The sequence below is a fragment of the Guptibacillus hwajinpoensis genome (assembly GCF_005144865.1).
GTDB lineage: Bacteria > Bacillota > Bacilli > Bacillales > Guptibacillaceae > Guptibacillus > Guptibacillus hwajinpoensis_A.
The window spans coordinates 1-115,343 of sequence record NZ_SWFM01000004.1 but is presented as its reverse complement, the minus strand read 5'-3'; the positions used below and the strand labels follow the sequence as shown (position 1 = coordinate 115,343).

Annotated in this window: 96 protein-coding genes, 3 pseudogenes and 1 riboswitch (1 of these 100 running past the window's edge); of the genes and pseudogenes, 62 read left to right on the top strand and 37 right to left on the bottom strand. The window is 39.1% G+C overall.

The window, feature by feature from the left end; translation table 11 throughout:
• From FBF83_RS14655 to FBF83_RS14585, 15 genes and pseudogenes are all read left to right on the top strand, one after another.
• Positions 1 to 1,075 carry the 3' portion of an ATP-grasp domain-containing protein gene (locus tag FBF83_RS14655; RefSeq protein WP_136947910.1) on the top strand. The gene continues 89 nt to the left of window position 1, outside the view, so the window shows 1,075 of its 1,164 coding nt (coding positions 90–1,164); its start codon lies off the left edge, out of view; the stop codon is at positions 1,073 to 1,075.
• Between the two features lies 1 nt (position 1,076).
• Entirely contained in the window at positions 1,077 to 2,321 is a 1,245-nt protein-coding gene (locus FBF83_RS14650; protein WP_136947909.1) for an ATP-grasp domain-containing protein, read from the top strand.
• Positions 2,322 to 2,325: 4 nt separating this feature from the next.
• Entirely contained in the window at positions 2,326 to 2,973 is a 648-nt protein-coding gene (locus FBF83_RS14645; RefSeq protein WP_136947908.1) for a class I SAM-dependent methyltransferase, read from the top strand.
• An 11-nt stretch (positions 2,974 to 2,984) separates the two neighbouring features.
• Complete coding sequence (locus tag FBF83_RS14640) at positions 2,985 to 3,212, top strand: hypothetical protein (RefSeq protein ID WP_136947907.1); 228 nt, start codon at positions 2,985 to 2,987, stop codon at positions 3,210 to 3,212.
• On the top strand, positions 3,209 to 3,649 hold the full coding sequence (locus FBF83_RS14635; RefSeq protein ID WP_136947906.1) for a hypothetical protein: 441 nt from the start codon (positions 3,209 to 3,211) through the stop codon (positions 3,647 to 3,649). The genes FBF83_RS14640 and FBF83_RS14635 overlap by 4 nt, the downstream gene beginning before the upstream one ends.
• The gene (locus tag FBF83_RS14630) at positions 3,646 to 4,419 is read left to right on the top strand and encodes an ATP-grasp domain-containing protein (RefSeq protein WP_169525499.1); all 774 of its coding nucleotides are present in this window, start codon (positions 3,646 to 3,648) and stop codon (positions 4,417 to 4,419) included. The genes FBF83_RS14635 and FBF83_RS14630 overlap by 4 nt, the downstream gene beginning before the upstream one ends.
• 11 nt (positions 4,420 to 4,430) lie before the next feature.
• Positions 4,431 to 4,985, top strand: a complete 555-nt coding sequence (locus FBF83_RS14625) for an NADPH-dependent FMN reductase (protein ID WP_136947904.1) — start codon at positions 4,431 to 4,433, stop codon at positions 4,983 to 4,985.
• A 12-nt stretch (positions 4,986 to 4,997) separates the two neighbouring features.
• A complete protein-coding gene (locus FBF83_RS14620) occupies positions 4,998 to 6,251 on the top strand; it encodes an MFS transporter (RefSeq protein WP_169525497.1) in 1,254 nt (417 codons plus the stop codon).
• Positions 6,252 to 6,305: 54 nt separating this feature from the next.
• On the top strand, positions 6,306 to 6,710 hold the full coding sequence (locus tag FBF83_RS14615) for a VOC family protein (RefSeq protein ID WP_136947902.1): 405 nt from the start codon (positions 6,306 to 6,308) through the stop codon (positions 6,708 to 6,710).
• Positions 6,711 to 7,583: 873 nt separating this feature from the next.
• Positions 7,584 to 8,045 (top strand): annotated as a pseudogene (locus FBF83_RS14610) (VOC family protein).
• Between the two features lie 710 nt (positions 8,046 to 8,755).
• Complete coding sequence (locus tag FBF83_RS14605; RefSeq protein ID WP_136947901.1) at positions 8,756 to 10,054, top strand: APC family permease; 1,299 nt, start codon at positions 8,756 to 8,758, stop codon at positions 10,052 to 10,054.
• 33 nt (positions 10,055 to 10,087) lie between these two features.
• Entirely contained in the window at positions 10,088 to 10,318 is a 231-nt protein-coding gene (locus FBF83_RS14600; protein WP_136947900.1) for an SHOCT domain-containing protein, read from the top strand.
• A gap of 128 nt (positions 10,319 to 10,446) precedes the next feature.
• Positions 10,447 to 11,976 (top strand): multicopper oxidase family protein, encoded by a 1,530-nt coding sequence (locus FBF83_RS14595; RefSeq protein ID WP_136947899.1) that lies wholly within the window; start codon positions 10,447 to 10,449, stop codon positions 11,974 to 11,976.
• Positions 11,977 to 12,141: 165 nt separating this feature from the next.
• Positions 12,142 to 12,630, top strand: coding sequence for a DUF2243 domain-containing protein (locus tag FBF83_RS14590; RefSeq protein WP_136947898.1), 489 nt, complete (start codon positions 12,142 to 12,144; stop codon positions 12,628 to 12,630).
• A 46-nt stretch (positions 12,631 to 12,676) separates the two neighbouring features.
• Positions 12,677 to 13,432, top strand: coding sequence for a cytochrome c oxidase assembly protein (locus FBF83_RS14585; RefSeq protein WP_240688123.1), 756 nt, complete (start codon positions 12,677 to 12,679; stop codon positions 13,430 to 13,432).
• A 170-nt stretch (positions 13,433 to 13,602) separates the two neighbouring features.
• On the opposite strand, the gene FBF83_RS14580 is transcribed toward FBF83_RS14585, so the two are convergent.
• A complete protein-coding gene (locus FBF83_RS14580; RefSeq protein ID WP_136947896.1) occupies positions 13,603 to 16,137 on the bottom strand; it encodes a PIG-L family deacetylase in 2,535 nt (844 codons plus the stop codon).
• A 347-nt stretch (positions 16,138 to 16,484) separates the two neighbouring features.
• On the opposite strand from FBF83_RS14580, the gene FBF83_RS14575 reads away from it, so the two are divergent.
• Genes FBF83_RS14575 through argH form a run of 5 tightly spaced genes read left to right on the top strand, consistent with a single transcriptional unit; the run spans position 16,485 to position 23,045 of the window.
• Positions 16,485 to 17,648 carry an ROK family transcriptional regulator gene (locus tag FBF83_RS14575; protein ID WP_136947895.1) on the top strand — a complete coding sequence of 388 codons (1,164 nt, stop codon included), beginning with the start codon at positions 16,485 to 16,487 and terminating at the stop codon, positions 17,646 to 17,648.
• An 18-nt stretch (positions 17,649 to 17,666) separates the two neighbouring features.
• Positions 17,667 to 18,761, top strand: a complete 1,095-nt coding sequence (locus tag FBF83_RS14570) for an extracellular solute-binding protein (RefSeq protein WP_136947894.1) — start codon at positions 17,667 to 17,669, stop codon at positions 18,759 to 18,761.
• A gap of 26 nt (positions 18,762 to 18,787) precedes the next feature.
• A complete protein-coding gene (locus FBF83_RS14565; RefSeq protein ID WP_136947893.1) occupies positions 18,788 to 19,858 on the top strand; it encodes an ABC transporter ATP-binding protein in 1,071 nt (356 codons plus the stop codon).
• A 6-nt stretch (positions 19,859 to 19,864) separates the two neighbouring features.
• Positions 19,865 to 21,550: an ABC transporter permease gene (locus FBF83_RS14560; RefSeq protein WP_136947892.1), complete on the top strand. Its 1,686-nt coding sequence runs from the start codon at positions 19,865 to 19,867 to the stop codon at positions 21,548 to 21,550.
• A 22-nt stretch (positions 21,551 to 21,572) separates the two neighbouring features.
• Positions 21,573 to 23,045, top strand: coding sequence for an argininosuccinate lyase (gene argH / locus FBF83_RS14555; protein WP_136947891.1), 1,473 nt, complete (start codon positions 21,573 to 21,575; stop codon positions 23,043 to 23,045).
• Between the two features lie 183 nt (positions 23,046 to 23,228).
• Here the strand turns inward: argH and FBF83_RS14550 are convergent, their stop codons facing one another.
• Both FBF83_RS14550 and cudC read right to left on the bottom strand, forming a co-directional pair.
• Positions 23,229 to 24,869 (bottom strand): sodium:solute symporter family protein, encoded by a 1,641-nt coding sequence (locus tag FBF83_RS14550; RefSeq protein ID WP_136947890.1) that lies wholly within the window; start codon positions 24,867 to 24,869, stop codon positions 23,229 to 23,231.
• Positions 24,870 to 25,357: 488 nt separating this feature from the next.
• Entirely contained in the window at positions 25,358 to 25,906 is a 549-nt protein-coding gene (cudC, locus tag FBF83_RS14545) for a choline uptake/conversion transcriptional regulator CudC (protein WP_136947889.1), read from the bottom strand.
• A 282-nt stretch (positions 25,907 to 26,188) separates the two neighbouring features.
• On the opposite strand from cudC, the gene betB reads away from it, so the two are divergent.
• Both betB and betA read left to right on the top strand, forming a co-directional pair.
• Complete coding sequence (betB, locus tag FBF83_RS14540) at positions 26,189 to 27,661, top strand: betaine-aldehyde dehydrogenase (RefSeq protein ID WP_136947888.1); 1,473 nt, start codon at positions 26,189 to 26,191, stop codon at positions 27,659 to 27,661.
• A 157-nt stretch (positions 27,662 to 27,818) separates the two neighbouring features.
• Positions 27,819 to 29,501 (top strand): choline dehydrogenase, encoded by a 1,683-nt coding sequence (gene betA, locus FBF83_RS14535; RefSeq protein WP_136947887.1) that lies wholly within the window; start codon positions 27,819 to 27,821, stop codon positions 29,499 to 29,501.
• Between the two features lie 256 nt (positions 29,502 to 29,757).
• Here betA and FBF83_RS14530 read toward each other — a convergent pair whose 3' ends face one another.
• Positions 29,758 to 31,158, bottom strand: coding sequence for a trypsin-like peptidase domain-containing protein (locus FBF83_RS14530; protein WP_136947886.1), 1,401 nt, complete (start codon positions 31,156 to 31,158; stop codon positions 29,758 to 29,760).
• 194 nt (positions 31,159 to 31,352) lie between these two features.
• On the opposite strand from FBF83_RS14530, the gene FBF83_RS14525 reads away from it, so the two are divergent.
• Complete coding sequence (locus tag FBF83_RS14525; protein ID WP_240688110.1) at positions 31,353 to 31,766, top strand: MerR family transcriptional regulator; 414 nt, start codon at positions 31,353 to 31,355, stop codon at positions 31,764 to 31,766.
• A gap of 68 nt (positions 31,767 to 31,834) precedes the next feature.
• Positions 31,835 to 33,118, top strand: a complete 1,284-nt coding sequence (locus tag FBF83_RS14520; protein ID WP_136947885.1) for a hemolysin family protein — start codon at positions 31,835 to 31,837, stop codon at positions 33,116 to 33,118.
• A gap of 752 nt (positions 33,119 to 33,870) precedes the next feature.
• Here FBF83_RS14520 and FBF83_RS20955 read toward each other — a convergent pair.
• Positions 33,871 to 34,029: a hypothetical protein gene (locus FBF83_RS20955; protein WP_169525493.1), complete on the bottom strand. Its 159-nt coding sequence runs from the start codon at positions 34,027 to 34,029 to the stop codon at positions 33,871 to 33,873.
• A gap of 284 nt (positions 34,030 to 34,313) precedes the next feature.
• On the opposite strand from FBF83_RS20955, the gene FBF83_RS14515 reads away from it, so the two are divergent.
• Entirely contained in the window at positions 34,314 to 37,517 is a 3,204-nt protein-coding gene (locus FBF83_RS14515; RefSeq protein ID WP_136947884.1) for a DEAD/DEAH box helicase, read from the top strand.
• Positions 37,518 to 37,605: 88 nt separating this feature from the next.
• On the opposite strand, the gene FBF83_RS14510 is transcribed toward FBF83_RS14515, so the two are convergent.
• Positions 37,606 to 37,935 (bottom strand): winged helix-turn-helix transcriptional regulator, encoded by a 330-nt coding sequence (locus FBF83_RS14510; RefSeq protein ID WP_136947883.1) that lies wholly within the window; start codon positions 37,933 to 37,935, stop codon positions 37,606 to 37,608.
• 130 nt (positions 37,936 to 38,065) lie between these two features.
• On the opposite strand from FBF83_RS14510, the gene FBF83_RS14505 reads away from it, so the two are divergent.
• The 6 genes from FBF83_RS14505 to FBF83_RS14480 all read left to right on the top strand — a co-directional run bounded on the left by FBF83_RS14505 (position 38,066) and on the right by FBF83_RS14480 (position 46,166).
• Positions 38,066 to 38,560, top strand: coding sequence for a lactoylglutathione lyase family protein (locus FBF83_RS14505; protein WP_136947882.1), 495 nt, complete (start codon positions 38,066 to 38,068; stop codon positions 38,558 to 38,560).
• A gap of 114 nt (positions 38,561 to 38,674) precedes the next feature.
• Positions 38,675 to 38,779, top strand: a riboswitch (SAM riboswitch).
• Between the two features lie 238 nt (positions 38,780 to 39,017).
• Positions 39,018 to 40,109: a dimethylsulfone monooxygenase SfnG gene (sfnG, locus tag FBF83_RS14500; protein ID WP_136947881.1), complete on the top strand. Its 1,092-nt coding sequence runs from the start codon at positions 39,018 to 39,020 to the stop codon at positions 40,107 to 40,109.
• A gap of 295 nt (positions 40,110 to 40,404) precedes the next feature.
• Positions 40,405 to 40,845 (top strand): Lrp/AsnC family transcriptional regulator, encoded by a 441-nt coding sequence (locus tag FBF83_RS14495; RefSeq protein ID WP_240688109.1) that lies wholly within the window; start codon positions 40,405 to 40,407, stop codon positions 40,843 to 40,845.
• A 52-nt stretch (positions 40,846 to 40,897) separates the two neighbouring features.
• Positions 40,898 to 42,502, top strand: a complete 1,605-nt coding sequence (locus tag FBF83_RS14490) for an ABC transporter substrate-binding protein (protein WP_240688108.1) — start codon at positions 40,898 to 40,900, stop codon at positions 42,500 to 42,502.
• 90 nt (positions 42,503 to 42,592) lie between these two features.
• Positions 42,593 to 43,669 (top strand): M42 family metallopeptidase, encoded by a 1,077-nt coding sequence (locus tag FBF83_RS14485; protein WP_136947880.1) that lies wholly within the window; start codon positions 42,593 to 42,595, stop codon positions 43,667 to 43,669.
• 448 nt (positions 43,670 to 44,117) lie between these two features.
• Positions 44,118 to 46,166 (top strand): right-handed parallel beta-helix repeat-containing protein, encoded by a 2,049-nt coding sequence (locus FBF83_RS14480; protein WP_136947879.1) that lies wholly within the window; start codon positions 44,118 to 44,120, stop codon positions 46,164 to 46,166.
• A gap of 69 nt (positions 46,167 to 46,235) precedes the next feature.
• Here FBF83_RS14480 and FBF83_RS14475 read toward each other — a convergent pair whose 3' ends face one another.
• Positions 46,236 to 47,897, bottom strand: coding sequence for a M4 family metallopeptidase (locus tag FBF83_RS14475; protein WP_136947878.1), 1,662 nt, complete (start codon positions 47,895 to 47,897; stop codon positions 46,236 to 46,238).
• 471 nt (positions 47,898 to 48,368) lie between these two features.
• Between FBF83_RS14475 and FBF83_RS14470 the strand changes: the two genes are divergently transcribed.
• Positions 48,369 to 49,412 (top strand): SDR family oxidoreductase, encoded by a 1,044-nt coding sequence (locus FBF83_RS14470; protein WP_136947877.1) that lies wholly within the window; start codon positions 48,369 to 48,371, stop codon positions 49,410 to 49,412.
• A gap of 111 nt (positions 49,413 to 49,523) precedes the next feature.
• Here FBF83_RS14470 and essA read toward each other — a convergent pair whose 3' ends face one another.
• The 6 genes from essA to FBF83_RS14440 are packed head-to-tail and all read right to left on the bottom strand — an operon-like array spanning position 49,524 to position 59,368.
• Positions 49,524 to 50,000, bottom strand: coding sequence for a type VII secretion protein EssA (essA, locus tag FBF83_RS14465; protein ID WP_136947876.1), 477 nt, complete (start codon positions 49,998 to 50,000; stop codon positions 49,524 to 49,526).
• Positions 49,990 to 53,043, bottom strand: coding sequence for a type VII secretion protein EsaA (gene esaA / locus FBF83_RS14460; RefSeq protein WP_136947875.1), 3,054 nt, complete (start codon positions 53,041 to 53,043; stop codon positions 49,990 to 49,992). Before esaA ends, essA begins: the two co-directional genes overlap by 11 nt.
• On the bottom strand, positions 53,040 to 57,491 hold the full coding sequence (gene essC / locus FBF83_RS14455) for a type VII secretion protein EssC (protein WP_136947874.1): 4,452 nt from the start codon (positions 57,489 to 57,491) through the stop codon (positions 53,040 to 53,042). Before essC ends, esaA begins: the two co-directional genes overlap by 4 nt.
• A 15-nt stretch (positions 57,492 to 57,506) precedes the next feature.
• Complete coding sequence (essB, locus tag FBF83_RS14450) at positions 57,507 to 58,757, bottom strand: type VII secretion protein EssB (protein ID WP_136947873.1); 1,251 nt, start codon at positions 58,755 to 58,757, stop codon at positions 57,507 to 57,509.
• A 14-nt stretch (positions 58,758 to 58,771) separates the two neighbouring features.
• A complete protein-coding gene (locus FBF83_RS14445; RefSeq protein ID WP_136947872.1) occupies positions 58,772 to 59,014 on the bottom strand; it encodes an EsaB/YukD family protein in 243 nt (80 codons plus the stop codon).
• Between the two features lie 60 nt (positions 59,015 to 59,074).
• Entirely contained in the window at positions 59,075 to 59,368 is a 294-nt protein-coding gene (locus FBF83_RS14440; protein WP_136947871.1) for a WXG100 family type VII secretion target, read from the bottom strand.
• A 353-nt stretch (positions 59,369 to 59,721) separates the two neighbouring features.
• Here FBF83_RS14440 and FBF83_RS14435 point away from each other — a divergent pair, with 353 nt between their 5' ends.
• The 3 genes from FBF83_RS14435 (at position 59,722) to FBF83_RS14425 (ending at position 63,041) form a co-directional block, all read left to right on the top strand.
• Positions 59,722 to 60,882, top strand: coding sequence for a TerD domain-containing protein (locus tag FBF83_RS14435; RefSeq protein WP_136947870.1), 1,161 nt, complete (start codon positions 59,722 to 59,724; stop codon positions 60,880 to 60,882).
• 421 nt (positions 60,883 to 61,303) lie between these two features.
• On the top strand, positions 61,304 to 62,224 hold the full coding sequence (locus tag FBF83_RS14430; protein WP_136947869.1) for a peptidoglycan-binding protein: 921 nt from the start codon (positions 61,304 to 61,306) through the stop codon (positions 62,222 to 62,224).
• Positions 62,225 to 62,399: 175 nt separating this feature from the next.
• Positions 62,400 to 63,041 carry a YczE/YyaS/YitT family protein gene (locus FBF83_RS14425; protein ID WP_136947868.1) on the top strand — a complete coding sequence of 214 codons (642 nt, stop codon included), beginning with the start codon at positions 62,400 to 62,402 and terminating at the stop codon, positions 63,039 to 63,041.
• Between the two features lie 107 nt (positions 63,042 to 63,148).
• Here FBF83_RS14425 and FBF83_RS14420 read toward each other — a convergent pair whose 3' ends face one another.
• The 3 genes from FBF83_RS14420 to proB all read right to left on the bottom strand — a co-directional run bounded on the left by FBF83_RS14420 (position 63,149) and on the right by proB (position 67,154).
• The gene (locus FBF83_RS14420; protein WP_136947867.1) at positions 63,149 to 64,258 is read right to left on the bottom strand and encodes an NADH:flavin oxidoreductase; all 1,110 of its coding nucleotides are present in this window, start codon (positions 64,256 to 64,258) and stop codon (positions 63,149 to 63,151) included.
• 379 nt (positions 64,259 to 64,637) lie between these two features.
• Positions 64,638 to 65,900 carry a glutamate-5-semialdehyde dehydrogenase gene (locus FBF83_RS14415; protein WP_136947866.1) on the bottom strand — a complete coding sequence of 421 codons (1,263 nt, stop codon included), beginning with the start codon at positions 65,898 to 65,900 and terminating at the stop codon, positions 64,638 to 64,640.
• Positions 65,901 to 66,011: 111 nt separating this feature from the next.
• Complete coding sequence (gene proB, locus FBF83_RS14410; protein WP_136947865.1) at positions 66,012 to 67,154, bottom strand: glutamate 5-kinase; 1,143 nt, start codon at positions 67,152 to 67,154, stop codon at positions 66,012 to 66,014.
• Positions 67,155 to 67,568: 414 nt separating this feature from the next.
• On the opposite strand from proB, the gene FBF83_RS14405 reads away from it, so the two are divergent.
• On the top strand, positions 67,569 to 68,129 hold the full coding sequence (locus tag FBF83_RS14405; RefSeq protein ID WP_136947864.1) for a methyltransferase family protein: 561 nt from the start codon (positions 67,569 to 67,571) through the stop codon (positions 68,127 to 68,129).
• 116 nt (positions 68,130 to 68,245) lie between these two features.
• On the top strand, positions 68,246 to 69,541 hold the full coding sequence (locus tag FBF83_RS14400) for a DUF2254 domain-containing protein (protein WP_136947863.1): 1,296 nt from the start codon (positions 68,246 to 68,248) through the stop codon (positions 69,539 to 69,541).
• A 36-nt stretch (positions 69,542 to 69,577) separates the two neighbouring features.
• On the opposite strand, the gene FBF83_RS14395 is transcribed toward FBF83_RS14400, so the two are convergent.
• Together FBF83_RS14395 and FBF83_RS14390 are read right to left on the bottom strand one after the other, a co-directional pair.
• Complete coding sequence (locus FBF83_RS14395) at positions 69,578 to 70,189, bottom strand: hypothetical protein (protein ID WP_136947862.1); 612 nt, start codon at positions 70,187 to 70,189, stop codon at positions 69,578 to 69,580.
• Between the two features lie 12 nt (positions 70,190 to 70,201).
• Positions 70,202 to 70,738, bottom strand: coding sequence for a sigma-70 family RNA polymerase sigma factor (locus FBF83_RS14390; protein ID WP_240688107.1), 537 nt, complete (start codon positions 70,736 to 70,738; stop codon positions 70,202 to 70,204).
• A 279-nt stretch (positions 70,739 to 71,017) separates the two neighbouring features.
• Here FBF83_RS14390 and FBF83_RS14385 point away from each other — a divergent pair, with 279 nt between their 5' ends.
• From FBF83_RS14385 to FBF83_RS14370, 4 genes are all read left to right on the top strand, one after another.
• A complete protein-coding gene (locus FBF83_RS14385) occupies positions 71,018 to 72,208 on the top strand; it encodes a DUF418 domain-containing protein (RefSeq protein WP_169525491.1) in 1,191 nt (396 codons plus the stop codon).
• Positions 72,195 to 72,749 (top strand): HD domain-containing protein, encoded by a 555-nt coding sequence (locus tag FBF83_RS14380; protein ID WP_136947860.1) that lies wholly within the window; start codon positions 72,195 to 72,197, stop codon positions 72,747 to 72,749. Before FBF83_RS14385 ends, FBF83_RS14380 begins: the two co-directional genes overlap by 14 nt.
• Before the next feature lie 89 nt (positions 72,750 to 72,838).
• Positions 72,839 to 73,279: a DUF948 domain-containing protein gene (locus FBF83_RS14375; protein WP_136947859.1), complete on the top strand. Its 441-nt coding sequence runs from the start codon at positions 72,839 to 72,841 to the stop codon at positions 73,277 to 73,279.
• Positions 73,280 to 73,281: 2 nt separating this feature from the next.
• Entirely contained in the window at positions 73,282 to 73,917 is a 636-nt protein-coding gene (locus FBF83_RS14370) for a YtxH domain-containing protein (RefSeq protein WP_136947858.1), read from the top strand.
• 68 nt (positions 73,918 to 73,985) lie between these two features.
• Here the strand turns inward: FBF83_RS14370 and FBF83_RS21295 are convergent, their stop codons facing one another.
• The gene (locus FBF83_RS21295) at positions 73,986 to 74,114 is read right to left on the bottom strand and encodes a hypothetical protein (protein ID WP_255436133.1); all 129 of its coding nucleotides are present in this window, start codon (positions 74,112 to 74,114) and stop codon (positions 73,986 to 73,988) included.
• Positions 74,115 to 74,399: 285 nt separating this feature from the next.
• Between FBF83_RS21295 and FBF83_RS14365 the strand changes: the two genes are divergently transcribed.
• Positions 74,400 to 74,786 (top strand): response regulator, encoded by a 387-nt coding sequence (locus FBF83_RS14365; RefSeq protein ID WP_240688106.1) that lies wholly within the window; start codon positions 74,400 to 74,402, stop codon positions 74,784 to 74,786.
• Between the two features lie 137 nt (positions 74,787 to 74,923).
• Here FBF83_RS14365 and FBF83_RS14360 read toward each other — a convergent pair whose 3' ends face one another.
• On the bottom strand, positions 74,924 to 76,063 hold the full coding sequence (locus FBF83_RS14360) for a DEAD/DEAH box helicase (RefSeq protein ID WP_136947857.1): 1,140 nt from the start codon (positions 76,061 to 76,063) through the stop codon (positions 74,924 to 74,926).
• Positions 76,064 to 76,216: 153 nt separating this feature from the next.
• On the opposite strand from FBF83_RS14360, the gene FBF83_RS14355 reads away from it, so the two are divergent.
• Positions 76,217 to 76,447 (top strand): hypothetical protein, encoded by a 231-nt coding sequence (locus FBF83_RS14355; protein WP_136947856.1) that lies wholly within the window; start codon positions 76,217 to 76,219, stop codon positions 76,445 to 76,447.
• A 391-nt stretch (positions 76,448 to 76,838) separates the two neighbouring features.
• On the opposite strand, the gene FBF83_RS14350 is transcribed toward FBF83_RS14355, so the two are convergent.
• Positions 76,839 to 77,306 carry a divergent PAP2 family protein gene (locus FBF83_RS14350; RefSeq protein ID WP_136947855.1) on the bottom strand — a complete coding sequence of 156 codons (468 nt, stop codon included), beginning with the start codon at positions 77,304 to 77,306 and terminating at the stop codon, positions 76,839 to 76,841.
• A 204-nt stretch (positions 77,307 to 77,510) separates the two neighbouring features.
• On the opposite strand from FBF83_RS14350, the pseudogene FBF83_RS21200 reads away from it, so the two are divergent.
• Together FBF83_RS21200 and FBF83_RS21195 are read left to right on the top strand one after the other, a co-directional pair.
• Positions 77,511 to 78,047 (top strand): annotated as a pseudogene (locus tag FBF83_RS21200) (N-acetylmuramoyl-L-alanine amidase family protein); the annotation flags it as partial.
• Positions 78,024 to 78,524, top strand: a complete 501-nt coding sequence (locus FBF83_RS21195; protein ID WP_255436180.1) for a peptidoglycan-binding domain-containing protein — start codon at positions 78,024 to 78,026, stop codon at positions 78,522 to 78,524. The pseudogene FBF83_RS21200 and the gene FBF83_RS21195, both read left to right, overlap by 24 nt.
• A gap of 151 nt (positions 78,525 to 78,675) precedes the next feature.
• Here FBF83_RS21195 and FBF83_RS14340 read toward each other — a convergent pair whose 3' ends face one another.
• On the bottom strand, positions 78,676 to 79,812 hold the full coding sequence (locus FBF83_RS14340) for a CapA family protein (RefSeq protein WP_136947853.1): 1,137 nt from the start codon (positions 79,810 to 79,812) through the stop codon (positions 78,676 to 78,678).
• Between the two features lie 356 nt (positions 79,813 to 80,168).
• On the opposite strand from FBF83_RS14340, the gene proC reads away from it, so the two are divergent.
• Entirely contained in the window at positions 80,169 to 80,963 is a 795-nt protein-coding gene (proC, locus tag FBF83_RS14335) for a pyrroline-5-carboxylate reductase (RefSeq protein WP_136947852.1), read from the top strand.
• 43 nt (positions 80,964 to 81,006) lie between these two features.
• On the opposite strand, the gene FBF83_RS14330 is transcribed toward proC, so the two are convergent.
• Complete coding sequence (locus tag FBF83_RS14330; protein ID WP_136947851.1) at positions 81,007 to 82,509, bottom strand: hypothetical protein; 1,503 nt, start codon at positions 82,507 to 82,509, stop codon at positions 81,007 to 81,009.
• 532 nt (positions 82,510 to 83,041) lie between these two features.
• Complete coding sequence (gene speD / locus FBF83_RS14320) at positions 83,042 to 83,437, bottom strand: adenosylmethionine decarboxylase (RefSeq protein ID WP_255436179.1); 396 nt, start codon at positions 83,435 to 83,437, stop codon at positions 83,042 to 83,044.
• Between the two features lie 206 nt (positions 83,438 to 83,643).
• Here speD and FBF83_RS14315 point away from each other — a divergent pair, with 206 nt between their 5' ends.
• The 5 genes from FBF83_RS14315 (at position 83,644) to FBF83_RS14295 (ending at position 91,460) form a co-directional block, all read left to right on the top strand.
• A complete protein-coding gene (locus tag FBF83_RS14315) occupies positions 83,644 to 85,014 on the top strand; it encodes an aldehyde dehydrogenase (protein ID WP_136947848.1) in 1,371 nt (456 codons plus the stop codon).
• 189 nt (positions 85,015 to 85,203) lie between these two features.
• Entirely contained in the window at positions 85,204 to 86,160 is a 957-nt protein-coding gene (locus tag FBF83_RS14310; protein WP_136947847.1) for an aminoimidazole riboside kinase, read from the top strand.
• Positions 86,161 to 86,276: 116 nt separating this feature from the next.
• On the top strand, positions 86,277 to 87,332 hold the full coding sequence (locus tag FBF83_RS14305; RefSeq protein ID WP_205665325.1) for a M20/M25/M40 family metallo-hydrolase: 1,056 nt from the start codon (positions 86,277 to 86,279) through the stop codon (positions 87,330 to 87,332).
• Positions 87,333 to 87,683: 351 nt separating this feature from the next.
• On the top strand, positions 87,684 to 89,435 hold the full coding sequence (locus tag FBF83_RS14300) for an ABC transporter ATP-binding protein (RefSeq protein WP_136947845.1): 1,752 nt from the start codon (positions 87,684 to 87,686) through the stop codon (positions 89,433 to 89,435).
• Positions 89,436 to 91,460, top strand: a complete 2,025-nt coding sequence (locus FBF83_RS14295; protein ID WP_136947844.1) for an ABC transporter ATP-binding protein — start codon at positions 89,436 to 89,438, stop codon at positions 91,458 to 91,460.
• A 42-nt stretch (positions 91,461 to 91,502) separates the two neighbouring features.
• Here FBF83_RS14295 and FBF83_RS14290 read toward each other — a convergent pair whose 3' ends face one another.
• From FBF83_RS14290 to FBF83_RS14270, 5 genes are all read right to left on the bottom strand, one after another.
• Complete coding sequence (locus FBF83_RS14290) at positions 91,503 to 92,057, bottom strand: DUF3231 family protein (protein WP_136947843.1); 555 nt, start codon at positions 92,055 to 92,057, stop codon at positions 91,503 to 91,505.
• Between the two features lie 98 nt (positions 92,058 to 92,155).
• Positions 92,156 to 92,860: a thermonuclease family protein gene (locus FBF83_RS14285; RefSeq protein WP_136947842.1), complete on the bottom strand. Its 705-nt coding sequence runs from the start codon at positions 92,858 to 92,860 to the stop codon at positions 92,156 to 92,158.
• Positions 92,861 to 93,127: 267 nt separating this feature from the next.
• A complete protein-coding gene (locus FBF83_RS14280; RefSeq protein ID WP_136947841.1) occupies positions 93,128 to 93,508 on the bottom strand; it encodes a hotdog fold thioesterase in 381 nt (126 codons plus the stop codon).
• A gap of 106 nt (positions 93,509 to 93,614) precedes the next feature.
• Entirely contained in the window at positions 93,615 to 94,547 is a 933-nt protein-coding gene (locus FBF83_RS14275; protein ID WP_136948064.1) for a 1,4-dihydroxy-2-naphthoate polyprenyltransferase, read from the bottom strand.
• Positions 94,548 to 94,820: 273 nt separating this feature from the next.
• Positions 94,821 to 95,102: a hypothetical protein gene (locus FBF83_RS14270; protein WP_136947840.1), complete on the bottom strand. Its 282-nt coding sequence runs from the start codon at positions 95,100 to 95,102 to the stop codon at positions 94,821 to 94,823.
• Positions 95,103 to 95,372: 270 nt separating this feature from the next.
• Between FBF83_RS14270 and FBF83_RS14265 the strand changes: the two genes are divergently transcribed.
• The 6 genes from FBF83_RS14265 to menC all read left to right on the top strand — a co-directional run bounded on the left by FBF83_RS14265 (position 95,373) and on the right by menC (position 102,819).
• The gene (locus FBF83_RS14265) at positions 95,373 to 96,776 is read left to right on the top strand and encodes an isochorismate synthase (protein ID WP_169525489.1); all 1,404 of its coding nucleotides are present in this window, start codon (positions 95,373 to 95,375) and stop codon (positions 96,774 to 96,776) included.
• Positions 96,769 to 98,502, top strand: a complete 1,734-nt coding sequence (gene menD / locus FBF83_RS14260) for a 2-succinyl-5-enolpyruvyl-6-hydroxy-3-cyclohexene-1-carboxylic-acid synthase (protein WP_136947838.1) — start codon at positions 96,769 to 96,771, stop codon at positions 98,500 to 98,502. Before FBF83_RS14265 ends, menD begins: the two co-directional genes overlap by 8 nt.
• A gap of 2 nt (positions 98,503 to 98,504) precedes the next feature.
• On the top strand, positions 98,505 to 99,329 hold the full coding sequence (gene menH, locus FBF83_RS14255; protein WP_136947837.1) for a 2-succinyl-6-hydroxy-2,4-cyclohexadiene-1-carboxylate synthase: 825 nt from the start codon (positions 98,505 to 98,507) through the stop codon (positions 99,327 to 99,329).
• A 30-nt stretch (positions 99,330 to 99,359) separates the two neighbouring features.
• Positions 99,360 to 100,175, top strand: coding sequence for a 1,4-dihydroxy-2-naphthoyl-CoA synthase (menB, locus tag FBF83_RS14250; RefSeq protein WP_136947836.1), 816 nt, complete (start codon positions 99,360 to 99,362; stop codon positions 100,173 to 100,175).
• 71 nt (positions 100,176 to 100,246) lie between these two features.
• Entirely contained in the window at positions 100,247 to 101,722 is a 1,476-nt protein-coding gene (locus FBF83_RS14245) for an o-succinylbenzoate--CoA ligase (RefSeq protein ID WP_136947835.1), read from the top strand.
• Positions 101,719 to 102,819, top strand: coding sequence for an o-succinylbenzoate synthase (menC, locus tag FBF83_RS14240; protein WP_136947834.1), 1,101 nt, complete (start codon positions 101,719 to 101,721; stop codon positions 102,817 to 102,819). The genes FBF83_RS14245 and menC overlap by 4 nt, the downstream gene beginning before the upstream one ends.
• A gap of 56 nt (positions 102,820 to 102,875) precedes the next feature.
• Here menC and FBF83_RS14235 read toward each other — a convergent pair whose 3' ends face one another.
• The 3 genes from FBF83_RS14235 to FBF83_RS14225 form a co-directional block, all read right to left on the bottom strand.
• Positions 102,876 to 103,172 carry a DUF3817 domain-containing protein gene (locus tag FBF83_RS14235; RefSeq protein ID WP_136947833.1) on the bottom strand — a complete coding sequence of 99 codons (297 nt, stop codon included), beginning with the start codon at positions 103,170 to 103,172 and terminating at the stop codon, positions 102,876 to 102,878.
• A gap of 1,051 nt (positions 103,173 to 104,223) precedes the next feature.
• Positions 104,224 to 104,412: a hypothetical protein gene (locus FBF83_RS14230; RefSeq protein ID WP_048312197.1), complete on the bottom strand. Its 189-nt coding sequence runs from the start codon at positions 104,410 to 104,412 to the stop codon at positions 104,224 to 104,226.
• Positions 104,413 to 104,557: 145 nt separating this feature from the next.
• The gene (locus FBF83_RS14225) at positions 104,558 to 106,735 is read right to left on the bottom strand and encodes a UvrD-helicase domain-containing protein (RefSeq protein WP_169525487.1); all 2,178 of its coding nucleotides are present in this window, start codon (positions 106,733 to 106,735) and stop codon (positions 104,558 to 104,560) included.
• A gap of 142 nt (positions 106,736 to 106,877) precedes the next feature.
• Between FBF83_RS14225 and FBF83_RS14220 the strand changes: the two genes are divergently transcribed.
• The 5 genes and pseudogenes from FBF83_RS14220 (at position 106,878) to ytkD (ending at position 109,045) form a co-directional block, all read left to right on the top strand.
• On the top strand, positions 106,878 to 107,102 hold the full coding sequence (locus tag FBF83_RS14220) for a hypothetical protein (RefSeq protein ID WP_136947831.1): 225 nt from the start codon (positions 106,878 to 106,880) through the stop codon (positions 107,100 to 107,102).
• Positions 107,103 to 107,124: 22 nt separating this feature from the next.
• Positions 107,125 to 107,463, top strand: a complete 339-nt coding sequence (locus FBF83_RS14215) for a hypothetical protein (RefSeq protein WP_136947830.1) — start codon at positions 107,125 to 107,127, stop codon at positions 107,461 to 107,463.
• 164 nt (positions 107,464 to 107,627) lie between these two features.
• Positions 107,628 to 107,699, top strand: a pseudogene (locus FBF83_RS21190) (YjcZ family sporulation protein); the annotation flags it as partial.
• A gap of 232 nt (positions 107,700 to 107,931) precedes the next feature.
• Complete coding sequence (locus FBF83_RS14205; RefSeq protein WP_136947828.1) at positions 107,932 to 108,459, top strand: hypothetical protein; 528 nt, start codon at positions 107,932 to 107,934, stop codon at positions 108,457 to 108,459.
• Positions 108,460 to 108,571: 112 nt separating this feature from the next.
• Positions 108,572 to 109,045 (top strand): RNA deprotection pyrophosphohydrolase, encoded by a 474-nt coding sequence (gene ytkD / locus FBF83_RS14200; RefSeq protein WP_136947827.1) that lies wholly within the window; start codon positions 108,572 to 108,574, stop codon positions 109,043 to 109,045.
• A gap of 28 nt (positions 109,046 to 109,073) precedes the next feature.
• On the opposite strand, the gene FBF83_RS14195 is transcribed toward ytkD, so the two are convergent.
• The 5 genes from FBF83_RS14195 to pckA form a co-directional block, all read right to left on the bottom strand.
• A complete protein-coding gene (locus FBF83_RS14195) occupies positions 109,074 to 109,928 on the bottom strand; it encodes a cation diffusion facilitator family transporter (RefSeq protein ID WP_136947826.1) in 855 nt (284 codons plus the stop codon).
• A gap of 176 nt (positions 109,929 to 110,104) precedes the next feature.
• A complete protein-coding gene (locus FBF83_RS14190) occupies positions 110,105 to 110,860 on the bottom strand; it encodes an ABC transporter permease (RefSeq protein WP_240688121.1) in 756 nt (251 codons plus the stop codon).
• Positions 110,861 to 110,885: 25 nt separating this feature from the next.
• Complete coding sequence (locus FBF83_RS14185) at positions 110,886 to 111,662, bottom strand: ABC transporter ATP-binding protein (RefSeq protein ID WP_136947824.1); 777 nt, start codon at positions 111,660 to 111,662, stop codon at positions 110,886 to 110,888.
• A 14-nt stretch (positions 111,663 to 111,676) separates the two neighbouring features.
• On the bottom strand, positions 111,677 to 112,675 hold the full coding sequence (locus FBF83_RS14180; RefSeq protein WP_136947823.1) for an ABC transporter substrate-binding protein: 999 nt from the start codon (positions 112,673 to 112,675) through the stop codon (positions 111,677 to 111,679).
• 174 nt (positions 112,676 to 112,849) lie between these two features.
• Positions 112,850 to 114,433 carry a phosphoenolpyruvate carboxykinase (ATP) gene (gene pckA, locus FBF83_RS14175; RefSeq protein WP_136947822.1) on the bottom strand — a complete coding sequence of 528 codons (1,584 nt, stop codon included), beginning with the start codon at positions 114,431 to 114,433 and terminating at the stop codon, positions 112,850 to 112,852.
• Positions 114,434 to 115,343 lie beyond the last annotated feature (910 nt).

Here is a 115,343-nt window from a genome sequence, read left to right as displayed (position 1 = left end):
GAATGAGTTGAAGTTCGGTAATAACAGCATTGAGAAGGCTGATATTTCATTAATAGAAGACTATCATTGGGATAATAAGACATTAATAAAAAAAATAGAGTTTTTACATCAATTGGAAATGTATGATTGTGTTTATTCTTTTACTAATGATGGCATTGAATTAGCTGCAGTTTTGGCTGAAAAATTAAATGTACCTGGATTAAAAAAAGACCCCGTATTTACGACACAAAATAAATATAAGTTAAGGAAGTCTCTTGATAAATATCCCGAAATAAATATTGAAAGTTGTTTATTTAGTGAATGTAAATGGGAAGAAATTTCGTTTCCCTTGGTACTCAAGCCTATCAGTGGTATGGGAAGTAAAGGTGTTAAATTAATCAACCACTTTAACGAGATTAAAATCACCGACAAAAATAATTCTTATTTACTTGAAAAATACGAACAAGGCAGAGAATTTAGTGTAGAAACATTTAGTAATAACAATAAACATCATTTACTAGCAATAACAGATAAATTGAATACTGGACCACCTAATTTTGTAGGAATCACACATTCATTACCTTCTCAAGTTTCATATGAGGATGAAAAGAGAATCTTTTCAGCAGTTGAAAAATGTTTAAATGCTGTCAATTTAGATTTTGGACCTGCTCATACAGAAATTGTGTTGCAAGAGAGTGGAGTGAAAATAATAGAAACTCAAATCAGAATAGGTGGTAAATTTTACCATCTATTAGAGCGTGGCATAAACATTGATGCTATCCAATTAGTCATAGACGCTTTACTGGATGATTTCAATCACCATATTGAATTTAATAGAGCAGGTGGGGCTGCTATTAAATACCTACATGCTAGTAATGGGAAGGTAACAAATTTAGAAGTTCCTGAATCTGTTTACAATAATAAAACACTAATTGATTTGAATATAAGAACATCAATAGGTGATGTAATAAAGGAATGGGAAAGTACAGGGGACCGAATTGGGTATGTGATTTGTAACGGCAAGGATACTAAGGATGCACTTTTAAACGTTAATAATATATCAAAGCTTATCAATATTTCTACAGTAGGTGATTAGGATGGCGAACCGAAATGTTTTGTGCTTTATTGAGAGTAACCCAATAGGGTTCGAAGTGTTAAAAGAAGCCTATTTAAAAGGAATTTATATCGTATTTGTAACATCAGATTTAGCATATTATGAAGATAAAAAACAAATTCAAAAAAAGTATATTCATGAGATCATACAAATTAAGGACACTTCGGAATCGGATTTAATAACTAGTATTTTATCTTCCAAATATAAGAAAGATCAGTTGTTAAATGTAATTAGTTTAAATGATTTGCATTTGCCAGTTGCAGCCAGAGTAGCTGAAAAACTCGGTGTTGGGTTACAAAGTGCATTAAGTATAGAAATACCTTCAAATAAATACAAGTTTAATAAACTTTTAAATTATTTGGAGATTACCACACCAAATTTTTGTTTGACAAATGCTCATAATGCATTTTTTACTGCTAATAAAATCGGTTACCCTCTGGTAATTAAACCCATAAACGGCACAGGAAGTAAGTTCGTAAAATTAATTAGAGACAAACATGAACTATCTCGGTATCTTGATGAAATGAAGTCTCAAAAAAGTTTTGGTAGAAGTATGAATAGGTCAGATGAATATTTGATAGAAGAGTACATTGATGGTGATTTATTTAGTGTAGAAGTAATGATTCAAAATGGTAATCCCATAATTTTTGGGGTTACTAAGAGAACATTAGAAGGGGATCCTTATTTTATTGAAAAAGAATCAATCTTCCCAATTAAGAATTTAAATATTCCTAAATTAAATAATTATATTGAACGAATAATCGAAGCTCTTGGCATGAAATGGGGATTTGCCCATATAGAATTTATTTATAAAAAAGATATAGGCTTATACTTTATTGAAATGAATCCAAGGTTACCAGGTGGGGTAATACCAAAAATGATTTCAAAGTACTATAATATTAACCTCAACGAAGTGGCTGTCAACATTTATTGTGGAAGCATGAATAACCTTAATCTAGTAGAAAGTAACACCTTACTGAAGTCGTATCATTTTATCCCTAAAGTAACTGGTACAATAAACCAAATAAAAATCCCAAGTAACCATACTATCAAATATAACGTAGAAGAGTTTAAATTGCTTCAAAATGAAGGAGCTTTTATTACAGACTTAAATTCAAATTTCTGTAGGCTAGGATATGTGATTATTAAGTCCAATACTTTAAAAAAGATAGATGAAAAATTAAATAATGTAAAAAATGAAACATCATTTAATCTGATAAAGGAGTGATGGAATGAGAGCTGTAGATGAATATCAAAAATTGCTAAAAATAAGCTTTTTAAATAGTTATCAGCAAAATCTAGATTTATGGTCAAAAGACGAAGGGCTAACTGAAATCGCTCAAATATTTGCAACAGCTGTTGAAGATAAATTCACTCATGGTAAAGTCCTTGATATTGGGTGTGGTAATGGAAGACATAGTAAATTATTTGATTCTAATTATCATTATACGGGCTTAGATTTAATTTCAAACAACGAGTGGGGGAGGGTCGAAGAAGAAAGAGAAAAAGTGGATTTTATACAAGAGGATTTTTTGTTTTCGACAAAAGATATTGGTTATTATGAAGGTATTTTAGATAATGGATGTTTTCACCATCAAGATCCAAGTAAATATACAGATTACTTAACCAAGGTTAGAAATTCACTTGTGGATAATGGACTGTTTATGTTAGGAGTCTATTCAACTGGAGAGAGAGAGAATAAAGGACAATTTAAAACTCTACCAAGTGGTAAATATAAAAAAGTATTTAGTGGGGGCGAAATCGAAGAATTATTGAATAAGCACAATTTTAATATAGAAAAATCTTATTACATATATAATGAACAAAGAAGTCGTTATTATATGGGGATATTATGTAAAGTGAACAGTGATAATTTATGAGAGAATGTATTTTGATAGGAGTTCCTAAAAAGGAACAGTTCGAAGAATTTTCTGAACGTTATGATTCTATCATTATCATAACTAAGCCAATGGACGACAAAGTTACTTCTTATTATATCTATCATACAAGTGAATTATATATGGTAGAAGCAAAGAAAATTTCTAAGCTTTTAAATATATTAAGACAAAAGAAGGATATAGAAAAAGTAATTAATTGCTCAGGGGATGAGGCAAAATGATAGAAGAACAAACAAAGTTAATTTTAGTAACACCCTGGCTAAGGTTTGTAAAGAAAGCAAAGAAATATAACACAAAAATTTGTACAATATGGAACAAGGAGCCCAAAGGATTGAAAATATTGCCTGAAATAGCGAAAATTTCAGACAATCTTATAATTACTGATAATAAAAGTGATTTGAAAAATTTGATAAAAGATTATAGTGGGTTAGAAACAAATGACTACATAGTTCATATGGGAAATGAAGATACGATGGAAGAAACTTATGAGGTTGCTGAACTATTGGGACTTCAAGTTAATTCTACTAATACAATTAAGAAGATTAACAATAAACTAGAGATGAGACAGCTATTAGACAAGATAGGTTTATCATCTGTTTTTTTTAAATATATAAAAAAAATGAGGATATTGATTATAGCAAATTTACTTTCCCAGTGATTATTAAACCAATCGATCAATCAGGAAGTAGAACCGTACACCTTTGTTCAGATGCAAATGACATGTATTTGTTTATTAAGAATAATTACGAAGTAGATGGTTGGATCGTTGAAGAATATTTAGAAGGAAACGAATACAGTGTTGAAACTATTACTATAAATCGAAAACATTATTTTGTTGGAATCACTGAAAAAATTAAGACTTCTCCGCCGAGATTTGTTGAACTAGGTCATGTATTTCCGGCAGATATATCAATAAATTTATATGACAACATAAAAAAAATAGTTAAGAGATTCTTGGATGGTGCAAAATATGAATTTGGCCCATGCCATACAGAAGTAATTGTGACAAAGGATGGGGTAAAAATAGTAGAATCCCAAGCAAGATTTGGAGGAGATCAGATAAACAAACTGATAGAGATTTCAACTGAAGAGGATGCTGAAGAATTAATATTTAAAGTGTTGTCTCAGAAGATGAAGATAGAACAAAATGAAATACCTAAATTCCATAAAAAAAATATATCGAAAATTAAATATATAAGCTATAAAGAGGGAGAAGAAGTAGAGAGGTTAAATGAGATAAACACGATTTATGACCTACCATTTGTTCATAGCATGAGCCTTGAAGTGGATGAAGGAAGGCTGGCCCCCTATATCGTAGATTCAAAATCTAGACATGGTTATATAATTTTTTCAGCAAAGAATCATAATGAATTAATAGACTATGAACGTCAGATAAATACGATTTTAAATAAAACTAATTTTAGTTAGGAGAGAAATTAATGACAAATATACTGATAGTGAACGGTAGTCCCAGAAAAAATTCTAGAACAAAAAGTGTTGTGAAAAAATTAATTAAAATACATTCAAAACTAAATTTTAATGTGGATTTATCAATTATAAATTTAGATGAGCTTAAATTACCATTATTTGATGGAGAGACTAAAACCATAGAGAATAAAAATGTAGACTTCCTAAAAGATAAATTTAATAAAGCCGATGGTTATATTATTTGTACACCGGAATACCATAATGGCATGAGTGGTGCATTGAAAAACGCATTGGATTTCTTAGGAAAGCCATCATTTAAAACGAAACCAGCTACAATAATTGGTGTTTCCGGAACTCCGAGAACTGGATTCAATGCTTTAAATCAATTGAGGGTAGTAGGGAGAGGATTAGGAGTATTGGTTCTTTCAAATCAGACAATTGTTGATCCAAGTGCTTTTAATGAAGACAGAGAAATAGTTGATTTTGAAGTTGAAAAAGACTTGCAACTATTGATGGAAGAAACTATAAAATACACAAACTTACTTAACTCAAAGAGTTTAGTTTAAAGGGTTATAATAGTGAAAAATTTACATATCAACGTTAAAATTAGGTTGTTAGTGTTAGTCTTACAAAGACTCGGAACTACACTAATAATCCCCTTTATGGCAATCTATTTTGCTCAAGAATATGGAGTTGCTACTGCTGGATTGATTATATTAATAACGATTATGGGTAGTATCTTTGCTAGTTTGTATGCAGGATATTATTCTGATAAATACGGCAGAAAAAAAATACTCGTATTTGCTTCATTTACAAGAAGTTGTGCTTTTCTATTAATGGCATTGTTTAACATGCCGAATAACCAAATAATAGCTATGAGTATATTTTCATTATTATTAATTAATATCTGCTTAGGTTTATCCATTCCTCCCACACAAGCAATGATTATAGATGTTACATCTAAGGAAAACAGAAAATATGTATATACTTTATCTTATTGGTTTAATAATACTGCGATGGCTATAGGGACGCTATTAGGAGCGTTCCTTTTCAAAGATTATTTCTTTGAGTTACTACTATTTGTTACCTTCTTAAATTTTGTCATTTTCTTTTTAATTAAGTTCTTATTAGTTGAAACCCACTCCCTTAAACAAGTAATACCAATCAAAAAGTCCCCTTTTCACGAATTTGTAAACAGCTATAAAACTGGAATTAATGATGTTCTTTTCAGAAAGTTCATATTAGCTGGATTACTAACGTTAGGATTAGAAATGCAGCTTGGTAATTACATTAGTGTATTATTGGAAAATGATTTTAAGGTTGTTTCCATACTTGATTTTAAAATTACAGGAATAATTATGTATGGGATTCTGCAGGTAGAAAATGCAGTATTAGTAATAGTTTTAGCGATAATGCTCAACCGTTTACTAAAGAAATTAAGTGTTAATAATCTGACTCAATTAAATGTGGGTACAGCTTTATTCACCTTTGGCTTTTTCGGGTTAACTATTACAAATTCTTTTGTTTTTCTAATAATTGCAATGGTAATTCTTAGTATAGGTGAGCTTATGTATGTCCCAGTAAAGAATACGTTACTTGCTGAATTACCAGATGATGAAAACAGAAGCAAATACATGGCGTTAAATACACTAAATGTAAGAGGTGCAAGTATCTTAGGAGCTATAGGACTATCAATAGGGGGCCTATTACCGCCTTGGGGTATGGGGATTATCTATTTATTAATGGGGGCAGTTTCAATATTACTCTTTTACGATATTTTCAAAAACAAAATAGATACTTTGAATGAAGAATCCAATGTGAGTAATGGATAGTGTAGTCAATGTCAACTCAACTTATTTTGCAAATGAAGGAGTGAAAGATAACATATGAAATTTAACGAATTCTCAGCAGCGCAGGTAAGGATTGCTCGACCTACTGAAAAGTTAGATAAGGTTGTTGAATTCTATGAAGAAGGATTAGGGCTAAAGAAAATAACCGAGTTTTCAGGCCATAAAGGTTATAAGGGAGTAATCCTTGGTCTACCTAATACTGATTATCATCTTGAATTTACGAGCCATGACAATGGGAGTCCTTGTCCTGCACCATCTTTAGATAACTTATTGGTTTTTTACATTTCGAATAAAGAAGAAATCAATAATCTTGCTCAAAGATTAAATCGATTAGGATACAAAGAAGTAGAACCAGAAAATGAATATTGGAAGGAAAAAGGAGTTACTGTAGAGGATCCAGATGGTTGGAGAATTGTACTTATGAATACAAATGGTGTGTAATGTTTTGTAAAAGTAAATGAAAAACATTTATTTTCATAAAAAACATCCAGGCTAATATTATTCAAAGCTGCCACTTTAGTGAGTAGCTTTGTTTTTCATTCGAAAACTACTAGTTCTTTAATTGAAAATACCCGAGAATGATGAAGCAATATCCTGTCTAATCTTGCTGCCTCAAAAATGAAAACTCCTAATACTTTATCCTAAATAGCTATTAAATAGATAATCAAGGAGAGCTTTATAGAGATTAAAGGGTATTAGCTATTAAAGTAGCTTGTTATGTGTTGTCTTGTCTTCATTACGAGTTTCACATATAAGGGAGAGAGAGGAAAGTTCATTCTAATAAACTTCAACTTTAAAACGGGTAATGGGAATGAGGGAGGCTGTTTCCTGAGATCATTTCCTCAATACTCTTGATTCGAGATAGAAACCCACGAACTTTCGGATGTAGAGATCTTCATTTTCAGATTAAAAAAATTTATTGGCCATCTAAGGATTGCTTGAGCAATGTAGAGTGAAATTCTTCCCTCTAAACTTCGCTATCCCGAATCATGGCGGTATCAAGATAACATGCTACAGGAAGCACCGGGACTTGGAAAGCAAGGAACATTGAAACATGGAGTGTCATCTGAAGCGATTGACATACGTGTGAACGATAAGGAACTTATCCTTGCGAGGGTAGAGGGGGAGTACGTACTCAAGCAGAAATTAGGGCTATGAATGAAGAGAGATTTAAAGATTGGTAAGTATTATCCGTATCATATAGAATTCCAGTTCTATAGTAGTAGTTTGTTTAATACATATAGCCGAATCGTTTTGTTAAATTCTAATATAAACTTAATACATAGAAGATCTAATGAAAGGAAGTGTAAAAATATGATTGAAGGGATTTACGAAGCACAATTGCCAGTGAAAGAGCTTGGACGTTCCATTCAATTTTATCAAAACATTGGGTTAGAACTTGCTTGGGAAGAAAATGGAACAGCTTTTATTTGGATAAAAAAGCATAAGAGTTGGCTAGGACTTTGAGAAGGTGAAGAATATTTAACAGCATACCATCCATCATTAAGGCATGTGGCGTTTAGAATTCCATTTGAAGAGATGGAGAACTCGGTCAATTGGCTACATAGTAAGGGCATAAAACCTGTACCATTTGGCCAGAGGACATCAGTACAACCTTTTGTGAGACCCTATCAAGGGAATGCTTCTGTCTATTTTAAAGATCCTGATGGAAACAGTTTAGAGTTGATGAGTTTTGTTTCTGTGCCGGACGAACTAAAAAATGAAAGTGAAAAGTTTGAAATTAAGAAGTGGATGGAAATAATGCGCTCTAGATAAACTATGTTTATTTTATTAAAACGCCTTTATTTCCACATCTTTCAACTTCATCATCTAGAGGTCCTTTATAATCTCCTGTTTTGTTCTATTAGTATAATAGCATTCATATCTATCTGCAATAAGTTGTAACAATTCCACTTCTTTTGTTGAAAGCATACTATTTGCAATCCTATTAGCGACAGTTTCTCGGTAAACCTTTATCAAATCCCTTTGTGCCATCACCTCAATAAAAATGTCATTCTCTGCTATGATTTTTTTGGCTTTTGATACTTTTGCGGAATGATTGTAAACATAGTCAATGGCTCCTTTCGACATCATTTCAGTTACGAGGTGTACTTGTCCATCTATTTAAGATTTAATAGTACACTGAATATAGACAAGCTCTTTTGATCTTGTTGTCTCTGAATAGCTTATTTTTATAGTTTTCCTTCCCCTGCCCGGCAAGGGTTTTTCTTTTACCCATTTTACATTTTTCGCTTTTATCGGTTAATGAAAAACGATCTAGAAAGAGCTTTTAGGATAATTCCTAATCAATTACGTAAACCGCTACACTTTTTTTATAAAAGGTAGCGTTTTTTTTGTAGAAAAAGTGAATGGAATTAAGTTAACAGGTTCGGGATTGAACAAAAAATTAACGTTTTTTTAGAAATGCATGAAATCTGCATAAAGTATGGGGATAAAGGTAATAGCATGTTGTAGGAGTGAAAATAATGGGTGATTACAAAGAAAATAGTCTTTCTTTACTTGGAGCAATTGGTTTAGGGACTGGAGTAATGATTAGCGCAGGGATTTTTGCGTTACTTGGGCAGGTTGCAGAGCTCGCTGGTATGTGGTTTCCATTGATCTTTATTGCGGGAGGAATTGTCACAGGTTTTAGTGCTTATTCGTATGTGAAGATGAGTAACGAGTTTCCCTCCGCAGGTGGAATCGGAATGTTTCTTGTTAAAGCCTATGGAAAAGGGACGTTAACTGCTTCGGCAGCTATGTTGATGGCCGTTTCCATGGTTATCAATCAGAGCCTTGTTGCAAGAACATTTGGTACGTATACGCTACAAATATTTAACGTAGACCAATCAGGTTATCTGGTTTCTTTGCTCGGCGTTGGATTATTGTTATTCGCTTTCTTAGTGAACATTTCAGGTAATAGCTTTATTCAAACATTTACATCAATCGTTTCTCTACTAAAAATACTTGGATTAGTTATTTTTGCAATGGGAGGACTATGGGTTGCTGGGTTTTCTATTGCTCCTGCTGAGGGTGGGAGCGGAACGCCAGAATCTACTATAGCTAGCATGATTGCTGCAGTCGCATTAACAATCCTATCGTTTAAAGGTTTTACGACTATAACTAATAGTGGATCAGAAATCGTGAAGCCAAAGAAGAACGTGGGACGAGCGATTATCGCTTCGATCCTTATAAGCTTAGTGGTTTATCTGATTATTGCATGGGCAGTATCGAGTAACCTCCCGTTAAGTGAAATTATTAAGGCAAAAGATTACTCATTAGCTGAAGCAGCGAGACCAGCTTTTGGGGAATATGGTGTCTGGTTCACAGTGGCAATCGCTATTATTGCAACGATTTCTGGTATTATCGCAAGCGTTTTTGCGGTTTCTCGAATGCTTGCGATGCTAACAGATATGAAGCTTATTCCACATAAGCATTTCGGTATGCCGGGTCGTATTCAAAAGCACACTCTCGTCTATACAGTCGTGCTTGCAATGGTGTTAGGCGTTGTATTTGACTTGAGTAGAATTGCATCTGTAGGGGCTATTCTTTATCTCGTAATGGATATGATCGTTCACTGGGGGGTCTTTAAGCACTTACGTGAAAAAGTAAATGCCAAATCAGGGATTGTGCTGACTGCCATGACTCTTGATGCAGTTGTTCTGCTCGCATTTCTATGGGTGAAAGCTACTACTGATTGGTTGATTGTCGTAGTTTCTATACTATTTATCATATTCATTTTTATTGGTGAACATTTTTTCTTGAAGTACAGACGTGAAGAGTAATCTTACTATAAGGCAGTAAAGGAGCGGATTAAGATGATGAACGGTGGCGGAATGGGAGGAATGGGAGGTGGCTTCTTTGGTTTCGGCTTCCTCTTCATTCTAATTATTATTGCAATTGTTGTTGTCGTATTTTGGATGAGGAAACCTGGATCACGTAGTAAGTCTACTTCAACTAATTCCCACGAAACGTTGAAAGAACGTCTTGCAAAAGGTGAAATTACAGAAGAAGAATATGACCGATTAAAAAGAAAATTGAATGAGTAATCTACGTTGTTAGGTTTAAATGGAGTTCATACCTGGTAAAGGATGAACTCCATATTACGGTCTCGACATTTTCTGCATATTTACGGGGAAATGACTACAGAAGATAAATTCCTAAGAGGTGAAACGGAATGAAACGAAAAGTAATAGGATCAATCATAATCGTCATGCTATTAATTATTGGAGGAGTGGCTTTTCTGAATTCTCCTCTTTATAGTAGTGGGGATAAATCTTTACCAGAAGGTGTTACGCAGGGTGAGGTTAGTGTTCTAGAAGTGAATGCACAAGAACCAGAGAATCGAACTGTAAAGACATTCAACTTAACTGCAGAGGAGACTGAGTGGGACATCAGTGAAAGTAAGAAAGTCAATGCGTGGACATACAACGGGACTGTACCTGGGGAACCTTTACGTGTTACTGAAGGGGATTACATTCGTGTTAATTTAAAAAATGAACTAAATGTGCCAGTCACGATTCACTGGCATGGGATGTTACTTCCAAATAAAATGGATGGTGTTCCTGGGCTCACACAGGATGCTGTACAACCAGGGGAGTCATTCACATATGAATTTATTGCCAATGATGCGGGAACTTACTGGTATCATTCTCACCAGCATAGTTCAAAACAGGTGGATAAAGGCCTCTATGGTTCACTAGTTATTGAAGAGAAACAGAAAAAATATGAAAAAGAGGAATTTTTCATCCTTGATGAATGGGCCGTCAACCAGGAGAAAAAAGATATAACGAATATGGGTGGCATGATGAAGGGTGCTATGACAGGGAACGGCGAGGCTGATACCGAACAGATGTATGATACGTTCACAGTGAACGGAAAAGCGGGGCAGGCCGTTGAACCACTTGTTATGAAAGAAGGAGAAACGGCAAGATTGCGCTTCGTTAACGCAGGTTACCAGCAACATCAATTGGTTTTCCCTGAGAAAGCAATGAAAGTAATCGAAATCGATGGTGAAAAGGTTAAGAATTCAGGTGGTACTTCGAACGTACTAGAGATCGCGCCTGGAGAACGGATTGATGTAGAATACACAAGACAGAGTAGTGAACCTGCAGTAATTAGAGAGAACGGCGGAGAAAATGCAGATGATATGGTAATTCCTGTTCTCTCCAGTGAAGATGAAGCTTCTGTGCCAAACAATCAATCAATTTCATCCTCTGGCACTGATGTTGCAACTGGCACTTCATTTGGAAGTGAAGAAGTGATTTTTGAAGAAGTACCTGAACCTGACGTCACGTATAATATGGACTTGAACATGGGAATGGACATGGGGGAAGGTGTAGCTTTTCAAATTAATGATCAGGTATTTCCGGATACCCCCCCTATCAACGTGAAAGAGGGAGATATCGTTAAGGTGAAAATTACGAATACAGGAAACATGAATCATCCGATGCATTTACACGGCCATCGATTCCAGGTAGCCTCAAAAAATGGCAACAAATACGATGCACCGCGTGTGAAAGATATAATCCACGTTAAGCCAGGAGAAGAATACACAATCTACTTCAAAGCTGACAATAAAGGAGAATGGTTGTTTCACTGTCATGATAACAACCATGCTGCTCGCGGAATGGTAACAATCGTAGATTACAATGGTGTCTATTCACCTTTCGAGCTTGGTGAAGAGCACAATAACCAGCCTAATTAAAATTATTTATGGATGACTTCGGTACCATACCGGGGTCATCTTTTAATTGTTAAAATCACGGGGGCCGTCCCGATGATTCCGAAAGAGAAATCATGTTGTTTATGAAGTTCTAGTATGTGGTAACAATTAGTGAGTCATAAGAATGTTATTGTGAAGGAGAAGAAGATGACGACTAAATCTGAGATAGGAAAGAATCATTCATTTCGTAAGAAGCGTAATCTCTGGTCAGGCATTTTGTTTGGAATGGGCCTTGCTGCATTTCTAGATGAGGTGATTTTTCATCAGTTGCTACGTTGGCATCATTTTTATGATATGTCTACTACTAGTATGGGACTTATTTCTGACGGGCTTTTCCATGCCTTTAGTTGGTTTGCGACAATCGGAGGACTGTTTATTTTAGCTGACCTTAGAAGGAGAAATGCTTTCTGGCTTAAGAGGTGGTTGGGAGCCGTACTCTTAGGAGCAGGAGGGTTTCAGTTATATGACGGGACGATTCACCACAAACTGATGAAAATTCATCAGATTCGTTATGTAGATAATATTGTAATCTATGATCTTATTTGGAATCTATCAGCTGTTCTAATGATTCTAACAGGATTCATCATTATGAGATTTAAGTCTGGAGCAAAGGATGGGGCGGATGAGCGCCACTAATCACATTATTCATATAGATGGAGCTCATAGTTCAGTTGGAGTTGGAATGATACCTCAGCTACTTTTAGCCTTGCCCTTTGGGATCGTTTTGGTGCTGTATATTTTCGCTGTTATCCGTTCAAATAGGTATTACAAACCGTGGCCGATGTACCGTACAGCATTTTGGATTTTAGGAGTTCTGTTCGCAATTCTTGCAGTGTCGGATCCATTGGCTACCTCTGCTCATGTGAACTTTACCGCGCACATGGTTGGGCATTTATTTCTAGGGATGTTATCCCCATTGCTTATGGCACTAGCTGCTCCGATCAAATTAATACTTCGAACGTTAAGTATTCCACTAGCAAGACGACTCTCAAGGCTCCTAAAGAGTTGGCCATCACGAATGGTTACAAATCCAATTGTTGCATCCTTCCTCAATATAGGAGGGCTTTGGTTATTGTATACTACCAATCTATACTCTCTTATGCATGATAGTATACTGGTGTATCTAATCGTACATATTCATGTATTTATAGCGGGTTATCTTTTTACCGTATCAATCATCTATATTGATCCAAGACCTCATAGACTTTCTTTTTGGTATCGTTCGATTGTATTAGTGCTTGCCTTAGCTTTCCATGGTATCTTATCAAAGTATCTCTATGCTCATCCACCTATTGGTGTACCTGCAGAGCAAGCAGAAAGCGGTGCAATGCTGATGTATTATGGGGGAGATGCGATTGACATTGTTCTAATTTTTATTCTTTGTTTACATTGGTTTAGAGCAACTCGCCCTCGAGTAGAATTTGCCGTAGAACAATAGTCTGGGGAAATCAACAGGGACGAATCTCTTAATTCAATATTAGGATAGAAAGAAAGGATTTGGAGGATGCGAGGGTTAAGCGCTGAGTAAATGAAAACAATAATGGCCTATGATGACACTAACACAAAGAAAACCGCTTGAAATATATCCAAGCGGTTCCCTCATTTCTCTCACTCTTCGTAATAAGGATAACTAACCAAATTAGTAAAGATTCGATACCCTCCAGGCACCTGATTCTGAATCTGACGGTACCAGACTAAGTTCGTATAAATGTAAGTCCCTTCTCCATAGTTCGCTTTCAAAATCCCGCCTTCGAATGCATCTTCACCAGAATCAGCCACACTTACGTATGTTTCAAATTCATCTGACCAGTTCATCGGGAAGTAAAGTCCTCTTTCTTGTACCCAACCATCCCAGTCAGATTGCTTAATCTTGTTAGGATAATTGAAGATGGTCGCCTCCGGTTTTAACACATTAATAGGAGCATCTTCATCGGTAACGCGCCACTTGATGGAAGGCTGTCCGATTTCAAGTTCATATGGTGCGGTTGTGATAGGATCCCAGTTATCCCACGGTTTGTTGTATTGTACAACAAGGTGACCGCCATTGTTGACGTATTCCAATAAGCGCTCGTTATGCTGTAGCAGATCATCTCTTGAGAGATAAGCTCTGATTCCTGTTACGATCGTATCGTATTTGGAAAGATCTCCTTGAGCTAAGTCCTGCTCGGTTAATTGGGTAATGTCCATACCAACGTTTGACAATTGATCTGCAACTTTATCAAAGCCGCTATCGACATAACCGATTTTAAGACCCTCAGGATATTCAAGTGGAAAAGCAACGCCATTAACAGCAGCATCAGAAACATAATAGTTTGTTCCAATATGGCCATATTGAATGAGTTGAATGTTTTTGCTGATTGTCTCGTTTTGTATTTGAGCTTGTGGAACGATCTGAAATTCTCCTTCTTCTACATTCTGTGGAGGAGACAGTGTAAACGAAACGGTCTTCATCTTTTCATCCCACGCAAATGAGACTTGCTGCAATTCTGGTTCAGATGTCCATCCTTCTGGGAGTTGAAGTGTTACGTCTGTATCCATAGCACCTTCCACAAACTTCTCTATGTTTACATCCATCGCAACATGGTCTTCAACTTCTTTTGTGTTTATGACTAAGTTTTTAGGGGCGGGTTTCACTGATACCTCTGGAAGCAATGCCACTCGTTCTTCTGGTGTAAACGTTTTTGTTAACGTTCCACCTTTTGTTTTAAAACTGATATCAGCTTCAATGGCGTTTGGCGTGTAGGCGTCATAATAGTTTCGTGAAGCAGCAGTTACGTTGAAATCGAATGTTTGCTGATCTCCAGGTGCTAACGTTACCGTGAAGTGCTGTCCTTTAACGGTCCATTCTTTAGGTATGGAAAGCGTAGCTGATAGATCCTTGATTTTAGTAGTTCCATTATTCGTAATCGATACGCTAACATTTGTAGTGTCATCAGGAGTCAATTGCGGATCCTCTACATCAACGGCTACTTCCAATTGTGCAGCTGTAAATATGGTGTTAGATAGCTGTTCATCTTTTACCTGAAGCTTATGGTTTAAGGTATTTCGTAAATCATTCGAAAGCTTTTTGTCCTCATTCATTTGCTTTTGGAGTTTGTGAAGCTGTTTGTACGCTTTTTCAGCTTGAGTCAGTACGTCTTTGTGATTAGGATAAGCGCTTTTCACCTTTTCAAGATCCTGTTGAAGATGGATCAGTTTCTGTTTGTACTTATTGCCGCCTTTTGAAAGGGTGTTAGCGTAATCCGCGAAATCGTAGGGAATGTTTTCATAGATGCTCTCTTCATGTTCTGGAATATCGCCAACCGTTGATTTAACTAGCTCTAGATTGACAGTTTCTGGACCATCTCCAACATCTCTTCCCATTCCTTGAGATTCATGTAAGTAGCGGGCTTTGTCACCAAGTTGCGGGTAAGTCATGTCATAGTGTTCGTCATAGATTCCGATTTGGATGGAAGTTGTGGTTTGTTCTTCTGTTTCAGCAGGGAGGTAAAGTTTCTTTACTTGCCATGTGGTTAAGCCATCTTTAAGCTGTTTAGGAAAAACAGAAGAGTCGGCTGCATCTTCAAATGCTTTTTGGGTAAGTAGGGTCATGGCGCGGTGGTGACCATGCTGGGTGTCAACGTTTCGGAAAGAGGGCATCATGATGTCTGGTTTGAATGTACGAATGTAATGAACAAGTCGTTCGTAGGTTTCCGTTTCGCCCCACTTGTTCAGTGTTTCTTCAGGTGTTTTGGAGAAACCAAAGTCTTTAATACTGTCTTCAAAGTTTTCATTTAAGAAAAAGGTGTCAATTCCAAGTACTTTTGATGAAGCTTGTAATTCGTTTGTCCGAATGATCCCTAATCCATCGCCGAGTTCACTACCGATTTCATTTTGACCACCCTGTCCACGAGTAGCAAGAAGAAAGGACGTATTCACTCCTTGTCCTCGAGATAAATAAGCAAGGAAATGACTACGCTCATCATCAGGATGAGCACCCGTGTTCATAAAGCTTGCGGTTGTTGTAAGTGGAACAACAGATTCCCATAGTGCTAAGTTTGAATCTTGTGTAGATGACTCTTCTGCAAAACTAAGGGTGGAGCTTGTACCAAAGGCAGAAAGGATCAAAACCAACGACAATAACATCTTCCCCAGGTTCTTCAACTAAATCCTCCTTAATCTCCTAATTCGAATTAGTTAGTAAAGGTTTATAACTAACTTAAAACCATTGTAACCAGAATCATCCAATAAATGGAACCTACTTTCGTACCTTTAGGATAGTTCGAAAGTAACAATTTTACAAAATAAATAAAATTTTCTAATTTCGTTCCAAACTATAGAAAATAAAAGCATTCCTGAGTATATCAGTTCTCAGTTCAGGAGAGAGACAATAAACAGTATTTTACATTAATGATTTCACCCTTTATAAATAAAAGTAATCGTTAGTAAGGGACTTTAACTAACTAAGGACACAAATCGTATTATTATCCTTTATAAAGGAGCTTAGATTTATGCAAAAGGGTGATGCCGCATACATCAAAAACTTAAATAAGCAACTTGTGTTGAACTGCATACGAAATTTCGAACCCATTTCTCGGTCGCAAATTTCTAAGAGAATTCAAATAAGTAAACCATCTGTTTCACTCATAGTAGAGCAGCTATTAGAAGAAGGATGGATTGAGGAGAAAGGTCCAGGCGAGTCCACAATTAGCGGTGGAAGAAAACCTGTTCATCTGGTGTTTAATCCCAAAGCAGCTTATGTGATTGGCGTAGATATTGGGGGAACAAAAGTGGCTTCAGGCGTCACGTGTCTTAACGGAAAGGTTCAAGCTTACCGAGAATTTTCAACAAGTGATTATCTTTCAAAAGACTTATTCAAGCGCTTACAAAAAGACGTGTCAAGTATGCTTGACGATCTGCAGTTAAGCAATAGTGACATTCTTGGCATGGGGATTGGCGTTCCGGGTGTAACGAATGTGGAGCAGGGCCTTGTGCTTGATGCTCCAAGTTTGAAGTGGAAGCGTTACCCGGTTCGTAAAATAGCGAGTGAGTACTTTTCGTTTCCAGTTTATGTAGAGAATGATGTGAATACGAGCGTTCTTGGTGAGCAATGGCTTGGTGCTGGCAAGTCGTTACAGAATATCATTTTTATTGCTGTTGGGACTGGAATTGGGAGCGGCATGATTATTAATGGAAAGCTGTTTCGGGGTAGTAATTTCAGTGCAGGCGAGATGGGGTATCTTGTGACAGACTATGAAAATGCTAAAAGTTATCATCCTACATATGAGGGTTATGGGTTTCTTGAAAGTGTAGCAAGTGGTTCATCTATTGGTCATAAAATCTCTGCTGTTAAGAATCAACCGGTAACGGCAAAAGAGGCATTTACCCTTTGGAAAAAGGGAGATGAATCTGCACAGAAAGTTATCGAAGAAGCAGTAGAACAATTAGGTTTTGGTATCGCAAATTATGTTTCATTATTCGACCCTGATCTTGTCATTATAGGAGGTGGTGTAAGCGAGTCGTTCGATGATTATAAAGCATCATTGATTGAAATAGTTGAGCATTTCACACCTCAGAGCTGCAAAATTGTGCGGTCAACGTTTGGGAAGGAAGCAGGAATTGTCGGAGCAGTAGCGCTGTTTCTAGAGGAACATGATTCAATTATTCAATTATGAGAAAGGAGCAATTTATTTATGAGACGAAATCGTAGTTGGCTGGGTTTACTTGTAGCCATGCTTGTGTTTGGAATAATTCTAACTGGCTGTATGGCAGGAAATGAGGAAGCGAGTGGGGATGGGAATTCCGGGTCTGGTAGTGAAGGAGATTTAGAAGACAAGGTTGTCGTGTATTCTCCCCATGGGAAAGATATTTTAAGTGAATTTGAGAAGCAATTCGAAGCTGAATATGATGTTGATATGGAATTTCTCGATCTTGGTTCACAAGAAATTCTAGACAGAGTTCGATCAGAGAAGAATAATACGCAGGCAGATATTTGGTGGGGTGCTCCCCAGGTGATGTTTGATGAAGCGAAGACTGATGAACTTCTTCAGAAATATGAGCCAACCTATGCTGATTCGTTAGATGATATGTACCACGATGAAGAGTGGTATTGGACGGGCACATCACAAACACCTGAAGTAATTCTTTATAACAACAAAGAGATATCGGAAGAAGAAGCTCCTAAGGATTGGGATGATCTAATCGATCCTAAGTGGGAAGATGAATTAATTATTCGTTATCCACTTGCGTCAGGTACAATGCGCACGATCTATTCTTCTATCATTTATAAGGATTTTAAAGAGTCTGATAGCCCTGATGCTGGGTATGAATGGTTACAGAAGTTAGACGAGAATACGAAGGAATACGCGGCGAATCCAGAAATTATGTACAACCAAGTAGCGAAAGGTGTAGGGAATCTATCCGTTTGGAATATGCCGGATACAGTTATGCTTGCAGAAGAGAAAGGCTATCCGTTTAGCTATGTGATTCCTGAAAGTGGAACGCCAGTGTTAACGGAAGGTATTGCCATTGTTGAAGGTGCTCCACACCCAGAAGCAGCAAAAGCATTCTACGAGTTTGTAAACTCAGAGGAAGCTGCTAAGTTGTTAGCTGAGAAATATTACAGAATTCCAACGCGTGACGATATTAGTGATCTTCCGAAGTGGATTGAAGAGACAGAAATTAATGCAATGGAGATTGATTGGGAGGTTTTCCAGGAGAAATCTGATGAATGGATGGAGTACTGGGATAACAACATTAAGAACAGTGAAAAGCAAAAAGAGGAATAGACCTCCAGAAAGAGGAGTTGTTGGTTATGACAGCAGTAACCTTATCTAAGATTACAAAACAATTTGGCGATGTCACAGCCGTTAAAGAATTGGATATTACCATTAAAGAAGGGGAGTTTTTTACTTTCCTTGGTCCAAGTGGATGCGGAAAAACAACAACCCTTAGGATGATCGCGGGATTTTATTATCCTTCAGCTGGTAAAGTGAAATTCAATGATCGAGATATGACGACTGTTTCACCGGAGAAGAGAAATACGGGCATGGTTTTTCAAAACTATGCCCTTTTCCCTCATATGACCGTTTTCGAAAATGTAGCATTTGGGTTGAAAGTAAGAAAAGTGAACAAAGCTGAAGTGAAAAGAAGAGTAGAAGATGTTTTAGAAAAAGTACGCTTAAAGCCTTTTATTGATCGCCAGGTGAGTCAGTTAAGTGGGGGACAGCAACAGCGTGTCGCTTTAGCAAGAGCACTCGTCATTGAACCTGATATTCTATTATTGGATGAGCCGTTAAGTAACCTTGATGCCAGATTACGAGATGAAATGAGAAATGAAATTCTCCGTTTGCAGCGCGAGTATGGCATTACCACAATCTACGTAACACATGATCAGGTTGAGGCACTTACGATGAGTGATCGAATTGCTGTCTTTAATGTTGGAAACTGCCAACAGATAGGCACTCCAACGGAGATTTACAATCAACCGGTAAACGATTTCGTTGCAGAATTTATCGGAGAAACAAACTTATTTAAAGTGAAGAAAACCGGTGAGGGGCTTTTCTGTGAGGCATTAAACCTTCGTGTTCACACTTCTCGAGAAAATAGTATGAAGAATGAAAGCATAAAAATGTCTGTTCGGCCAGAAGCTATCACTTTATCAAAAACGAAGCTAGAGGGAGTAAATGTTCTAGTAGGTAAAGTAGATCTTGTTCAATTCACAGGTGAATCTGTTCATAGTTTCATTAAAGTTAATGAAGGTCATACGACATTAAAAGTAACCGATTTGAATCGCGGTCCTAGTACATATTTGCAAGAAGGATCAGATATTTATGTTCAACTACCACCTGATCAGGTTCGAATCGTACCAGTGGCGAAGGAGTGATCGAGGATGTTAAATGCTGAAAAAAGAAAGACAATCCTGCTACTTATTCCGATTATCCTCGTTCTTGTTGGGTACGTTCTCTATCCTACGGTAGAAACATTTATTGAAAGTTTTAAGAGCAACGGTTTATTTACTCTACAGAATTACGTTGATTTCTTTGGACCAAAAGCACAGGCTAACTTAGAAGCTCTATGGAATTCGGTATACATATCATTGTTGTCTGTCTTGCTAAGTGCCTGTATTGGCGTTCCATTAGCTTTTATTTTTACAAGATATCATTTTCCTGGCCGTTCTTTTTTCTCAGGTATTGCAATTATGCCAATCGTCTTACCTTCCCTTGTTGGCGTTATGGCATTTATGTGGTTATACGGAGAAGCGGGGCTTATTCCCGTAGCACTTCAGGATTTGCTGAATTTAGAGGAGGTTCCTTTTAGCATTGGAGGCGTTACGGGTATCCTCCTCGTGCACGCCTATACAATGTATCCTTATTTCTATATGACAGTTTCATCAGCTCTTAATAACGTCGATCCGTCACTTGAAGAGTCAGCGGCGAATCTAGGATCAGGACGTTTCGGTGTATTCTGGAAAGTGACTTTCCCTTTATTAACACCAGCTTTAGTTGCTGCATCCCTGCTCGTCTTTATGGTGTCGATGGCTTCCTTTAGTGCGCCATTTCTACTTGCTGGTGGCTATCGAGTGCTAAGTCTTCAAATCTACTTTTCCAAAATCAACGGGGATTTGGAGATGGCGGCAACTCAATCTGTTATTCTCTCAGCCGTTTCAATTACCTTCCTTTTATTTATGCGATGGTTCCAGAATCGAAAAGACTATCGAATGGGATCTAAAGGGATTGGTGCTCATCGAAGCGAGGTTACGAATCCGGTCCTAAAATGGATGATGGTTTCTCTTGGCGTTGTAGCGATGATTGTCCTTCTATTGCCACATGCAGTCTTAGCTATTCTATCGTTTGTTCCAGAAGGGGCATGGACCTGGCAGAAGTATCCTACTTCTTTCAATCTTGAGAACTATCGTTTGTTGTTCGAGGATCCGAACATCTGGGACCCGGTTCGGAATAGTTTAATCATGGCATTCGTAGCATGTGTAGGTTGTTTTGTGTTCGGGATCATTACTTCATATGCACTTGTAAAAAGAAAGTTCTTCGGTAAGAATTTACTTGACATTCTCGTCATGCTTCCGTGGGCATTACCCGCTACCGTTGTAGGTATGAATCTGATATTAGCTTTTAACAGTAAGTCTATCTTCTCTTTTGGTCAGGTACTTGTCGGGACATTCTGGATATTGCCACTTGCTTACTTTATTCGTTTTATTCCACTCGTTGTGAGGTCCACGAATGCTGTACTTGAACAAATGGATGATTCGATAGAAGAAGCGGCACAGAATCTTGGAGCTAGGTGGTTGTACACATTCAGAAGAGTAGTCTTACCAATTATTATGCCAGGCGTTCTAAGCGGGACGTTGCTAGCTTTTGTGCAGGCAGTAGGAGAATTCCCTACATCTGTCCTGTTGTATACGCTAGATAATCGGCCGATTTCAATTGAAATTATGAACCAGCTAAGAATGTTTAATCTTGGTCAGGCCGCAGCTTATGGGATGATACAGGTTGGTCTTATCGCGATCGTGATGCTTATATCTTATAAATTCTTCGGTGTGAAATCAGAAAATACACTTTAGTAAAAGAGGTGAATACATAAATATGAAAAAGGGAGATTTTGAGTTAGAAGATGGCGCGTGTTTTCCCGGAAAAACCTATGTAGACGAGCTTCTTAAACCTGTTTTTAAAGATCAGCGTGATTATTTGTTTGATGCGATGTTTATGATTCATCGTGCGCATACGACGATGCTGAAGGAACAAAAGATTATTACGAATGATGAAGCAAAGAAAATATTGGACGGCGTAAATCAAGTTGCAAAAATGGAGAAAAGCTTGTTGGACTATATGCCGGAATATGAAGATCTTTTTTTCCTTGTGGAAGCTGAAGTTGCGAAGTTAATTGGACATGATTTAGCAGGGAAGATGCATATTGCGAAGAGTCGAAATGATATGGGGGAAGCTATGTATCGCATCGTAATTCGTGATCATATGCTTGACCTTCTAGATAACGTAAGAAAGTTAGGACAATCGCTTGTGATACAAGCGGAAGATCACATTCACACAATCATGCCTGCTCACACCCATACGCAACCTGCACAACCGACTACATTTGGTCATTATTTACTAGCAATCGCAGATAATCTTTCAAGAGACGTAGACCGCTTATGGCAAGCTTATCAAACAGTGAATCGTTCCCCGATGGGGGCGGCTGCGATTACAACGACCGGTTTTCCAATTAGTCGTGAACGAATGGTCGAACTGTTAGGGTTTGAGGACATTATGGAGAATTCCTATGATGCAATTGGAACTGGAGATTACTTACTTGAAACAGCTCTTACATTAGTAAGTATGATGACTAATATAGGTAGATGGATTCAAGAACTCCTTAGAATGGCCTCTAATGAAGTAGGATTACTTAAAGTTTCTGACGCTTATGTTCAGGTGAGTAGCATTATGCCACAAAAAAGAAATCCGGTTTCTTTGGAACATTCAAGAGCTCTCGCTAGCAGCGCAGTTGGTGAAGGACTAAGTGTCATTCAGATGATTCACAATACGCCATATGGAGATATTGTGGATACGGAAGATGATCTACAGCCACATCTCTATAACGGATTTCATAAAGCTAATCGTGTTACGAAGCTGTTAACGGCTGTCATTACGACTATGAAATTCAACAAGGAACGAGCACTTGAACAAGCTAGAACAAACATGATTACAATTACTGAGTTAGCCGACGTATTAGCAAGAGACTACAATGTACCATTCCGAAAGGCCCATCAATTATCTAGTTTCGTAAGTAAGAAAGCGAATGAGGGGAAGAAAGAGTTGTACGAAGTGAGCACTTCTGAAGTGAATGAGTGGATTGGCGATGTTCAGCTTTCAGAAGAAGACTGGCATAACATTTGTGATCCATCCAAGTTTATTGAACGCAGGTGCGTTACGGGGGGACCGAATCCACAGGTTGTAGAAAGAATGGTGCAGGAACGGAAAGTACGTTGGACAGAGTTGGGTGAGAAAGTTGGCGCCTATTCTACTAGAATAGATGCTGTTAAAGAGGATTTGCGGAATTTATAACTGGGAGATCATCCCTTAACACATAATCGAATCCTTCACATTAACATAACAGGTGAAGAAGCAATAGATTCTTAATTACAATAAATAAGCACCTCACCAGATGGCTCTATAGTGTAGTCATCCAGGTCAGGTGCTTATTGTATATATAATTTTAATTTACTACTAAGAATGCCGTAGCATCATTTAAGCAATTTTTTCGATTTTCTCATTACCATTTTCTCTCTCCGCTGGCATTAACAAAGGTTTAGGTGGACATGCTTTTTTGGTCAATTTAGATACAACGATAATCGTTAGTAGACCAGACACCATTGCGAGTGTACGGAATGGGAAGAGAACCAGTCCATCTTCGATCATTGGATAAGGTAGGAAGATAGGAAGTCCAATCATTGGCTCTCCACCACCTATTCGAAGGAAGAACGATACGATTAATCCCGCAATTGAACCGTACTTATTTGCCCCTTTAAAGAACAAAGCAGTGGTTAGCTGTGGAAATAGAATAACATATACTAGGTCCGCAGCAAGATACCATAAGGCATAAACACTTTGTACGTTTAATGCAATGATTGTAGCTGCAATTCCAACCAGGATAATTGAGCGTTTAATAACCTTCTTAAGTTGATCACTTGATGCATTTGGTTTGAATAGTGGACGATAAAGATTCCAAGCAGCCATTGAAGAGGCTGATAGAATAGAAGAATCCATCGATGACATTACGGCAGCTGCAAGTGCTCCCAATCCAATTGCCCCAATAATATCTGGCGTTAAATACTGCAAGACATAAGGGAGAATCATAGCTGGATTGTCAGGTGCATTCACACCAAGACTTGCCCAATCAGTGTCTAATCCAATTGCGCCGATAATCACTGCCGGTACTGCTGCGATAATACAAACGAAGCCTGCAGTAATCGATAGCCACATAGCGGTTTTCTCAGTTTTAGCTGAAAGAACACGTTGGAAATATACTTGCCATGGGATACCGCCAAGAATAAGTAGTAAGGCAAAGTCCCACCAGTTCCAGTAATAATTGCCCCAAGCAGGATCAGTCCACCCATCTAATGGTGGGAAAAGACTTGCATAGCTCCCCATATCCGTTTGATAGTTACTCCAAACAGAAGTTAATCCACCAACTTCTGATAGAGCAAAAGGAAGAACCAGGAATAGTCCGATCATAACAGCTAGCATTTGAAAAACATCGGTAAACGCAACGGACCACATACCACCAACGACTGTGTATGCGATTGCAATGACCGCTGATAGTATAATTGACGTTTGAAAGTCTAAGCCTAGAATGGTCCCAAACGTTGTTCCTAAAGCAGTTAAGATCGCACCACTCCAGAAGACTTCTCCTAATAGAGCTGGAATATATAGAACACCAGCAACTTTTTTTCCGAACCGTTGTTCAAGTGGATCAATCATTGTCATGAATTCATATCGACGCATTTTTCTTGCGTAGAAAATTCCTCCGATGATTAAGCTTAGTGCGTAACCCCACGGTGCCTGAGCCCATGCGAGTCCAAATGAATACGTTGATTCTGCAGTACCTGATATGTATCCACCGCCGACCCAGGTGGCAGCCATTGTAAACATTGAAATCCATAATGGTAAAGAACGTTTGGCTACCATCATGTCTGATGCTGATTCAGATTTATTACTTGCCATAAATGCCCCGATATAATAGATGACGGCATAAAAGGCTAGCATAGCAATAAATGATCCCCAGTTAATATTAATATTCGTCATTCCTAAATAAACAAACATTGCGACTATAGCAGCTACAAATATACCTACTTTTAGTAGACTTCCTTTTCGTTCAGTCAATAACATCACCTCTTCAATTAATTTGTAAACAAAATCTCTTTAAGTCGTATCCCAGCAATGAGTTACTTCTATTTCTGAAGATTATCTTAAATGTTTATAGAACTAACTATTTCACTGAGATCGGAAACGAATCACCAAAACGTTAAGCCGCTTTTCAAGTTTTGATCACTTCTCGTTCCGTTTGGATTTAACTCGTTTATCCGCATTGTCATGTGCTTTTTTCGTATGTAACACCGCCTTTTCTTCGTGCAGAAAATTAAGTATGTTAAATATTTTTTTAACGTAATTATAAATGTTATATGATTCGATTTTCATTGTCAAATCGAGTAAGCAGACTTTAGGGTGATCGTTTAGGGACGTTTCGTAGAGAATTCTTCTTCTTTTTCATAGACAGAAATCCGAATGATAGACTGTCATGCCCCTCTAATCTGGTTGAATGAAGCCACAAAAAAGAGGGCGCCATAATGGCGTCCTCTTTTTGTATGATTAGTTATTCATTTCTGATCTTTAGGTAGAAATTCGAAGATCTTACCGCTTCTTATACTTTCAACCAAGTCTTCCAACCAGTGATAGTATGCTTTTGATTCTTCTAATTGATCATAGTATGTTTTCGCTTTTGCTACAATTTCTGAAGTGCTGTTAGAATCTTTAATCACTTCTATGAAATCTTCTTGTGCTTCCTCAATTGCTTCCATATTCATTTTGGCTTCGCGTTCCCACATTTGACAATAAAATGCCATGAAAGAACGGAAGAAATTTTTCTCAGCTACATAAGTATGTTTCCTAGAACCGCGTGTAAATGTTTTTTTCACCATTTTAATATCTTGAAGCCTGCGTACGCTAGTGCTCATGCTAGGTTTACTCATTCCGAGTTCGGTTCGCATTTCATCGAGTGTCATTTGATCTTCAAAATACATTGTCGCGTATAAGTTTGCAGCAGCGGGAGTTACGCCATATAAATCCATCGTTTCTGCGATCGTACCAATGACTTTCTCTTTGGCATCTTCTATTTTAAGTTCTGGTCCTTCAGTTGGTTCACTCATAAAACAGGTCACTCCTTCACAAAGGGTAAATCGAGTTAAATTTATATTGAATTTATTTATTAACTTATTGTTGACGTGTTCACATGAAATGTCAATCAAAAGATAACAAAATACTAAATTGAAATGTGTTTACCCTACTAGTTATACCCATCATAGAGTAAGTTAAATCTTTTGTCCTAGACTTGAATTTATTTTTGACACTTAAAAAAAGAAGTGTTAACGTTAATTGTGTTAAATAAATTTTTAATAAAGTTAATTACTTCGACATTGGAGTTGATAGATATGGATCTGAAACTAAAACAATACATAAATGGAGAATGGGTTGGCGCGAAATCAGGAAATACGCGATCAATTATTAATCCATATAATCAGGAAGTTATTGCTATTGTCCCAGAAGGTGATGAATCAGATGCAAAGGCAGCCATCGCTGCAGCAAGAGAATCATTTGATAATGGTGAATGGGCCGATACCCCAGCAACAGAGAGAGGGGCTATCGTAAGAAGAATTGCTGAATTAATCGAAAGAGACAAAGAGGAGCTTGCTCATCTAGAATCATTGGATACTGGAAAAACAGTAGAAGAAAGCCGTGGAGACATGGATGATATCGCAGGCGTATTTCGTTATTTTGCTGAACTTGCAGACAAAGACGGCGGAGAGCTCATCGATTCGCCGGTGCCAAATTCAATCAGTAAAGTAGTCCGAGAACCAGTAGGCGTTTGTGGCCAAATTACGCCATGGAATTATCCTCTTCTTCAAGCGTCATGGAAACTAGCTCCAGCGCTTGCAACTGGAAATACGTTAATCATAAAGCCAAGTGAAATTACACCACTTACTCATATAAAAGTATTTGAACTAATGGAAGAAGCGGGAGTACCTGCCGGTGTTGCAAACCTTGTTCTAGGTGCAGGCGATACGATTGGAGCAGAACTGTCTAGTAACATGGATGTGGACCTTATTTCTTTCACAGGTGGTATTGCAACAGGAAAGAAAATTATGCAATCTGCTAGTTCGAACGTGAAGAAGTTAGCGCTAGAGCTAGGTGGGAAAAACCCGAATATTATTTTTGCAGATACTGACTTCGATCTAGCAGTTGACCAGGCTCTGAACGGAGTATTTTTCCATGCAGGACAAATTTGTTCCGCTGGTACAAGACTGATTGTAGAAGAAAGTATTCACGATGAGTTTGTTAACGCACTTGTGGAGCGAGTGAAGAAGTTCAAATTAGGTAGTGGATTTGACGAAGACACTCAAATGGGCCCTCTCATTTCAGCAGAACATCTTGCGAAAGTAGAAAAGTATGTCGATGCGGGAGTTCAAGAAGGTGCAAGAGTAGTAGTTGGTGGCAAACGTCCAGAAGATCCTGAATTGCAAAATGGCTTTTTCTACTTACCTACGATCTTCACAGACTGCACAACAGATATGAGCGTTGTCCAAGAAGAAGGGTTTGGCCCGGTTATTACAATTGAGAAATTTAGTGCCGAAGAAGAAGCAGTAAGACTAGCAAACGACTCGATCTACGGACTTGCAGGCGGTGTCTTTACAAATGATATTGCAAAAGCTGAACGCTGTGCAGCGAAAATGCGTATGGGTACGGTTTGGATTAATGAATTCAACTTGTACTTCCCGCACGCTCCGTGGGGTGGATTTAAGCAATCTGGTATCGGGCGTGAACTAGGAAAGCTCGGTTTGGAAGAATATACAGAAACAAAACACATCTTCCAGAACCTGAAACCGGAAACGATCAACTGGTTCTAAGAGAACGATTAGTTATATGAAATGAAGCTGATGAATCAGCTGAACAATAAAAATACAAAACTAGTAACTATGTTTAATAGGGATGAAAGAGATTCGGACAATACGTTTATCGTCTGAACACCTATTTTCCTATTTCAACATCAAGGAGGAACAGAGTATGACTGAATCATATGATTATGTAGTCGTTGGTGGGGGCAGTGCGGGATCTGTACTCGGCAACCGTCTAAGTGAAGATGGAAAGAAAAGTGTGCTTGTATTAGAGGCTGGACGCAGTGATTATTCATGGGATCTCCTTATCCAAATGCCAGCAGCTCTCCCTTTTCCATCAGGAAAAGATCTCTACGATTGGCAATACGAGACGGACCCTGAGCCATACATGAAGGGACGGAACATCCCGCATGCTAGAGGAAAGGTACTTGGTGGTTCTAGTTCCATTAACGGTATGATCTATCAACGTGGAAATCCGATGGACTACGAGCGTTGGGGTGCTGACGAAGGGATGGAAAACTGGAACTTTGCACATTGCCTTCCATACTTTAAACGTTTGGAAAATGCTCTGGCATCTCCAGACGATGAACTTCGAGGCCACGACGGACCGATCAAATTGGAACGCGGACCTGCTAAAAACCCATTATTCCAGGCATTCTTCAATTCAGGTATAGAAGCTGGTTATTCACGTACTCCTGATGTGAACGGTTTCCGTCAGGAAGGATTCGGACCGTTTGATAAGCATGTGTACAAAGGCCAACGACTATCCGCTTCACGTGCCTATTTACATCCATTCATGGACCGTGAGAACTTGACAGTTAAAACGCGTGCCTTTGTGACAAGCATCGACTTCGATGGTAAACGCGCCAAAGGATTGACTTATCGACGAAATGGAAAGGTTCATCAAGTTGAAGCAGGTGAAGTTATTCTTTCAGGCGGTGCCATCGCAACGCCGCAAATGCTTCAACTAGCTGGAATTGGTGAGGCAAAACATCTGCGCTCCCTTGGCATCGAACCGATCGTAGACCTTCCTGGTGTAGGAGAAAACCTTCAGGATCACCTTGAAGTCTATGTGCAACACACATGTCCAGAACCGGTTTCTGAACAGCCTAACCTAAGCAAAGCACGTATGCCTTGGATTGGCTTACAGTGGATGCTAAACCGTACGGGCCCTGCGGCGACAAACCACTTTGAAGGTGGAGGATTTGTCCGTTCCAATGAAGACGTTGACTATCCGAACTTGATGTTCCACTTCCTTCCTGTAGCGGTGCGTTACGATGGTCAAAAAGCGGAAACAAAACACGGCTTCCAAGTACATATTGGACCAATGTACTCTGATGCCCGTGGATCATTGAAGATTCGCTCGAAAGATCCGAAAGAGCATCCAAGTATGGTTTACAACTACCTATCTACTGAACAGGATAAGCGCGAGTGGGTAGAAGCAATTAGAATCACCCGTGAAATCATGTCTCAACCATCTATGCAAAAATACAATGGCGGCGAAATTTCACCTGGTCCTTCTGTTCAAACAGACGAGGAAATCCTCGAATGGGTGAAAGAAGATGCTGAGACAGCACTTCATCCATCATGTACTTGCAAAATGGGACCTAAATCAGATCCTATGGCTGTTGTTGATCCAGAAACGATGAAGGTTCACGGAGTGGAAAACCTACGAGTGGTCGATGCATCTGCCATGCCTTATGTTACAAATGGTAATATCCATGCACCTGTTTTGATGCTAGCAGAAAAAGCAGCAGATCTTATCCTTGGACGTAAACCGTTGGATGCGATCGATGCAGACTTCTATCGTCATGGCGTACACCCAGCCGATGCAGGCACAGTAACAAAATAACGTTTTCTATGAGAAGCACTCTTTATAATGTATTTGCTAGAGAAGCATACATTTATGATAGAGTGCTTTCTCTTTTTTGTTGTTTTAAGATATATGTTTGTCTTATTCAACCTATTTCTCCTCATTACAACTCCTAATGAGAGCGGCTTACTTAAATGAATAAGTAAGCCGCTCTCATTTTTAAACGTAAACACTTTATAAACAGGTAACGGATGATCCATGCTTCCGAATCAGTCTGAACCTAACAGGTCATTTATTATTGATGAATCTCAATATCCATAATTTTATAGTATCCATTTTCATCAATAACGACGACATAGTCTTTAATACGTTCGTACACGCTCCATTCCCCCGCAGCGTTCATGAAATCAAAAACCTCGAAGGTGCTAACAATGGCTTGTTCTGCTTGCATGTCAATATTGGTTACTTCATTAGAGGTGAAGTTGAAGACCATCCCTTGTCCGGATATTTCATCGATATAGTCAGACATTTCATAGTAGGCTTGGCTATCATATAGGAGTAAATCTTCAATATAACTGAAGTCTTCACTCGTTAATGCAAGTTCATAGTCTGAGCGGAAATTGAGGATAAAGTCAGACAAACTTGCTTCATCAAACGCACTATCATAAGCTTCTTCTTCACTTTCATAGTCTTCATTTTCGAAACTATCACCGTACTCATATTCGTCATAAGCAACATATTCATTATAGAAATCAAATGTGTTGGCTACATCATATTTATCCATCGGTGATTTCGACCAACTAGTTAAAAGATCCTTCATCGTATACATAGGAATAGAGAAAGCAATCGATTCATCGCGAGTTAGCAAAGCTGAGTTGATTCCAATTACTTTTCCTGTTTTCCCATCTAGTAATGGCCCACCGCTGCTTCCTGGTGAAACTTGCGCATCAATTTGATACACATTCTCATACTGAAAATCCGAAACAAATGAACGGTCAAGACCAGTCAGATATCCGATGGATGCTGTATTTTCCAATCCTTGAGGACTTCCAAGTGCAATAACTTCTGAACCAATCTCTGATTCTTTCATTTCCATTTCTAAAGGAGGTGTACCTGCTAAGTCCTGAATTTGAATAAGTGCTACATCATATTGATTTGATATGCCGATCACCTTTCCGTTCATTTCTCGGCCGTTTTGGTCACGCACCATGACATCAATGTAGCCTGCCACAACATGAGCATTGGTCACAACTGTACCATTTTCCTGAAACAAGAACCCTGATCCCTGGCTATCCGCTGTTAGGATTGTAAACACTTTGGTTTGAGCATCTCGTATGATATCTTTTTTATCTTTTTGAGTAGCTGCTTTCTGATTTGTAGCCTTCTTTTTCTTTTCAACGTTCGTCGAAGTGTTTGTCTTCGGATCTTTTTCAACTGTCGGTTGTTTTTCTGGTTTAGTAGAGTTAACTTCACTTTCGATCTGTGTTGGTGTTATTTCTTTCACAACAGTTTCATTATTAAATTCTTTATTAAGAACGAAATAATAAATAAATCCCCCGCACACCAAGAATAAAGTAAGGATGATACCAGCCATCCACCATCTGTTCTTCTTTTGTTTATTAGTATAAGAGTGACCACATTGGATGCAGAACCGTGCATTATCTACGTTTTTTGTCCCGCACTTTGGACAGAACATAGGATTTCCTCCTCTTATAATCTTTTTGATTATTATACCTTATCCCAAAGTATGTAGGTTATCTAAATAAGAATATAATGGAAAATATTTTTCGAAACTGCCGAGAAGATTTAGTTAAACATAAAAAGTATAACGTTCTACTGTACAGTTCACACGTAATAACTTAAAATGAGAGTGAGGTGATTGATCTTGGGATGTTGTTAAAAATAGGTGAATTAGCTGAATTATGTAATGTATCAAAACGTACAATTGATTATTATACAAAAATAGGTTTGTTGCAGTGTGAACGATCTGATACGAATTATCGCTTTTATGGAAAAGACGCGATTGAGGACATTAGATTCATAGAACAATGTAAAGAAATGCAAATGACTTTAAAGCAAATCGAACAACGGTTGAAAATAAAGAAATCTAGTCTGGTTGATACTGAATTGGTTCGTAATCAGGTGAAGGAAGTAATGGATAAAATGACGTATCTGGAAGCTGAATTGAAGGAAATTCACGAAAGCGTTGAGAAATTAGACGATGCCACCCAGATGAAGATTAAGAAAAATCTTTCTCCTCAGACTGTAGCGCTTATTCAATCGTTACTTCTTTACTCAACTTGACCTGCCTATTATTAAAAATGAAATGATTGTAAGTAACTATAAACAATAACTCAGGAGAGTGAAATTTTTTGAATGACATACCACTGGATTCGATTCTTTTATTAGGTTTCTTAATTCTTTTATCTGCTTTTTTCTCATCAGCTGAAACCGCCTATTCAAGTGTTAACAAGATTAGGCTGAGAAATTTTGCAGATGAAGGAAGGCGTGGAAGTAAAAGAGCTTTAGCGATTGCCGAAAACTTCGATAAAGCCTTATCAACGATTCTTATTGGAAACAATATCGTCAATATTGCTGCTGCTAGTATTTCAGCCGCTGTTGCAACCGATTTATTTGGCGGGAACACTGGCCTCGTTATTAGTACAGTTGTTATGACTATCCTAATTTTAATCTTTGGTGAGATCCTTCCTAAATCGTTAGCAAAGGAACATGCAGAATCTTATTCATTGCTGATCGCTACAGTGTTATACGTTTTAATTAAACTGCTAGCACCTGTTAACTTCTTCTTTGTTAAATTGAAAGATTGGGTATCAAGACTTTTTGCTAAGAGCAGCACACTTCCATCCGTAACAGAAGAAGAATTAAAGGTTATGTTGGATATTAGTGAAGAAGAAGGCGTTATTGACAAAGAAGAACGCGATCTCATTCATCGCTCGATGGACTTTGATGATACGCTTGCAGGTCAGGTATTAACTCCGCGAATTGATATAGTAGCGATTGATATCGATCAATCAATTGACGAAATGAAAGAGATCTTCTTCGAAGAAAGATTTTCAAGAATACCAGTTTATCAGGATAGTATTGATAACATCATCGGCATATTAACAGAGAAAGAATTTCTTACCCATTTGATAAAGTATCAAAATGTTGATGTTAAAAAGTTAATTAGAGAACCACTGTTTGTCGTAGAGTCCATGAAGATCTCAACGTTGTTACCCAAACTACAGAAGGAAAAAGTGCATATGGCTATCGTATTGGATGAATTCGGTGGTACGTCGGGTCTTGTAACATTAGAAGACGTTCTAGAAGAAATAGTAGGGGAAATCTGGGATGAACAAGATGAGAAATTCAGTACGATGCAACGAATCTCGGATAGCAACTATCACTTTGATGCTCAATATCAGTTAGATGATTTCTTGGATTTAATGAATGCGCCCCCTACTGAAAGTTCTTATCACACGTTAGGGGGATGGGTGATTGAAAACCTCGGTACAGTACCTAACAGCGGGGATTCTTTTTATTATGAAAATCTTAAGATCATAGTCGAACAGGTTGAAGATCGTCGCGTAAGAAAAATACAGGTAGAGGTACTTCCAAAGGATCAAACTCATGAAGATGTGATGCTTAAAGCCTAGAAAATAATGGGGGATGAATACCCAGATCCTTCCGCTGATTTTAAGCACACTATTAGCTATATAAGTAGTAAGTAATAAAAGAGCCTGATGTCCATCTAACTACATGGACATCAGGCTCTTTTTAAATGGCTTTTTTCTAAAAGATAATTGTTTTTGTAAGACGTTTTGTATTTCAAAACCACACTTGGCCGAAGCGGAAAACAACCGCTTTATAGCAACAATTCCTACTAAAACAGCAGCCTTTTACATTCAAAAATACATTAATGACAAACAGAACCAAACTCAATACTAGTTTGTTAGGGAAGATCATCAGAAGGATCATTAGTGATTCATGGCCTACTAGAAAGAAAGAATCCAAGCATAAATAATGGTAGTGATACGTTATAAAGCCAAAAATGCAGTTTCGCTATAAACGTTTCACCAGCATGGGGGGAAGAGGATGTAGATGATGCTTAACATGCCCATTTAAGCCCATCCTAACAGGTTAATATTAGTTTAAGCGCCCGCCAAACTGTGGTTCCTACATAATCTCCATTATTAACCGTTTAAGTATATTTGACAATTTTGATGAATATGACGGTTAAAGTGGTTGTATTAGGAAACTGGAAAGGTAATCGGCTATTGAACATTACGAGTAGTAACGATTAAAGTAGGGCTTTTGTTTTGATAAGCATAAAAAAAAGACCTGGCAGTCATCCCAAGTCCATCCGTTAAGTATTGATGTCGAATCAGCCCGGAAACGCCAGGTGATTTTATCTTGCTGCTACTTTAATCGTAAACGAGGGAAACTGCGCTTTTTCAGCATACGATGCAGCTTCATCAAATGTGCTGAAGCAAACATCTAACGTGGTACGAACACCGTCGGCTCCAATTACCGTGATCACCCACACAACGATCATCTCCAATTTCATTATTACTTATTCTATGCTACAAGTACTATAATGTTTGGTGATTTTCGCTAAAATTATACGTGGACTGATAAAAAAATTAAGTTTCGTAGTCTAAAAGCATGACCTGGTCGATCTACAGAAATAGAGCTTTTTATTGTGAAGGAAATGGTAAAAACTAACGGTTGTTGAATCGTTTGTTGTCTCGGTGATTTTAGATTGTACAAAGAAACATATGATAAAATGTGAAAAGACTAGTGCGAGAGAATAAGATCGCCTTAATTCGTCATAGAAGGAACGGGTAGTACATGGATATAAACATAAACAACAAGATCATAAAAGAAATGTGCGGTACCCTTTCCTTCAAAAAAGGGGAAGCTTATTATCGTTCAGATAAAGTGAGGTTTAACCAATATAATGAAAACTCTTGTGACGCTACTGTTATAGGTACGGAAGACTTTCATGTAACGATTGAAAAAGAAGTGAATGGAGATTTACGGAGAGTATGTAGCTGTCCTTCGTTAGCTAATTTTCAAAAGGATTGCCAGCACATTGCTGCTGTTCTACTAGCGATTAATGATCATCAACATAAGGGAACTTCTCCACTTAACCTTCAAAAACAAGCGAATGATGGAGAACTTACAAAGGGTTTCATGACGCTTTTCAAGGACACACTAACTAATGCGAGTGGCCATCAACGATATTTCGAGAAAAGAGCAGTTCTTGACGTCTCGTTTACCTGTAAAGCGATTTCTGTCAACGGTCAGCACTTGTTTGGTATAGAAATAGAACTTAAAAATCAGAAGTTACTTCAAATACGAAACTTTCTTCTAGGCGTCAAAAGAGGAGAGCAAGTTAAAGTATCTCCTGAATTTACATATAATCCAAGCACTCATTGTTTTTCAATCGAAGCGGATGCGATTATTCATCATCTAATACGTGTCGTTCATGATGAAGTAGCCTTTCTAGAATCGATGTCGAATACTTCCCGTTATGAAGGAACGAATGAAACATTGATTATTCCTCCGTCCTCCTGGATGAGACTTGTCCCATTGCTTTCAGCTTCATTAGCAAAGCTTGAGTATAATGAACGGTGTTTTGAAAGCTTACGAGTTGTGGAGGGAACACCTCCTATCCAGTTTCTATTTGATGAGACAAGTAAGGATAATTTTCAATTAACAGTTAAAGGCTTTGAGCGCATGCTTGTGTTGAATTCGTATCGTTCAGTTCTGTGCGATGGTCAAGTCTTTCAATTGGATAGGAAGGACTGTAATCGATTATTTGAACTCAAGCAAATGCTTCCATTTCCAGATACCAATTATATTCCAATTCCACTTAAACATATTAATCATTTTCTCGAAAAAATCGTACCGGATTTGAAAAAGATTGGACATGTTGAACTATCAAGAGCGTTAAATCAGCGATTTTTCGAAACACCGCTCACGGCGAAATTGTATCTCGATCGGTTGAAAAATCGTTTGCTTGCTGGACTTGAGTTTCACTATGAAGGAGTCGTGATTCAACCGCTCGAAGGCCGAGACGTTCCAACGGGGCCAATGATTATAAGGGACCTGGAGAAAGAAGAAGAGATCCTTCAGCTTATGGATGAAAGTGGATTTACAAAGACCGATGGCGGTTATCATATGCAAAATGAAGCCCTTGAATATGAATTTCTCTATCATGTTGTACCAAAGCTTCAGAAATTAGTTCAAATGTATGCGACAACAGCAGTTCGGAATCGGCTTGTACGAAAAGAAACTCATCCTGCCATTAGGGTGAAGCATAAGAAAAGGGAACGTACCAATTGGTTAGAATTCAAATTCGAAATGGATGGCATTTCTGACAATCAAATTCGAGAAATTTTAGCGGCCTTAGAAGAAAAGCGAAAATATTATCGTCTCCGAAATGGGTCTCTACTTTCTCTTGAGACGAATGAAATGGAAGAAATCCATCGCTTTTTAAACACCGTGCCGGTTCAGGATGAAAATTTTGAAGCTAAGTGGAATCTACCCGTTTCAAAAAGTCTTCATCTTCTTGATTCCATTGATAATAACGAGGTTTTCACAGCCGAGGATTCGTTTCGACAGTTTCTGGATCAACTACTTCATCCCGGCAAGTTGAATTTTGAGGTGCCAGCGGAGTTAGACAACGTCCTGCGTGATTATCAAAAACAAGGGTACAAGTGGATGAAAACACTCGCTAGCTATGGATTTGGCGGTGTGCTAGCAGATGATATGGGGCTTGGTAAGACACTGCAAAGCATTACTTATATTGTATCTGAGCTCGCATCTATTCGAGAGCGGAAGAATCCTGTGCTCATCGTTTGCCCGTCCTCTTTAACGTATAACTGGCTAAATGAAATATTGAAGTTTGCTTCAGACCTTCGAGCGGTTGTGATAGACGGAAATCAATCGAAACGAGAAAATCTCCAACAGAATAAAGAAATGGACGTTATCATCACTTCGTATCCATTACTTCGTAGAGATCATAAATGGTATGAGAACCAATCATTCCACACAGTGTTTTTTGATGAGGCTCAGGCATTCAAAAATCCAGCGACCCAAACAGCTAGAACGGTAAAAAGAATTAAAGCAGATAACCGTTTTGGCCTGACAGGAACACCGGTTGAAAATTCAATTGAAGAGCTCTGGTCCATTTATCATGTCGTCTTTCCCGAGCTTTTTCAGGGGTTAAAAGAATACAGCTACCTTACAAGAAAAACCATCGCTCGAAGGGTTCGACCATTCTTACTTCGTAGAATGAAAGAAGACGTGCTTGCTGAATTACCTGAAAAAGAGGAGTCCCTCGAGTTAACCGAGCTTTTACCTGAACAGAAGAAGCTCTATGCTGCTTATTTAGCGAAGCTACGAACTGATACATTAAAGCACCTCGACAAAGATACTATTCGAAAGAATCGCATTAAAATATTAGCGGGCTTAACGCGATTGCGACAAATTTGTTGTCATCCGTCATTGTTTGTAGACGGTTATGAAGGAAGCTCAGCGAAATTTCAACAGCTGCTACAAATTGTAGAAGAATCAAGACGAGCTGGTCGAAGAGTGTTGATCTTTTCCCAATTTACAAAGATGCTTAAGCTAATTGGAAAAGAGCTTACAATGCGTGGTCAACCGTATTTCTATCTTGATGGGGAAACGCCTCCTCCGGCGCGAGTGGAAACCTGCAATCGATTCAATGAAGGTGAGAGAGATTTGTTTCTTATTTCCTTAAAAGCAGGAGGAACAGGACTTAACTTAACAGGGGCTGATACGGTGATTTTATATGATCTTTGGTGGAATCCTGCTGTTGAGGAGCAAGCAGCAGATCGGACGCACCGAATAGGTCAGGATAAGATTGTCAAAGTCATTAAACTTGTTGCCCGAGGAACCATTGAAGAAAAGATGAATGAGCTTCAAGACAAAAAGAGAGAGCTTATTGCAGACATCGTTGATTCAGAAGAACACACTTCAGTAACATTAACAGAAGAAGATCTTCGTGAGATCTTCATGGGATGAGATAGGGACAAGTAGCGAGTGGTTGGTTATGGAAAAAGCACCTGTCTCCATATGCTAATGCTTTAGCAGTGGGGACAGGTGCTTTTTTTCATATTTGATTTTCTGTTCCCCATAAATGCATCTGTTCAAGTAGAGGCATTAAGGTTTTTCCTCTTTCGGTCATACTGTATTCTACCTTTGGTGGAATGGTATCGTATTGGGTGCGATTAATGAAACCATCCTCTTCCAATTCTTTTAACTGTTGAGTCATGACTTTGTGAGTAACGCCAGGGAGTAATTTACGTAATTCACTATATCGAAGCGTTCCTTCAACTCCTAAATGCCATAAAATAACGGTTTTCCATTTGCCACCGATTTTCTTTAGCGTATATTCGATTGAACATTTTAGTTTCCCTTTCTGATCTACAGGAGAATTCATGTTGATTCGACTCCTTACTTACCTTTTGGATAGTATCGCACAAAAAAGTGCGTTCTTACATACTGACTTAATACTAAGTATAATGATGCTGTGTTAGAAGATAGTAATAATCAAGGAGGAGTTCAACACTATGTTAACATATCCAAGAAGTTTTTCTCATATCGGACTATCGGTTCCGAATCTAGATGAAGCGGTTAAATTTTATACGGATGTATTTGGTTGGTATGTATTGATGGAGCCATCTGAAGTTAAAAATGATGACACTCCAATTGGTCAAATGTGTCGTGACGTCTTTGGGAACGATTGGGATAAATTTAGAATTGCCCACTTATCAACTGGAGATAAAATTGGAGTTGAAATGTTTGAGTTCCCTGAAAACGAGAAACCAGAAAATAACTTTGAATACTGGAAAACTGGAATCTTCCACTTCTGTATCCAGGACCCTGATATTGAGGGAATCGTTGAGAAAATTAAACAGCATGGCGGAAAGCAGCGTATGCCAATCCGTGAATACTATCCAGATGAAAAACCATTTAAAATGGTTTATGTAGAAGATCCATTTGGTAACATTTTCGAGATCTATACGCACAGCTACGAATTAACTTATTCTGAAGGTGCTTATTAAGTTTTTCATTTGATTAACTTTATAAATTAAATAATGAGAAAACTTAGTGAATTACATTGACAAGTTACCACTTCGGATTTATCATAAGCTTTAACAATTTAATCAAGTAATAACTTCTTATCCAGAGAGACGGAGGGACTGACCCTACGATGTCTCGGCAACCAGCGTTTAACGCCCGGTGCCAATTTCAGAGGAATGCTTTTGTTCCGAAGATGAGAAGGACGTTATACGAGTGCTTTTTTAATATCGTAATAACGCCCCTTCTTGCTTCGTGAGAGCAGAAGGGGCTTTTTTGTTTGATTTTGTTGTTGTTTAGATAGAGAAGAGGTGCTGCAACACCTCTTCTCAGGGACGATCAATGATGTGACATGCGACAATTACGGACACACCAGATCATTATAGTTACTTTATCATGATCTGAGAATGTCCGTCTACTTACGAAAGGAGACGGTTATATATGTCGAAGAATTTGGAATTTGCTTATTGGGTACCTAATGTTAGTGGAGGGCTTGTTGTATCGAAGCTTCCACAGAAAACGGATTGGACCTTTGAGGCTAACAAGCGTTACGCAAAAATAGCAGAAGAATCGGGTTACGATCTTGCCTTATTACAGACTCGCTTCTTTGCGAGTTATGGTGCCGAGAATCAGCTTGAAGCAATTACACTCGCTTCTGCTTTAGCCGCTGTAACAGATAAATTAAAGTTAATTTCAGCCGTTCATCCAGGCCTATGGCATCCAGGAGTATATGCGAAGATGTTTGCAACGCTAGATCAAATTAGTCATGGTCGAGCAGCTGTTAATGTTGTAAGTGGTTGGTTTAAACAAGAGTTTACTGGATACGGTGAACCGTGGCTCGAGCATGATGAACGATATCGTCGTTCAGAAGAATTTATTAATGTACTTCGAGAGTTATGGACGGAAGAAACCGCTTCGTTTCAGGGAGACTTCTACAGGATCAATGATGCACCGTTTAAACCGAAGCCTGTACAGGAAGGGAATCTGCCAATCTTCCAGGGAGGCAATTCAACTGCTGCTAAACAAATGGCTGCAAGAGTATCTGATTATTACTTTATGAATGGCAATACGCTTGAAGGGTTAAAGAAGCAAATCGATGAGGTAAGTGCGTTAGCTAAAGAAGAAGGGCGTACCGTCAAATTTGCAGCGCATGGTTTCGCAATTGTACGTGATACAGAAGAAGAAGCGCATCAACTGCTTCGTGATATAGTTGGATATAAGGATGATGAAGCTGTGGAAGGATTCAGGCAATCAGTGAAAGAAGCTGGTAAGTCGACGCGTGATAATGAGGGTATGTGGGCAAATTCAAGTATTGAAGATTTAGTTCAATACAACGATGGATTTAAAACAGGTTTAATTGGAACCGCAGCACAAGTTGCAGACCGAATATTAGAATTGAAAGAAATTGGAGTGGACTTGGTGTTAACTGCACACTTTCATTACGAAGAGGACCTGGAGCGCTTTGGTAAAGAGGTCATACCACTTGTGAAAGAGAAGGAGGAGTTGTTAGAGAGAGAAGGCGTAGGGATATAAATTACTAGCGTTGAAATACGTTTCAATTTTTGAGCAAGAAAATCCATTACGATGGATTCTCTTGCTTTTTTATTTTGGAATACAGATTACTTGAAAATTTTAACGATTATTTTCGAGTACATTATTGCGAAAATTCAAACATTACTTTATAATTTGTTTAATTCATTAAAAGGTAGTATTTCTAATTAATTTACCATTATCCGGACTAAATAATTATTTTTTTACACTTTAGTGATATTAAAAGATTGTAATTGTATTCTTTGGTAAATGTAAGAATTAAAAGGTGGTGAAAAATTTGATACTAGATGAATTGGATAAAGGGTTAGTAGTTTGTTTATCTCATGATGGACGCATGTCATTCAAAGACATTGCCGAAGAATTAGAAGTGACGGAAAAGACGATTAGAATGAGATACAAAAAACTTGTTGACGCAGGTGTTCTGAAAGTAGTTGGAATTGTAGATCCCGTTTCAGTTGGCGTGAAGGTTGCAGCTATTTTTCAGTTAGACGTGGAGCCAAACCATCTACAGGAAATTGTAGCGGTCATTAAGGAGTACAAAGAGGTGCGTTATATTACCCTAACTTCTGGTGAATATCCGCTAATGATTCAAACAAACTTACCGAATCAGGAAGATATCAGACAGATGGTATACAAGCTTTACGAGATTAAGGGCATTCGTAAAGTGAATACCACGTATCAATTCGATATTTTCAAGAATACTCACGACATTTTGTAAGAGAACCATACAGCCAGGGGAGTTTGAATAAAAAAATAATGGAGGTTATAAGGTGAAGAGAATAGTTTTGGCATTGTTGACCATTGTGGTTGGTTTGTTCATAACGGCTTGTTCAGGTGGAAATGATACGTCTACAGAATCAGAAGGCGAAGGGTCAACGCTAATCTTTGCTAGAGGTGCGGACTCGTTATCGTTAGATGCGATTAATGTTACAGATGGTGAGTCAACCAGGGTAACACATAATATTTATGAAACTCTTTTCAAATATGATGAGAAGCTTGAGCTTCAGCCTGGACTTGCGACAGAGTATGAACTTGCGGAAGACGAGCTAACGTGGACATTGAAGCTGAGAAAAGGCGTATCATTTCACGATGGTACAGACTTTAATGCAGATGCTGTTGTCTTTAACTTTGATCGTTGGATGGACCCTAATCATCCGGAGCACAATGGTGAATTCACCTATTATTCTTTCTTATATGGTGGGTTCAAAGGGGATCAAGATCACAAGATTGAATATGTAAAAGCCATTGATGACTACACGGTTGAAATTAAATTAACGGAGCCTACTGCACCATTCATTAGCTACCTTGCTATTCCGATGTTTGGAATGGCTAGTCCAGAAGCGGTTCAGAAATACGGTGAGAACTATGATGAGAATCCAGTAGGAACTGGACCGTTTGTTTTTGATAGCTGGACGAGAAATGACAAAATTCTATTGAGTAAAAATGAAGATTACTATGTGGAAGACATCCCACGCTTGGATCAACTGATCTTTCGAGTTATTCCTGATAATTCTGCTCGTTTCACAGCGTTGCAAACGGGTGAAGTCGATATGATTGATGGATTGAGTCCGGATGATGCGGATCTCGTTAAATCTGATGGTAATCTCGATTTAGTGAAGAGACCTGGCTTTAATATTGGATACTTAGCTTTCAATATGGAGAAAGAACCTTTTAATAACCCCAAGGTTCGTAAAGCGTTGAACTATGCGATCAACAAAGATTCGATCATTGACGCTTTCTACAACGGCATGGCTGAGAAAGCTGTAAATCCTATTCCACCATCACTGTGGGGGTATAATGAGGAGATAGATGGGTATTCTTATGATCCTGAGAAAGCGAAGGAATTACTTGCTGAAGCAGGGCTTGAAGGTGGTTTCACTACAGAATTATGGGCAATGAGCAATCCGCGGCCTTATATGCCACAACCGTTAAAGATAGCAGAAGCCATTCAATCTGACTTAGCAGAAGTTGGAGTGGAAATTGATATTAATACGTACGAATGGGCAACGTACCTTGATAAAACAAGTAATGGGGAGCATGATATGGCATTGTTTGGATGGACTGGCGTAATGGCTGATCCGGATAACTTCCTTTTCCCTAACTTAAGTAAAACAAATGCTACAAAGCCAGCAAATAATCGTGCTTTTTATAAGAACGAGGAGTTTACAAATCTATTATTAAAAGCGAGAACAACGTTTGATGAAGAAGAGCGAATCCAACTCTATAAAGAAGCTCAGGAAATTTTCTATGATGATGCTCCGTGGGCATTGATTGGACATACGACACCTCCACTTGCTAAGAAAGAGTATGTGAAAGGGTTTGTTGCTCATCCAATGAGTGATGATGCGTTCTGGGACGTTTACTTAACGAATTAAAGAACACGATACACCCCTGTTCAAGTAATGAGGGGGTGTATTTATAAATTGAAACGATAGGTTCTATAGTCGAATAGAAGGGGAAATCATATGTATACCTTATTAAAAGATTTATGCGATACGATTGGTCCATCTGGATATGAACAGGACATCCAAAGAAAGATTCTAGCTTTAGTAAAGGATTATGTTGATGAATATCATGTTGATTCGATTGGTAATTTAATTGTGAAGGTAAATGCTACTAATTCTCATTTTCCTTCACTTTTAATGGCGGCCCATTCAGATGAGATTGGGTTTGTAGTGAAAAAGATTGAGAAAAATGGTCTAATCCGTTTTGAGAAAGTAGGGGGATTTGATGATCGAGTCCTATTATCTCAGCCTGTTATGATTAAGTCTGAATATGGACCAGTTCATGGAGTTATCGGAACGATTTCTGCGCATTACGTGAAATGGGATGACCCGGGTCGTGTTAGTAATCATAGAGAATTATACATTGATATTGGTGGGTTAAATGATGAAGAAGTTTTAAGCATGGGGATCAAGGTAGGTCAACCAATTAGCTATGGAACGGAACTAAAGAAAGTAGGAACAGAGCATTCTCCGAAAGTGATGGGAAAAGCGTTAGATGACCGGGCGGGATCTGTTTTACTTATAGATTTAATTCATCAATTGATTGAGAAATCCTATGAACATGGAGATCTTTACATGGCCTTTACCGTTCAAGAAGAAGTTGGTTTAAGAGGTGCTTCCGTAGTGGCGGCTAGTATGAAGCCTGACTATGCATTAGCGATTGATACCACACCAACAAGTGATACAAATGATGTGCTAATGACTGGGACTAGAGTAGTAGGGGGAGGTCCATGTGTGAAATTAGCAGACAAATCATTGATTTCCCATCCCCTCATTAGTCAGCACCTTATAAAAGTTGCAAATGAAAGAAGCATACCCTACCAAGAAGAGATTTTTATGGGCATTGGGACTGATGCAGGTGCGATTCATATAACTGGTGAAGGGGTGGCGACAGGAGCTTTGTCTATTCCATCACGTTACACTCATTCTCCTCATGAAATGGTCGATTTAAACGATTTGACGAATTCTAGAGATTTATTGCTTCATTTTATAACGTCATTAGATCAGTTAAAAGGTAGAAATTTCTTGGATACTTAATGAGAATTATATTTCGAGTAATCGGAGGGTGTTCTTACTGTTTAAACGCTTTGTCGTAGCAGTAGGTAACCTCCTTTTTCTTTGCATTCTAAAAGAGTTAGTTAAAATCCGCTACTTAGGTAAATGACTAATCATTTCTTTTTTTGTTGTACATATGATAGAAGCAATACAGTCAATAATGAAGGAGACTATGGTTTTCTTCATTTTTTTAGGCTCTTTTCTAAAAGATTGTTGTTTTTGAAAGAGTTTTTTGTGTGAAAAACTACACTTAGCTGATTGGAGCGGAAGGTGCTCGACTCCTGCAGGCTCAACGCCCGCTCCAAGAAAAGTGAGCATTCTGAAGCATTAACCATTACTCTTATAGCAACAATCTCTAAGAAAACAGTTTTTTAATTATAAATATCTGTTTCACACAAAAGATGTAGGATATTTCAAAAAGGGTGTGGAGATGAGTATGTCAATTGGCGAGAGTGAGTTAAGTTTAACGGAACTTCTTGAGAAGTGGAATGACTCGATTCAAGATTATCATTCCGAACTCGTATCTCTTATGGGTGAGGATGAAGAAACAGTGGACTCCCAAAAGCCTAATAACCAAATTCTTCACGTTCCTAGAGATTTTCCAACAATCGGAGAAGCGGTGGATCAAGCATCAGCTGGAGACACAATTTTATTAGCAAATGGTACGTATCATGAGAGTGTTTCTAATCCTTCTACCAAACCATCTCTCCGATTCATTGCGAACGGTAAGGATGTTATTTTAAATGGAAAAGGAGAGCTAGATACAGGATTTACGTTAATGGCGAATAATATAGAGATAAGCGGAATTCAGATCCGAGACTATGTAGAAGCGGGAATTGAAGTGACAGGAGTATACGGAATTAAACTCATCCAAAATACGATTCACACCGTAACAAAGGGTCACGGAATCCAGCTGAATAAGGGGACATTCTCTAACTTAATTTGGAAGAATAAAGTCTCTCATGCTCATAAGGATGGAATAAATCTTCAGTCGAAAAACGTTTGGGTTGTTGCTAATGAGTTTAGTCATAATGGACAAAATGGAATTAGAATCAGTACGATTGGAAATCACATTGTTGGAAATGAGATTCGAAGTAATATAGAGAGCGGCATACTAGAGGATGAAGGCTTTAACCTCGTTTATGATAATGAGATTGTTAGGAATGGTAAAGAAGGGATCAACTTACCAACAAAACTTGGAGGGTCCTTATCTTTAAGCAATCAGATCGAGAAAAATAAAGGCAATGGCTTGGTAGTTCAAACTCCTGGGAACCTAGTTGTCGATAATCGGTTTGTAAGCAACTCCTTCTCAGGTGTTCTTGTTGAGAGTATGCTTAATGTCATTGAGCTAAATAAACTTATAGAAAATAAGAATGGTCTCGTAATGAAGGAGAAAGCGACTAGAAACCTCATCTTCCAGAACTTATTTAGAAGTAATAAAGATAATGATCTAGTGGTTGCGGATTCAAACAATACAATCCTTCAGAATCCTCATGTAAAAAACGGTTCTGCTTCTGATGAGAATGTAATCGTTGTTCCGAAAGACTTTCCTACAATCTCTGCAGCTGTGAATAACGCTTCTACTGGAGATACTATCCTAGTCAATAATGGCCTCTATCAGGAAGAAGTTATTGTTCCCATTTCTAAATCTGGCATCCGCTTGATTGCCAATGGTAATAAAGTGATTCTAGATGGAAAAGGGAAGCTGAATACTGCTTTTGAACTTTCCGCCAATATCTTACTTATACAGGGATTTATCATTCGAAATTATGTTCAAACAGGTATATCTGTAAAAGGCATTGGCATATCAATGGTTAAAAACACGATAAGGAATATTACAGCTGGAAACGGAATCGAATTGTCATTAGCATTCTCAACCTTAATGTGGAAAAATAAAATCATCGACGCACGTGAAGATGGTATCAGAATAACGGCAATGAACAACTGGATTATAGACAACGATATTTTTTCTAACGGAGGAAATGGAATTCAATTTATAGGAAACACAACTGTTGGAAGTACCGTTACAAGAAATCGAATAAAATCGAATGCGATTAATGGCATCGCTGATAATGCCGGTTTTAACTTCATTTACAACAATGAAATGAGTCAAAATGGTAGTAACGGAATGTATGAAATAGCTGGGCTTGGCTCTGGTGCTATTATTGACAATCGAATACTATCAAACACTAGGGGAGTAAGGTTAGATAGTGTAGGGAATCATGTAGCCGGTAATAAAGTACAATTTCATTCAAGAGGCGGAATACTTGTTCACACTGAATTCAATAACGTTGAGGATAACAAGAGCTCAATTAACCAATACAACGGTATTTACTTAACAGATGCAGCAAGCAACAATCTACTACTCAGAAATGAACTGTTTCGAAATACACCTTATGATATTAAGGCAGACAATAGGGATAACGATTTTATCCTCAATGCTTGTTTTAAAAGTGATCCACCAGATATTTGTGGGTAAGAGGACTTACATTAAAAAGCAAAAAGCATGAGGGCACTCTGCCTCAATGCTTTTTTTCAATAAAATGATTTATTCGGTGATACCTACAGAATCAAAACCGCCTGTAGCAGCTTCAACTTCCGAACTACCCTCACCATAAAGGTCAACAGCGGACTGAATAATCGCTTGACGCGCATTACTGAAGTCTGAAGTTGGCGTCAAATATTGTGTTAGCGCACGATAGTAAATCTTCCCAAGCTTTTCACGCCCAATGTCCTGAGCTGTTAAATAAGCGGCATGATTAATGATAGAGGAGTTAATATGCACGCCTCCGTTATCTAAATTTCCAGGCAAATCATAGAATTCATCCATATGGGAAGGATACATTCCTTCACCGTTACCATATGGTGCATACTTAGATCCAACAGGGTACTTACTAGGATCACTTAAGCTCCTTAACGATTCTCTGCCATTTGCGACAGCGTCAGGAGCCATAATATCTTCTCCTATTTCCCAGTCAGAATCGTCGATTAAAGCCCCGAAAATATCTGAGAATGCTTCATTTAGTGCACCTGATTGAAATTTGTAGATCAAATTTGCTGAATTAGACGTCACTCCATGCGTCATTTCATGTGCGGCTACATCTAAGCTAGCTGATAATGGGATGAAAAATTCTCCATCACCGTCGCCATAAACCATATACTTACCAGTCCAGAAAGCATTGTTGTAGTTTTCTCCGAAGTGAACGACTGATTGTATTGGCATACCGTTATCATCAAGAGAATTGCGCCCATGCTCGTCTAGATAATAGTCATACACCTGTTCTGAATTATAATGAGCATCTACTGCAGGTCGATCGTAATCTGATTTAAATGATGCACTCTTGTTTGAGAATAGATTAATCTCACCATTCTCATTCGAGTAGTCGTAGGTTAAAATCCCTTCTAAGCCCTCATGACTAAAATCAGCTAATTGAAAAGTCGTTCCTTCATTCTCAGCTTTGCTTTTTGTGATATGAAGTAGGCGATGATCACCTAATACACCAGTACCTGAGCCGTGTTGTGTTTTGAATTGGTTTGCGTCCATAATCGCATTGTACTTATCAATAACGTTACCTGATTGTGCATCAACAAACACGAACCAGTTACCAGGCTCATCTCCCAGAAAGTTTACATTCACTTTATAAGCTAAATGATTTTGCCCTTCAAATGGATAAATGACAAGCTCAGATGTTGGAAGCTGATCTAATTTGTTCGGCGCATTTACGGAAGATGTTGCTGCTTCCAGAGCTTTTTCTGAAGATACAGCTGGAGTTGTATCTAGCTCGCTTTCTTCTATTTGAGTATTATATACACCATTTACGACTGTAACTTCATCGTTTGCATTGTAATGAACAATAACTTCTGCACCTTCAACAGGTATACCGTTTTTTGTTTGGTTAAAGCGAACGTGGGTCATCCCAATCTCATCTTTAACGGATTTGTCCACTTTAAGTTCGGCTTTCGGTTTCTTAATTTTGACCTTATCTTTATTTTCTTCAAGATAGTTAAGTGCATCATTAGAAGTAGCGGACTGACGTTTGGCATGCTTTTCCTTAACAAATAGTGGAACGTTAGCGTTCTCGTTCCATTTCTTAACTTCATGCTTTTCTATTTGATGATCAGGCTGAACGGCCAGTACATTGTTATATGGCAGTGAAGCAGAAAGTAGTGCGGTTGTTACAACAAGTGGTGCAATAATTTTTCTTTTCAAATAAAACCCTCCTAAATGTAATCTATTTACAATTATAGAGGGGATAAAGTCTTAGTTCATGAGTATTTGTAATTATCTTAAAATATGAAATAATGGAAAATTAAGACTAAAGTACTGTGTAAATGAATGGAAAAGAAGTTATGAAAGGGAATTGGTTGATATGATAGAAGGTAAAGGTACTAGGCTGATAGATTTAAGCTTAGTCCCATAGTAGTTCGAATAAAGATAAAAAGAATAGGGAATTTGTATGTCTATACATGATTTTAGGAATTCAATCGACCTATTCTTAAAAGAAATTACCTGATAAGGTAAAGTAATGCGTAAGCACCTATTCAGAATCTTGAATAGATGTTTTTTATGTTGCAATTACTGTTTCATGAAGCTTTCTATGCTAAACTTTGATAAGATGTGTCATAGTGAAATTACTACTACGATTTACTAATCGATAGTTTAGGTGGGATAAATAACAACATGAATATACTTCTAACTGGTGCGACAGGTTTTGTAGGAAAGCAATTGACGATCAGGTTATTAAGTGAAGGACATACGGTCTATGCTCTCGCACGAAATGAGCGAAAAGCTGCTAATTTAATTAAATCTATGTCAGCCGAACTACAAAGTAAATTATTCATTATTGAAGGTAATATTATGATGGATCATGCTGGAGTTTCAAACGATAATATAGCTGGATTAAAAGGCACGATTGATACGGTATATCATATCGCTGCGTATCTGTCGTTTGATGATAGTGAAAAGGAAAAAACTTTTGATATAAATGTGAATGGAACAAGAAATATATTAGAATTTGCGAGGGATATCCAAGCTAAGAACTTCTACCATGTTAGTACAGCTTATACACTTGGTGATCAACTGTATGCTAGTGAAACTCTTCATTCTGTTGATAATGGTTTCGTTAATTATTATGAACAAAGCAAATGTCATGCAGAACATCTTGTATTTGAATATGAAGATCATTTCAACGTTTCGATCTTCAGACCGTCGATTATAATCGGTGACTCAAGAACAGGGGAAGCTGAGACAACTTTTGCTTTATATGGCGTTATCAGAAGCTTTGAGATTATGAAGAAGAGGATGGAACGTAAAAAGGAAATCCCTTCTAATAGAGTTAAATTCTTATGTGCTCAAGATACAGCACAAAATCTAGTTCCGGTGGATTATGTCGTAGATGTATTAGTAGCTGGACTGGAGAATTCTAAGAATAAGGAAATCTATCATATTACGAATTCTCAACCACCAACGAATCAACTCGTTTTTGAGACTATAAAATCAGAGCTTGATTTCAATCAGGTGGAACTGGTGTCTACTAATTATGATGGAGAATTAACAGAGCAAGAAATGAAATTCAATGAACCAATGAAAGTTTTCCATCAATACCTGGATAAAACCTTAACATTTGATGATACCAATACAAGACAACTGTTGAATGAAAGTAATGTCCAACCACTCGATCTAAACGAAGATGTACTGAGAACAATCATTTCTGGGAGTAAGTAAGTGCCTGTCACCACCCGGTATTTGTAAGAATATGTCGAATGGTTCTTCATAGTATGAGAAAAAGCTACGGCCCCTAGAGGTCGTAGCTTTTTCTCGTTATTTGTATCTCGTTTATTTTGTTGATGTCGAAAAACGATTATAGATCACTAACACAATAACAAGGACTAGTAGAAATACACCAATTAATATTCCAATCAATAATTGAAAAGAGGACGAAGTTGTTGCAGTATCCTCTGTTACCATAGGTTGGAATGCGGCCGTCTCAGTGTCAGAGAATAGCTTCAGGTTCTCTGCTTTATCTTTAATGGTACTGTTCTCTGCACCCATCGAGAGAAACAATTGATTGATGGTAGGTTCAGGATCGAATGTTTTCTCTCCGTTAAATGCAATGGTTTTTTGATCTTCTGAAATCTCTCCCATTTCTTTGCTCGAAGTGTCATGAATGAAGTCGGTATTTTTCTTGAACTTGTTTTTCTGGTATTCATTCGGTAAAAGCTCGTTAATGTTCGTATTCGCTTCTACTGCTACAGGAACAAGATGGCAGCAGAGAAAGACCAGGGTGATGAGGCTGATGAGCTTACGCTTCATGAGCCTCACCCTCTTTAATTTGCGTCAATGATGATCGTTTGCTTAACGCATATTGAAGGATAATCAGGACGATCAAAACGGCGGTTAGAATCATGGCGCCCTCTGTAAAGAGAGTTTGCGTGCTGTTCTGAATCGACATATATACTCTCGACATTGGATCAGTAAAGCTAAAGTTTGGTGTTGATAGGGCTAGTAGTGGTGTCACAAATAGGGCAACAAGGCCAACTGTAACAAACCATCCTATTAAATGATGTCCCATGAAGGCAACTCGGATTAAGCCTGAACAACTTAGTAATAGTAAAATAGTGAAAATTGTCCATTCTAGCGATCGATCGTTCCCTAATGGATAGATTGATAAGCTGTATAAGCTTATAACAAGACCTACGATACTTGTAAGCATTAAGAATAGAATGGTTTGTAGCCACCAAGGTCCATGTTGGAAATAGTAGCTTGCATAACCAATTAACAAGCTGCTTAAGAGAATAACGAATAAGATAACAACCGGTGGAAGATTGGTGTCTTTCTTATCTGTAAACACGCTTCCTGTCACGTCGATAGGAGTGGCAAGGAAATCGTAGACGTAATCATTCGATTGTCCATCTACGAACGCATTGCCCATCACGTTAAAGACATCATCTCGAATCATAAGCGTGGATGCTACGTTGTTATCCCATTTATTGTTAAGCGTGTTCGCATCGGTTTGCACTTCCGCTACTCGAGATTGGAGTTCATCCGTATATGTTAGAATTTCAGATTGACTGTTTTCTACGGAATCCATCCATTCATACAGGGAACTCATTTGGCTTTTGATTTGGTCATGATTACTGATGATTTGTGTCCCACCCTGTGTTGTTTCATCAGGTGCCTGCTGCTCTGATTGTTGCATTTGAGTGAGAACATTGCCTGCTTCTTCTTCAATTCCATTCAAGCTTTCTAGTAGTTCCGCTTGTTGTGTGTCTAAGACGTTCTTATAGTCTGCTAGAAATACAGTGAAATCATCTTGTAAGGTGGTAAGGGCGTCGCTCGTTTTCGGCACCTGTGTACCAACAGCATCCCACTGACCTTTTTCTTCACTTGTAAGTTCTAACATGCTATTCACTTCTTCGCGAAGATCATTGTCTTGAAGAACGGTTTCTTTCACATCATTTTTGGAAAGCATGCCATTCAGCGTTGCTTCGTAACGATCAAGGTAAGCGTAGTACTGTAGAACATCCGTTAAGTTAGCACCTTTGATCGGACGCTGGAAATAGACTGATAGCTTATCTTTTCTTGCTTGAGATAGGGCAGGTGATGCTAAGATTGCATTTTCCTTCTCATTAATACCTGACGAGATACGATAAATCTTATCAGATACCATCACTAGTAAATCTTTTAGCTCAGTGTTTGAATCTTTTAGAACCTCTACCTGTTCACTTAGTGTCTCTTTCTGAGTCGTGAGCTTATCATTTTCTTTTGTTAGCTCATCAACTTTTTTAGTGAGTTCACCAATTTGTTCGAGTAGGCTTTTATTTTCTTCTGTCAGCGTCTCAACTAGCTTCTTCAGTTCTTCTAGATCACCGTCAAGAGGATTGTCGCCATCTTCTTTCGCTAGAAGTTGCTGTTCTGTTTGTTCAATTCGATCTTTAAGGGTTACTAAATTTGTAGAAGCCTTCTCAAGATCTTCAACTTTTGGTTCCTCAAGGGCAGTTAATGTTTCTTGTAATGTCAAAATCTCTTGTGCAATGGCTAACAACTCATTCCGTTCCGCACTTAAATCCACTGGAGTAGAACCCTTTTTATCTCCATCTTCTTCTATAACAGGTGGCTCTTCATCCTGTAAGCTTTTAAGAAGTTGATTCAGATCCTTAATTGAATCCTCTTCTTCGGATGGGTCTTCAGGGTTAGATGGTTCTTCTGGATCTGCAGGAACCTCTGGAAGTTCAGGATCATCAGGAATAACGATATCGTCTCCATCTCCCAATTTGTTGCTTAGCGATGCGATTTCACCTTCGAGATTATTCAGAACCATTGAATCTTTTAGCTGTTGGTAATAGTTTATAATCCGATCCTGCAAGGTATAGAAATCGTCGACTTGGCGCTCGACCTGGTTATAACGTAGTTCTTTCAGTCCTGAAAACATCTGTTGCTGTTCAAGCAATTGATTTTCCATTTGCGACATGTTTTGAAGTACGCTCTCAGATTCACCTTCAAATAACTCTTTATTGTTCATGAACATGGGCTGAGGCATTTCTGTAGCTTGGGAAATCGAGTCTACTGAATCAGCTTGAACTTGCTCCAGTACTTCTTGTTGCTTTTGTTGATACTCGCGATAGTCATTTGTAGAGGTTACAAAGTTAGCGAGGTTTTCTTGGAAACCTTCCATTGTATCAGCTTGAACTGCTGCACGCTCCTCAGCACTTTCTGAAGAAGATTGAAGAGTAGCGAGCATGGAGACTTGCTGCTCCATTTGATCTGCAAGGTTTTTAGAACTTGGTGTGTAGAAAGAGAGCATCGTCTGCTGGAATGCTTTCTCTTTCTCTACGATTTGATCAAATTCTTCCTGGATATTTGCAAGATCATTTGAAACATAGTTCCAATAGAGAGAAGACATCTTTGTATTGACTCGGTTCGTCGCTTGTTCGATTTCGAGTAATACTTTCTCTTTATTGATGGCATTTAGCTGGTTCTGAACAGTAAATTCTAGCTTTGTTTGTTCAGGTTGATTTTCATCATACGTCAATATTTTCTGGGAGAATGTAGATGGAATATAGACGATCGCATCATACTTCTGGTTGTTTAATCCATTTTCTCCTGCACTGCGTCCAACGACTTCCCAGTTGTAGTTAGAATCAGATTTAAGTATAGAAGGGACGTCGTTCCCAAATTTAACTGATTCTTCGTCTTCTTTTGTTCCTGTATCCTCGTTCACGACTGCGATTGTTTTCGTGGCGCTTTCCTTCTTTTTCATTGGATTTTCTCCAATTGAAGTGAAGTAGACAAGAGGAAGAACCAGAATGATCGCTGTAACAAGAATTAATTTAAGGATGCTTTTCTTTTCATTCACGCATGTACCTTCCTTTCTATCTGAACAAGTGGAACCTGGATTTTTTGTGCGCTATCGCTTTGAACATAGTAAGCAAATCCAGCTTTAATATCAGGTTCTTTCCGGTCAAATGGCAGACTGATTAGTGTTTGATCTGATTTCTTCATAAGAAGAATGATTTGACGAACTTGTTTCAATTCGACCGTTAGCGGATCGTAACCTTTCGTCAATTCGTTGCTATTTCCCGAGGCAACAATACTTAGACCAAGGTGGCTATAGTTTTTAATTAGAGCCGTCATCCGATCCTGGTTAAGAGTCCCGAGTGTTTGTGAAAATCGTCCATAACCATCAATGAAGAGGAAGATTTTCGAGAATTCAGGTGGGGTTTGACCACTATTAATACTCTTATGATAGGTGACCTCTCTTGACTTAAATTCAGCTGTAACTTGTTCAAGCCACTGTTCGATTTGTTCTTTTGTTTCTAAATAAGTCGTATTTTCCTCATCTTTTAAATGGAAAAGTCCTCGATCGATTGAATCAAATACCGCAATATGATCGACTTCTTGCTGTAATGCTTGTTGAGTAAGAAGTCGCATGATATTTGTTTTACCTTTTTGCGCCTGTCCAAGTACAAGGCAATGGGAAGTCTGCGCAAAGGATAAGTAGACGGGCTTAACCGTTTCTTCATGCAATCCAATCGGGTAGTCATTAACTGATCGTGATGTTTGCATATACGAATGGAATGTTTCTAATGTAAGATCTGTCGGTAGCATTGGAATTGGCTCCGGTTTAGTAGCATCACGGTATTTCTCTTGAAGCGTTTGAACCTCTTCTTTCAGTGATGCAAGCTGCTCATAGTCATCCTCGCCTTCAGCTGGCAGAACAATTTGACCAAAGTATGTTTGTTCCTTCTTCATGATGGCCCTACCTGGAATCGCTTCTGGAGCAAACGGTAGTTTTCCAAGAACAGTGTATGCTTCAGAGCTATCGAGTAAATAATGGACGATCTTTGTTTTAAGATTATTCATGAGAGCCTGACGAACTGAATTCATACGCGTAGCACTTAGAATTACATAGATTCCAAGTGACTGACCGTCTCGTGCAAATTGAGTGAAGATTGGATCGAGATCCATTAGTTCCTCTTTCACGAGATCATAGTTATCGATCGTAATATATAGAAGAGGAAGAGGCTTGTTATTCATTCGGTTGTACATAGTAATTGAACTAACTTCCTCGCGCTGGAAGAGTCGCTTCCGCTTCGTAAATTCTTCTTGAATGTATTTCAGTAATTTATTCAGTTTCCGCTCCTCATCAATTAAGAAATAATCTGCCGTATGAGGTAAATTCTTTATTGATAATAAGCCACCGTTACCGAAATCGAGTACATAAAATTGAGCTTCTTCAGGTGTGTTTGTTGATGCGATTCCCATTAGTAGCGTCAGGATTGTTTGCGTCTTTCCGAAACCTGACGATCCAAATACACCAACGTTTCCATCCTTTATTAGTTCGTATTCATAAGGAGACTGTGCTTGCTTTTCTGGTTCATCCAGTAGGGCAAAAGTGATTTTCTTATGATCTGATACGTATTGATGACGATACAACCGTTTTTCTAATGGTGGTAGCCATGGACTTGGTAAGCGATTCAGACCAAGCTCTTGCTGCACATCGACGATTTTATCGACAATCACTTCAATTTCGCTTTGTTTCTTTTTCTTGCTTTCCTTAGATGAAGAAAGCTCTGACAGTGGAACAAGACCGAGGTCAGTAACAAGGGCCACTTCATCCTCCATGTCTGAGGTGTCTTCCATATATGTCGCTCGACTATAAGCAGATTGGAATAAATCATACACCTCGTTATTCCCAACCTGTAAGTAAGCGCGACCTGTGACTGTTAGCGAGGCGGCATCGCCATTCTTTAGAATCTCACGACTATCTTCAACGTTTTGAACTTTAAGAGCGACGCGGAAACGAGCGTTACTCCAAATCTGATTGTCAATGACACCACCAGGTTTTTGTGTAGCAAGAATAAGATGGACACCAAGACTTCGACCAATTCGAGCAGCACTGACTAGTTCTTTAATAAATTCTGGCTCCTCTGTTTTTAATTCAGCAAATTCATCTGATATTAAAAAGAGGTGAGGCATTGGTTCGGCAGCTACGCCACTTTTGTATAGCAATGTGTAGTCATTAATATGACTCACTTCGTACTGATCAAAAATCGTTTGTCTTTTCTTTAATTCACTTTTAATGGAAGCGAGTGCGCGCGTACTAAAGTTCTCGCTACCTTCAATATTCGTGATCGTTCCTAAAAGGTGAGGAATTTGTTTAAACGGTTGTGCCATTCCTCCACCTTTATAATCAATCAACAGAAAAGCCACTTCATGTGGGTGGTAGTGGACAGCTAGTGAAAGGATATAGGTTTGTAGAAATTCACTTTTACCTGACCCGGTTGTACCTGCAAGCAATCCGTGAGGACCGTGAGCTTTCTCATGGAGGTTTAGTTCAACAACATCCTGCCGTCCTTTAAGTCCTACTGGTGCTGCAAGTGATTTCGATGATTGATTCGTTACCCAGTTATGTGAGATCGGCAATTCATTAATATCCTCCATATCTAACATCTGCAGAAAGGATACTTTATCAGGAATGGAATTCGTAATGCCTCGCTGGTGATTTAATGTGCGTAGCATTCGAGAGAACTGTTCATTATCACTTTGTTTGTGCTCATCAAGTTCAAATGAGATTTGGGAGGCTTTCTTCTCTTGGATGAGAATATCGCCTTCGTTTTTGTTAATATAGCGGATTAGAGTATGAATATTATCTGATAGACTCTCTTTGGCTTCTGCAACGAAGATTGTTGAGAGGCCAAGATGGGTATGTTCATTTTCTAAGTACTCTAGAATCACGTGGTCCGATATCAAGTTGTGATTTGAAATGATAAAGACGTAATGCGGAGCAAACCGTATCTTTTCTTTATCTTCTTCTAGATCACGTTCTCTGATCATTTCATAGATCGAAGAGAGAAGCTGATCTCGCGTTTGTTCATTATAAATAAATCCTCTAGAGAATGAGTTGGGCATTTGGAAGTGCGGTAACCATTTCATCCATTCCCAATTGGCGTATTCATCTTCATGAAATATATAAACAAACCTAACGTCGTGATAGCTATGAAAGAAGGCTAATTGCCCGATGATTTGATGAAGTTCATTTTTCACTACTGTTTCTTTTCCGATTAAGCCTATCGCACCTTGGAATAGATTTGCGGTAATAGGAAGGGAATGCAGTTCATTGTAGACTTGTTTAAGATTCTGAGATTCTTCTAAAAGTTCATCCATTTCTCGGGTTGACATATCTGCTGAATTGACCGATATATTATAGCTTGCTGGTACCGTTCCCGTTCCTAAACGAAATTGAAGGAAGTCAGGACTATCAAAACTTCGCTCCCATAAACGGTCTGAAACTTGTTCCGTTAAATATTTCATTCGTTCAAAAGAAGGGAAGTGGAACGTTAGCACTTTGCGCTGTTTTTGAGCTAATTCGTGCAGTTCATGGCGTTTATCCTCAAGGTATCTTTTGTAGATCCTCTTCTTCCTTGCTTTTGATTTCTTTTGATGACTTTTATCTTTGAAATATTGCACAGTAGATGTGACGAGTGTTGTTGTAAACATCACCACAGAAATTAGAATGAAAATCCCTCTAGGAATAAGAAGTGCTACTAACCCCATGACAATTAACATCATTAAAGGAGGGAGGATAATAATCCATAGACTTCGATTGTTTCTTTCTGACTCTTGCGTTGGAAATGATAAATCAATCTTATCCTCTGGTAATTCATACATCATTCTTGGCGTTCTACGATAGTTTGGGTATTTCTTCTTCATTTCAGATGTCGGAATGATTGCTTCTGGTAAAGATGTTTGAAATTCTACGGGACAGGTTATTTCAATCATATCGTCTGCAATGAGAGTGAACGTCAACATCCGAAGGAAAATGATATCGCCAATCATCAATTTGGTGCTTCTAGTTAGTAGAGATCCATTTACATATACAGGTGTATGACCTGAAGGTTTGAGCGTCCAGTGCTTACTCTCGCGCATTAGCGCTAATCCTTCGTTCTCTGTAAGAGTTTCGAGTTCAACATGGTTTTCAGTTGAAGATCTACCAACGGTAATCTCCTCATGAGCTCCAATATAATAGGATTTCTTCTGAGATTGAGATGTTAACATGACAGCTACATCCTCAGAACCTAGTTGAAAGGAAATACGTTCATTTAGAGACAATGCAACGACTTTTTCATCTTGGTCGCTTATATAATAGCTGTCTTTTTTAAATGCAATCGTTACACGTTCCATCTGGTCTGAGGGGCTCGTTATGGAATCATTCATACTTGTTCCGATTGTAATTTGACTTGAACTTTGGTCAAGGTCAACTCGTTGATAGGTATCTCGAAAGAAGGCCCATAATTGCTCCATTTTTCCACCTCCAATCTATTTGTCATCTTTCTTCTGATCATTTTGCTTTTTCTCATCTTCTTTTTGATTATCCTGCGTTGTCTCTTCTTGCGGCTGTTTTTCTTGCTTTTCGTTAAGTTCTCTTTCATATTCTTCAAACTCTTGCTCTAGGTCATTAATCATCTGTTGTTTCTTTTCACTTTCAAGATCTGAATCTGCTTTGACTTGTTCCTTACGCTTCAGAATGCCATACATTAATAAGTCGCGATCTTCTAAATAACGTGCGACTTCAAGTGCTTGTTCCGCTTCACCCCGTCCAATATGAATCCAATATTCATAATACCTTGGATCAGATTGAAGTGAGATCGTATTCCGAACACTTTCTTTTTGCTCATCTGTAAGTGATTCATTAATGATGTAGGAGAGGGCAAGCTGATATTGTGTCACTTTTGGAATGTCGTCAATGTCATAAGGTTCAAGGGAGTTCACAACTTCACTATACTCATTTGTCAAAAAGTTCTCCTGCGCCTGTACGATGTTTTCTTGTTTTGGTTGGAGAAGGAACAATGAATACAGAGAGTATAGTAATGTTGGTAGTAAGCAAATGGAGACGCCAAGTAGCACATAACGACTCGTTTTCCATTTCTTTTTATTTACTTTTACAAATTCTGAATCTTTCTTATGTAACGCTTCTATTCTCGAATGAATAATGGGCTGAAGCTCATTCAGTGTTTTTGCTTTTAGAACCTGCTTTAGCTCTGATGATAGTGTGAGTGTGTCAGAATAATAGAGATAATGTTCGAATGATTGCTCCGGATTCATCATAGCCGCAACGGCAGCCCGTGTTTCTTGGAGAATGCGTTCAGGATTATCTTCGTATGGAGGAAGGCTTTCCTTCACCCCAAAATGCAAGAAATGTGGCGTCAATCCCTGATCCATTACAAGGTTATCAGGACAAACAACTAAGTTAAGACGTGAGTAACGGTGATCTTTCACTTTCTGCACAAGTTGATAAGCACTTGCGAGGCGATCGCTTTCATTCATTTCTTTCAGTTTGGTTGAAAGAGGTGTTACCGAGGGTAAAAGCTCGTGTTGTATGCTTACCTCATCTTCATTCAGATCAATAGTTCTAGAGATTCCTGTATTGATTTGACTTAGAAAATGAACTTCTGACAGATCATTGAATTTGATTTTCTCTTTCTGGAACAGAAAGGTAATCGTATTTTTTTCTTTTACAATGTTCGCATCTATTTGTGTTTCAAGATAGGGTTTCACTTGATTCGACATGGTTGTGATCTCCTTCAGAGTATTTCAATTCGATCTCCGGACATGATACCAGCGTCGATTAAACGCTCATTAGCAGCTACGATTTTGTGTTTATTCACGAGCCGAACCCATTGGTTTTGATTAGGAGGAGTTTCAATTTGCTCAGTTTGGCAAACAATTTCAATGAGTTTCTTAACGGAGTGATAGTTTGAAAGTCTTAGGTCAATGAACTGACCTTTCTTATAGTGGCCGAGATCGACAGTTACTTCTATGTACATTTCGTTCACCTCATAAGGAAGGAGCGCTAAGTTAAGCGCTCCTGATCAATTCTTTATCTCTTATCCGCGAATTTGGTTTGCAATTTGTGCATCTGCATCTTCAAGAGAGTTAGCAGTGTTTCTAAGTTGTGTAGAAATCTCTTCTAGCAAATGTTGCATTTGCTGGAATGAAGGTTTCAGAGCTTCGTACTGCTCGCTAAATGCAACACTTGATTGACCTTCCCACATGTCGCGTAATTCATTAATCATCCCGTCTAAGTTTCCGATTTGCTCGCCAACTCTACCGGACTCTGTTGAATAACGATTGGACATTGCTACTAGTTCTTCTGGTGTTACGCGAATTTGACCTGCCATTTGTAACCACTCCTCATAATTAAATAATGTGCATATAAATATAAAAAATTCATTAGTCTTTCCTATATATAGTTAGCATATTTTGTAATAACTTGATAGGTATTGTATATAGAATGTCATAAAATGAAACTAATTGACCATGCCATAATACCTTTTGAATTCCTTTTTATTAACAGGAAAATGTAAAATATGGATTGATGGTATAAGATATTCCAATTTATAGAGTTCACTTATTTTCTAATAAAATCAATATAAATGTGGCGAATCTACATGTAATTTTCACCTTCACCACACCATTATTACCAAAATAAGGTATAATACTAACGAACTATGTTAGACAGGGGGAGAAAACAATGATCTTAAGTAGAGGCCAGAAGGTACCGATTACTAAAGGGAGAAGCGTATCGGAACTCGTTGTAACGCTAGAATGGCAAAACGATGATCAAACAATTGAAGTAGACGCGGCTGCGTTTCTATTAAATGAAGAAAATAAATGCAGTGGTGATGAAAGTTTCTTATTTTATGGGCAGCCGATCAGTGCTGATCAAAGTGTGAAGCAAATTAAACAAGGTGACAATCGAAATGAAACATACCTTTCATTAAAGAAGATATCGCCTGCTATTCAAAAAGTAGCCTTTACGTTAACAATCCATGAAGGGGAAGAAAGGGGCCAGAATTTTGGTCAAGTGTCCTCTTTATCGCTCCGCATTGCAGATAAAGTAACAGGAGAGAACCTGGTCACATTTACATTTGGTGAAGAGTTAACGAAGGAAACCGCAATTGTTGTCGGCGAACTGTATTTACATAAGGGAGATTGGAAGTTCAGTGCGGTTGGTAGTGGTTTCTTTGGAGGGCTAGCGGCGCTTTGTGAGAATTTCGGAATTGAAGTTGAGAGCAATGAGGACAAGAAAGAGCACCTTGAATTCATTCATAGCCCACCAGTGGCGGCAACACAGGAAGCGGTTGTACCATTAACGGTCACTCTGAAGAAAAAAGAAGCGATCTCTATTAGGAAGTCGGAGAAAGTGGTCGCTACGCTTGAATGGAAAAGTAAAAAAGATTTAGATCTCTACTGTTTCTATGTACTTAAAGATGGAACAGAAGGAAAAGTGTACTATCGGACTCCAGGTCATGCCCATAAAGAACCATATATAACGTTAGATGGAGATGCCAAAGGAGCAGGGAAAGAAACGATTATTGTACATAAACCGTCCGAGCTCACGTACGTTTTGTTTTCAGCGTATAGTGCGGTTTCGAATGGAATAGGCAGCTTTAAATCGATGAAAGCAAAAGCAGTCGTTGATAATCAAATGGGACAAAGAGTAACGTCACCACTGTTTGAAAACAACAAATTTGCCTATTGGGTTGCAATTGCTAAAATCGACTTTACTGATTTACATGATATGAGTGTCAGTCATGTGGAGAAGTATTCTAAGAGTGGTACGGAGAGATCGCCACTTTTGTATAACGATGGATCATTTGAAATGAATGTAGGGCCAATTGAGTTTAAGTAATCATTTACAGCTCGAAAAAGGATTAAAGTCGAAAACAGTACACGGACAAGTTAACGTGTGCTGTTTTTGTTTTGGGTAAATCATTCATTAGCATTGTATTCCAATTAACCTAGGTAAAATAGTCTATTCATAATGCAATCTATAAAGTTATTATTTGTTTTTGTTCTTTTTGCAGAACCAAAAAATAGGCTTCCCACCAAAAATCTGACACAATTGTAATATAACCCTCATGTAAATAGTAATATAGTACTATATTATGCAAAGGTTATAAAATCCGTATTAATCTGTCATATTTATGTAACCGACTTGTTATTGGACTAAAATCGCTGTGTTATATTTGCCTGTTATCATGTGGAACATGGGTGATTGAGAAAGAAACAAAACAACACCAATATTAAAAACTCTCAGGAGGAATGTATACATGGTAGCTCGTAAAAACATTGTAAGAAACGTGGTTACATCCACAGCACTAGCTGGAATGATGTTTGCTAGTCCGGTAGTTTCAGAGGCGGCACTAGGAGATCAAACACTTTCTTATGGTGAAAAACACGGCGACGTTGTCGAGTTACAGGATGTACTGTCAGCCAAAGGGTATTTCAACTATGATGAATCTACAGGATACTACGGATCAATTACTGAAGGTGCTGTAAAGCAATTCCAGAAAGATCACGGTCTTTCAGTTGACGGCATCGCAGGTCCAAATACATTTTCAGCAATTCAAAACGTAAATAATGGACAAGCTCAACGTACGCTAGTACAGGGTGACCGCGGTCATTCAGTATCAGCACTACAGGAAAAGCTTGGTGGATATTATAACTACTCAGTAGACGGAATTTATGGTCCTATTACTACACAAGCTGTACGTGCGTTCCAAGCTGACAATGGCCTAGCAGTAGATGGTATTGCTGGTAAAAACACATGGTCAGTATTGAATGGCGGAGCTGCACCAGCTAAAGCTTCTAATAAAGAAGAAGTGAAGACGACTGCTACAAACTCTAATTCCACTTCTGCTAAGCAATCAAACTCAGAAAGCAAATCTTCTGAGCAGAGTGGTAAAGAAATCAGCGTAGAAGCAACAGCTTATACAGCGTTTTGTACTGGTTGTTCAGGTGTAACAGCAACTGGTATTGATTTAAGAGCAAATCCAAATCAAAAAGTAATCGCTGTTGACCCTGATGTTATCCCACTTGGATCTAAAGTACATGTAGAAGGTTATGGTACAGCAATCGCTGGTGATACTGGCGGTGCTATCCAGGGAAATCGTATTGACCTATTCATGGCTGATCGCCAAGATGCACTAGACTTTGGTCGTAAGACATTAACTGTAACAGTTCTTAACTAGTAAAATAGTAAGTAACCGACTGCCTGATCATTGATCAGGCAGTTTTTTTGCGATTTCTAGTAAATGTGTTCGTAATCTACTAGAATCACCTAGTTTTCCGGGTGGTTTTTATGTTTTCTATCGTGTGATATAGTTTCAAAGGTTTGAATTTGTTGTGCACGAGAGGAGCCATTTTATGCGTAATACAATTATTCGGTGGAGCTTCTTTTTCATAGGTCTCGCCGTTCTCGGTCTTGGAATTGCCATGACGATTAAGGGAAAAGCTTTTGGAATAGGCCCCTGGGATGTATTTCATTATGGTTTATATAAACAGTTTGGATTAACAATAGGAACCTGGTCTATTATTACCGGTTTTATCCTACTGGGCTTCACTTCACTTTATACAAAAACGTATCCGAAGTTAGGCGCATTTTTGAATATGCTGCTTCTCGGAATGTTTATTGATTTATTTCTATATGTTCTACCTTCTCCAGAATCACTAGTTGTACAGGGGATTGTTTATGTTGTAGGTGTTATCGTCCTCGGATATGGCATTGGATTATATGTCACATCGGGGCTAGGAGCCGGTCCACGAGATGGGATTATGCTTCTCATTGTCGAGAAAACAGGGTGGCGCATTGATTGGGTTAGGAATGGAATTGAAGTTGTCGTCTTGTTGCTAGGATGGGCACTTGGTGGACCTGTTGGGGTCGGAAGTATTGTTATTGCCTTTATGCTTGGTAACATTCTTCGTTTTTCAATTCCACAATGCAAAACGATGCTTTCAGCTATGCTAACGTATCAACATCCAACTTCACCCAAAGAGTCTTCCTATTAATGAAGTAAAAGCTTGCCAGAGATGGTAAGCTTTTTTCTTTTGTCATTAATTTATGGCGCAAAAAATACTAAATCCCTCTCCAGTTTTGGAGAGGGATTATTTCGTGATTATGCTTTAATAATTTCCGCTTTAACTTCATGCTCTTTAATATAAGCAAGTGGAAGGAGTGTACTTTCGAAATCAAATGTATTCAATTCATTTTCGCTTGCAAGACGATTAGGATAATCAGGGTTAGCAAGTGCGCTTGTACCAAGGCTTACAAAGTCTGCATCTCTATGATCGATGAGCTCGCTTGCTTTATCCGGGTCACCAAGCTGACCATTTGCAATAATTGGTAAGCTACTAAATGCTTTCGCTGCTGCGGTTAAAGACTTTGTTCCTTCACCGAAAGCAGGTTGAGTAGCATCTGGGTCCGTAACGTGAATATAATCCAATCCTTGCTCAAGAGTAGAGAAGATCGTCTTCGCTGATTCTTCACCATTAGGCCATTTATAAGCAGGATCAGCGACTTTAATTTGAGAAAGGCGAATGCCTACAGTAAAGTCTTCTCCTACTTCATTTCTAACATCTTTAATTACTTCAACGATTAGTTTCAAGCGATTTTCGAGTGAACCACCGTACTCATCGTCGCGTTCATTTAGGTAATCAGTTAAGAATTGATCAAGTAGGTAGCCGTTCGCACCGTGTATTTCTACACCATCGAATCCTGCTTCTTTAGCATTGCGAGCTGCTTGAACAAAAGAGTGTCGAATTTCTTCAATTTCATCGAGCGTTAGTGCTCTCGGAACATCGAATGTACCTGAACCGCCATAGAAACCAAGCTGTTCACCTTTTGGTGGGATTGCTGACGGAGCTACAGTTACGTCAGTATAAGCATTCCCTTGACTTTGACCTCCTGCATGCATCAATTGAGCAATGATTGCTGTATCATAATCATGAACAGCAGAAACGACGTTTTTCCATGTTTCTACATGGTTTTTATTTGTAAGGCCAGGCTGATTTAAATACCCCTGGCTATATAATTCATCAGTATAGATGCCCTCTGTAATGACAGCACCAAAACCGCCTTTTGCAAATCGTTCATAATAATCACGCATTGTTGTTGTTGCGCTACCATCATCTGTTGCCGTAATTCTTGTCATTGGCGCAACGATAAAGCGATTGTTCAATGAAAGCTTTCCTAATTGGTTAGGTGTATATAAATTTTCATGTGCCATTGATCTCATCCCTTCTCTAAGTCATTACGGTACTCATTATAGGGGATACATTCCCATTAAACGAAGGTTATGCTCACCACAATAGGTTCCACATTTTTACACCCTTCATACATACCGAGTAAATCAGATAGATAATATTGTTGCTTTTAAAAGAATTTAAGTATTAAAAGCCACACTTCGCTGATTGGAGCGAAAGTTGCTCGACTCCTGAGGGACTAGCGGGACACCACAGGAGTGCTAGCGACGAGGAGGCTCAAGCGTCCCGCATCAAGGAAAGCGAGCATCCTGTAGCGAAAATCATCTGTTTTCTAGCAACATTGTCTACGAAAAAAGCCTAAAAAAAGATAACTCCATAAAAAGGAGTTATCTCTGAAAAATTTTATCGAATTTGACCTGTACCTGTCATGCAATACTTGATAGTTGTAAGAGCTGGTAATCCCATTGGCCCTCTAGCATGAAGCTTTTGTGTAGAAATACCAATCTCTGCACCAAAGCCTAATGCAGATCCGTCAGTAAAACGAGTAGAAGCATTGTGATAAACTGCTGCAGCATCTACAAGATTACGGAAAAGTGAAGCTGATTTAGCATCTTCTGTAATGATTGCTTCAGAGTGCTTTGTGCCATACATTTCAATATGGTCAATCGCTTCTTGAGTATTGTTTACTGTTTTAATTGCAATCTCAAGACCAAGATATTCGTTGCTCCAGTCATCTTCATCTGCTGGTACTGCATCTTTAAACGTGTTCACAATGTGATCATCACCATGCACTTTAATGTTGTGATCAGCAAGTGATCTTTCTAGAAGGTCTTTGTTCTCTTCAAGCCACTTATGATGCACGATAAGTGTTTCTGCCGCATTACATACAGCAGGACGATCAGTCTTTGCATTAATAAGAATATTAATCGCTTTTTCTGGTTCAGCTGTTTCATCGAAATAGATATGGCAGTTCCCAACTCCTGTTTCAAGCACGGGTACAGTTGCATTGTTAACAACAGTGTTGATAAGCGCTCCGCCACCTCGAGGAATGAGTACGTCGATATGCTCTTTCATAGTGAAAAGCTGACTTGTTGCTTCACGATCAGTCGTTGCGATTAACTGAACGGCTTCAGCAGAAATTTTTGTTTTTGGAAGTGCTTCGTGAATGACGCGTACAATGCCTTTATTGGAATTAAGCGCATTCGAACCACCTTTAAGCACGATCGCGTTACCAGACTTCAATGCTAGACCAGTTGCATCTACTGTTACGTTTGGACGAGCTTCATAGATCATACCAATAACACCAAGAGGTACGCGTACTTGTTCAACCTGCATGCCATTATCAAGGTTCCAGTCGGAAATAACTTCTCCTACAGGGTCTTCAAGCTCTGCAACTTCACGAAGACCATTTGCGAAATCTTTTACACGCTCTTCAGTCAAGCGAAGACGATCCATAAACGCTTCAGTGAATCCTTTCTCTGTACCGCGATCTAAATCTTTTTTGTTTTCGTTAAGAATAAACTCTGTTTCTTTTTCAAGTTCATCTGCAATAATGAGTAAAGCCTCATTCTTTTCTTCCGTTGTTAGTAGGGAAAGAGATTTAGAAGCTACCTGTGCTTTCTTTGCTTGTTCCTTTACATTGACTGTACGATCTAGAGTAGTCATCAAACGCCTCCTATATTTTTTCTTCTATTTTAAATCATTTTAGTGGCTAGTAAAATTTCTTTGCATTAACAAACGAATAGAGGGAGTGATTGTCCCCCCTCTGACGTCGTTTTATGATCCGAGTGGAATAGCTAATTGATCGTGGTAAACAAAGTCATTAATATGAACAGCTTCTTTAACTGAGGTATCAATGAGTTCCGAAATTTCATCTGTTGATAATCCTTTGATCATCTTCAGATGCTTGGAAGAATAGTTTGTTACGCCAATTCCAATGTCTTCTCCATCCATATCAGTGAGTTTTACAACTGCACCTGGTTTGAAGTGTCCGTGTACATAATGAACACCTTTTGGTTGTAGGCTTCGTTCATGTTCGGAAATTTCTGAGCTTGCTTTATCTGTTACAATAACTTCGCCTTCAGGACCAGAGTTAAATGCAATCCACTGTTTCTTGTTATCAAGTTCTGCTTGTCCTTCAGGTGTAAAGTACGTTCCTTTTGCTGTTTCGTGTACTGCATCATAAATAATGCCTTTTGTTGTTGCATTACCAAGGAAAGATGGCGTACCTGAAGCCATCGCTATTTTGACAGCATCGATTTTGGATCTCATGCCTCCTGTACCTACTGAGCTTCCGGGCTCACCAGCTGAATCTTCAATTTCAGGTGTAATTTCTGTTACGTGCTCGAGTAGCTTAGCATCAGGATTATTTCTTGGATCATCATCATATAAACCATCTATATCAGATAGAATAATGAGTTGATCTGCACTTACAAGCGCTCCAACTTTTGCTGAAAGTGTATCATTATCTCCAAATTTCAATCGTTCTACAGTTACAGTATCATTTTCATTAACGATAGGAACGATTCCTCGTTCTAACAATACATTAATGGTATTTCTTGCGTTGTTGTATCTTTTTCGATCAGAAAAGTCACTGCGCGTAATCAGAATTTGTGAAGCAGTGTAGCCGTGAGATATGAACCGTTCTGAATAAGCCTCCATTAACAGTCCTTGACCGATTGATGCCGCGGCCTGTTTTTCTGAAAGTGATGTTGGACGTTCAAGGCAACCAAGTCGACGGTAACCAGCGGCTACTGCACCTGATGATACGAGTAGAACTTCATGTCCTTCATCTTTAAGCATAACAATGTCATCAACTAGTTTTTCAAGTTTTCTTCGGCTAATGTCTCCAAGTCTGCTCGTTAAAGAGCTGCTTCCTATTTTAATTACGATTCGTTTCTTTTCGTCGTTTAGACTCATCATTTCACTCCTATAACTTGCCGTTAAATGTGTGATTTCGTTTAATCAACTGACTCTACGAGTATAACAAACGCCTATATCCTTACAACATGACCTGCCCAAATAGTCCGAATACATGGAGAATAACTAAGAATATGGACGATGTGAGTTCTAAGCTAACTTAACATACGCTTAGAAGATGAGAAGGAGCCTTAGCACTATATATAAAGATTGGAAAACGTATTCTTTTAACATTTATATCCAAAATATTCGTATCACTGCATAGTTGAAAAGTTGATAAAACGCAAAATGTAAGGGTTTTCATTAATGGGATGAATAAACATTGTATTTTATACATTGCCGCCACACTTGTATCAGACAGGGGGTTATGAAGTTTGATATACTGCTCATAAAGACGGGGAAAGGGGTGGGGATATGAATATCTTTGATACTGTATTCGTTCTATTTACAGCTTTATGGGTAGGGGAGTTTATTATGAAGCGAGGGAAACAAAGCACGAGTGAATCATCAATTGAGAATCGATCCTTCTTACTTATTCTCTTTATGATTATCTCATCAATCGCTGCTACGCTCTCCTTTCGTGAGCTAGATCTTTTCTTATTTAATACAAGTGCGCTTACGAATGTAATCGGATTGCTTCTATATGGAGGAGGGATTGGCTTGAGATACTGGGGAATTCAGGAGCTCGGTCATTTCTTCTCAAGAAACGTTATTGTGGAGAGTAAAGTAGATCTTGTTAGTTCCGGTCCTTATCGACTGTTAAGACATCCCCTTTATACAGGACTTCTTCTGAGTACAATAGGAATCCCAATTTATATCGGAGCGTGGGGTGGTGTGATTGTAGCAGTCCTATTGATTATTCCTGCGCTACTATTTCGCATACGCCTAGAAGAACGGATGCTTTATGAATCTGTTGGAGAATCTTATCGTGAATGGGGGAAAGATCGTTATCGGCTTGTACCGTTTATTTATTGAGGTTTAACTCATAGTGGATTGGTGGAAATGAAAGGCATTTTAGCTAAACGGGATTAGGTTGAATGAATTAGGGAACAAGAATAGGACGACATACTTATGAAAGAGGAATTACCTTTATGAACTTATCCAAAACATCTATTAATTTACGGAATAGCTTTTGGTTTCTTCCTGTTGTGTACGGATTAATTTCTCTCGTTGTTGTTGCCTTGAGTACATGGGCAGATCTCATGATTTTCTCACAACTTAACGGGCAATTACCTAAGCTATTGCTATCAACTGAAAAGGTTGCACAATCTTTATACGGACCGCTCGTAACCGCAATCCTAACGATGACGACGATCTCGTTCTCATCTATTATGGTTGTGCTAACAACCTATTCGTCTCAATTCTCCCCACGGGTTCTCCAAGATTTCATTTCAGATCGCTTTACACAGCATGTTCTTGGTATCTTCGTAGCGGGATTTGTTTTTGCTCTAGTTAATTTACTTCTTCTTACTGGGAAAGAAAGCCGTATTATTGTTTCGCCATTGTTAACTGTTATTCTTGCAATTACTTGTTTATTGTTCTTTGTTCTATTTATCCATCACTCTGCTGCATTTGTTCAAGTGAACAATCTAATCGAAAAAATTGCAAGAAAATCACTATCTCTTGTTGAAAATAAAAGCGAATTGCATGAAGGTGAGCCGTTCGAAAAGTGGGATAGCTGGGAGAAAAAAGAGTTAAATGAAGATGAAGGTTGGCCGATTTATAGCAAAAAAATGGGCTATATTCAGCTCATTCCATACAAAAAGTTGATTCAAGTTGCAACTCAAAGTGAAAGCGTCATTCGAATAGACGCGGATGTTGGGCGATACGTGAATCCTGGAACCAGATTAGCGACGGTTTGGACGGCTGATCCATCTTCTTTCTCTGAAAACAACATTATAAATTCAATTGCCATTGGAACAGAACGAATTAATGATCAGGATTTAGAATTTTCTATTCAAAAGCTTGTAGAAATCGCACTTAGAGCAATTTCGCCATCAGTTAATGATCCACATACTGCGATTAACTGTACAAATCGGATTGGAACCATTCTTTCGAGGATTGGAAATACTTATCATCCTAAAGAAGCTTTCTTTGATGATAAAAGGAATCTTCGTGTATTAACAGAACCAAAACCATTCTTTCAATATCTCTATAAATCTTTTTATCAAATTAGACATTACGGTCAGGATGACGTAGCTATGTTAAATGGGATATTGGATGCATTAATTCTAACTGCCGATGGGCAAAAAGAAGAGATCAAGCGGGATGTTCAAAAGTTTCATTCTTATGTAATGAATAGTATTGATCTTAATGAATTTCCTGACCTAGATCGTGAGTTATTACAACATACTTCCAATGAACTTAATAAGATATGTAAGCTATAAAATGATAAAGACTTCTGTTGATCGTAACAGAAGTCTTTACTTTTGTTTATAAGATTTCGCAACCGTGTCACGAGAAAGCTGGAATTCTTCTAGAACACTACTTTCTTGATTTCGAATGACAAATTCAAGAGGAAGTCCTGTATCAGGTTCGAGCCATATACTAAAAGTTGTTTTGTCAAAAAAACCTTCCGTTATTCTACCCTGAGCAAGGATAGCGTTATGATTTTTATAGTCGGCATTCATGTCACTTATTCTCCAGTTATCAAAATTAGTAAGGTAGGATTCAGTAAATGCTCTAACTTGCTCACGATCATTTTCACTATCGATTGACTCTAATGATTGTGAAATATTTGTATACAACTCTTCTTTTGATGGAGTCACTTGTTGTTTCATTTCTGCAGTTTTACTCTCATGAGATAGAATTCCCATTTCAATAGAGGCGAAAAGTCCAGTGCCACTTAACATGACTAGGAGTACAATATATGTAAGAAAAGCAGGAAATCTTTCTTGAATAACTTTTAAAAACCCTTGTTTGGTTGGGGCATTATTTTTGAGACTCGTTCGAACACGGTTCTTGTGACGGTGATCAAAGGTGACGGCTTTTGTATCGGTCATTCTAACACGAAGGTTTTTTAGCTTCTCATCCATTGTCACCCCTCCTTAATACATTTCTTTCAGAAGTATTCTTGCACGTCTAAGTCTTGTTTTAACTGAGTTTTCTTTAATTGATAGAAAGTCACTGATTTCTTGGACTTTCAAGTCTTCGAAATAATGCAGGAATATAACTTCTCGGTATTTAATTGGTAATTTAAGAATGTTTTTTGTTAGCTCTTGATTCTCTTCTAAACCAACTAATTGGAAATCAGGTGAAGAATCCTGGTGTTTAAATGTTGAAAGTAATGATTGTGCGAAAACGATATTTCGATGGGACCAGCTTTTAAGCACATCCTTGCATTTATTCGCAGTAATCGTTAGCACCCAGGATTTGAGTGATGCTTCATTATTGAAGCTATCGAGTTTTGTATAGCATATGATAAAAACTTCCTGGGCAATATCTTCTGCCTTCGCTTTATCTTTTAAATAACTATAAGCAAGCCAAACAACACTTTCTCCATATTCACCCATGATCGTTTCAAGGACCGCATCCTTATTCGTGAGGTCAATGTCTGTATGAGCTGTGAATTCTCTTTTCCCCAAGGCTGGCCCTCCCTCTTCAGCCCTTCAACACAAATGACGATGGTCATGCATGAAGGGTTTCATTTTGTGTGTATTTCCATAATTTGTAGGCATGCGTTTATTATAGAATAGAATGGATAAAACTGGGTGGATTTTCCTGAATTTAAATAAAAAAAGGAGTATCTTCTCTTCCTTGTGGTTAATTGTACCTAGAAAGGGGTGTGGTGAAGCCAGGAAAAAGACATAGGTTTGTGGAACGATAATGAGAAGCACAATACATATTAATAAAGGATGAACAAGATGACGAAATCAGCTTTAGCTCCTATCGCACCTAACGAACGAATACATTCCATTGATGCAATGCGAGGCCTCGCACTCCTTGGTATTTTCTTTGTTAATATGATTGATTTTCATTCACCATGGATGTATATCGATCAAATCGGTTATTGGGGGGACCATTGGAATCAACTTCTCATGAATGCAATCGATCTATTTGCACAAGCAAGCTTTTATCCTCTTTTCTCGTTTCTTTTTGGTTACGGGTTTCTTATTTTAAGAAATCGCCTCACTGCAAGAGGGGCGCCGTTTCGATCGGTTATGGTTAGAAGATTACTGTTTCTATTTACACTTGGTGTCATACATTTTACTTTTATCTGGCACGGTGACATTCTATTTACTTATAGCTTATGTGGATTTTTGCTCCTTTTCTTTGTTCGACTGAAAGGCAAGGCATTGATACAAATCGGCCTTGTACTCTGGCTTTTCTATGTGATTATTCTTTTTCTTCTCATGCTTCCGTTCAGTAACGCGGATTTAACAACGCATAACCCTTCTGCGATAGAACATTCTATTCTAGTATATGGATCTGGTAGTTACCTTGAAATTATGAGCCAGCGTCTCAGTGACTGGTACTATGTAAATGGTGGTCTAAACGGAGCCTTTCTATTGTTCTCGATCTTTCCTTATTTCTTATTTGGTGCAGGGTTTTCCAAAAAAGGGTGGTTCAATGGGGATGTCATTCATCTTCCGTTCGTAAAGAAATTGATGCTCCTTGGAGCACTTGGATTCGCTATTAAAATTAGTCCATTTCTGTTCGATTCCTATGCTTTTACACATCTCCAAGATAGTCTTGGTGGACCACTCGTATCTTTATTCTATCTATCATGCCTATCGTTACTGTATTACTCAGGCAGAAGAATAAAGCCTTTTGAATGGGTTGGTAAAATGGCTCTAACCAATTATCTCTTGCAATCAATTATTGGCACTTTGCTTTTCTACCATTATGGGTTTGGGTTGTATGGAAGCATCGAAATAAGTACAGGAGTTGCTCTAGTAATAGGCATCTTTATTTTACAAGTGATAGGGAGCAGAAGTTGGCTAAATTCATTTCAATACGGACCTGTTGAATGGATCTGGAGAATGGGAACGTATCAAAAGAGGTTCTCCATTAAAAGAAATAAGAAAGAAGGTATGTCTCATGAAAATCATTGAAAGAGCTATTGAACTAGCTGCTACCGCGCACGACAGACAATATCGAAAAAAATCGTCATTACCATATCTATCTCATCCCGTAACAGTTGGTTTCTACTTGCTAGAGTCAGGTTCCACAGAAGAAGTTGTAGCAGCTGGGATTCTGCATGATGTCATTGAAGATACGGCACTCACATTTGCTAACTTAAAAGATGAATTCGGAGAAGTCGTTGCAAACCTCGTTTTAGAGTGTTCTGAACCAGATAAAAGTCTTGAGTGGGAAGAGAGGAAACTTCATACAATAAAAAAACTAAGAACAGCATCGTTTTCAGTAAAACAAATTACTTGTGCAGATAAATTACATAATTTGAGAACCGTTCAAAGAGATTTCGCCCGTGAAGGATCAGCAGTATGGGATCGGTTTACTCGAGGGCGAGATAAACAACAGTGGTATTATGACTCTGTCTACTCAAGTCTCATTATGAACCTTTCATCAGAAGAAGCTTGTTATCCTTTATTTGAAAACTTGCAGGAAACGATTCTTGCAGTTTTTCATAAGTGAGTTCAGGAAAATTTTTAACAGAAATTCAACGATTATCTTTCTTACCGAAGGGTATTGGTAACTATACTCAAATAGTAGGAGGATTCATCATGGAAATAATATTATATGTGGCTGTAGCAGCTATCGCATTAGTGTTTGCTGTGTTAAGTGTGTTTCTAATTAAAGTTCTTAAGTCAACTGAAAAGACACTTTCAAACACAGCTGAAACAATTGACTCTCTTCAAGGACAAATTGATGGCTTAACAAAGGAAACAACAATGATTCTTCACAAAACTAATGTACTTGCTGATGATGTTCAAACGAAGGTTGGACAATTCTCACCAGTTTTTCAATCTGTAAAAGAAACGGGAGAATCACTTCAACATCTCAGTAACTCATTTTCCAAATTTGGACAATCTTTAGAAAAAGGTGTGGATGCTAAGCAGGGAAAGGCTGCCGAGGCGGCGAATTGGGGTAGTACTGCTCTAGCAATGTGGGAAAAGTATCGAATGAAGAAAAGGAACATACAATTGGCCAAGGAGGAAGGATAACAATGAAGAAATCAAACTCGTCTAATCATGATGTGAAGGTTGAACACGAGCCAGCTCCAGAAGGGTATTCATCATCAACAAGAGAGGTTATCACAATTGATAAATCCGCTCCAGAAAAGCCTGAGAAACATTTCAAGGCACCTGCCATCGCTGCTATCGCTGGTAGCGTTGTAGGCGCAGCAGCTGGTGTGCTACTTGCACCAAAAGCTGGGAAAGACCTTCGAAATGACATTAGTGGTGGCGTGACAAAAGCTAAAGACAAAAGTGTTGAAGTATCAGGTAATGTGAAAGACAAGTCGACAGCTTTTGCACAAACAGTGAAAACAAAGTCTAATGATTTAGTAAGTAAAGTGAAGAATAGGAAGGGCGATACGAGTTCGCCTGAAGAAGAAGCGGCAGCAACTGCTAGTGGTTATTCTGTAAAGCGAGCTGCTGAGCTTGATGAAACAGAAGTTCCAGCTTCAACCATTGTAGAGCGTGATGTAGAGAAAATCATCGTCGAAACTGAGGGAGCAGAGACGATGGATGACGTGATCAAGGCTGATGTTAAGCGCACGTTAGAAAAAGATCCTGATCATCCCGAAACACTTGATGAAGCAGCTGAACTAGAATTAAAACGTACAAAGCGTAAACGTTAAACGTTAGAAAGCCAACCGCCATATATGGCGGTTGGCTTTTTTTGAAAAGGTCAATTTCGTCTGCACGTCTAGGAGTGGTGAATCGAGTTTACTTTAGTAGCTTCTTTCACAACACTTCTTGCTTTTAATGCTTCCTGTTGATCTTGCTTGGCTTTGTTCTCGATTTGCTTGATGTCCTGCTTGGTTGGACCAATCATGGTAACCTAACGCCTCCTAATATTGTTCTACTAGACTGTTCCCCTTTGCCATAACTTAAAACGCAAATCTCCACAAAAGTTAGAAAATGGTAATAAAGTCGTTTATTTCTTAATAAAACGCTTTCATTTCTTAATAATGAACAATAGATGGGACGAAAATGTGCGGAATTTGTAATCTCATGACTAGTTTCGACGAAGTTATTTTCACAGCCCATTTTTTGATGCACAATAATGATAGGAAGTCGCATGATCTGAGACTATATCGCAAAAAAGGTGGGCATAAGGATGAAAAAGGTATTAATTGTGGACGACCAGTATGGGATTCGTGTTTTGTTGAGCGAGGTTTTTAAAAAGGAAGGTTATCAAACGCTTCAAGCTGCAAATGGAATGACTGCGATAGAGCTTGTAAGACAAGAATGTCCTGATTTAGTCCTACTCGATTTAAAAATGCCCGGTATGGATGGATTAGAAGTATTTAAAGCCTTGAAGAAATTCGATGAGAAAGTCCAGGTTATTTTCATGACGGCTTATGGAGAACTAAAACTTGTGCAAGAATTTATGAATTTAGGTGCGATTACTCATTTTGCTAAACCGTTTGATATTGAAGAAGTATGCCGAACTGTTAAACGTGTTATTCCTCTCGATGCGAAAGATTTGGTACGCTCAAAATAAGGTTTGAAGGACCTGATTTATAGTAGAAGCAGGTTTTCAAATGAATGTAGCCTCAATAAAAATTGATAATAAGGGTTAGAAAAAATAAGCTGTCTCTAGTCGACCGACTAGAGACAGCTTTTATTTTAAGTTCGTGTTTATTTACTTTTTCCGCGCTTGTTAATTGATTTGTTAGCTGGTTTTGGTGCATTCTTTCTTTTAAGTTCAAGCTCAAGCTTTTGGGTAATTTTCTCAAGATACTTTTCTTCTCCAGGGAGAAGGAGTGTCACAACTGAGCCTTCTTTTCCCATTCGCCCTGTACGACCGGAACGATGGAGGTAGGTTCTAGCGTCTTCTGACAAATCATAATGGAAGACGTGAGTAATGTTGTCAATATCTAGTCCTCTAGCAGCAAGGTCGGTTGTAAGAAGTAGCTGAATCTGGTCATTTCGAAAACGATTTAGTACGTTTTTGCGTTCTGTTTTGTTCGTTGAACTATCTAGCACATCGAATGAGATTTTCTTAGTAGCGAGTATATCTTTAAGACGTGAAAGATAATTGCTATTGTTAACGAATGCTAGTGCTTTCACACCTTCTTGACGTGCAAGCTTTCTTAGTAGTTCAGGTTTTTCTCGTCGGTTTGTAACGTAATAACTGTGATCGATCGCTTTCTTTTCTTCGTCTGTAGCCGCTATGCTTAAGACTTGCGGGTTATCAGAAAGTTTTTTCGCCTGAACGAGTACTTTATCGCTAATGGTAGCAGAAAAGAAAAGGAGCTGGCAGTCGCGAAGTGCAGACTGGCAAATGTATGAAACATCTTCAATTGTAGAAGGATGAAGAACCTGATCGGCTTCATCTGCAACAATTGTTCTCACTTCGTTCATTTTAAGTTTCTTCATATCGATTAATTCAGCGATACGATTTGGCGTTCCTACAATAAGTTGAGGATGCTTTTTAAGTTTTTCTAACTGGCGTTTCACTGCAGCACCACCAATGAGTGAGGCTGCTGTCATTCCGCTACCTTTTAAGAAACCTTGTGATACTTCAAATACTTGCATAGCAAGCTCCCGTGTAGGGGCAAGTACAATAGCTTGAGTCTTATTTTTTTCAGGATCCATTTTTTGGATAATTGGTAGAAGATAAGCAAGTGTTTTACCAGTTCCAGTTGGTGCTTCTACAAGTAGGTCTTCGCCATCCATGATTCTAGGAATGGCTTTCTCCTGAACCTGTGACAGTTCAGTAAATCCTGCAGCTTGCCAATTCTCTGAAAGAAATGGAATATGATCGAACATTTTCATATGTTTACTCCTTTATTATCATGTGCACTTTATTTTAACATAGATGCGGTTTTGTCATTCGTTCAGATGATAGGTCCTTCTGATGCTAGTGGTAAGAGTTCATGTTTCGCCCAATATGTAAAGGGAATAATAGATACAAAGGAGGTTAGCAACGTGAACGGATATTTACTTAGGAAGATGTCAGTATATACACTACTAGCAGGAATTGTTGTTGCTCTATATATCGGAATTACACTTGGCAATTACTTGCCAGATTATGCAACGATTGAAGAACCATATCCACTAAGGTGGATCTTTGCTATGGGTGCATTTGGAATTTCCGCAATCATATCATCTGTTTTTTATACGGGAAGTGTTCTTGCTAATATCATGGCTCAGAAGTAATTAGAGCATTCCCCTTTAAATTAACAAAGAGCGCATCGCTTGGATGCGCTCTTTCTTCGTTTTATATATAACGATCGTTAGTTATTAACAGTAACTCCTTCATTGCCGCGGTAAACATACCATAGAGATCTGTTGATCTCTCAAACAACGAAAGCCCTACCTCTCTTCCATCCTTACGGCTCCGAAGCCGCGCCAGTGCGAGTGAGGAGGATCAACAGCAATTGTAGTATGGCCATTAACTTGATACAAGCCCATTAGAATCATGCTGTTCATACCTTTCCAGTTATGAATTTTAGTTCTCCTTATTTTAAAGGAGCTAGTTGTTAATATCGGGTTTTTGTTACCCCAACTACACATTATACACGGTTCTCTATTATTGTCAACATGATTGTTATTTATTTCCTGAAAAGTATCCAATCAACCCTAACGCAATACCGAGAGCTGCGCCACCTCCAACTTCTACAGGCTGATGACCAAGCAATTCATTAAGCTCCACATCTCTCCTTGCATGAAATAGATCAGGATAGTGACCTGATAATAATTCAAAATCCTCGTCCAAATCATTCACAAGTCTGGCAATTTCCCCTGTATGTCTTCTGATGCCTTGAGCGTCATACATAACGATTACGCCAAATACGACAGCTAGTGCCGTTTCAACTGATTGTTTACCTGTTTTTAAAGCTGTATATGTCGCAAGTGCTGAGACTCCAGCGGAGTGGGAACTAGGCATACCACCTGTCTGAAAAAATGGTCTCCAGTCCCACTTTCCTTTTGTAACTTTATAGGTTGCAATCTTCAGTCCCTGTGCTAGTAAGATAGCGGAGAGCGCTGTACCAATACCTCGATTCATCACATTCACCTCATCGTTATTCTTACAATAATAGGTCATTATTATGAATGAGAAGAAAAAAATTCAAAAACCAGGGTTTTAATGAGTTTTAGGTAGCGCTAATGATATAGCCTGTTTTCATGTGGTCGCATGGGTTCATAATCGCATAAGTTGTTTGTTTACATATGATGGTAATAAAGAGCGAAGGAGGAAAATTTCAGGAGGTTACATGATATGGCAAGTAATTCAAAATATAAAATCACAAGAGATTTTATAGGTAAAGGCAAATCAAGACCGAAAGAAAAGAATGACGGGATTTCATTTATAGTGGCACATGACACTGGTAACCCGGGAGCAAATGCTTATGCGAACCGTGCGTATTTCGCTAGGAATGTTGTATCAGCGTCAGCGCATACCTTCATTGATGATTCGGTCATTCTTGAGATCATTCCGCTGACTGAAAAAGCGTGGCATGTTCGGTATGTGTCTACAATGGACAACATTCTATTCGATGGTGATGGGAATGATAAGGCAATTGGTGTTGAATTATGTTGGGGAGGGAAGATTTCGTTCTCAGAAGCGTATGACCGCTACGTCTGGTACCATGCTTATCTGTGTGACAAATTCAACCTTGACCCACAATCAGATATTGTTGCCCATTCTACTCTAGATCCATCGAGAAGATCTGATCCACAAAATGCGTTAAATCGTTATGGTCTAACGTGGGCAGACTTTATTGAAGACGTGATGGACGTATGGAAGACGTTTCAAACAACTAGTACCGATGAGAAAGTGAGATCCACGAAAAGCACACTAATTGTTACCTATGGTGATAGAGGTGTTGCCGTTGAGAAAATACAAGAGCTTCTCATTCGTGCTGGAATGGACCTTCGTGAATTCGGAGCAGACGGTGTATTTGGGAAAGAAACACTTGAAGCAGTTCAGAAATTCCAAAGATTGTCGGGATTAGTTGAAGATGGAATCGTTGGACCTAAAACGATTGCTGCGCTAAAACGTGTTAGAAAAGGGAAATTCGATACACCAACTCCCGTTCGTCCATATCCCGGTAGTTATGTGATGATTGGAGATAAAGGAAAAGACGTAGAGGCGATCCAACGTGCTGTCAATGTAAAGCCAGACGGAATCTTTGGACCAGTTACGAAGAGTGCAGTTAAAAGATATCAAGCAAAGAAGGGGCTTTCGGTTGATGGAATCGTTGGACCTGCAACGTGGAACATGCTCTTCTAAGTAGCGCATCGAAAGCAGATTGAAAATAGTGCCAACCCTTTACTTATTTCCTTGCAAGTGAAGTGTTGAGTTATATAAACGGCCATAATCTAGTTATTGATGGTGGTTACACGCTAGCATAACAAAAACCCGTGCACTGCACGGGTTTTTGTTATGCCTCAGGCACCTGTAATTCAGGAATCCATTGCTTCATATGTTGATTAATTTCTTTTAACAAAACAGGGTTAACTTCACTTAACGGATTGACGTGGTAGTTCTTATCGACAAATGTTGGAGTAAAAGAAGGGGAAGTAAGGATAATTGTTGAGTTCCCTCTAAACTGTTTCTTTACGATATTCACTTTCAAAATACCGCCAATATCTTTATAATCTTTTCGTTGACCTGAGAGGAAATTTCCGAGTGAATATGCGACAAGAACTTTGCGGTTATCTGTTGTTTCAATCCATTCCAGTGGTTGGAGGACATGGGGGTGATGCCCCAGAATAAGATCACCACCGGCTTCTGCTATAAATGATGATAGGGCTAGTTGATCATTGTTAGGATAACGCTCGTATTCATTGCCGAAGTGGATGCTAACAACAACAGCGTCCGCTATTTTTTTTGCTTTGAGAATTTCTTTCTTCATTAACTTTTTATCAATGTAGTTAACAAGATAGGGTTTACCTGAGGGAGGTCGTAGCCCGTTCGTTCCATAAGTGTAAGCAAGAAAGGCAATAGAAATTCCGTTCTGCTCAATCGTCCTTATCTTAGTACGATCTTTTTCTGAAGCATAGCTTCCTGTGTAAAGAATACCGAGTTTGTTCCAGTATTTAATGGCATTTTGTATCGCTTTTTCTCCGCGATCGAGCGTGTGGTTGTTTGCCATCGAAATGATATCGACGCCTGATGTCTTTAAGGCATCTCCAACTTCTGTAGGGCTATTAAAGGAAGGATAGGATGATAGACCGATAGCAGTTCCACCTATGACGGTTTCCTGATTTGCAAAGGTAATATCCGCATCTTGTAACTGTTTCTGAACTTTAGAGAGCATTGGGTTGAAGTTGTAGCCTCTTCCTTCAACAGCTTTCTCGTAGACACGATCATGAATCAGAATATCTCCAACAGCAGCAAGAGTGAGCGACGAATTTGAAAGAGATTGATTGCTTTTAGCTGGGGAAATGTCGTTTTGATATGTGGAAAGATCTAAAGGTGTTCTCTCGGCAGAAAGTTCATCTCCTCTTGATAGAAAGAAAGATAAGCCTGCTACAACTATAACAAGCAAAACAAACGATAATGTTATTTTTTTCATGCAGTTCTCCTGTATTTATTCATTGGTTATTAGTATGTACAAACAATATTCGACAAAATCAAGTAAACTCCTTTTAAGAAGGCTCTTTTCGTATACTTTGTTACTATTATGCGGTTGATTTGCACTCCAGGATGCTCAGTTTCTGATGGACACTAATGAAGTGGTAGGAGTGTCTGATATATTGGCCAATATATCAATTTATTGTCCAAAATCAATTTATATTGGCCAAAAACCAAATATATTAGCTAAAACTCAATTATATTGTCCAAACCTATAATTTACCCTAACTTCAAGCTATCATTTTTCTATTAAGCATCTGTTTGATATAGTTAATAAGGAAAAGAGGAGGAATCCAAATGAATAAGCCTAATATCCTTTTTATTGGTGCTGGTCGAATGGCAGAAGCTATTTTTGCCGGTCTTAAACAATCAACAACAATTGGTACAATTACGATTTCAAATCAATCAGATAAAGAACGATTGGAACAATTAAAACATACATATGAAGTTGAAACAGTTACCTGGCAGGAAGTTATTTCAGACCATGAGGTGATCATTCTTGCAATGCCTCCATCAGCTCATCCCGCAGTACTAAAAGAGCTTGCTGATAAAGTAGACAATCAGTTTATTATAACAGTTGCTGCGGGAATCGGCCCTTCCGTACTTGAAATAGCCCTTCCAGGCCGACCGACAGCTTGGATTATGCCTAATACGGCAGCTGATATTGGTGAATCCATGTCGCTATTTGCATGTGGGACGCATGTCTTAACGGAGCATAGAGAAGTGTTACAAACGATTCTTGATGCAATAGGTGAATCAACTGAGTTATCAGAGTCTCAAATACATGACTTAACTGCTGTAACGGGAAGTGCCCCTGCTTTTATTTATCACCTAGCAGAGTCACTTGAAGTAACGGCAAAATCATATGGACTTACGACAGAAGTGGCCAGGAAGCTTGTGGTACAGATGATTTATGGTTCAGCTTCAATGTTGAAAGATGGACGTGAAGCTGGTGAGCTACGCGATCAAGTGACAACGCCTGGTGGAGCAACTGCAGCAGGACTTGAGGTTCTAGAAAATGGGAACTTTAGTGATCTTCTTCACCAGGCTGTGCTCGCTGTTAATGCAAAAGCGGCAGAACAGGCAAAATAAAAAAAGCGTGCTGGGTATTCATCCCAAGCACGCTTTAGTTTATTTAGAGGATATAAGGTCCTAGTAGGAAGATTAAGATTCCAAGATTAAGTCCAAGTTGGTACGACGTTCGTTGAAGAATCGTCCACTCTTGATCCTGTCCCAAACGACTAATTATAAAGGAAGCAAGGAAGATAATAATTGGCCAAACATAGGCCGCACCTTGAAATGTAAGATAGGAAGGAGCTAGGTACTGGAAGGGACCATCAAGAATAGAAGGTAGAAAAATCATTTGAGATCCCACACATAGTAACACGATTGCCCATTCTACCCACTTCTTATCCTGTTCAATCGCTGTTGTATTTGCGAAATACAAATACATTAACCCAACAGCTGGAAGGATTAGAAAGCCGAATGAGAAGGCGAGCATAGCGAACATCCCAACAATAGCTGTAAAAGTATAGAAGAGGGCGGTCTTTAAATCCTGTCCAGTAGTTGCATTGCTACTCTTCACGACATCTGGAGAAGTAGTAGATCCGTGTAAAACATAGCCACTTTTCTCTTTATCGATCCAGATGACTGAACTCTCGGAAACAGATACCGGGCGTATTGAAAGCTCCTCGCTCGTACTTCTTCGGAATGCTACCCATTCATCGTTCTGTTGTGTAGCTTCGTAAATACTTATAACTTCTCGTTTTGGTGAAATTTCACCATTTGCGCTGAATAAAAGATGAGGCTCGCCGTTTATTTCATTTAATGAGAAATAATTAGGCTTTGTAAAATCATCTCCTGTTTCCGTGTTAGAGATTTTAAGAAGATTGACATCAGCCATTTTTCCTTCCACACTTTCTCCGTAGTACGTGTTCACTATTCTTGTTCCTTGTCTTGTAGCGAAAGCAGTATAGGTGAATACTAACCCCTTATCTGTGTAGATTGCTTGAAGGTTGCTAAATAGTTCACCTGAAGATAGGGCGGTTTCATAAACCAGTTCAGGATCCGCGCTCTGCTCCAGTGTAAAGAATTGGTTCATTGCATCTGTTTGAACGTAAAGCAAGGCCTTTCCATCTTCGGTTAATACGGCACTTTTTATGTAGGGTGATATTTTTGTTGCTGATTCAATGGTACCTTCTGGTGTAATGAAATAAAGCTGATGACGTGACCAGGCAACAATGCCATTGTCAGATGCATTGAGACCTTCGATATTCTCAACAATTGTTTCCTCTTTATCATTATTAGAGTAAACCAGCGCATCTTTATTCTTGTAGATTGCTTGCTGATCATCTACGTAGAAAGAATAGCCTTCTGGAACGGCGTAACTTAAATCCTCTGTTTCAACTTCTAACTGTTCGTTAACAGTCACTTTACGTACAGGGTCTCCGCTGAAGTAGAGTGTGGTCTGATCATCCTCTTTTTGTGTAAACATTTGATTGTCCCGAGCGGCAACGTTAAGATCAACTGTTCGACTCCAACTTTCATCAGGCTTCTCTTGGAGTATTGATAGCTGATGAAGAAAGACGAGTAGTAAAATAACGAAAGCAGTTAGAATTGGTATCCCAAATTTTTTCATCAAAGTCCCCCTTACTTTTTACATCCATTTGAATTTTACATAAGTTTCTAAAAATTTACAATATTTTTCCTGAAATAACCTGAAGGATTTGTGATTTGGATACGAAAGGATATTTTTGATGATAGAGGCAGTCTTTTTATATTAAATGCTCTTTCCAAAAATCTTATTTTTAGAAGGCTCTTCTCGTAAACAATGTTGCTATAAAAGTAGTGGTTGATTTCCGCTCCAGGATGCTCGCTTTCCGCGGGGCGGGCGCTGAGCCTCCTCGGCGCGCAAGAACATCGCGCCTGCGGGGTCTCACCTGTCCCGCTAGTCCCGCAGGAGTCGAGCACCTTCCGCTCCAATCAACCATGATATCGGGTTCTTTATAGAAAAATCTTTGAAAAGCAACAATCTTTTAGAAAACAGCGTTTTTAAAAAATATGTATATAAGAATTTATACTTCAAGGTTGATTGGAGCGGAAATCAAGCGCTTTATAGTAACAATGTCTATGATAAGAGGCATAATAAAAAACGAGTGCAATGCACTCGTTTATTCATTAACTTCTATGCCAGTCTTTTCAATTTCCTTCACAACGATTTCGCCGGTTCCTCTAGGGATTTTGACTGTATGAATGGTTTGAGCTTCTAAGGCACGAGCAATGGCATTTGTTGCTTCAGTAGGGTCGATTTTATCACCGCACGTATATACATCAATTGAAGCGTAACCATGTTCAGGAAAACTGTGGATAGTGAGATGAGATTCGGCAATGATAACCGCACCACTTATTCCCTGAGGTTCGAACGGATGAAAGACAACATCTCTTATTTCTGCACCTGCTTCGAGTGCAGCACTTGCAAAGGTTTCTTCTATATAGATTAGATCGTTTAATTTTTCTTTGTTACAATTCCACATTTCGGCAATGATATGGTGACCTAATGTTTCGATGATGATAGCCTCCCTTTTTGACTCCTTCCTATAGTGTTCATTACAGGAATTTGATTTATACAGGATTTCTCCCCTATACAGCGCATTGTTAAACAGGGAATTGCAATAGAGCATAGAATGATGAGGTTAAGACGACATTTCTTGACTCTTTATGTTCAAAAGATTAAACTCAGGAACTATTACAATGTGTTAAAGGAGATCGCGATATGGACATGCTGCCTGAACTTATTAACCGTCATAAACAATACTTCTATACAGGTGAAACGAAATCATTTGAATTCAGGCAAAAACAGCTTGAAACTTTACGGGGTGTTATTAAGGAATATGAACCTGAAGTGATGGAAGCATTAAAAGAAGACCTTCATAAATCTGAATGGGAAGCATATACAACGGAAATAGGATTCCTACTTGAAGAAATCAAATTCACCTTGAAACACTTGAAAGAGTGGATGAGCCCTCAGAAGGTAAAATCACCTATTACTCATTTAGGTTCGAAGAGTTTAATTCACCAGGAACCTTATGGAGTGACATTAATTATTGCGCCATGGAACTATCCGTTTCAGCTCCAGTTGGCACCACTTATTGGTGCAATTGCTGCCGGGAACTGTGCGGTTTTAAAGCCATCAGAGCTAACGCCTGCTGTATCTGCTGTCATTACTAAAATGATTAGAGAGGTTTTTCCAGACGATTACATTTCAGTTGTAGAGGGCGGAGTGGACACGAGTACGGAGCTATTAAATCAGCCGTTTGACCACATCTTCTTTACTGGTAGCGTACCAGTAGGAAAGATTGTGATGGAAGCTGCAGCAAAACAATTGATCCCTGTAACGCTTGAGCTTGGAGGGAAGAGCCCTGCGATTGTAGATAAGGAGGCAAATCTGAAGCTCGCTGCCAAACGAATTCTATGGGGTAAGTTTACTAATGCAGGACAAACCTGTATTGCCCCGGACTATATGTATGTTCATAGCGATGTGAAATTAGATTTACTTCATCATATGAGTGAAGCTCTTCTCGAATTTTACGGAGAAGATCCATTATCGAGTGACAAATATAGTCATATCGTTAGTGATAAGCACTTTGAGAGACTGAAGGGTTTTCTAACTGATGGTGATGTGTTAATTGGCGGGCAACATAAGGAGAGTGAACGTGTAATTGCTCCAACGATTATTGATAACATTTCGTGGGATGACCCAGTAATGCAGGAAGAAATTTTCGGACCAATTCTTCCTGTCCTTGAATTTACTGAACTTAATCAAGTTGTAGACGAAGTGCGTCGTCGTCCAAAGCCCCTTGCCTTATATTTCTTCTCAGAGTCCGAAGAAAAGCAGGATCTAATTACCTCTTCCCTTTCGTTTGGAGGAGGTTGTATGAATGATACGTTAATGCATATTGTAACACCATACCTTCCATTTGGTGGGGTCGGATCGAGTGGTACTGGTAGCTATCATGGAAAGGCGAGTTTTGAAGCTTTTTCTCATCGTAAAAGTATCGTGAAACAAACGACAAATTTTGATTTCTCATTTCGGTATCCATCTGCGAAAAATGGCTTGAAAATAATTAAGAGAATTATGGGATAAGGAGGGCATTGCCTTCCTTTTCTTTCTTTTGTCGTCGTTATTCAATCATTTAAGAGCGATATAGGAGTCGCTAAAAACGCTAGTTGTTTTTCTTTAGTCTTAGAAATAGTCATGGTATGATTACGGCAAAGCTGTACTCAGGTAAAGTCCTTTCAGCGTTAGTAATGATAGATATAGGAGGAATTACATATGAATAAAGGAGTTATTAGTTTAGGTGAAGCATTAATCGACTTTATCCCTCTTGATCAAGAGAATCTTACCTATCAGAAAAGTCCGGGAGGCGCACCCGCGAATGTTTCGGTAGGGCTTGCCCGTCTTGGTGTGAAATCGACTTTTTTAGGTAAGGTAGGAGATGATGTTCTTGGGCGTTTTCTACAAGAAACGCTTAGAAATTACGGTGTTGATGTTTCTACTTTGATACTAACTGAGTCCGCCAGAACAGGTGTTGTTTTCGTAACGAATGCAGAAAATGGTGAGCGTAGCTTCGACTTTTACATAAATCCGAGTGCGGATCGCTTTTTAAATGCTGAAGAAATTAGTGATGAACTGTTTGCTCATCATCGTATTCTTCATTTCGGTTCTATTTCGATGATTAGCGAACCTTCTCGTAGTGCGACGAAAAAAGCTGTTCAAACAGCGAAAGAAAAAGGGATGCTTATTTCCTATGATCCTAATCTTCGTCTTGGGTTATGGGAAAGTGAAGAGCGTGCTAAAGAAACAATCGTTTCGATGCTATCAGAAGCAGATATCCTCAAGCTTTCAGAAGAAGAGCTAACATTCATTACAGGGGAAGAGAACGTTGAGGCAGGAATTAAAAAGCTTTCGCATTATAAAATTCCCGTCATCTTCATTACGATGGGTGGAGAAGGTAGCCTTGTTTTCACTCCAGACTATTCACTAAGAGTACCTGCTATGAAAGTTAAGGCAGTCGATACGACTGGTGCAGGGGATGCATTTGTATCTGGAATTCTTCATGGATTTAATGAGTATGAAGGTTCGCTCTCAGAGCTAACGAAGGAAGATCTTGAGGGCATGACTAGATTTGCGAGTGTTTCTGGAGCTCTTGCAGCAGCTACAAAAGGTGCGATGACAGCACTTCCGACAAAAGACGAAGTAGAAGATATACTAATGAAAGATATGAAGTAAGATGAAGCTCCGCTTTTGCGGGGCTTTTTTGGATGGTTTCTCGATTAACATGGAGAAACTAGATTGAATAGCGGTGGTACGATACAATGAAATAGGCTTTTTATTAATAACCGGAGGTGCTCAAGATGAACCAGGATTTTCTACTAGAACTACTATCAACCCCCTCTCCATCAGGAGCGGAGATGGAAATTCAACACAAGTGGATGGATTATGTAAGTAAGTTCGCTGATGAAATGAGAACGGACAATGCCGGAAATGCAATCGGTATACTTAATCCCGATGCTGACTTCAAAGTTCTTCTTGCAGGACATTGTGATGAGATCGGATTTATGATTAAGAAAATTGATCAAAACGGATTTATCCGCGTCGAGAAGCTTGGCGGTATAAGCCAAAAACCTGCAATTGGTATGAAGGTAACCATTCTTGGTACACACGGTAAATTAACCGGTGTATTTGGTGTGAATGCTGAACATCATGGTGGCGCGAAAGAGTTTAAATTCGAGGATCTTTACATAGACTGTGGTGCTAATACGAAGGAAGAGGTCGAAAAGTACGTCCAAATCGGAGATTTAGCAGTGTATAAGCGGGAAGCTGAGTTTCTACTTAACGATAAAATTAGCGGAAGAGGACTTGATAATCGAACAGGATCTTTCATTGTAGCTGAGGTTCTTCGTGAAGTTGCGAAGCGTAATCCTAAAGTTGGGGTGTATGCAGTTAGCACTGTTAACGAAGAAACAAACATGGGAGGAGCTTATTTCGCTGGTGCAGGTATAGAGCCGACGATGGCCATCGCATGTGATGTTACGTTCTCATCTGATTATCCTGGTGTTGATTCAAGTAAACATACTGAAGTGAATCTTGGAGGAGGACCAGTTCTAGCTAAAGGGGCTCCAATTAATCATAAGATTAATCAATTGCTTGAGAAAGCAGCAAAGAAGCTTGATCTTAAGCTACAATATGAACTGACTCCAAGAATGACAGGCACCGATGCGGATAAGCTACGTCTAACAGGACATGGTGTACCAGTTTCACTCGTGTCATTGCCACTTCGTTATATGCATGCACCTGTTGAAACAGTTAGCTTAACAGATATGAAAGAAGAAATTGATCTACTTGTGGAAATGATTGCAGACCTAACAGGTGAAGAAAGCGTTAATCCATTAAGTAAATAATAATATTGACAAAATTGTGACAATGGTGCTAAGCTTACAGAGTGAAAATAACGGTAAAGGAGAGTGTGTTTGATGAGATATGTAGCAGAACGTTCTATTCAATTAACTTCATATACTCATGGACGCACTTTCCCTGTCATATAGTCCTTCGTTTCAAAAGGATTGGGCACGCGTCTAAACGTGTGCTCTTTTCTATGTCTTCATAAGCAATCAGGCATAACCGCGCGCGGTTATGCCTTTTTTGTTTTGGAAAGGCAGTAATGAATTTAATTGCATCTCGGAGGTGAGATTGGTGTTCAACAGCTAAGTAAACTAATGTATCCAACTTTAATGGTGATTGGAGTGGTTTTATTGTTCTCAATTTTGCGTAAGTTAAGCTGGTTCTTTAAACAGCATTGGAAGCGCTATAGTCTAGCAATTAGTTTGTTGATCCTCGGAGGAATACTTGAAGTGATTCCCCCTAAACTAATTGGAATGGCTATTGATGAAATCAATATTGGTAGCCTAACTTGGGAAAGCTTAAGGAATTATTTATTCATTTATGGTGGTTTATTAATTGTCGTTTATTTAATTACGTATGTATGGATGTATAAGCTTTTCGGAGGAGCCTTCCTCGTAGAACGAACGCTACGCTCGAAGTTTATGAAACACCTTTTTAAAATGACTCCTTCTTTTTATGAAAAGAACCGTACAGGTGATTTAATGGCGAGGGCTACGAATGATCTTAAAGCAGTGTCGATGACCGCAGGCTTCGGTATTTTGACATTAGTTGATTCAACGATCTTTATGTTTCTTATCCTCACGACAATGGGTGTATTGATTAGCTGGAAACTGACACTAGCTGCTATCATTCCACTACCGCTCATGGCACTTGCCATGAATAAATACGGCAGCATTATTCATAGGCGATTTACAGCGGCTCAGGATTCCTTTGGGCATATGAATGATCAGGTTCTAGAGTCTATAGCGGGTGTTAGGGTAACACGCGCATATGTTCAGGAAAGAGCAGATCAAAGGAAATTTCAGAACCTAACGGAGGATGTATACAGGAAGAATATCGATGTAGCGAAAGTTGATGTGCTATTTGAACCAACGATTAAGGTTCTCGTAGGCATTAGTTACTTAATTGGTTTAGGATACGGGGCATATCTCGTTTTTCACAAAGCATTAACACTAGGTGAATTGGTTTCTTTTAACGTATATTTAGGAATGCTTATCTGGCCGATGATTGCGGTTGGTGAATTAATTAATGTTATGCAGCGAGGTAATGCCTCACTTGATCGTGTGCTAGAAACACTCTCACGTGAAGAGGATGTGAAGGAACATCCGAAGCCGCAGCAACTAGAAGTACCAGGGACGATCGAATTCAATCATGTAACGTTTACGTACCCTACATCATCCGTGAAGAATTTGCATGAAGTTTCGTTTACGTTAAAGAAAGGGCAAACTCTTGGCATTGTAGGTAGGACTGGAAGTGGTAAAACTACCTTACTTAAACAGCTATTAAGGGAGTACCCAGTAGGAGACGGGGAGATTCTTTTCTCAGGCGTTCCCATTCAAAATTTGCCACTTAGTACCCTTCAGAGCTGGATTGGCTATGTCCCGCAGGATCAAATGCTTTTCTCTAGGTCAGTTCGTGAAAATCTTCTTTTTGGGAAAAGCTCGGGTACAGATCAAGATGTTGATCGGGTTCTGAGACTTGCTGATTTCCAAAAGGATATTCACGTTCTTCCGGATGGACTAGAGACACTTGTTGGTGAGAAAGGGGTCGCTCTTTCTGGTGGACAGAAACAACGCGTATCTATTGCTAGAGCACTTATGATTGATCCTGAGATTCTAATTCTTGATGATGCGATGTCTGCAGTAGATGGGAAAACAGAAGCAAAGATCATTTCAAATATCCGAAGTGAGCGTGCTGGAAAAACGACGTTCATTGCAACACACCGATTATCAGGAGTGAAGCATGCTGATTGGATCGTTGTTCTTGATAATGGTGAGATAATTGAAGAAGGTACCCACACAGAACTGCTTAAACAAGAAGGCTGGTATAGAGAGCAATATGATCGACAGCAGCTGGAAGATTCTCTTAAGGAGGTGCTGTAATTGAATCGACATGTCGGAAAGCGATTGGTTCAGTACGCACTTGGTTTCAAAAAAAGTATCATCATTGCCCTTCTCCTCTTAACAGTCGCTGTTACGGCTGAGCTCTCAGGTCCTTTCATAGCTAAGAGAATGATTGATGTTCATATCCTGGGGATTGAAAAATCCTGGTATGAATCAGATCAGGGAGAGGATGCAGTCAAGTATGAAGGAGAATGGTATAAACGAAGTGACAACTTCGAAAGTGGAGAAGAAAGAGGAAGTGAAGTTCGCATCCTTCAGGTTGGTCGAGACTATTATTTCATCGATCAGTCAATCGCCTTTGATGGAGAAAGATCCATTAAAGGTAATGAGCTAACGATAGCTAAAGATGGAAAAAAGGAAACATATGGAGCTGAAGAGCTAAGTAACGAAGAGCTTCTTGCATTCTATCAACCACAAATTGAACCAATGATATGGCTAATCGCACTTTATTTTGGATTGCTTGTGTTTGCTTCCTTTTTTGAATATGGGCAGGGTCTTATCCTGCAAACATCAGCCAACCGCATCATTCAGAAAATGAGGACTGATGTTTACGGGCAAATTCAGCGTTTGCATATTAATTATTTTGATAACCTTCCTGCTGGAAAAGTAGTAGCGAGAATTACAAACGACACTGAAGCGATACGTGAACTGTATGTAACAGTACTTGCTACATTTTTCACGAGCATCGTCTATATGACGGGGATTTTTATTGCACTCTTTTTACTGGATGTGAAGCTAGCTCTTATAACTTTAACGATTGTTCCGCTCCTGTTTATTTGGATTACGGTTTATCGGAGGTATGCATCTAAGTTTAATAAGGTCATTCGCACTAGAATTAGCGACATTAATGGCATGATTAACGAATCCATTCAGGGTATGTCTATTATTAGAGCATTTAAACGTCAAGATGAGACGGAAAAGGAATTTGAAGAGTTAAATGATAGTCATTTTACGTATCAGAATAAGCTATTAAATTTAAACGCTTTAATGTCGTATAACCTTGTTAATATTCTTCGAAATATCTCATTCGTCGCGTTAATTTGGTATTTCGGTGGAGCTTCGCTAACTGCTGGAGCAGTGATTAGTCTTGGAGTTCTATATGCCTTCGTTGATTATATGAATCGCTTATTTCAGCCTGTTACAAATATGGTTAACCAGCTAGCGAACCTTGAGCAAGCGTTAGTAGCAGCTGATCGTGTGTTTGAACTTCTTGACGAAAAAGGAGAAGAAGTTTCAGACGGTAAGCTTGATCGATATGAAGGCAACGTTGCCTTCGAACAAGTTTCTTTTGCTTACAAAGGTGATGACTATGTTTTAAAAGATTTGTCCTTTGAAGCCAAAAAAGGTGAAACTGTTGCGCTCGTCGGCCATACAGGTTCTGGAAAAAGTTCAATAATGAATTTATTATTTCGCTTTTATGATAATCAAAAAGGAACTATATCCATTGATGGTAGGGATATTCAGGATATTCCAAAGCAGCAGTTGAGACAGCATATGGCAATTGTTCTTCAGGATCCTTTCTTATTTACAGGTACGATTGCATCTAATGTAAGTCTTGATGATCCATCCATCTCACGTGAAAAAATAGAGAAGGCTTTAAAAGATGTGGGAGCTGATCAGCTTTTACGCACGCTTCCAAAAGGATTCGATGAGCCAGTTATTGAGAAAGGGAGTACGCTATCTTCTGGTCAACGTCAGCTGATTTCATTTGCAAGGGCCTTAGCATTTGATCCTGCTGTTTTGATTCTTGATGAAGCTACATCAAACGTTGATACGGAGACAGAGATGATGATTCAGCATGCGCTCGATATTTTAAAGAAGGGGCGAACAACGTTTATTATCGCTCATCGTCTTTCAACGATTCGAGAAGCGGATCAAATTCTTGTGCTTCATCAAGGCGAGATTGTTGAGCGTGGAAATCACGATGACTTAATGGAGCGTAAAGGTAGATACTACCAAATGTATCAGCTTCAGCAAGGAAAGAAGATCGAGCAGGCAGTGTAATGACAAGTTAACTAAATATCCAAAACAAAAGCCGTAGCTTAGCTACGGCTTTTGTTTTGGGGCGCCAGGTGGCAAGTAATAAGGTGGTGTTTTGAGCCAGCTTCTTTTCTCCATCAATGTTTTAAGCTCTGCTGAGTACATAAGAATATTGGCTTGAACCTTAAGAAACATTAAGCCGATATCTGTCCTAGTGGATTGGGAAATGGAGCTGGCACATAGCATATTAACAGCAGCTAGCTTCAACGCAATTCCATTAGCGATTTCGTCATCTGTTAATTTTACACCTGGTGGTATCTCTGATGAAGTCGAATCGGGCTTAGCCTGGGAGGTAGCAGGCAGCTGTACACCTTCTTTAATTAGAAAATCTCTCAATTTGTTCCAATCCTCAACACTGCCGTCAAAAATTTCCTGGGTTATGTTTTTAAGTGGTTTATCTTCAGTGGTATTCAGAGCCATTTTATAGAAAATCTGGGCTTCTCTAAAAATGGCATAAGCTGTCCAGCAGCTCATCACCTCTCCCACGTGCATTGGCGGTTTAGGAGTATCGTCTTTATGGGATTGAATCGCACTTAGCATCGATTTAAATATTTTTTGCATCGTCACAAACCTCCTCACTTCTATACTGGTTTAGAGTGAGGAGAATTATGTAGCGGAGTCTGTAGATAAGGGTCTTCGTTTCAGTGTAGCAGCATCACTTATCTTGACGATGGACGAAACCCAGCTTCTTCTGCTTCTGACTTGCTACAGAACATTTCTTCCGCTACGGTAATATCGTAATAAGCACCATCTGGATTATGATAGATCTTTTCTCCTTTTGAATTGATGTTTCCTTTGATTTCACATCCATTTGATGGTGGCGTTACCGATTTTTTCTGTGATGATCCCTTAAAGCCCTCTTCTTGAACGTAGTTTTCCATGCTCCAAATTCCGATTGCTTTCTCCTGAGCTTCACGCTGTATGGTCTGAAATTGATCTACGTATTTCACATTTGGTTGATATATATAAGCGACCCTAGCAAGCCCTTCTTCGAGAAGCATTTCGTTAAACATGCTGTCTCCAATCCAAACGTAGGCGAGCAATCTCCCGTATTTGTCTCGTTCTGAGACATCTAACTCAATACCAACTTCTTTGCCTTCTAATGTGTCTTTTGCAAATTGTGAAGCTTCTGGACCAAAGGGTTGGACTGGCTTTGTTGGATGTTTGGTTTCTGGTGTGTCCACAAGAAGGAGCCTAATTGTTTCTTCGCGGTTCTCAACTTGCACTTTTAAGGTATCTCCGTCAACAACACGTTCTACGGTCGCAGGGATTGTATTTTCTTTCATGACTGGTTCTGAAGAAGTAGTAGAACAGGCGGTTAAGACGATAAAAAGTATAAATAAAGGCAGTAAATGTGCTCTCATGTGTCATTCCCTTTCAAAGTAATTCTGGTCATACGATTCTATCGTGTGCATAAACTAAACGGGGGGTGGTCTTTAGTGAATCACGGATGTATTTACTGTGAGAAAGAATTGCTCTTCCCTTGGGAAAGAAGAAGGTTGATTTGTGATGGGTGCCATTATGCGATATCTGACAGTTATCATGAAGAGTATAGAGAGATAAGTGAAAGGAAAATAGAACAGAAATCCCGTCAGATTTGACGGGATTTCTTCGTGCTGTGGCGTAAGCAATTAGTATCTTTTCACTGCGAGTGTGCAGCGCGAGATACAAATCAATTCTTCAATTTCGTCAACGATGTTAATTTCCCATACCATTGTTCTTCTACCAATGTGAATAGGTTGTGCGATCGCGCGCACAACACCATCCTTTTTGCTACGAAGATGGTTTGCATTGATCTCCATCCCGAACGTCGCTTCATTTTCTGAGTCAAGGTTCAAGGTGCCGCCAATACTTGCTGCTGATTCAGCAAGCGCTACTGATGCACCACCATGAAGAAAACCGAGTGGTTGATGCGTACTTGGACCTACTGGCATTTCTAGAACAACTTTTTCTGGTGTTAGTGTGATTGCTTTAATCCCAAGTGCTTCAAGCATTGTGTTTGCGAATTCCATCCAATCTCCCCATTTCTATGTACTTCTCTTCTCAGTATACACGACAGAATGCATACAAAAAGGCAAAAGTTCGCTAATCGAACTTTTACCTTTCCAATATGTTTTCTTAAACTAGATAGGCAACTAACAATCCTAATGCCATTAGCAAGCCAAATTGAGTGTGCATTTGAGCTGTTGCTTTCATAGCGTTTACCATTTCTACTGCTTTTGTTTTACCTTCAAATAACTTAATGGCTTTGTAAGCCTTTGGAATACTTAGAAGCACTAACAAAAGCCATAGCGATGCATCAATGGTGATAATTAGTCCAACGACCCAAAGATAAGAAACAATAAACATCAATTCTAGAGATGTAACAGCTTTATCATGACCGAGAAGAATGGCGACTGTTTGACGGCCTTTTTCTTTATCTCCTTCAAGATCACGAATGTTGTTAGCCATTAGGATTCCTCCAACGAGGATTGATATTGGAATGGATAATAGGACACTATCAGCTGTAATAACCTCAGCCTGAATATAAAATGATAATAAAACAAGAATTAGTCCCATAAATAATCCAGCTGCGATTTCCCCAAAAGGTGTATAGGCGATAGGATACGGTCCGCCAGTATAGAAATACCCAGCAGCCATACAGATTGTGCCGATAACGGCAATCCACCAAGTTGTTAATAAGCAAATGTATACACCTAATAAAATAGCAATAGCAAAGAAAATGAATGCAAGGTTAAGCACTGTCCTAGCGCTTACTCCATCTCGAACAATGGCTCCCCCAATCCCAACACTTTCTGCATGATCAAGGCCTCTTTTGAAATCATAATATTCATTAAACATATTTGTTGCCGATTGGATAAGAATGGATGCGATCATCATCGCCATAAACAATCCAAAATGTAATGTATGATTTTGAAGGGCAAGCATTGTGCCCAGGAAAACCGGGACGAATGAAGCAGTTAATGTGTGAGGTCTAAGTAATCGCCACCACACTTGCCATGTTGGTTTTGAAGGCGTGACTTTGCCCAGCTTATCGTGGCTGTTATTCATACGCTCTTCCATAAATTTGTGTCTCTCCCTTAAATAATGACCTTCATATAAATTACCCCTATAACCATTATAGTTTAAAAAAACGGATAGGGGGTGTCAATCATTTTGTCAATATAGAGTGAAACTTCCATCAGAGGAGTTTTCTTCATCCCATCTGATGGTTAGTTGAACCAATCGGACTTTAAGGGGCAGTTCACCCCACCTAATATACTGCCCTTAAGGTGGGATAAAGAAGAAAAACGACCACCTCATTTAAAGGTGATCGCTTCTTGATTAGTAATAAGGGTAAGGATATGGTCTGAAGAAAGCGATGCGACCCAATCCTACACCAAGCAGGCCTCCAAGAAAGCCTCCTGCAAATGCCCCGAAGAAAAACATACCGGGCCCATCTGGCTGTTGAGGACCATCACACTGACGATTTAATGGACGAATGTATACAAATTCATCGTCAACATCTTCAATATGACCTCGATGCAGTTCGCCATCATGACACCTAATTTCAACACATTGTCCAACATGTTGGCGACAAACACCATGGTAATAGTGTCTGGACATATAAGAACCTCCTTCTTAATTAGTCCATAAACAACTGCTATGCAGAGTCTACATTTATCAGTCTATGCAGACGGTTTATTTTGCTAAAGGCATTTGCGGAGCATTGAAATGATTTTTTTTCTTGAGATGGGGAATCTATAGATGAAAAGTCCATTTTAGACGAATCAGCTTCGTTGACAGCCTAAGCCGCACAGGTGTATCCTTTAAGTAACTGTGACCGAGGGTAACTCGGTCTGCTTTTGCATGGAAGAAAGTTGGGGGGAAAAGACGGTGTCTACATTACAACATCAAGAACTATATAGCCTGCTTCATCAAGGTATTCGTAAGGCAGAAAAGCGGGGAACGTCCGTGCTTGTTAGTCAGGTGCTATCAGTAGCTGCAGTCGATCCCCTCTCCTTTTATGCAGCTGGTCCGAATAAGTATGAAAATGATCGAACGTTCTGGTCAGATCCGGAAAATGACACAACAATTGTTGGTCTTGGATCTGTTAAGCAATTTCAAGCATACAGAGACAGATTTCGAACGATAGAGAACGAGTGGCAAAGCTTTCTTCAGCACTCTGTTGTTGAAGGTGCTCCATCTCGACCAGGTGTTGGACCTGTACTGCTTGGTGGATTTGCTTTTGATCCTACTGCTCCAGAAAGTGGAGATTGGGAGCGTTTTCCTGAAGGGGGAATGGTGCTTCCAGAGTTAATGCTTACATCTGCTGGTAGTCAAGGGTGGCTCACAATCAATGCGATCGTATGTGGTGATGATGATTCCGATGCAATGGCGGAAGAACTTCTGGAAAAACATCACGGCATTCTAGCTCACTCATCTACCGATATCTCTCCAAAAATAGATGCTATTTCTATAGAAGAAATACGACCTGAAGATTGGAAAGAAACGGTGCGAAGTGCTGCTGCTAATATAAGAAAAGGAAAACTAGAGAAAGTTGTGCTGGCTAGAGAGATTAAGTTGCAATCCTCTAATTCATTCTCATCTTCACGCACTTTAATGAATTTGAAAAATCAGCAAAGCGACAGCTACTTGTTTGCTTTTGAATATGGCAAGAAGTGCTTTCTTGGTGCATCTCCAGAACGGCTAGTGAAAAGAGAAGGTCAACAGGTATATTCAACATGTCTTGCTGGGTCCATCCAAAGAGGTGAAACGCCTGAAAAGGATTATGAACTCGGCCATATTCTTCTAAATGATCATAAGAATCGTATTGAGCATGATCTGGTCGTACAGATGATTCGGAAAGCGATGGAAGAAGAATGTGATTTTGTACAAGTTCCTTCTAAGCCAGAATTGTTAAAAACGCCTCACATACAACATCTATTCACACCAGTCGTTGCAAGAGCAGGCGAGGGAACAAGTTTGCTTCGTATGGTTGAGCGCTTACACCCTACACCTGCACTTGGTGGATATCCACAAGAAGAGGCAGTGGAAGAAATTAAACGAATTGAGAATCTTGACCGAGGTTGGTATGCAGGACCAGTCGGTTGGATTGATTACCAGGGCAATGGGGAATTTGCAGTAGCGATTCGTTCTGGCTTATTGGATGGAGATCAAGCAACTCTTTATGCGGGATGCGGCATTGTAGCAGACTCAGATCCTGAGAGTGAATACGAAGAAACGAAGATGAAATTTAAACCGATGCTAACAGCTCTTGGAGGGAATCAATATGACTGATCAAGAAATACTTTCAAGCTACGTTGGTTCATTCGTTGATGAATTGGTTCGCTCAGGCGTGAAACAAGCTGTCATTAGTCCTGGATCTCGCTCAACCCCAATTGCAATGGTAATGGCTGAGCATCCTTCATTAAAAGTTTGGGTTCATGTAGATGAACGTTCTGCAGGCTTTTTTGCGCTAGGTATAGCCAAAGCGCAGAAAGAGCCTGTTGCTCTTTTGTGTTCATCTGGCACGGCAGGTGCAAACTATTATCCCGCTGTGATTGAAGCAGCTCAGTCAAAAGTTCCCCTTATTGTTTTAACAGCCGATCGCCCCCATGAACTTCGGGATAATGGAGCACCACAAGCTATTAATCAAATCGATTTATTTGGAGACTACCCTAAGTGGTTTATGGAAATGTCACTACCAGATTCTTCTTCAAACTTAATTCGTTACATAAGAACAGCTGCTTCAAGAGCGGCATCGGTTTCATCTGTTGCTCCTGCTGGACCTGTCCACCTTAATTTTCCTTTCAGGGATCCGCTTATTCCGGATTTATCTTATCCTGGTCTTTTTTTGGATGGACGTGAAGAGAACCGACCATGGGTCAGTGTTCCGGAGCAAGTTCGTGTTCTTACAGAAGGCGCAATAAAGCAATACGCAGAAAAGCTGTCTAGTAAAAAAGGAATTATTGTAGTCGGTCCGCAGGAAAACGAAGCGTTGGCATCGGCGGTATTTCGTCTAGCTGAAGTGCTGGGTTATCCGGTCCTTGCTGATCCGCTTTCCAACTGTCGTAGAATGCAAGAACCTCTTTTAATGGATGGCTACGACGCTTTTCTTAGAGGAGAGCCTGATACTGACCTTTATCCAGACGTTATTCTTCGTTTTGGTGCAATGCCTGTCTCTAAAGCCTATATGATGTTTGTGAAGCAGTTGGAAAATACGATGAGCATTGTAGTTGATGAAGCTGGATGGAGAGATCCTACTCTCTTCAGTACAGATATGCTCCCCGTCTCACCTGTCCAATTTGCGGATTCATTACGCGATGCTGTTCAGGGGATAGATAAGATCGATACCCATTGGATAGAAAAATGGCAGGAGAAGAATGCTAAGACACTGGACGCACTAACTTCACTAGATACTGAAGAGCTGTTTGAAGGACATGTGTTTAGTGAATTAAGTGGAATGATCCGTTCTGATGAACTTTTATTTGTTGGAAATAGTATGCCAATAAGAGATCTTGAGACCTTCTTTAACCCAAAGGATAACTCACCAAAAGTGATGGGAAACCGGGGAGCAAATGGAATTGATGGTGTCGTTTCAACAGCACTTGGAGCAAGCACAGCTTATCCATTCAGCGTTCTAGTTATTGGTGATCTTTCTTTCTACCACGATATGAATGGCCTACTACTTGCTAAGTTATATCACTTAAATATGACAGTGATTGTGGTGAACAACGATGGAGGCGGGATCTTCTCATTCTTACCACAGCGTGAGCAAGAAACTCATTTTGAACAGTTATTCGGTACCCCTCTTGGACTTGATTATGAACATGCTGCAGCTCTTTATGGAGCAAGTTTTGTTCGTGTGACAAACTGGGAAGAATTTAGAAGTGCTTTCATAAACAGTCGTAAGATGGAAGGGTTAAGCATCATCGAGGTGCCTACTGACCGTGATACGAATCTTACGCTTCATAAGGAAGTGTTTGCTAAGGTCAAAAAGGTTACAGCTAAGGGAGTGTCCTGAACATGATGATTGGGGTAGAGGATCTTTCTTTTCATGTTGAAAAGAAGGGGGAAGGTGAAACGATTCTTCTCCTCCATGGTTTTACAGGATCAAGTTCGAATTGGGCTGGGTTTATTGATAAATGGTCTTCGTCATTTCAAGTAATTGCAGTAGATCTCATTGGACATGGAAAGAGTAGTAAGCCAGATGACTCCTCTTTCTACACGATGGAGACAATGAGCCGCTATTTAAAGGTTCTACTCGATCATTTAAACGTTGATAAAATCCATTTACTTGGTTATTCAATGGGAGGAAGGATTGCACTAGCGTTTGCAATTCAATATCCTTCCATGATTAAATCACTCATTCTTGAAAGTAGTTCTCCTGGTCTTCTCACTCTAGAAGAAAGGGGTGAGAGGGTAAGAAAAGATCATGCACTTGCAAATCGTATTAAAGAAAGAGGCATATCAGAATTTGTTCAGTTCTGGGAAACAATCCCACTGTTTGCTGCTCAGAAGAATTTACCTGAGTCCGTTCAGATTGAGATTAGAGAACAGCGATTACAAAATTCGGAAATCGGACTTGCAAATAGCTTGATTGGAATGGGGACAGGTGCACAACCTCCCTATTGGGATGAATTGGAACATCTAGAATTTCCTGTGCTCCTTATGACAGGTGAACTAGATCAAAAGTTTGTTTCAATTGCGAAACGAATGAAAAAATCCCTGCCTCAAGCGGATTTTGTGCAAATTAACAACATAGGACATACAATTCATGTAGAAGAACCGCAAATCTTTGATAAAATGGTAGTAGCTTTTCTTAAAAAGCATGCAGATTCATTTCTGTAAATTTTGTTACATATGGAAGGAGTATTTAATATGATTCAATGGAAGACAGAACGCGAATTTGAAGATATCCTTTACGAAACGTATGATGGGATCGCTAAGATTACCATTAACCGTCCAGAGGTACGCAATGCATTTCGCCCGAAAACGGTTAATGAACTCATTACTGCTTTTGCTTTTGCAAGAGACGATTCAAATATCGGAGTAATTGTTCTTGCAGGTGCAGGAGACAAAGCCTTTTGTTCAGGTGGCGACCAGAGTGTTCGTGGCCACGGCGGTTATGTTGGCGATGACGAAATTCCTCGTTTGAACGTACTTGACCTTCAGCGTTTGATTCGTGTTATCCCTAAGCCAGTTGTTGCGATGGTCTCTGGTTATGCAATTGGTGGAGGACATGTTCTGCATGTTGTATGTGACTTAACGATTGCAGCTGATAACGCGATTTTTGGTCAAACAGGACCAAAAGTAGGTAGCTTTGACGCAGGATATGGTGCAGGATACCTTGCACGTATTGTTGGTCATAAAAAAGCTAGAGAAATCTGGTACCTATGCCGTCAGTACAATGCACAAGAAGCGCTTGATATGGGGCTTGTTAATACAGTTGTTCCACTTGAACAGCTTGAAGCTGAAACGGTTCAGTGGGCACAAGAAATGCTTGAAAAGTCACCAACAGCACTTCGTTTCCTTAAAGCATCACTTAACGCAGATACAGATGGTCTTGCTGGTTTGCAACAAATGGGGGGAGACGCTACGCTTCTTTATTACACAACTGAGGAAGCGAAAGAAGGGCGCGATTCGTTTAAAGAAAAGCGTAAGCCTGACTTTAAACAGTTCCCTCGTTTTCCTTAAATCGATCGTATATGAACAGCTTGATGGAACCCCATCAAGCTGTTTTTTCAAATAAAGAAAGGATGTATAAGATGGAAACGATGCCAAATTGGTTACATAAGCGAGCGCAAATGACTCCTGAGAGAGTGGCCATCATAGAGAATGGTACACAGGTGACATATAAAGAATTACAAAAGAAGTCTGTAGAAGTCGCTAATGGTTTAAGAGCAGAAGGAATCGATAAGGGGCAGCATATAGGTTTTTTCATGCAGAATAGCCTAGAAGCAGCTGTTTGTTTACATGCCCTCATGTACATCGGAGCTGTTATTGTTCCATTGAATCATCGCTTAACAGCTGCTGAACTCTCGTTTCAACTAGACGATGCAGAGTTAACGTATGTGATTGCTGATGATGAACTTGTAGGTAAAACAACTGATGCACTTAATGATTCAAATGTATCGTTACTTGTCTATCAACAAGTAAAACCAGGTAGTCAGGATTTAAGTAAGCTTGAAGTAACGATTGAGCTCGATCAACTGCATACGATTATGTACACGTCAGGAACAACAGGCAAACCAAAAGGGGTTATGCTAACTTACGGAAACCACTGGTGGAGCGCTATCAGCTCAAGCTTGAATCTTGGACATGATGTTCATGATCGCTGGCTATGCGCTGTTCCAATGTTTCATATGAGTGGCCTATCTATTCTATTGCGAAGTGTGATTTATGGCATTACGATGATAATCAAGCCCCGCTTCGAGCCGCATGTCGTTAATCAATCGATTCAACAAGAAGGAGTAACCATTGTATCGGTAGTAAGCGCTATGCTAAGTAGAATGCTTGATGACCTGGGAGGGGCAAGCTACCCGTCTACCTTAAGATGTGTTCTTCTTGGAGGAGGACCTGCCCCATACCCCCTTCTCACAACCTGTGAGAGGAAAGGGATTCCGGTTTTTCAGACGTTTGGCATGACTGAAACAGCTTCACAATTAGTAACGCTCTCGCCAGAATACATGCTTCTTAAGCAAGGTTCTGCTGGTAAAGCACTTTTTCCTTCAGAGGTACTTATAAGTGATAATGATAACGTTCTTTCGCCAGGAGAGCACGGTGAGATACTAGTGAAAGGACCAACTGTCACCAGTGGCTACTGGAAGCGAAATGAAGCAACACATGAGGCTCTTCGAAATGGTTGGCTGCATACAGGTGATATTGGTTACATGGATGAAGATGGATTTCTATTTGTATTAGATCGAAGAAAAGACCTTATTATTTCTGGTGGGGAGAACGTGTACCCTGCGGAAATTGAGTCCGCTCTTCTTGAACACCATGCTGTAAAAGACGCTGGCGTCACAGGGATACAAGATGAGAAATGGGGAGAAGTCCCTGTTGCATTTGTTGTAAAAGATGAATTGGATCTTTCATCTGATGCTTTACTTGCATTTCTCTCTGAACGTCTCGCAAGCTATAAATTGCCTAAATGGATTTCCTTCGTCGATGAGCTTCCTAGAAATGGTGCTAATAAGCTTCAGCGTAATCGATTAAATAACACGAGGGAAACAAACCGATGAAATTACATTCTGTAACACTTCATCATATCAAAATGACCCTTAAAACACCTTTTGGTAATAGTCTTGAAACAGTTAACGACAGAGAGCTTATCATTGTAGAAGTAAGAGATGATGAAGGGCATACAGGATTTGGTGAGGGAGTAGCATTTACATCACCATGGTACACTGAAGAAACGCTGAAAACATCATGGCATATGTTGAAGGATTTTATGATTCCAATACTTAAAGGACAAGTTCTATCACATCCTTCCGATGTTGAATGCCTGCTTAAAGGAATTCGACGTAATCCCATGGCGAAGTATGCAATTGAAGGTGCAATTTGGGATCTATATGCAAAAAGAGAAGGAATTAGTCTTGCAGAAGCGTTAGGAGGTACTGCTAGAAGAATCAAAGCCGGTGTTGCTGTTGGAGCAGCTGAACCTGAAACGATGTTAAATGAAATAAGTAAAAGAATTGAAGAGGGATATGAGCGAATTAAAGTGAAGATTAAACCCTCACAGGATCTGTCTCTCATTAAAGCCATACGAGAAACCCATCCTTCAATTGACTTAATGGCAGACGCGAATTCAGCTTATACACTAAATGATATAGAGAAACTGAAAGCACTGGATCAGTATGGCCTGTTAATGATTGAACAGCCACTTGCAGCAGATGATATTGTGGATCATGCCATTCTACAAAAAGAACTTGCAACACCCGTTTGTCTTGACGAAAGTATTGCATCATATGATGACGCGAGAAGGGCTCTGGATCTTAACAGTTGCAGAGTCATTAATATTAAACCAGGTCGAGTTGGTGGATTGAGCGTGAGTAAAAAGATTCACGATTTATGTGCCGCCCGATCCATACCTGTATGGTGTGGTGGCATGCTGGAATCTGGAATCGGACGTGCTCACAATATAGCGCTATCTAGTTTACCTAATTTCACAATTCCAGGTGATGTTTCGGCTTCTTCTCGATATTGGGAGCGGGATATTATAGTACCTGAAGTGACAGTAGAGAACGGGTCTATTGCTATGCCAGATGGTTACGGAATAGGATTCGAATTAAATAGGGAAGAGCTTGAGCGGGTGACCTTAACAAAAGAAACGTTATGAACCGGTGAATACATTACCATTGAAGAAGGCAGAACCATTTTAGGTTCTGCCTTTTTTTATGCTTCTGAATTTTTTACTAGGCGTGCGTCAAAAATAAAGGGTCCAAATGGGATTACTGACGAGATGACAGCAAGTGTTGCTTTTAAGAAGGACCATCTCTTTACGATCGTCACATAGAGAATCACAGCAAGATATAGAACGAATAATCCTCCATGAAGCGCTCCTACAATTGATACAGCCATTGGCATACCCATGAAGTATTTAAGTGGCATTGCTATTCCAAGCAATAGTAGAAAGGAAATTCCCTCGGCATAGCCAATACCTCGAAATAGTTTTAATGGTTGTTTAAACAAACGTATTCACTCCTTTATCAACAACTGTTGTGATGGTTTTCACAATGACAGATACAAGCAATATACAACTAGTATATCAGCACGCCTGTTACGATAGAAGGAGGAGATTTATCGATTTATTGACAGTTATTTAGTAGAATTAATAATTTACACTGCTCACATTCACAGAACATTTAGTACTAATGCATTGTTTTCAAAAGATTATTGATTGATATTTGATTATACGAGGTGTAATCAAGTAGAATGAATGTGGATGATAAACTAAACTTTGAAGGAGATTTGTATGAACAGTAAAAAAAAGGCAATATTTATATACATTCCTAAGTCCAAAGTTGATGAAGCCAAAAATAACATGAAGAAAAATGATTAATAGATGATAAAAATCCGTCAAGCTGCAGAAGCTTGACGGATTTTTGCATAGAAAATAAGTAAGATTTCAATTTCAAAGTAAAAGATTATATTTTAGCAATTAAATAAATGAAAGGATTGCAGCAATTACGGCAATTGCACCGATAATCATTAGGATCGTACGTACCATGACATTTCCTCCTTGAATAAGTCATTTTATTAATTCATGCATACCATTATATTTGCTGTCTTCTAGAATAACGCGTTAACAACAAATGCAACTACAACTACGATACCAACAATAACTAGAACTTGTTTTAGCATAATGACTTCCTCCTTCAATATAGCAATGCTTATTGCTACTACTGATATACCCTAAACAATTTTTGTATCAAACCTATTTTTAAAATAATAGTTAATAAATCCTACTTATTTCTTATGAATTGTTATTAGCGTTTCATAAAAATGAAATATTATACAAAAAAGAACAGAAGGCACTGTTGCTATAAAGCGATTGATTTCCGCTACAGTACGCTCGACGGGACGCTTGATCCTCCTCGGTGGAGCGGCACTCCACCCTGAGTGTGAATCTTTTTATATAAGACCTCTTTCAAAACAACAATACTTAAGTAAAAAGCCTTTCATAAAGAAGCATATAATAAAAAGGAGCCACTCAAATTGGAGAGGCTCCTTTGTTTATTTGCTATTGTTTGGGGTTAACTTTCATGCGTTCTTGCTGAAAGAATTCTTTTAATTCAGGGTTCAGATATTCTGGCTCCTTGTCATTCAAGTTCAGTTTAATCAGCTTGCCTTCAAGGTAATCCATGATGCCAATTTCCGTGCCATTGCCAAGCTGTTTCTGAAAAATGGTTTCATAACGTATGCTGCTCATAGGAGCCCTCCTGTTGCGCGTTTTTTTCTACTATAGCACGTTTGATAAGTAAAAAAACTAAGTTAAACTTCTCTTAAATGTTTTGTAATCAAAGCGCAACAATGCTTAACAGGATGACATAGTTTATTTTTCGTGAAACATGATTTCAGGCTTTTGATACAGCCTTTTGTGAAATAATCATCGGCTTACTACAGAGTGGACATTGTTTTTCGTTTGGATGTCCATCCTCGTCTATTTTCATCCACCCTTTGCAGAATTCGCTCGTACAGATCCAGGCCTTCACTGTTTTACCTTGTGGCTTCGCTATTTTTTTGAAGGCATCTGTTAAAAATCGTGAGACAGGTGTTTGTTTACCAAGGTGCTTTTCTGGTGAACTGATATACAGTTCTTCTTTAGCTCTTGTAATAGCTACATAACAAAGTCTACGTTCTTCTTCAAGATCAGCTGTCGGATTCTTCATATAAAGTTGTTTATGAGAGGTTTCTTTATCCTTCATCGCATTTAATGCAGAAACGTGAGGAAGAATTGTTTCTGAAGCTCCGATAACATAAACAATAGGAAACTCAAGACCTTTCGCTTGATGAATTGATAGAAGTGATAGTGCGTTAGAAGAACGATCATTTTGCTTGTGTTCATGAAAACGTTGAATAATTCGATCAACATAAGCAAGAAATTCAGGAATCGTTTCAAAACGAGAGCTTGAGAATTCAAGTTCGTCCATCATTTCTTTAAGTGTTGTCTTGTGAACAGTTAATGCTTCATCGTTGGCACTGTCTAAATGCTTCATGTAATCATCCCGAAGCACTTGAATCGCTCTCTCTGGACGGTGCCGCTTCGCTTCCTCAATTAAACGGATGCGTCGGTCAATTGATTTCTTTTGAAAATCACGAAGCGTTTTCCACGATTTTAAATGAGCGAGAGGGAAATCGGCCGGCTCTACAAAATTCTCCATCTCAATGTGTCTCATTCCTGCCTCTTGATTAATAAATAAGGAAGGTAGAATGGCAGCGGTGGCGTCTAGATTGTGGTGCTCATAAGCAAGTCTCAGGTGGTCCATCATTCCCTTAATAATAGATTGTTCATAGAAAACTTGCTTCATTCCTTGAGCATTAAAAGGGATATCCTGTTCAATCAACTGCTCAAAGATGGCTCGTGCATTGGTATAGGTTCTTGTTAGTATGGCGATATCTTTCCAATCACGCTGCTGCTCACGCATATGAGTGAGAACATGACTTGCTTCTTCTTCTGTTGTAGCAGGGCGTAAATAAAAAGGTTGCTTCCCATCTTTATCTGTAGCATTCATCGTTTTTATTCTTCGGTAAGTATTATGCTTGATGACATGATTTCCAAGCCCGACGATTGGTGGAGCAGATCGATAATTGGTATTAAGTGTTACCACCGATGCTTCTGGATACTCCTTATCAAACTCAAGGATTATGGAGCTGTTCGCTCCGTTAAAAGAATATATGACTTGGTCATCGTCACCAACTACAAAGAGATTGTTTTGTGGTGCGGCAATCTGTTTAATGAGTTCGTATTGAATTGGATTCGTATCTTGAAACTCATCAACAAGGACGTATTGAAAACGAGTTTGCATTTTGGTTAGAAGGTCTGGATTATGGATAAATTCACGATGAGTGAACACAAGGATATCGTCAAAATCCATGTATCCATTGCTTGTTTTCCATTCTTCATATGCAGTGAAAGCTTCTTTTAGTTCTTTTGTTTCCTTGCTGTCTGGCACATCTCCTGGTTCCATCATTTTCACTTTGCACGAAGAAATAGAGGACAACATAATTTCAGGTAGTGATGCTTCAGGACTTTTCATCTTTTTAAGGATGTTTTTCATGATGATTTGCTTATGACGTTCGCTATTAAGTATTTTTTGGTTATATCCAAGGCTTCTCAACAGTTTTAAGAAGATTGAGTGAAATGTACCAGCTGTTAATCTTCTTGCATCGTGAGCATGTACGCCTGGTAATCTACTAATTCGCTCACGCATTTCTTCAGAAGCTTTTCTAGTAAATGTAATGAGTAAGATGCTACTCGGATCTTTTTCTTTTACTGTCATTAAAAAAGCGGTACGTGCTGTAAGAACAGACGTTTTGCCGCTTCCTGCTCCAGCTATTGTGAGCAGTGGACCTTCCGTATGCTGTACGGCTTCCGTTTGTCGTCGATTTAAACGGATTCCTCTCTCCTCCAGTGATTCAAAAAAAGCTTGCTCTTTTTCATCTTGAAATGGTTGCGTCGCCTTAGGAGGTGTTAAGGGTGCTGAAAGGTCTAATTCAGTTACTGCACGATGTGGCGTTGTTGTAAAATTCATGATCATCACCTGAACTATCTTTATAGATTCATCCGTTCATTTTATCATAAATTGACGTATGTTCGTTTCATAGAAAAAGATTAATATTGAATTGATTCGGGTAAATAGACTAGCAGGATAGGAAAATGAGGAGGTACAGACAATGGAGAAATTTATTCAAGTCGTCGTCGATCATGATGAAAAGCAATTTCACGTGGAGTCAGAAGCAACAAATGAGACAAATTATGATGACCGCGTAGAGGAAGCAAAAAATAATGGTCGTGATGTAGGGGCGTTTCGTTCCCGTTTAGACACAGTAGAAAAAACGATTGATGCAGCACAACACGAATACAAAGGATATAGCCATACTGAAGAAAGTCCAGTCTAAATTTTCTTGGAGGTGAAAGATAATGGTACGCGAAACCTATTATGTAACACCTAAAGGTGAGCTTCATGAAACGAAGATCGACAATCAATTAAATTCATTTGAAATCCGAGCAAGTCAAGAGGAACGAATGGAAATTGAGAGGGTTATTGAGAAGCTTAGATCCCAGAAATATGTACAGCAGAATGACTTCTTTTCTACAAATCACTTTAATGAAAAAGAAGTGGACAGCCATCGTAATTGGACTGACGAAGCCATTTATGATCTTTACCGTCTCATGCATCAATTAGGTACTCCTGAGACAAAGCGACAAATTGAAGAAATGGGCGTTTTATCCGCTCTCAATCATAATACTAGGAGATAGGGGCTGTAGGCCTCTATTTTTTTTGGTGAAATGGTGCGAATTCACCTTCAATACAAGTCATTGGACCATTAATTATTTTAAGAACTCCGCTCCTGCCCTTCCTAAACTAAACGACTAACATAATCTAATAATGTAGTTAAACAAACATATTGAGGGGGATAAAGATGAGCGGAGGATACGGAAAAGGTTTTGCTTTGATTGTTGTATTGTTCATTCTTTTAATTATTGTAGGTGCTGGCGCAATGGGTGGATACGGTGGACCTGGTAACGTTGGCGGAGCTAACTACAATCCTTATTGCTAAGTAACAGGAAGATGAACCGGAATACCGGTTCATCTTTTGTATGTTAAGAGCGTTTTTCGCTAGTAGTAAAAAAGGCTTAATCTATCCCTGGTTAGTTTGACACCTCACGCCTTGAGGAATGTTGATAGTAGAGCAAAATTATTTACTATTTAAAAGGATGGGTAACGTGAAACAATACATAAGTTTTATACTGATTGCAGGTATGTTGAGTATTACATCAGGGTGTGGCTCGGACGTAACCAAACTAGCAGAAAATCATTCTGAAATGATGCTATCTTCTATAGAAAACAAAGCAGAAGCAAAAACAATTGCAGTAGCAAAGCCAGATGTAGAGATGCTTTCAAATGAGCTAATTAATCGCATCATGCAAGATTCAGACGAAAACTTTCAAGTGGAAAATTTCAATACAAAAGAAGAAATAAATGAACATTTACAAGAAGTTGCTTCTGAAGATCTCGCAACAAACATAGCAGATACTTACTATGAAGAACGAGAAGGTTCACTCTATCTTATCCCAACAGAGCTATTTCCATGGATGGACAACGAAGAACCCTATGAATTGAACCAAGTAAATACATTTGAGTATCAACTAGTTCAAACAAATGAATCAGATCTATATGGCACTTATACAATAGAAATTAATTTTCTTTATGAAGAAAATCACTGGATTATCAAAAATTTCACAATTAAGTAATGCGAACGCACGAGACAAAATGTCCGTGCGTTTTGTTTTTCCATAGGCAGATTGGACAACAACAGACGACTCTTTTACAATAAAGTAAGAAACTAAAAGACGAGGTTATCAAATGAGCGAATTTACGTTTACAGATTATTATCATAATCAAGTCACATTTTCTTTGCAGGATCATCCTTATTCTTCTGCTCCGAAACATGTATGGGTGATTTGCCGTCTAGACGAGAAGTGGTTGTTAACTGAACACTCGAGACGTGGGATTGAATTTCCAGGTGGTAAGGTGGAAGAAGGAGAAACGGCTGAAGACGCAGCTGTTCGTGAAGTATATGAAGAAACGGGCGGCGTTGTGAGTAACCTTCAATATATTGGCCAGTATCGAGTTGAAGGTAAAGGTGGCACTATTATTAAGAATGTGTATTATGCTGATATTGAACACCTTGTCGACAAGGAAGACTATTTGGAAACAAGAGGTCCTGTTTTGTTGAAACATCTGCCGAAGGACCTTCATCTAAATGAACGATTCAGCTTTATGATGAAGGACCAGGTGCTTCCTTATAGTCTTCAACATCTGAATTACTCAAAGTAAAAAGTCCAGTCTCGTCCTGGGCTTTTTTCTATTGGCTTCGTTGACCAGGCTCAATATGAATGTGAGCGGTTCTAATATCGTAGTCCTTCTCGAGTCGCGCCTCAATTTCGTCTGTAATAGAATGTCCTTCCTTGATGTTTAAGTCTGGAGCTACTTCTACTACAGCATCAACAATGACGCTACTACCAGCCATACGTGCTTTAATATCGACCAACGCTTCTACACCATCAATCTCTTTAATCGTTGTTTGAATTTCATTGAGTTTATCCGTATCAAACCCATCCGTTAACATAAGTGAAGATTCTTTAAAGATCCCAAAAGCTGTTTTACATATGATAAGACCGACAACAAAACCTGTGAGTGGGTCGAGCCAGTACATATGAAAACTTGCTCCAATGATACCAATGAAAGCGCCGAGACTGACAAGAGCGTCTGATAAGTTATCTTTCGCTGCGGCCATGAGGCCATGGCTTTTCGTTTTGGCAGCAAGTTTTTTATTATAGAAGTAAACAGACCCCATTACCAAAACGCCAAGCAAGGCTATCCATGCTGAGCTTAGAGGTGGTGAGGATTTTGGACCCTCAATGAGGACGGATGTCGTGTGAAAGAGTACCTGCAATCCAATGGCCATCATGACGAACGAGGCGAAAAGGGAAGAAACTGTTTCAGCTCGCGAATGTCCATAAGGGTGATTGCGATCACGGGGTTTAAGCGAAATTTTCATTCCAATCAATATAGCAACAGAAGCCACAATGTCTGAAGCATTGTTCCATCCATCAGCAAGCAAAGCCTCTGAACCGAAGACATATCCAGCAAAGAGCTTAGTGATTGAAAGAAGCAAATATGCTGTGATGCTAATCCAGACTCCCCGCAGTGCATTCATTTTCTTCACCTGATTTCATATGAATTGTATTCTTCTCCATGCTAGCAGATGGCGATCGGGTGGGTCTAGAGCAATCATTTTGCCATCGGTTAGACGTGTAGGACGATGTCAGATTTGTAAGTTCTAGCTAACTAGTTTGCCCAATCCCAACAAAAAAAGCCTCTCGAATAGAGAAGCTAATTCTTAATTAGTTTACGTTCGATCCATTCTACCCCCATGTACATTAGGGAAGAGAAAACAGCAATCATGACCAGACTTAATAACACAAGTGTGAAGTTAAATACCTGGAAACCATAAATAATCATATATCCTAGTCCTTGTTTTGAAACAAGAAATTCTCCTACAATAACCCCAACCCAAGAAAGGCCAACGTTCACTTTAAGTGTGGAAATAATCGCAGGAAAGGAAGCTGGAAGGATAGCTTCAAGAAATATTTGTTTCTTATTTCCACCAAACGATCGAATCACTTTCACATAGTTCGGCTCAACAGTGTGGAAGGCATGATAGATCACAAGGGTTGTAATGATTATGGAGATAGAGGCACCCATTGTAATTATGGCTAGATAGCCAGGACCTAATGCTACGATGATAATTGGTCCAAGTGCTACTTTGGGCATTGAGTTTAAGACGACAAGGTAAGGATCTGATATTTTTGATGCCTTCCGAGACCACCACAGTGCCGCTGCGAAGAGAGTTCCTAAAACAGTCCCTAGAATAAACCCTGCAATTGTTTCAAGTAGTGTTACACCAGTGTGCAATGCCAATGATCCATCGCTTATTTTGACTACGAAAAGAGAAGCGATTTTGCTAGGATAGCTAAACAATAGTGGATCAATCCAGGTAAGCCGTCCTGCGGTTTCCCAGAGTGTTAGGAAAGCTAGTAGAATGAAAAGTTGCCAACCTGTTATTTCGAACTTCTCTCTTCTAAGCATTTTAAGGTAAGCAGAGTGCTGCTTCTCAAGTTGGAGATTGTTCAAGAGAATCAAGCTCCTTCCAGATAACTTGGAAATGTTCAGCAAATTTTGGATCATTCCGCGCATCAAAAGGGAGTAGCTCACGTAGATGAGCGGGAATGTGGAACGTTCGAGCGATTTTTCCCGGTCTTGGTGACAGAAGAATAACCCGGTCTGACATTGCTATGGCTTCTCCAATATCATGAGTGACAAGGAGAGCTGATTTATTGTGTTCTTTTAAAGTGGAAAAAACGAGATCTTCTAGTTTTAATTTTGTCTGGTAATCTAGTGCTGAGAAAGGTTCATCTAATAAGAGGAGGTCAGGTCCAGTTGCTAATGTTCGAACAAGAGCCACGCGCTGGCGCATACCACCTGATAACTGGTCAGGGTAAGCATGACGAACATCATACAACCCCATTTGATCTAGAAGCTTTAATGTTCTCTCTATCGTGTCTTTGGTTAGTCGATTCGTTAGCTTTAATCCTAGAAGACAATTTTCTTTAATTGTCTTCCAGGGGAATAAATAATCTTGCTGAAGCATATATCCCATTGACTTACCTGGTTGATTACTATTTTTACCCTCTACAATAACCTTTCCTTCGGTAGGTGTTAACAGCCCAGATATAATGGAAAGTAATGTAGATTTACCACATCCACTTGGACCGATAAGGGATACGAATTCACCTTCCTCAATGGAAAATGAAAGGTTAGAAATGGCTTCTTTAGCTTCCGTTTTTGTTAAATAAACGTGGGAAATAGCATTGACTTGAAGGAAAGACATGATTGCATTCCCTCCTATTTTTGCGCATCTTCTGCATAACTGTTATCCACTAGTTTGCTGTGGTCGACACGCTTCGGTAGCTCACCGGATTCGTCCATTATATTTTGAAGGTTATTCCACTCGCCTTCATCAAGGATAGGATTTGTTGCAAAAGAGTGCTGACTTTTGTATCGATCAACTACGGTTGTGATGAGAGCGAGGTCCGTATCAGGAAAAAATGGTTCAATTGACTTTGCGATTTCATCCGCTGAATGAGTATCTACCCATTGCTGAGCTTCATATAGTGCTTTGGTAAATCGTTTGGCTGTGTCAGGATTTTTGTCTAAATAACTTTCTTTGGCCATAAAGACGGTATATGGAATCGTGCCGGATTCTTTACCAAACGACGCTACGATATGACCAACACCCTGTTCTTCGAAAATGCTTGCTGTCGGTTCAAAAAGTTGAACGAAGTCGCCTGTACCTGATGCAAAAGCACTAGAAATGTTTGCGAAATCAATATTTTGAATAAGATCGAGATCTTTTTGTGGATTAATCCCTTTGTTTTTTAAGACAAACTCACCGGCCATTTGGGGCATGCCGCCTTTACGTTGACCGAGGAAGGTACTTCCTTTCAAGTCATCCCATGCAAAATGATCCATCTTTTCTCTTGAAACAAGAAAGGTTCCGTCTGTTTGTGTGAGCTGAGCAAAGTTGATGACAGGATCGTTTGTACCTTGAGCATACACATAAATAGACGTTTCAGATCCGACAAGTGCGACATCTGCGCCGTTTGAAAGAAGCGTCGTCATCGTTTTGTCGCCACCCCAGGTAGTTGTTAATTCTACGTCAATCCCATGCTTTTCGAAGATGCCTTCAGAAATGGCAACATATTGTGGCGCATAGAAAATTGAGCGAGTTACTTCTGCTACTCGAACTTGATCATTTTCACCGCTATTCCCACATGCTGATAGAAAGAGAAGGAAGAGTATACTTGTATAAAGGGTTAACCTATTAAACCAACGTTTTGTCATAATCTAGCCCCCGCTGTCACATGAAATAGGCTCATGTTTTAAGATACTATAGCCTATGTACAGGGGAGAATTGTGTGTTTGCCCTATAATAAATCCTTTTAAGCAACGCGGGCAGTTGACCAGTTCATTCAAAACAAAAAAAAGCACCCGTTAAGGTGCTTTTTCATAAGTTGGTTAAACGTTAGGGCCTGCTTGCTTAATTTCTTCTGAAACATTAGTGAATTTATCGAAGTTCTTAACGAATTGAGTAGCTAGCTCTTTCGCTTTTACGTCATAGCTCTCTTGATTTTCCCATGTTTGTCTTGGTTGTAGAACTTCAGCTGGAACACCAGGACAATGCGATGGAATATGCAAACCGAAAATTGGATCTGTTTCAGTTTCAATGCGGTCAAGCTCACCGTTTAGCGCAGCTTGAATCATCGCTCTAGTGTAAGATAACTTCATACGCTCACCAACACCATAGCCTCCACCAGACCAACCAGTGTTAACAAGAAATACCTGTACATCGTGCTCCATGATTTTCTCACCAAGCATCTCAGCATAGCGATGAGCAGGTAAAGGGAGGAATGGAGCTCCGAAACAAGTAGAGAAGGTTGCTTCAGGTGAGGTTACGCCTCTTTCAGTTCCTGCTAGTTTACTTGTGTAGCCTGAAAGAAAATGGAACATCGCCTGTTCTTTTGTCAGCTTACTGATTGGAGGAAGTACACCAAACGCATCAGCTGTTAAGAAAATGATCGTGTTAGGATGACCAGCAACACTAGGGATCGCGATATTAGGAATTGCATCAATTGGGTAGGCAGCACGCGTGTTTTCAGTTAAACTCGTATTATCATAATCCGGTTCACGTGTCCCATTGTCCATCATCACATTCTCAAGGACGGTACCGAATCGAATTGCATCCCATATTTGTGGTTCTTTTTCTTTTGAAAGGTTAATGCATTTGGCGTAACAACCGCCTTCAATGTTAAATACACCGTTCATTGACCAACCATGTTCATCATCACCAATGAGAGAACGATGGGCATCAGCTGAAAGCGTTGTCTTTCCAGTGCCGGATAAACCAAAGAATAAAGCGACATCGCCCTCTTTGCCAACGTTAGCAGAACAGTGCATAGATAGAATGTTTCGCTCTGGAAGAATATAATTCATGACTGTGAAAATCGATTTCTTAATTTCCCCAGCGTATTCTGTTCCACCGATTAAAACGGTACGCTTCTCAAAAGAGATAATGATAAACGTCTCAGAATTAGTACCATCTACTTCTGGATCCGCTTGGAAGCCAGGCGCTGATATGACAGTGAACTCAGCTTCATGTCCTTTAAGCTCTGTTTCATTAGGACGAATGAACAACTGATGAGCGAACAAATTATGCCATGCATATTCATTGATTACTTGGATAGGAAGTCTCGATGACTGATCAGCTCCAGCGAAGCCTTTAAATACATAAAGGTCTTTTTTCTCACCGAGGTAGTTCAGTACTTTTGTGTAAAGGTTTTCAAAACTTTTCTCAGAAATAGGCTGGTTCGTTTTCCAATTGACTTTTTCTTTAACGGAGTCTTCATTAACTATGAACTTGTCCCCGGGAGAACGTCCAGTATATTTTCCGGTTTCAACACGAAGTGCACCTGTCGAAGACAAAGTTCCTTCGTTTTTAAAAAGAGAATGCTCTGTAAGTTCAGAGACTGATAAATTTACATGTGGATTGTTCTTATTTAAAATCGCATCCAATAACGGTGAGGAGAAGGAAGCTGTTTTCATACGTTAAACCCATCCTTTTTTTAAAGATTTCGTTTGGTCCTTGTTAATCTCAAAAGTAGTATAACACATTTATTTAATTATTCTATACTAATCTACGGATTTTTTGCATAAAAAGAGAAAAAAAGGCGAATAACTATTTAGTTGGGCTCTCCTTTAGCCTATTATTAATAGGAAGAAACTCATATATGCTTAGTGGTGAGAAGAATTAGAGTTTGTGCTGGGGAGTTAACAGTGGTTGGCTTGAGCCTAGCTATTCTGCGATATTGTGGCTGGTTTGAACGTTCGGTTTCGCTTTTTCGTGTCTAGCTGCAGTGGCCAGGTCCTCGAGTCGCTTCACCCTCCAACTCGAACACAAAGACCGTGTTCAAGTTGGAGGGCTCCAGTGCCTGCCGTGTCTAAGCGGCCGCTTCCGCTTTTCGTTAGATCCAGCTGCAGTGGCCAGGGTCTCGATCGCTTCACCTCCCAATTGGAACACAAAGACCGTGTTCCAGTTGGGAGGCTCCAGCGCTTGTCGACCCTAAACGGCCACATCCGCTTTTCGTGTCCAGCTGCAGTGGGCAGACACTCGGTCACTTCACCTTTTAATCCGAACACAAAAAACGTGTTCATATTAAAAGCCTCCAGTGCCTGCCGTGTCTAACCGCCCACTTCCGCTTTTCGTTAGATCCAGCTGCGACTCGCAGAAACTGCGATATTTCACTCTTTCATCGGAACACAAAAAGCGTGTTCCAATTCAAGAGCTCCAATATCTCCGTTTCTGAACGCTCGTCTCCGCTTTTCGTGAGATCCAGCTGCAGTGGCCAGGGTCTCGATCGCTTCACCTCCCAATTGGAACACAAAGACCGTGTTCCAGTTGGGAGGCTCCAGCGCTTGTCGACCCTAAACGGCCACATCCGCTTTTCGTGTCCAG

Excerpts from the sequence above, each read along its gene's own strand:
- FBF83_RS14650 (WP_136947909.1), top strand. The coding sequence starts at position 1,077 with ATGGCGAACCGAAATGTTTTGTGCTTTATTGAGAGTAACCCAATAGGG.
- FBF83_RS14645 (WP_136947908.1), top strand. The coding sequence starts at position 2,326 with ATGAGAGCTGTAGATGAATATCAAAAATTGCTAAAAATAAGCTTTTTA.
- FBF83_RS14635 (WP_136947906.1), top strand. The coding sequence starts at position 3,209 with ATGATAGAAGAACAAACAAAGTTAATTTTAGTAACACCCTGGCTAAGG.
- FBF83_RS14625 (WP_136947904.1), top strand. The coding sequence starts at position 4,431 with ATGACAAATATACTGATAGTGAACGGTAGTCCCAGAAAAAATTCTAGA.
- FBF83_RS14615 (WP_136947902.1), top strand. The coding sequence starts at position 6,306 with ATGAAATTTAACGAATTCTCAGCAGCGCAGGTAAGGATTGCTCGACCT.
- FBF83_RS14605 (WP_136947901.1), top strand. The coding sequence starts at position 8,756 with ATGGGTGATTACAAAGAAAATAGTCTTTCTTTACTTGGAGCAATTGGT.
- FBF83_RS14600 (WP_136947900.1), top strand. The coding sequence starts at position 10,088 with ATGATGAACGGTGGCGGAATGGGAGGAATGGGAGGTGGCTTCTTTGGT.
- FBF83_RS14595 (WP_136947899.1), top strand. The coding sequence starts at position 10,447 with ATGAAACGAAAAGTAATAGGATCAATCATAATCGTCATGCTATTAATT.
- FBF83_RS14590 (WP_136947898.1), top strand. The coding sequence starts at position 12,142 with ATGACGACTAAATCTGAGATAGGAAAGAATCATTCATTTCGTAAGAAG.
- FBF83_RS14585 (WP_240688123.1), top strand. The coding sequence starts at position 12,677 with ATGATACCTCAGCTACTTTTAGCCTTGCCCTTTGGGATCGTTTTGGTG.
- FBF83_RS14575 (WP_136947895.1), top strand. The coding sequence starts at position 16,485 with ATGCAAAAGGGTGATGCCGCATACATCAAAAACTTAAATAAGCAACTT.
- FBF83_RS14570 (WP_136947894.1), top strand. The coding sequence starts at position 17,667 with ATGAGACGAAATCGTAGTTGGCTGGGTTTACTTGTAGCCATGCTTGTG.
- FBF83_RS14565 (WP_136947893.1), top strand. The coding sequence starts at position 18,788 with ATGACAGCAGTAACCTTATCTAAGATTACAAAACAATTTGGCGATGTC.
- FBF83_RS14560 (WP_136947892.1), top strand. The coding sequence starts at position 19,865 with ATGTTAAATGCTGAAAAAAGAAAGACAATCCTGCTACTTATTCCGATT.
- argH (WP_136947891.1), top strand. The coding sequence starts at position 21,573 with ATGAAAAAGGGAGATTTTGAGTTAGAAGATGGCGCGTGTTTTCCCGGA.
- FBF83_RS14550 (WP_136947890.1), bottom strand. The coding sequence starts at position 24,869 with ATGTTATTGACTGAACGAAAAGGAAGTCTACTAAAAGTAGGTATATTT.
- cudC (WP_136947889.1), bottom strand. The coding sequence starts at position 25,906 with ATGAGTGAACCAACTGAAGGACCAGAACTTAAAATAGAAGATGCCAAA.
- betB (WP_136947888.1), top strand. The coding sequence starts at position 26,189 with ATGGATCTGAAACTAAAACAATACATAAATGGAGAATGGGTTGGCGCG.
- betA (WP_136947887.1), top strand. The coding sequence starts at position 27,819 with ATGACTGAATCATATGATTATGTAGTCGTTGGTGGGGGCAGTGCGGGA.
- FBF83_RS14530 (WP_136947886.1), bottom strand. The coding sequence starts at position 31,158 with ATGTTCTGTCCAAAGTGCGGGACAAAAAACGTAGATAATGCACGGTTC.
- FBF83_RS14525 (WP_240688110.1), top strand. The coding sequence starts at position 31,353 with ATGTTGTTAAAAATAGGTGAATTAGCTGAATTATGTAATGTATCAAAA.
- FBF83_RS20955 (WP_169525493.1), bottom strand. The coding sequence starts at position 34,029 with ATGAAATTGGAGATGATCGTTGTGTGGGTGATCACGGTAATTGGAGCC.
- FBF83_RS14515 (WP_136947884.1), top strand. The coding sequence starts at position 34,314 with ATGGATATAAACATAAACAACAAGATCATAAAAGAAATGTGCGGTACC.
- FBF83_RS14510 (WP_136947883.1), bottom strand. The coding sequence starts at position 37,935 with ATGAATTCTCCTGTAGATCAGAAAGGGAAACTAAAATGTTCAATCGAA.
- FBF83_RS14505 (WP_136947882.1), top strand. The coding sequence starts at position 38,066 with ATGTTAACATATCCAAGAAGTTTTTCTCATATCGGACTATCGGTTCCG.
- sfnG (WP_136947881.1), top strand. The coding sequence starts at position 39,018 with ATGTCGAAGAATTTGGAATTTGCTTATTGGGTACCTAATGTTAGTGGA.
- FBF83_RS14485 (WP_136947880.1), top strand. The coding sequence starts at position 42,593 with ATGTATACCTTATTAAAAGATTTATGCGATACGATTGGTCCATCTGGA.
- FBF83_RS14480 (WP_136947879.1), top strand. The coding sequence starts at position 44,118 with ATGAGTATGTCAATTGGCGAGAGTGAGTTAAGTTTAACGGAACTTCTT.
- FBF83_RS14470 (WP_136947877.1), top strand. The coding sequence starts at position 48,369 with ATGAATATACTTCTAACTGGTGCGACAGGTTTTGTAGGAAAGCAATTG.
- essA (WP_136947876.1), bottom strand. The coding sequence starts at position 50,000 with ATGAAGCGTAAGCTCATCAGCCTCATCACCCTGGTCTTTCTCTGCTGC.
- essC (WP_136947874.1), bottom strand. The coding sequence starts at position 57,491 with ATGGAGCAATTATGGGCCTTCTTTCGAGATACCTATCAACGAGTTGAC.
- essB (WP_136947873.1), bottom strand. The coding sequence starts at position 58,757 with ATGTCGAATCAAGTGAAACCCTATCTTGAAACACAAATAGATGCGAAC.
- FBF83_RS14445 (WP_136947872.1), bottom strand. The coding sequence starts at position 59,014 with ATGTACATAGAAGTAACTGTCGATCTCGGCCACTATAAGAAAGGTCAG.
- FBF83_RS14440 (WP_136947871.1), bottom strand. The coding sequence starts at position 59,368 with ATGGCAGGTCAAATTCGCGTAACACCAGAAGAACTAGTAGCAATGTCC.
- FBF83_RS14435 (WP_136947870.1), top strand. The coding sequence starts at position 59,722 with ATGATCTTAAGTAGAGGCCAGAAGGTACCGATTACTAAAGGGAGAAGC.
- FBF83_RS14430 (WP_136947869.1), top strand. The coding sequence starts at position 61,304 with ATGGTAGCTCGTAAAAACATTGTAAGAAACGTGGTTACATCCACAGCA.
- FBF83_RS14425 (WP_136947868.1), top strand. The coding sequence starts at position 62,400 with ATGCGTAATACAATTATTCGGTGGAGCTTCTTTTTCATAGGTCTCGCC.
- FBF83_RS14420 (WP_136947867.1), bottom strand. The coding sequence starts at position 64,258 with ATGGCACATGAAAATTTATATACACCTAACCAATTAGGAAAGCTTTCA.
- FBF83_RS14415 (WP_136947866.1), bottom strand. The coding sequence starts at position 65,900 with ATGACTACTCTAGATCGTACAGTCAATGTAAAGGAACAAGCAAAGAAA.
- proB (WP_136947865.1), bottom strand. The coding sequence starts at position 67,154 with ATGAGTCTAAACGACGAAAAGAAACGAATCGTAATTAAAATAGGAAGC.
- FBF83_RS14405 (WP_136947864.1), top strand. The coding sequence starts at position 67,569 with ATGAATATCTTTGATACTGTATTCGTTCTATTTACAGCTTTATGGGTA.
- FBF83_RS14400 (WP_136947863.1), top strand. The coding sequence starts at position 68,246 with ATGAACTTATCCAAAACATCTATTAATTTACGGAATAGCTTTTGGTTT.
- FBF83_RS14395 (WP_136947862.1), bottom strand. The coding sequence starts at position 70,189 with ATGGATGAGAAGCTAAAAAACCTTCGTGTTAGAATGACCGATACAAAA.
- FBF83_RS14385 (WP_169525491.1), top strand. The coding sequence starts at position 71,018 with ATGACGAAATCAGCTTTAGCTCCTATCGCACCTAACGAACGAATACAT.
- FBF83_RS14380 (WP_136947860.1), top strand. The coding sequence starts at position 72,195 with ATGAAAATCATTGAAAGAGCTATTGAACTAGCTGCTACCGCGCACGAC.
- FBF83_RS14375 (WP_136947859.1), top strand. The coding sequence starts at position 72,839 with ATGGAAATAATATTATATGTGGCTGTAGCAGCTATCGCATTAGTGTTT.
- FBF83_RS14370 (WP_136947858.1), top strand. The coding sequence starts at position 73,282 with ATGAAGAAATCAAACTCGTCTAATCATGATGTGAAGGTTGAACACGAG.
- FBF83_RS21295 (WP_255436133.1), bottom strand. The coding sequence starts at position 74,114 with ATGATTGGTCCAACCAAGCAGGACATCAAGCAAATCGAGAACAAAGCC.
- FBF83_RS14365 (WP_240688106.1), top strand. The coding sequence starts at position 74,400 with ATGAAAAAGGTATTAATTGTGGACGACCAGTATGGGATTCGTGTTTTG.
- FBF83_RS14360 (WP_136947857.1), bottom strand. The coding sequence starts at position 76,063 with ATGAAAATGTTCGATCATATTCCATTTCTTTCAGAGAATTGGCAAGCT.
- FBF83_RS21195 (WP_255436180.1), top strand. The coding sequence starts at position 78,024 with ATGGACGTATGGAAGACGTTTCAAACAACTAGTACCGATGAGAAAGTG.
- FBF83_RS14340 (WP_136947853.1), bottom strand. The coding sequence starts at position 79,812 with ATGAAAAAAATAACATTATCGTTTGTTTTGCTTGTTATAGTTGTAGCA.
- proC (WP_136947852.1), top strand. The coding sequence starts at position 80,169 with ATGAATAAGCCTAATATCCTTTTTATTGGTGCTGGTCGAATGGCAGAA.
- FBF83_RS14330 (WP_136947851.1), bottom strand. The coding sequence starts at position 82,509 with ATGAAAAAATTTGGGATACCAATTCTAACTGCTTTCGTTATTTTACTA.
- FBF83_RS14315 (WP_136947848.1), top strand. The coding sequence starts at position 83,644 with ATGGACATGCTGCCTGAACTTATTAACCGTCATAAACAATACTTCTAT.
- FBF83_RS14310 (WP_136947847.1), top strand. The coding sequence starts at position 85,204 with ATGAATAAAGGAGTTATTAGTTTAGGTGAAGCATTAATCGACTTTATC.
- FBF83_RS14290 (WP_136947843.1), bottom strand. The coding sequence starts at position 92,057 with ATGCAAAAAATATTTAAATCGATGCTAAGTGCGATTCAATCCCATAAA.
- FBF83_RS14285 (WP_136947842.1), bottom strand. The coding sequence starts at position 92,860 with ATGAGAGCACATTTACTGCCTTTATTTATACTTTTTATCGTCTTAACC.
- FBF83_RS14280 (WP_136947841.1), bottom strand. The coding sequence starts at position 93,508 with ATGGAATTCGCAAACACAATGCTTGAAGCACTTGGGATTAAAGCAATC.
- FBF83_RS14275 (WP_136948064.1), bottom strand. The coding sequence starts at position 94,547 with ATGAATAACAGCCACGATAAGCTGGGCAAAGTCACGCCTTCAAAACCA.
- FBF83_RS14270 (WP_136947840.1), bottom strand. The coding sequence starts at position 95,102 with ATGTCCAGACACTATTACCATGGTGTTTGTCGCCAACATGTTGGACAA.
- menD (WP_136947838.1), top strand. The coding sequence starts at position 96,769 with ATGACTGATCAAGAAATACTTTCAAGCTACGTTGGTTCATTCGTTGAT.
- menH (WP_136947837.1), top strand. The coding sequence starts at position 98,505 with ATGATGATTGGGGTAGAGGATCTTTCTTTTCATGTTGAAAAGAAGGGG.
- menB (WP_136947836.1), top strand. The coding sequence starts at position 99,360 with ATGATTCAATGGAAGACAGAACGCGAATTTGAAGATATCCTTTACGAA.
- FBF83_RS14245 (WP_136947835.1), top strand. The coding sequence starts at position 100,247 with ATGGAAACGATGCCAAATTGGTTACATAAGCGAGCGCAAATGACTCCT.
- menC (WP_136947834.1), top strand. The coding sequence starts at position 101,719 with ATGAAATTACATTCTGTAACACTTCATCATATCAAAATGACCCTTAAA.
- FBF83_RS14230 (WP_048312197.1), bottom strand. The coding sequence starts at position 104,412 with ATGAGCAGCATACGTTATGAAACCATTTTTCAGAAACAGCTTGGCAAT.
- FBF83_RS14225 (WP_169525487.1), bottom strand. The coding sequence starts at position 106,735 with ATGAATTTTACAACAACGCCACATCGTGCAGTAACTGAATTAGACCTT.
- FBF83_RS14220 (WP_136947831.1), top strand. The coding sequence starts at position 106,878 with ATGGAGAAATTTATTCAAGTCGTCGTCGATCATGATGAAAAGCAATTT.
- FBF83_RS14215 (WP_136947830.1), top strand. The coding sequence starts at position 107,125 with ATGGTACGCGAAACCTATTATGTAACACCTAAAGGTGAGCTTCATGAA.
- ytkD (WP_136947827.1), top strand. The coding sequence starts at position 108,572 with ATGAGCGAATTTACGTTTACAGATTATTATCATAATCAAGTCACATTT.
- FBF83_RS14195 (WP_136947826.1), bottom strand. The coding sequence starts at position 109,928 with ATGAATGCACTGCGGGGAGTCTGGATTAGCATCACAGCATATTTGCTT.
- FBF83_RS14190 (WP_240688121.1), bottom strand. The coding sequence starts at position 110,860 with ATGCTTAGAAGAGAGAAGTTCGAAATAACAGGTTGGCAACTTTTCATT.
- FBF83_RS14185 (WP_136947824.1), bottom strand. The coding sequence starts at position 111,662 with ATGTCTTTCCTTCAAGTCAATGCTATTTCCCACGTTTATTTAACAAAA.
- FBF83_RS14180 (WP_136947823.1), bottom strand. The coding sequence starts at position 112,675 with ATGACAAAACGTTGGTTTAATAGGTTAACCCTTTATACAAGTATACTC.
- pckA (WP_136947822.1), bottom strand. The coding sequence starts at position 114,433 with ATGAAAACAGCTTCCTTCTCCTCACCGTTATTGGATGCGATTTTAAAT.